A 115,343-nucleotide genomic window follows, 5' to 3' on the forward strand; every position below is an offset into this window, starting at 1 on the left:
CGTTGCGTAGCAGTTTGATGAGCTCAGTATCAAGATAGTAGTAGGTCCATTTTTCGCCAGGGTTTAGTGAGGCGCGTACTTCTTCTCCATCAACTCTTAAGTTCTCTAATGCAGAAACATCATGGACCTCATGCGTGCGGATCATGGCTGGTCCGTGACCGACTTCGAGCAGAAGGAGAATTACTTCCTGCAGTACGCCTGGAAACACAAGCTTATCAAATGAAACAATTGTGATGTGAGAACAATGCGCCACTAAATAGTCTCGCAACTGGGCAGCATATCCAACCTGAAGTATCTCGGCGGGGAGTACGAGCCCTACTTTTCCGCCAAGCCGAGTGGAGTTTATTGCACCCACGACAAACGGAACCCAGGCATTTGTAAGTTTGCTAGGGCGAAGTCCACTATTTTTCATAAGAGTGAGAGCAGAATCACGCGATTTTGTATCCCAATTTCCAAACCGAATATAAGGGGGATTTCCTACAACAGCGTCAAACTCTAAATCTCTTGAACGCTCCTGTACCCAAATAAAGAAATCCTCATTTATGACTTTGCCAATCCCGAGTGAAGCGGCCTTCTTAGCCTCGCTCTCAACAATTTCGACAGCAGTGACGTCAAGGTCCCCGCTGTTAAGATTTTGAAGAATTGCGCCATCTCCGCAAGATGGTTCTAACACTCGGACTTGGCGGTTCATTCTTGGCGATACTGGTACTGCCCAATTTGTGAGAAACTTAGCGATTGGTGCGGGTGTATAATAGCCACCACGCAGTTTATCTGAATTAGGTAGGACCTTAGCCTCGAATTTGCTCATGATGAGTATCTTCCCACGGCGTCCTGGCTAAACTACAAACACGTCTAGGTAGGGAAGACTCAACGAGTGTCCCTGTAGATTTGGTTGAGAATTAGCGTTTAATGTCGTTATCAATGAATTACCTGGATTTGGCCTGGATAGAATCATTGGCGGATTCCAAGAGGGCTGTCGGCGGGAGTTAAGGTGCAAGGTTTTCAACGAAGAGATAAAGAGTCGGCACGTAATGCTCTGGCAGTTTTAGTTGCGCGATATCAAGATTTACATTCAAGTTTTTCGTCTCCTTCGTCGGTGTTCACCGAGACGGAGACGCGAACGCACTTTGTTGATGAGTTTCTTAGGATCATGGGTTGGGATGTGTCCAACGAGAATGGGTACTTCGGTAGTGCAGTAGAAGTTGCTCTCGAACGTACTGTTTCAGCCGACTCAGGGGAGTTAAGTCGCCCGGACTACCTTTGTAGAATTAATGGAATTGATAGGGTCCCTATCGAAGCTAAAAAAGCGTCCGTTCAACTTGCTGGAAATATAGTAGCGGCGACCCAGGCACGGAGCTATGGTTGGACACTATCCCTACCAATGTCTGTGCTGACTAACTTTTCAGAAACAATCATCTTTGATACGAGAAGTCTTCCAGTATCTGAGGTCAGCGCCGATTATGGAGTAATTCCAGGATGCAGATGGACTTTCAATGATTACTTGGAGGACTTTGATAATGTCTGGGATCGATTATCTTACGAGTCTGTCTCGACAGATCGGTTTGAATCATTATACGGGTCTGGGCGTTCGAACCGTGGAACATCCGAGTTTGATGAGTCATTTCTACACTCATTCCGGAACTGGCGACGAATTTTAGCTACTGAAATTCACCAGCAAAACCATCATTTGCTGGAGGCGGAGGTTGGAAGGCGAACCCAGAGAATTCTAAATGCACTGCTCTTTCTGCGAGTTTGTGAAGACCGGAATATTCTTAAGTACAAGGATCTTTTTGTAGCTGCCAATAATCAGAACATTCTTAGTATGTTTAAGTGGCAGGACAAGATATTCAATGCTGGAATCTTCAAGGCTCTCGATGAGATCAGTATCCGAGACGAGGTTCTAATTGAGATTGTAAAGGACCTTTATTGGCCTAGAAGTAAGTTCGCTTTTGGTCTAATTAAGCCTGACATGCTTTCCTCCATTTACGAACAATATCTAGGTGAGCAAGTAATTTTCATTGGTGATGGGGAAGTTGATTTAGTTCAAAAGCCCGAAGTGGTCCATGCGGGTGGAGTTGCCCGAACACCACAACTAGTCGTTGACCGTCTTGTGGACCCGGCTATCGACCAGCAACTTGACTTAGGTGTTGAATGTCCCAAGATTCTAGATCCTGCGACTGGTTCGGGAGTCTTCCTATTGACGGCCTTTAGACGACTCTTAGAGCAGGCAGCAATGGATCGAGGGAGGCCCCTGTCGCTTGAGGAACGTTCCAAGATTGCAACCGAACAGCTTTTTGGCATTGATATTGATGGAGCCGCCGTTGAGGTTGCCAAACTAAGCATCCAACTGGCGATCCTGGGCGACCAGCAGTTTGATGTCACGAATACACATCAGGTTTTGCCAAGTTTGGACAAGAACATTGTTGCAGGCAACTTTATTGTACGTGAGGACTTTGACCGGTTGCTTCCCACTTGGGCGAAAGAGGTCGATGTTCGTGCGCAAACGGCACCCCTTGATGTTGCTCGGGCGTTTGGAACTAAGTTTCCAGAAAATGGGTTTGATATCATTGCCTCAAATCCGCCTTATATACGTATCCAAACTTTGGCCGAGCACTTTCCCGCACAACTCGCCTATCTTCAACATGAGGACAGTGGCTATAGTGCCGCAAAGTCTGGATCTTTTGATGTTTACCAGATCTTTATGGAGCGTGCGTTCCAGCTAATGTCAACTTCTGGAAGTCTTTGTTTTATTATTCCTAATCGTTTTATAACTTCGGCCGCCGCATCCTTTGTACGAGGCTTGCTTGCTGAACGGCTACAATCGCTCACTCATTTTGGTACGGAGCAAGTATTCGAAGAACGCACAACGTACACCGCGCTCATATATTGTGGGCCTGAAACGAATAACCCACTAAAGGTTAAACGAGTTGAAAGTATCCAAGATTGGTACGCGGATCCGTCGTGCGTCTCAAGTTTTAGTATTGGACGGAAAGATTTAGGTTATGGGCCTTGGCAGATCGCTAACGAGGCAGAAAATAGTCTTTTTAGGCAAATGGAGGACGCGGCCGTCTCCTTGCTTTCCGAAGAGGCGGACGTCTTCGTCGGTGTTCAATCATCAGCTGACGAAGTGTTCTTCTTGAAGGATGTTCAAGATTGCCGCGAGGACGAACGTCTTGTCAAGTTTACTGGGTTGAATGGTGAACGAGGACGAATAGAGAGAGATATCCTACGACCTGGTATTAAGGATGTGCCAATTAGCCTGCTGGACGGGCAGCCAACGCCGGACCGTTGGGCGATCTTCCCATACGCAATAGTGGAGCCGCCGACGGGAAACAGACGAGCAAGGTTGCTTAGTCGAGAGGAGTTATCTCTTAGGTACCCTTATGCGCTCAAGTATCTTGACCGCCATCGGAGCGTGTTAGAGAAAAGGAGCATATCGCCGAATCCAGGTGACTCTTTCTGGGCATATGGGCGCAGTCAAAGTCTCACCAAGTTGGATGAGCCAAAGTTAGTTGTGCGTGTGCTGTCAACTTCGCCCTCATACGCCTTTGACTCTGAAGGTCTCGTAATTCCGGGAGGAGGGGATGGGGGCCCCTACTACTTAATTCGACCGAAGGAACACTCGGCATACTCCATCGAAGTTTTGCAGGGAATCCTAAGCCATCCGGTGGTTGATCATTTTGTAACTGTTCTCGGGAAGAGCTACAGGGGGTCCTATGCTGTCCACCGGAAGGCGTTTCTCGTGAAGATTCCGCTACCGTACCTTGACGAGATGGAACAACATGCGATAGCGGCCGGAGTTGTTGAGTGTAGGGAAATTTCTGTAAGGCAACGCACGGAATCTGATACAAGGGTTCTTGCGTCGGCCAAGGATAGAAAACTGTTTCTATATGGGGAAATTAATTCGATTATTACCGCGGCATATGGTCTACCAGAAGGAATTGTTGAGGCGCTCTAACCAAGTGATCGGAAGAGGGCTAAGAGGCGTGCTTGCTGCAGATGAATTGTGAAGATATCGACGGTGCTAGTTGCTCTGCGAGCGCTGGAGGTGATTTCTCATGGTGCACTTTCCTGAATCGCTAGGCGCCATCACGAAATGCTCGCGCCGCTCTCTACACTTACCCAACCGACGCCCGAACCCGACGAAATAGACGCCTTAAACACCCTACGAACCGAAAGCTGTGGGCAACCAATCCGCCCTACGGATTGCATCAGATCATCGTTTTGAGAGTCCTACCAGGAATAAGCACTGGATACTTTTATCTGGAGCCTGCAACTGAGATATGTATGATGGTCATACCAGTTTTCAGTGAGGAAAATTGTTTCGACAAATCGAAAGGGACAATGATGTCATCTGGCTCTTCAATCTTGGACATTCTGCAACTTCCAAAATTAGGAAAAATCTACGATCTTGAAGGTGTTCGGGACGCTGAAATGCCGCTATGGGACGGTCACCCAGCATTCCAGGTCCTGACATATCGCACACCACAGGGTGTTAAGAATCAGGGATCAAAGCCTTTCCCGGATCCTAACGACCCTCCGATCAGTCTCATCTCCGACCTCGTCATGGGAACGACACACTCCGGTACCCATATTGACGCGCTCGGACATACCGTTACTGGTCCAGACATGCATTGGCATGTCGGCAAAGCTGAAACGGACCTGGGGGACTTCGGTCCGCTTAAGGGCTCAGCATCCGAACTGCCGATTTTCGTTACCCGAGGTGTGTTTTTTGATGTGGCAAAGAAGGTTGGCCATCCACTAAAAGGTGGTGAGCCCTTCGGCATTGACGGTTTTAAGGAAATGCTCGAAGAAGACGGCATCGAAATCCGCGAAGGTGATGTGGTTCTCTTCCGCAATGGAGCAGGAAAGTTCTGGGGTGATAAAGCAGAGTTCGGTAAGTACGACGGCGGCGGTGTCACTCTCGAAATTGCTCAGTATCTTTCCGAGAAGAAGATCCGGGCCATCGGTGGTGATACCTCAACGGTTGAGGTGCAGCCGTCTACGGTTCCAGGGAACCCCCATCCGGTTCATGAACATCTGCTAATTGAACACGGGATTCATCTTATTGAGAACATGATTCTCGAAGAGCTCTCCGAAGATGGCGTTAAAGAGTTCCTTTTCATTGGTCTCCCGCCGAAGATTAAGGGTGCGACGGGAGCAATTTTCCGTCCAATCGCGATCGCATAGTCGAGTCGGTAGCGGGGGTGTCCGGGGCGAGAGTCATGGCCGCCCCCGTTTTATTCTCGAAACTGCCATGCTGATAGTCGCAAAGCCTCCCTTCGAAACCTGAAAACTAATGGCCGGGTAGGCAGGTCGTGGCTGGCCGAATTCTCTTCGTGATCAGGGAGTGGAATCTTCGTTAGTCTGCAAGTGAGGGAACCTCTTGTTGACCATTTCGGGATGCTTGTCCCAGGTCTCCTTTACCTCAATCAGGTGATCGGCCATGGCCACTCGGGTCGCTTCCTCGTTGCTGTCAGCAATGCCACGTGCAATCCGGCGGTGGGCCTCGGTGACAATGCTGATTCGTGAAGGATCCATCGAGAAGGTGGCAACCCGCGTTTCCATAAGTGCCCCTTCGAGGGCGCCGAAGATGACGTCGAAGAACTCGTTTTGGGACGCTTGGGCGATCGTGCGATGAAAGTCGAAATCGAGACGGGAGGCATGGACAAGATCGTTGCCGGAGATCTCCAGCTCATCGCACAGATAGAAAAGTTCCTTAGTGAGCTCAGGTGTTGTGTGGTGCGACGTGAGTCCACCGACGCTGACTTCGAGAGCCAGGCGCACCTCGTGAAGCTGCTCGTAGCGTAGAGAAGTACCGCTTCTCATGAAGAGTCGCATCACTTCTGCGACATCGCCGATGTTCGTGCGACCGACAACTAGCCCGGAACCAGGCACGCTCTGAATAAGACCCTTAGTTGATAGGACTTTGACGGCCTCGCGAATCACGGTACGCGAAACACCATAAATCGTGCACAGCTCACGCTCCGACGGCAGGGGAGTTCCCGGTGCTAGATGTTTATCGAGGATCCTTCGGTGAAGGTCCTCAACCACCTGTTGCGAGAGGGAAATCGGACGAATGATCCGAGAGGAGTCTCCGAACCCTGCGTTCATAGTTTCGCTCCCTTGTTGTTGTTATGCCCCTGAATCATATGCCAATTGAAATAGAAGCAACCTGATCGACGCTGGAGATGCAATAATTCTTTGACTGAACCGGTATGACCGGATAATGTTCAAATAGGTGACCCGGTTAGTATCCGGGTATCCCTCAATCGCTCCAAGGAAGGTGCACATGAGAGGAATCAGATTCGAGACCGATGGTCTCGCACACGTTGTTGAGCTGGAAAAGCCAAGCCCCGGGGTAGACCATGTTGTCATCCGAGTAACTTCGACAGGTGTTTGCGGATCCGATCTGTCTGCGCTGTCGGGGCATCACCTCTTCCGCATTCCTCCCTTAATCTCCGGACATGAAGCTGGCGGCATTATCGAGTCGATTGGTGAGGGCGTCGAGGGCTATGCGGTAGGCGATAGAGTTGTTGTAGATCCACAGCGGCCCTGCGGATCATGCGAGTTCTGCGATACCGGGAGCTATCACCTCTGCCCGAAGAAACTCATGCTTGGAGTGGCGGAATGGGATGGATCTTTCGCCGATTTCGTAGAAATACCTGCTTACACGCTAATTCCGGCACCAAGCTCTATTGGAGACGAGTACCTTGCGCTCGCGGAACCAATTGCTGTCGCGGCACATGCTGTTAGTCAGCTAAGGGGACGTAGGTACAAGACGGCTCTTGTGCTTGGCGGTGGAACTATTGGTTCTCTCATCACGCGAGTTCTGTCTGATGATGGGGCATATGTGACGGTCAGTGAACCTCGTGAGTTCCTACGCGAAAAGCTGGTTGCGATGGGTGCTGCTGACGTTGTCGGCCCGGACGAAATCCCAGATTCCGCTAAATTTGATGCGGTCTTTATCGTTGCTGGCATTGCTGAACTTGTTGAGGTCGCATTTGCTCACCTCAAGCCGGGGGGTGCTGTCGTTCAGGTAGCTGTGTTCAACAGCGAGGTTCCAGTTCATGTTGGCAAGCTTCAGGTAGGGGAACAGGCACTGCTGGGTACGGCCATGTACCAGAAACAGGACTTCACGCGGGCGCTCGAGCTCCTTGCAAAGTATCCTGACATTCCCGGCATCCTCGTCTCAAAGATCACGGGCTTGGAAGAAGGAGCTGAAATTATTACGGAGATGGCAAAGAACGGTCCGGGCGACATTCTGAAGCTCATCCTCGTCCCCTGATCTACTCGGTGGGCCGGTCTAGGCCACAAGACCAGTCCGCGGAGTTTCTAATGCTTGCTCACTACGGAGCTACTTGTAGCCACAAAGAAGACGAAGAATGAGAGTGTGTGATTGTGCGCGGAGCCCTTGCGGATGACTTCACTGGAGCCACTGATCTTGCTGGGAATTGGCGGGCTAGGGGCCTGCGGACGGCGGTTGCCCTGACAATCCCGAGTCGAGATCAGTTCGCTGAACTTGCTGGCTATGACGCTGTTGTTATTGCGCAGAAGATCCGTTCGGTTGATCAAGCGAAAGCGCGGGCCGTTGCGGTGCGTGCGGGTCAGGCACTTATGGATCTTGGCTGTACGCAAATTTATGATAAGTACTGTTCTACCTTCGATTCGACACCGGAGGGCAATATTGGACCGATTGCGGAAGAGCTCATGAACCTCACGGGAGCGAGCCGCGCAATTGTTGTGCCTTCGTTCCCAGATGCTGGAAGGACCGTCTACTCGGGCCACCTTTTTGTCTTGGGTGAGCCTCTCGATGAATCTCCGATGAAGGATCACCCACTTAATCCGATGCGGGACTCTTCGGTTGTGCGGCTAATGCAGGCCCAGACTGAGAGACCGGTTGGGCATGTTTCGCATTCCGTTGTGCAACAAGGCCCGGAGGCCCTCCGTAAGGAGCTGGACAGGCTTGATCCCACCTACGATTTTATTGTTGTAGATGCCATTGACAATGAAGACCTTAAAGTCATCGCCGTAGCGACGTCATCCGATTCTCTTGTGACCGGGGGATCTGGAATCGCGCTTGGCCTCCCACACGTGGATAGAAACCTTGGTCAGGTTAAGCAAGTTCCAGGCAAGCGACTCATTTTGTCGGGATCGGCCTCGAGCATGACGCGGAGACAGGTCCAATCAGCAAAGAAGCACTTACCCAGCCGCAAGGTGGCTCCGGGCGCTCTCGTAGGAGACTTCGATGCCACAGTTGGGGATTGTGTCTCCTGGGTCCAATCCCAGTGGGAACTAAACCCCGATATTTCTCCTCTTGTCTATTCAGTAGAGAACGACGAAGATTTGCGTGAGTCCACCAAATATGGAGATCAGGTATCTGCTCTCTTGGAGGAGTTCTTTGGGAATGTCGCGCAATCGCTTTCTGATGTTGGTGCTACTCAGTTCATCATTGCCGGAGGAGAAACCTCCGGCGCAGTCTGTCAGAGTCTTGGCGTCCAACTCCTCGAGCTCGGGAGGCAACTTGCCCCCGGGGTGTCTTGGCTACTTTCAAAGGCGGAGAACCAGCAGTTCAACATGGTTCTGAAATCAGGGAACTTTGGTGGAGAGAACCTCTTCACCGCCGCTTGGGAGGAACTCAATGACTGATCTTGTCGACGACATGCTTGAAACCGCGCAACGCTTGGCGGCCCTAGGGCTGTCTCCTGGTTCGACAGGAAACATTTCGTGCCGTGTCGGCGACGATATTTTTCTCTCCGCGTCAGGCACATCGTTCGCGACACTATCGCGGGATGATGTTGTGAAGATCCGTGACGGTCACATGACTGGTCCTAAGCCGACCAAGGAAATTGGCCTCCACCTTGAGGTGTACAAGAGAAATCTTGAGGCTACCGCGGTTATCCATCTTCATTCGCCGGCGGCTGCCGCAGCATCATGCCTTGAACCATGGCGGCCCTACAGTGCTCTTCCTCCCCTTACACCTTATGTGCTCATGAGAGTTGGTAACCTTCCTCTCGTTCCTTACAGTCACCCGGGCAGCGAGGAACTCGTAGAGGGACTTCGCGCAGTCGAGTATCCGTATGATGCTGTCCTGCTCGCGAACCATGGGCTCATTGCCTCGGGAGGCCTTAAACAAGCAGAAGAAGCCAGCATTGAGATCGAAGCATCCTGCCGCACTCATCTTCAGCTTGTCGGTATGAAGCCCAACTACCTAACCGATCAGCAATGTGAAGAACTCACACGAAAGAACGGTCGTCCCTGGGGAGCGCAAGATTATCGGTAGGTTTCTGGTGTCCGGCTGCCCCGATTTATCAGTTCCCAATGTGCATAATGCCGGGTTCTGATCTGGGTGTCGTGATCAGAACCCGGCATTGAGATAGTTACCGGCAGTGTTGTTTTTGCAAAGTGTCGACTTTTACCAGACGAAGACTCCGATGATGCAGGCGGACAGTAGGGATACGAGGACACCGGAGAGAAGCATGCGGGCCACATTCTTCAATACGAGTTCGCTACGCTCACCGTCGACGACTCCCTTGAATGTTCCAATGATCATTCCGGCGGTGGAAATGTTGGCGAAGGACGTAAGGAAGACCGTGAGGACTGCCTGGTAGTGCGGTGCGTACGAGGAGATTTCACCTGCGACCTGGCCCATGACAACGAACTCGTTGGTGACGAGTTTGAGTCCCATGAGTTGGGACATGTCGGTTGCTGTCGCCGGTTCAAGTCCTAGGAGCAGGGCGGGAACATAGAGGAATATGCCCAGGGTTGCCTGTAGCGAGAGGTCAGGTGAAATGAATCCGAGGAGGTCATTGATCAGGGCAGCGAGTGCAACGAAAGCAACGACGTTGGCGAGAACAATGAGGATCACCCGGCCGGCGCTAAGGATTGAGTCACCACGGAACGAGAAGAAGGGTTCCTTCTTGGGAACGTCTGGATCACGGGTGATGATCTTGCGGTAGCGGGGGAGCGCCTCGTGTTCGGCCTTTGCCTTGGCGTGTTCAGCTGTTGCGAGAACTTTCTCTTGTTCGAGAACTGCTTCTTCCTCAATTCCGCCGCGTCCTACCGTGACGATGACATCTTCTTCCTTGGTGACTTCGACGGGGAAGAGCATGCTCGCGACGAGGAGTGCGTTGATGCAGTTAAGAGGAATAGCGGAGAGGACGAACTCTCCGGGGACGAGTTGCGTATAGGCGCCGATGAGAGCGGCGGAGACACTGCTGATCGCCATGATTCCAATGGTGACGTTACGTGCGGGCTTCATGTGGAGAAGCTGGTGCTTAGAAACAGCGATGGCCTCGGTGTTACCGAGGAACAACATTTCTACCGCGAAGAAAGTTTCAAAACGCGGTTGCCGGGTGACAAAGCTGAGGGCCCGCCCAACCCATTTCATAATCCAGGGGAGGAGCCCGATGTAGTTGAGAATGTCGAACATCGGGACGATGAAAAGGATTGAGAGAAGGGTGCTGACAACGAAGATGACCGGTTCTGGATCAATACGGCGGCGCCAACCCAGTTACCGAATACGAAGTTGATTCCTTGGAATGAGACCCCGACGAGCCACGAGAATGCGTCGGCTACTCCTCGTACTAGTGCCTGGCCAACGGAGAAGCTGGTGAGGAACCTGAAGCGTCCTGGGTTTAGTTCCGCTTCTTTTACTACCCCGTATTGACGGGCTGGGTGAGATGGTACTTGATTTCTACTTCCTGTGGGGTGGCGTAGTCCAATGCTTCGTGAAGGCGCTTGGTGTTCGACCAATGCACCCACCGCAAGGTCGCCAACTCAACTTCCCCCACTGACGTCCACGGGCCTTGGGGGTAGATGAGTTCAGTTTTGTAGAGTCCATTGACCGTCTCCGCCAATGCGTTGTCATAGGAGTCGCCGACTGTTCCCCTTACTCGGGCGAATTCCAGACTCAGCTAAAGCCGTAGAATATTTCAACGACACGTACTGCCCGGACGCCCTTCTAAGTGTCAAGCAGCAATCTGCGTCTGATTGATTACCTGGGTTCTGGTTTTGAGCGCGTAGAACATTTCCCGTGCGAGGTATCGTTTCACGCACCTGAGGGCTTCCATTTTGGAGTGCCCTTCGGAGAGTTTCTTCGCCACATAGTCCTGGGTTCTCGGGTCGGTTCTGAGTCTGCCGATCGCGATGATGTGCAGGGCAGAGTTGGCTTGCCGGTCACCACCCCTGTTGAGCCGGTGACGGTGTGTTTTGCCTGATGATGCCGGGATCGGGCTCGCCCCACACAATGCTGCGAACGCGGCTTCTGAAGTCAGCCGGTCGGGGTTGTCTCCCGCAGTGATCAGCAGCTGAGCTGCAGACTCATAGCCGACCGCTGGTTTTTTGATGAGGTCTGGGGCGAGATGATCAACAATGTTTTTGATCATGACATCAAGATCAGCGATCTCATCAGTGAGTTCCAGGTACCTACGTGCAAGGGATTTCAAAGCGATCTTGTACGCGCCAGTGACATCGCGATACTTCGTGAGATCTGGTCGCCATGCGGCTAGGGTGCGGATGAGTTTCATGCGAGTCAGGGTGCGCAGCTGGTCACGGAGTTCGTCTGGTGCTGACACGATGTTCATGCGGATCATCTGTAACGCGACTCGTCTGGCAGCGACCGCAGTTTTACGGGACACTTTCAACACCCGTAGGGATTCAACCAGCCCGTCACGGGTTTTCGGGGTCACGGCACGCACCCGGGCATAGGCTGCGTGAGCAGCATTCTCTGCATCGAGGGTGTCGTCTTTGCCTTTGCGCCTTCGGAGGGCTTGGTCGGGGCCGGTGACTTCGAGTACTTCGATATCTTGTGCGTGGAGGTAGCGCAACAGGCCCGCCCCATAGGTGCCGGTGCATTCCACCCCGATCCTGGCGATCTGTCCGAAGGAGCGTAACCAGTGCACGAGCAGCTTGTACCCATGCCTGGTCGTAGGAAAGAATTCGGTTGCGAGTACCCGGTCGTGCTGATCAACCACCGCAGCAACATGCAGGTCTTTGTGGGTGTCTACGCCGCCAACGACAGTGATGAAAGGTTGTGAGGTCATGAGGTTTCTCCAATCGATGTGCATTGTTTGTGGTGCTTTCGTATCGACCGGTAACCTGGACAAGACAGTAAAGAGAAAAGGTGTTCAGGCCCTTCTTGAGTCACATGATCACGGCGAGGCGAAAGCCTCGCCGTGAGTGTTCTCGAATGGTCGACAGGTCCGGGGAAAGACACGCTGGTCGATCAGAGTGTGAGTCAGAACCTTTCGGGATCACTCACGGCACCTGACCGACTGTTCAGGGGTCGATCGCTGTGTGGGTCAAACCATTCGAGAAGATCAGGCACTTCTATTCTTACTGTCACTATGGTGAATCAACTGGTTGCCATGGATTCTTCCAGCAGTGGTTAAAGGGTGCTCTAAAGCCTCCATCGGCAGCGCATCAGTGCGCAGCGTAGAGCACGTGGCAACACCAACAATTTTCCGATTGAAGACATCAACTACAAATGCGGTGTAGGCGAATCCCGACGAAGTGCGAACATAGGTAATATCGGCAACCCAAAGCCTGCCCGGTGCGTGCGCACGAAGGTTTCGCTGCACCAGGTCCGGGCGACAAGCAGGTGTCTTTGGGCTTACCGTTGTTACCGGGTGTCGTCCACGTCTGCGGCCGGAAACACCTGCTAGCTTCATCAACCGGGCAGTCTTATCGCGGCCAATATGAAAGCCGTCGCGGTTCATAGCGTGCCACATTTTTCGAATACCGTAGACCGAAAAATTCTCCGTATGTACACGCCGAATCTCTGGAATGAGCAGGCTATCGCTTAACGCTCTCGCACTTGGGATACGTTGAGAGGGTTTCCGGTGGCCGCGTGAGGTGATAAATCCACGATCTGCTTGTCGAGGGACGCGGCAGATGGCCTCGACCCCAAACTGATCTTTATACGCGTCGATATAGGAGATCATTTGGTCGTGGGTCGGTCGAGTTCCGCTGCGAAAAAAGCCGAAGCAGTTGTGAGAATCCCGTTTGCTCGTTTCAGTTCACGGTTCTCTCGGCGCAGACGCTTGAGCTCTTCTTCCATTGTTTCGCTATCCGGCGTTGTGCGGCCATCTCGTGTGGAGGCACTGTCGCGGTACCACGCCCGCAATGTATGGCGTGATACGCCGAGGAGCTCGCCACCTGTTCATAGGCGCGCTGTAGTGAGCAGGACTCCAAGCGGACCATTTCAATGATCTGATGGACCGCCTTCTCCTTAAACTCGACGGAATACTTTCTGGGTATAGTGCCTAATCCTTCTTTACCTGAGGTAGGAACTAAACCCAGGACGCTTCAATTACTCTCAACCCGGGTGGGTCCCTCGATCAGGAATTCATCGAAGATCTCGTTACCGAGTCCTACCTGCTTGTCATCGAAAAGAGCCTGCCCAGGGCAAAGTGGCCGGTTGATCCATTTACCTATGGGCAGGACCCAAAGAAGTAATCCCGCCTGAGATGCAGACTCTTAGTCTGAAACGCTGACTCTGCCGGGTGCAGACCTCGTTCCTGATTCTGATGCGCCCAAGTTCTTACTTGCCCGAGTTCTTCTGTGCCCGAGTTCGGATGTGCCTCCAGGCGGGTTAGGACTGTACCTGCATTTTCGGATAGGCCTGGACCTCTGCTCTCGGAGAGACGGTCGGGCTGGTCCGCAATATTTCCATTACGCGGGACGGTGGCTGAGCTTCGGCCTTGTCTGAGAGAGTAAGTGAGAGCATGACTCGGTGGAAGAAGTGGCAGTGTCTCGAAGAAGCGAAGTTCGCGAAGGTATACGGATCTCGTTACCGGCGGGGCTCGGAATGTTCCCCCTTGGTCTTGCCTTCGGACTGCTCGTTATTCAGGCCGGGCTGGAATGGTGGGTGGCTCCCGCGCTCTCAATTGCCGTCTATGCTGGGTCGCTCGAGTTCCTGCTCGTTAGCCTCATTGTCGTCTCGGCACCGCTTTTGACGGTGGCTGTCACGACTCTTCTCGTAAACTTTCGGCACGTGTTCTACGCCTTCACGTTCCCACTCAAGGTTGTCAGGAACCCGATTGCCAAGCTCTACTCCGCCTATTCGCTAACCGATGAGGCTTTCGCGATCACGGCAGCAAAGCCTGATGGCTGGACGGCATGGCGTCTGGTCTCTATGCAGATTGCCCTGCAGATCTACTGGGTCGGCGGCGGGCTTGCCGGTGTCCTTATCGGATCCCTCCTCCCCGCGGGGATAGAAGGCCTGGACTTTGCTCTGTGCGCCCTATTTATCACCCTGACTCTCGACGCAAGCAGGACGAAGAAGGAAGTTCCCTCACTTCTCTTAGCTGCATCCTGCTACGCGTTTGCTGCCGTGGCATTTCCGCAGGCTGCAATGTTCGCCGGCCTCCTGCTCTTCGTTGCCGTCCTGATCATCCGATATGTCATTGAGCGAGCAAGGGGGAAAGCAAATGCCTGAGCTCTCCTACCTCATTGCTGTTCTCGCCATTTGTTTCGTTATCGACTTTGCCCTGCGTGGTGTTCCGTTCCTTGTTCTGGAGCCGCTTCGTGAATCAGACTTTGTGGGTCGCATGGCGGGGTGGATGCCTGCCGGCATTCTCGCCATCCTTGCGGTCGCCACGGTCCAGTCAGCATCGGAGGGCGGCGGATCACGCCTTGCCTACGCACTGATCGCCTCCGCCATTACCGTTGCCGTTCACCTTGGCTTTGGTAGAAGAACCCTGCTGAGCGTGAGTGCCGGAACCGGGGTCTTCGTGCTGCTCGTTAACCTGGCTTGACGGCCCGTACGGCAACCCTAAATAAAACCCACCTTGCAAGGGATCCACTGATGCACTGATGCACTGAACAGTGATGGAGTCGAAGGGCTCGCTGGCGTTGAGGTTACTGCCAATCAGATGATCGACGAACCGGTTTCAAATGCGAAACTGGAGGCCAGTTTATGGCTGGGTAATGGCTTTAGTTCGTAGCCAAGTCACCGGCATCCAGCTCGCGGCTAGGCGACCGGTGCCCCCGGTTCGGCGGGAAGAATCGCGCTCAGAGTTTGCCCCATTCCGAGAACGTCTGTCAGGGTCACCTCGATTTCACCATCAACCTCGATTGGGACATCCCAGGTGACTTCCCAACCGTAGGTGACGATATCGGTGGTGCAGTTCAGCCCTGCGTTTGCAGGATCGAACGTGAGCTCGATGGTCTCACCATCGGTCCACGCCTCAGTCGGCACTGGATAGCAACCCTCGGTGCTCGACCCTCGAGTGTAGATATGGAAGGTCTCGCCAGGAACGGTCCACGTGAGAGTGACACCAGTTTCGGGGGAGGGTGGTAGCTCGGCATCGGTATCGAACTCGACCGGAGTGGTGCCTTGCTCCGGAGGCACGGTCGTCGGATTCTCGCTCGGGTCGCCAGTTGGCGACTCCGTGGGATCCTCGGTGGGTTCTTCGCTGGGATTGTCCGTCGGATCTGTCGTTGTCGGGTCCGGCGACACTTCCTCGAAGATCGTTGTTGGCTCCCCAGAGCTATCCGAGCATCCTGCAAGGGCTAGGGCTGCTAGGAGTGTTCCTGCGATGGCTGACTTCTTCATGGCGTCATTCCTCTCCGATCCGTAACCCCAATCCGGTAGGGAACGACTCGACAGCGAGTTCCCTCAGTTCACGAGATTGCAGATCAGGGTATAGATCCGGTGTCTTGGACGCTATCAAACAGAACGCCACATCGCGAGAGTAGAACCGGGGTAGACCGGCCCCGTTGCACAGGCCAACCATCCGAGAACTCATGCATTCAGTGCGGTGCTGACGCGAATCGCGGTGTCACATATGTCGCGACACATCGGCTCATCGAAGGCGCGGCTTAGTGATGGCGCATGTCTTTCTCCTGGTCGTAGATGATCTACGAAAGATTTCTCGCTGTTCAATTCGCGCAAGAATTTCCTTGCGTTCGACTCAAATGTCACCTAGACTCCCAAGTAACCTCAGAGGTCTGAGCACAAAGGAGTGTGACAATTGTGGTGAAGAAGCAACTTGGCGAGCTGGTCGCCGATTTTCCCGAGCCCGTTAGCGTCTCGGCAGATGACGTTGTAGCGGCAAGAGCGCGCGAGAACGATACGGTCGTCTACGTTGTTCTCGACGATGATCCGACCGGAACGCAGTCGGTTGCGGATCTGCCCGTACTGATGACATGGGAGAAGGACGACTTCCTGTGGGCCTTCGAAACCGGCAAGCCAGCCGTCTACGTCATGATCAACTCCCGTTCGCTGGCACCCGCCGATGCTGAGCGTGTTAACCGCGAAGCGGTGACCGCCGCGCTCGCGGCAGCGAAGCAAGCCGGGATCGAGGTAGCGTTTGTGTCCCGCTCCGACTCAACCCTGCGCGGGCACTTCCCCCTAGAACCGAACACCATCGGCGACGAGATCCAGAAGGTCACGGGTAAGCCCGTCGACGGCATCGTTATCGTTCCCGCCTTCGGGGATGCTGGGCGAATCACCGTTGGTGGCATGCACTACGCAGGGTCGGAATCCGATGGCTTCATTCCCGTAGGGGAGTCGGAGTTCGCGAAGGATGCGACGTTCGGATACGAATCCTCCTACCTGCCTGACTGGGTTGAAGAAAAGACCACTGGCGATATACCTGCCAAGGATGTCCTTGTTCTCGACCTCAACATCCTTCGCGGTGACCGCCATGCCGCCGTTGAACTTCTAACTTCCGCCAAGAACGGCACTCCCATTGCCGTCGACATTGTCTCCGAAGATGACCTGCGCCTTCTGGCCATGGCTCTTATCGAAGCTGAGAAGGCAGGATCCACGTTTATCTACCGCGTTGGCCCTCCCTTCGTTCGCGCAAGGATCGGCCAAGACGTCCACGCTCCGCTCACCGTTGACGAGATCAACGACTCTCGCGGGGACCGTGGCCTTGCCGCAGGTGGTCTCGTTATCGTTGGCTCCCACGTTGGACTGACCACCCGGCAGTTGAATGAACTACGGGAACGCAGGGCGCCTTACGAGCTGGAACTCGACGTTGCTCGCCTCATCGATCCCGAAGGGGGAGCGGACTACATCGCAGGTCTTGCCAGCGATGCTGCGGAGGCGCTGAACTCCGGCAATGTCGTTATCCGCACCTCCCGCACGCTTGTCACCGGAACGGATGCTGACTCCTCACTCGACATCTCCCGCCGCGTCTCCGCTGGTGTTGTCAGTGCTGTTCGCCAGATTCTTGCCAAGAATCCGCCCCGCTTCGTTGTCGCGAAGGGTGGCATTACCTCCTCCGACGTGGCATCAAAGGGACTCGAGATTGGCCGTGCCATCGTCGTTGGTCCGATGCTTTCCGGAATCGTCTCCCTCTGGTCCGGTCAAGATGGTCCGGCCGCAGGGATCCCCTACATCGTCTTCGCCGGCAATGTCGGAAGCGACTCCTCGCTCGCCGATGTCGTCGACAAGCTATCCGCCTAAGCACCCGCCGTGTGAATCGGTGATGATGCTGGTTCACGACCCAGATGATCGATTCTTTGCCGAACGATTCGTTTATCACCTACGTTTCGCCCGGTACCGGCCCTGCTGGATGCCAGTGATTCGTTCCTAACCAAAGTCCTGCTCGGCCAAGCGTTCTGCTGGATGCCAGGGATTCGCCCACCACCATGTGATTACTACCAATCACCCAACTCAAAGGAGAGATTATGTCCCGCAGAATTGCCGTACTCGGCCTGGGAGCCATGGGTCTGCAGATGGCGAGCTGGCTCGCCAAGTCATTCGACGTCGTCGGATATGACATTGCCGCTGAGCGCGTGGCGCTCGCGGACAAGGAGGGAGTAGCTAGCGCTACTTCCGCGAAGGAAGCAGCTGACGGAGCGGACCTCGTTCTCGTTGCCGTCCGCAACCGAGCGCAGCTCGATGAGCTTCTCTACGGGGCCGATGGCATTGCGGAGGTCATGAAGAAGGGCTCCGCCATCATCCTCACCTCCACCATTGGTATCGCACCGGTTGAGGAAGTTGCCGTGCAGCTCGCAGAACAGGGCATTGGTCTGGTCGATGCTCCCGTTTCGGGCGGTCCTGCACGTGCCGGCAAGGGTGACCTGCTCGTCACCGTCGGTGCCTACGAAACAGAGTACGAATTCGCGAAGCCCGTGCTTGACGCGATGGCTTCCACCCTTGTCTGGGTTGGTAAGGCTCCGGGCAAGGGCCAGTCCATGAAGACCGTGAATCAGCTTCTCTGCGGTATTCACATTGCTGCCGCCGGTGAGGCTCTTGCCCTTGCTGGCAAGCTCGGACTCGATCAGACCGTTGCCCTTGAGGCGCTGATGTCTGGTGCTGCCGCTTCGTTCATGCTGGGTGACCGCGGCCCGCGTGCCATCCAGGCTGACAACGGCGAAGAGGCCGAAGTGAAGTCCCGTCTCGACATTTTTGTTAAGGACATGGGAATCGTGACTGACGCTGCGAAGAGCGTTGGTATGGCGGTGCCGGTGGCTGCGGCCGCCGAGCAGGAATACCTCCTCGGTTTTGCACGCGGCCAGGCGGCCATGGATGACTCGTCCGTGATCCGCGTCGTTTCCCCGGAGGACCGCGCCTGATAGCGCCTAGATAACCGGCCAGTGATCCACTCGGTTGCTGGCCGGTAGTTTAAGGAACCCAAAAATGAGTGCTGCAACGCTTTTGGGCATCGCTATTGGTGCCATCATTGTTCTTCTCCTGCTGGTCATCAAGGTCAAGATGTCGGCCTTTGTTGCCATGCTCCTCGTCGCCTTCGGAACCGCCCTTGCCGCGGGAATCCCGGTTGAAGAGATCGTCCCCGTCCTACAAACGGGTATGGGCAATACCCTGTCCTCCGTCATGATTGTTGTTGGCCTCGGTGCCATGCTGGGCCGCCTCATTGAGGTAGCCGGTGGTGCCGATGCTCTGGCGCAAAAATTCACGCAGGTCCTCGGTGAGAAGCGGGTGATCGGTGCCGTGACGGCAGCGGCCTTTGTTCTCGGCATTCCCGTCTTCTTCGACGTTGGCTTTATCATCCTGGCCCCGATCATCTTTGGCTTTGCCCGCGTCGCCAAGATCAATCCCCTAAAGATTGGTTTGCCGGTCGGCGGCGTTCTCCTCACCGTCCACGTCGCTCTCCCGCCCCACCCCGGCCCGGTTGCCGCCGCCGGTATCACCGGAGCCGACGTGGGCATGATGCTTCTTGTTGGCCTACCGCTCTGTGCCGTCACCGGTGTTATCGGCTACTTTGCAGCGAAGGCGTTCAAGACCGATGGCATCACCCTCCTGGATTCCCCGGCAACCGCCGGTCCCGCGGCTGTCGAATCGGATGAACCCGCCGATGAGATTGTGGGGGATGGCTCGGTCATGGGAGCGGTCAAGAATCGTGTTCGGGCCATCGGCGCCGGCACGGTTATGCTCCTGATCCTCCTGCCAATCCTCCAGATCATGCTCGGCACCGTTGGCAACATGGTCCTCGAGGAGGGAACCACCGTACAGCGTTGGCTAGGTATGATCGGTTCCTCCACCATCGCTCTGCTCACCGGCGTTATCGTTGCCTACCTGGTTATCGGTAACAAGATGGGATGGTCGCTGGAAAAGCGCGGATCGATCCTCGACTCCGCTCTTCCCGATGTTGCCGTCATCGTTTTTGTGACGGGTGCCGGTGGCGTATTCGCCAACGTCCTCGTCCAGTCCGGCATCGGCAACGCCCTATCCGAGACACTGGTCGAGTTGAATATGCCGATCATCCTCGCCGCCTTCCTTATCTCGGCCGCGCTACGCGCCTCCCAGGGCTCGGCAACCGTTGCGATTCTGACATCGGCGGGCCTCATGGTCGAACCAATTGCGGCGGCGGGATACTCCGACCTGGAAACAGTGCTGGTTACCCTTGCTATCGGTTTCGGTGGCCTCGGCTTCTCCCACATCAACGACTCCGGATTCTGGATTGTCACAAAGTACCTTGGCCTGTCCGTCAAGGATGGTCTCAAGACCTGGACCGTCCTCACAACGATCTTCGGTGTCGCGGGCTTCCTGCTCACCTGGGGTGTGTTCCTTCTCGTCTAAGGACTGGGGGATACCTGCCTGGATCCCAAGGAAGTACACCTAGGGAGCAGCAAAATAAAGTCAGAAATCAGGGAACTGATTGAAGCTTGAAAACGGCCGTAGCCTCAACTCGCGGGAACAGGCGGGGCCGGGATCTTATCCGCACTCGCGGAGGCTCCCGGCCCCTCTTCCTGTCTTGGGATGTGCATGGTAGTTGAGCCCGCTTGTTACTCGGTGAATCTTGCCTCAACGACTGCCTGCTCCTCACCGAGTGAGGCTGCTTCGTTCTGGACCCTGAGTTCGAGAACCGAACCATCATCAAGATTCGTGTAGGTGATGAAGACAGAGCCAGCCCCAGCGTCGCTTGCCGTACGGTCCCAGCTTGGGCCACCTTCGTCACCCAGAGCGTCAATAACCTCGGCCGTGGCAAGCAGTTCCATGACCTCTGTGTTGCCGTTGCCCCACGCGACCACGAAAGCGTCCGCATATTCCAGGGCGTCGGTTGGCATGGTGATCTCGCCAGTGTCCGTGGTTGTCTCATCGCCCGTCTCGGTGTCAGCAGGATCGCTGGGCTCGACGGTAGGATCCTCAGGGCCGGTTGGCTGTTCGACTGGCGGCTCGGTGCTCTCCTCGGGTGGAGTGTTCTCCTCGGTTGGGATATCGGTTGATTCGGTCGTGGTTTCTGAATCGCTTGCCGTATCCGACCCGTCGCTATCCGTGCTGTCGGAGCATGCTGCGAGAGCAGCGATGAGTGCAACGGATGCGAAAAGACTGGTGTACTTGCTGGTCGACATCATGGGATTCCTCCCCTTGAAATATTTGATAGTTCAGTCCGTAGCTCGCCAGTGCGGGACTCTGGAATCAATCACGTAGAAGAAGCGATTGACTGGCTATCGTGACCCGGGCCAACGTGCTATGACTGCGGGCTCTCGTACTTGCCGGGGCGGGTGATGTTCGATCTAAGCGTCTCCGGTCACGAATGCCCGTGGGGTAATTCTTCCACTCCTCGTGCCCCGACTCGACTACGGGACGGAGTGCTCCAAGGCAGTGTTCAGACTCGAAGAATGAAGTTTCTTTTTTTTAGAAGAAAGAATTCAAAAGTTTCCGATGTAGGAAGGCAACGGGAGGTGTGTGGGTGACAAGACCTTGACGCAACACTCGGAGGGGCAGCGGAGGGGCCGAGTGCGGTGGTGAGACCTCCCCTGGGGACCATTACTCTCCTGACCATTGGTAACGCCATTTTCTGGTTGTTAGCGTCGGTCCCAACCGAGGGGTGAAGGATAGAAATCATGGTCGTGAAGAAACAGCTTGTTCTAGGTGTGGGAGCGCTTCTACTTGCTACGAGTGCCTGCTCTCTCATCCCCGGAGACGAAGATGACAAGGGTGGGGCCGGACCAAGTGAAACTTTGCCGGAAAACGAACCGAGTGAGGACCCAACCGAATCGGATCCGAGCGAGACCCCAGACAGCCAGTATGACGTCGTGGGACACCCGCTCTTCACGGTCTCGGAAGGGGCGATCGACTCTGTGGCGAAAATTGACCTGGGCTCACCGAAGCTATTCATTTCCCAGAAGGAATGGGATGACTGGTACGAGACAGAGGTGCCCGAGGATGTTCGGGAGCGCCTGGAAGATAGCGAAGGCCCAACATTCGACGACAGTGTTGCCGTAGCGAGCGCCGTCCCGATCTGCGATGAGTCGGTATCAGTTATTGATCGGGGTGACGGTGAGCTGGCTGTCGCGATTAACAACCCTGATGATGTGCAAATTGACTGCTACTGGTCGCCCATAGACTTCACGGTCTTTGAGATCTCCCTTGCAGAGATCGGCGTCGACCATCCCGAGGACGTCGTGCTCGACTCCACGTACGACAGAATCTAGCCACATGTTTACGATAGTCAACATGAAACACCGGTCTCGCCCTGGCCTGTGACGGTCTTGCAACCTGCAGAGCCAGCATTCCATGTCTGATTTGTGCGGAGTAACGGCATGTTCTCCTCCAGATGTGGAGTTATAGTGGCCCAACATGTTGACTGTGTTCGCCGTCAGTAATGAGACGGTTGTGTCACCTGGGTTACACGGACAGGCTGCCTGCAAGTCGGCTGAAGGGGAGGACGGCGGTCAAAGGTGACCGCGACTCAAACGGGCAAGCATCATGTGCTTGCTGGCTGATGATTGGTCCACAGGGAAGGGGACGCAATGGGTTACGCAACTACTAATGCTTTTACGGGTGAAGTTGAGAAGGAGTTCGACTACGCAACCGATGCGGAGGTCGACGAGGTGCTCGATACTGCGCAAGCGGCTTTCGAGGATTGGCGAATAAAGAGCTACGCAGAGCGTGCGGTCTACATGCGTAAGGCGGCTTAGCTTTTCCGGGAACGCCAGGAGGACCTTGCTGCGATCGTGACAAAGGAAATGGGGCTGCCCATTACCAATTCGATCTTCATGGCCGGTGACTTTGTGGCGGAGATGCTCGAGTATTACGCAGAGCACGCCGAGGAATTCCTCGCGCCGGAACCTGTCGATCTTGATCCTGCCAGAGGGTCAGGTGAGATGATCTACCAGCCTCTCGGCATCATCTTTGCCGTGGAGCCCTGGAACGCAACCGTTTACCAGGCCGTTCGACCGGCCTGCGGCAACCTCATGGCAGGCAACGTTGTTGTTCTTAAGCATGCGGGAATCGTTCCCCAGTCGGCCGAAGCCATCGAGCAGATCTTTACGGGCGCTGGGCTACTCAAGGGCGTGTTCACGAAGGTTCGTGCCAACTATGACCAGGTTGAGCGAATCATCGAGGACCGCCGCGTACGCGGCGTCACCATGATGGGTTCGGATGCTGCTGGCTCGATCGTTGCCAGCCAGGCAGGCAAGGCAATCGAGCCATCCGTTCTAGAACTTGGTGGTAACGATGCTCAGATCGTGTTCGAGGACGCTGATCTCGACAACATTATTGCCTGCTCGATGTTCCGGTTCATGGTGGCCGGCCAGGTCTGTGTTTCACCCAAGCGCATGTTCATCCACGAGGACATTTACGACGAATTCCTCGACAAGTTCAAGGAGCGGATCAATGCCACCAAGATCGGCGATCCCACGGACCCCCGCCACCGGCATTGGCCCACTTTCCTCGCAGGATGCTCAGAAGCATCTGAAGGAGCAGATCGCACGCGCCGTTGAGCACGGAGAAACCGCAACAGAGCTGGGTGAGCCGGTTCCGGATCACGGTTGGTTCGTACAACCGACCCTGCTCACGGATATCACCCCCGACAACCCGATCTTCCAGGAAGAGCTGTTCGGCCCCACGCCAGCGATCTACAAGTTCTCCGACGCAGATGAGGTCATTGCGCTTGCGAATGACTCGGACTTCGGTCTGGCAAGCTCTGTTTACTCCGTGGCCTTGATCGTGCTCGCCGCGTAGCCGAGAAGATCGATACCGGTCTCGTGGCCATCAACCAGCCAACCACCGCGTCGTACAAAATGTCATTCGGTGGAACGAAGCGCTCGGGCTACGGTAAGGAAATGGGAGTGCACGGAATCAGGGAGTTCACCCCGGCCAAGGTTCTCTACTACCCGCCGGAGGACCCCTCCGCCAATCCGACGGCGTCCAAGAGTTAACTCTTGGAAAGCTAGGAACTACTGGAACTCTAAGGGATCGCTCCGCAGCTTATCTCGAGTCAAAGAGCTATTCACCAACCGGGGCCTGATCAGTGCAATTGCAATGGTTGGGCCCCGGCCCACGTTGAGGGGCAGGCATGATCGCTTGCTCCATGCCGTGCCGTGGCGTTGCCGTTGTATGCGGGGTTATTCTGAAGCATGAAAAAGATCGTGCCGATCGTGGCGGTTTCGCTGCTACTTCTCTCTGCCTGCCAGAGTTCCGATCCAAACAATGGCTCGGGTGATCCGGCGGGGACTACGACAAACTCCTCGGGTGGAACCACGGCAACCTGGAGCTTAATCAGCGACGACGTCACGGCAGAGTCAACCACTTTTGATATCGGCGTCATGAGGATCGAATGCGCCAGCGGAGAGACCGGTACCGTGCTCGACCCAGTTATCGACTATGAGGATGACAGGATCCTGATCGAAGCCCGCGTCGAAACATTGGCGGATGGTGCCAACAACTGCCTGGCGAATAATGTTGTTCCACTGACGATTGAGCTCAATGAGCCAATTGGGGAACGCTCTCTGGTCGATGGTGTGTGCCATGTTCCCGGTGGTGGAATAGGCGGGGACTGCGAAGGTGATGGGGTGCGCTGGCCTATTCCTTAGTTCTCTATTGACCGGCGTGTGCGAACCGTGCTCTCCGTGATCGGCTTGACCTGGTCAAGACGTGAGAGAAGTGGCGAACGAGACCACCGTGGGATCCAGCGCGCCGTTGGTCGACAGAGGCTGTATCCCTGAAGTCAAGCTATCCGTGCAAATGCCTTCTTCGGCTACAGACTGCTTTGGGTGAGTGCACGTCACTTGACCGGCTAAGTCCGATGTAAGTGAGGATGCGCAAATGCGCGGGATTTGCACGCGCTGTTTCGCAGGTGCGGACGGCCTCTCTTGAGTCATGCAAATCGGTCAACCGATCGATGCTTTGTCCGTTTAATTACGAATCATCCTTGTTCTCTATATTCGTTAAACCCGTTGGGACTTTGGTGCCGAATCGGGACTTTCTTCACCCTATTTTCTGGAAGTTGGTTCGTAGCCTGGCGTCAGCGACGTAATTAAAGCTTAGAACTCAAGAGGAAAGAGGATGACTATGTCGATGACGGTCACGGAGGGCTTGAGCCGCCGGTCGTTTATGAAGTGGTCTGGTGTAGCTGGCGGAACCGCTGCACTCGTTGCCACTACCACTCAGCTGGGCATGCCGGGCGCGCGAAGCGAAAGCGGCGACGGTGCTGCTGATGTTGACGCGACGATCTGGTCTGCCTGCGTGGTGAACTGTGGTTCGCGATGCCCGCTGCGGTTGCAGGTAAAGGATGGCGTAGTCACCCGGGTTCTCCCCGATAACACCGGTGATGACACTCTCTGGAACCGTCAGATTCGCGCCTGCGTGCGCGGGCGCAACATGAGGGAGAGGATCTACAACCCGGATCGCATCAAGAAGCCCCTCAAGCGAGTTGGGGCCAAGCGGTCCGATGCTGAGTTTGAAGAGATCTCGTGGGATGAGGCTTTCGACATCATCACCGAGAAGCTTGAGTACACGTACGACAAGTACGGTCCGGAATCCGTGTACAAGCAGTACGGTTCCGGTGTGTGGAACGCACATGTTGCAAACTCGGGTGGCTGGCATAGGCTCTTCAACCTGCTCGGCGGTCACCTCGGCTACTACGGCAACTACTCATACCTTCAGATCTCCCAGTGCACCCGGTACTTCTACGGTAGCCCGGACGAGCAGATTTCGAACTCGATCGAAGATGCGATCGAGAACTCAAACCTTCTCGTCCTGTGGGGCAACAACCCGCTCGAGACCCGTATGTCCGGCGGTGGCAACACGTACACCGCCACCCTGGCCAAAAAGGCCGGTCTCAAGATCATTGTTGTGGACCCGCGCTATTCTGACTCGGCCTCGGTTCTTGCCGATGACTGGATTGCTCTTCGTCCGGGCACCGACGCTGCTCTCGTTGCGGGCATGGCGCACGTGATGATCACCGAGGACCTGCACGACCAGGAGTTCCTGGACAAGTACTGCGTGGGCTTCGATGAGGAGCACATGCCGGAGGGTGCTCCGAAGAACGCCTCCTACCGCTCCTACATTGAGGGCAAGGGCGAAGACGGTATTGAAAAGACTCCCGAGTGGGCTGCGGAGATTACCGGTGTTCCCGCGAATAAGATCCGTACTTTTGCTCGCGAGGTTGCACTGGCAAAGCCAGCCAACATTGCTCAGGGTTGGGGCCCTCAGCGTCACGCCAATGGCGAGAACAACGCGAACGCTATCTACCTGCTTGCAGCCCTTACCGGAAACGTCGGTATTCCCGGCGGCGGCACCGGTGGTCGGGAAGGTTACCTGTGGCCCTACACGCCGTGGCTGGATGATGGTGTGAACCCGGTCGAGGCTAGTATCTCCTGCTACAAGTGGACGGATGCCATTGACCGTGGTCCCGAGCTCACCGCCGTTCGGGATGGTGTGCGAGGCAAGGACAAGCTCGATGTGGGTATCAAGTTCATGCTCGTTTACGGATCGAACATGCTTGCAAGCCAGCACGGTGACATCAACCGGACACGAGAGATTCTTGATGATGATTCGAAGTGTGAGTTCATTCTTGGTATCGACAACCAGATGAATGCTTCGATGGAACTCTGCGACCTGGTTCTGCCGGATACGACCACCGCGGAGCGGTGGGATCTTGTCCCGTCCGAATACACGGGCGACATGGCTTACGAGATCATGATCCACCAGGCCATCGAACCGCTCTACGAATCACGTTCCTCGATTGAGATCACCGCCGAGATCGCTAACCGCATGGGTGTGGGTGAGGAGTTCTCGCAGGGCAAGGAAACCACCGAGGACTGGGCCCGCGAGCTTCACGAGCAGGCCCGGGAGAACCACCCGGACATCTTCCCGACCTTCGATGAACTCAAGGAACAGGGTGTTGTCCGGTACACGAGCCCGGATGGTCCCACAGTTGCGCTCAAGTCCTTCCGTGACGATCCCGAAGCAAATCCCTTGGGTACACCTTCGGGCAAGATTGAGATCTACTCGAGCCAGCTGGCTGACATGGCTAAGGAATGGGAGTTCCCCGACCCGATCCCCGGTGATGAAATCACGCCTATCCCCGCCTACGTGGTCACCCGCGAAGGTCCGGAAGAGGCGCGAACCAACCACAAGTACCCGCTGCAGTGCATCGGTCACCACTTCAAGGGCCGCACCCACTCCACCTATGGCAACCTCGAAGCGCTCCGCGCAGCACACCACCAGCGCGTATGGATCAACGAAGCTGACGCCAAGGAACGCGGTATCGAATCCGATGACAAGGTTGTGGTCTACAACGACCGCGGCAGGATCTCCCTGCCAGCCATGGTCACCCCGCGTATCGTCCCCGGCGCAATCTCCGTCCCGCAGGGTGCATGGATCCAGATTGACGAGAACGGAGTCGACCAGGGCGGTGCGGTCAACATGCTGACCAGCCTCCACCCGACACCGCTCGCCAAGGGCAACGGACAGCACACCAACCTCGTCCAGGTAGAAAAGGCGTAGGAATACTTCTCTGATCAGCCGAACCACACTGGCACACTGCGCCTCGGGCATGGGACGAACAGACTTCAAAGTCTTATGACGATAGGCAGAGCGATCAGAGAAACGGTTGAGGAATCCCAGTAAGAGAATTCTCAACCTAAGGAAGGTCCGGCTCCATGAGCCGGGCCTTCTGCCGTTGTGTTGTTGCTTCCTTGCAATCCGGCAAGTTGTGGGCAAGGAGTCAGTAAGCTTGGGACATGTGGAATGGCGAACGTGAACTGACCGAACCAGTTTCTCTTGTCGGGCCCGATGGGTTGCTTAACCCGGATGCTGTGGGTTGGTCACGTAGGCCGATTCATGACACCTCGGGCATTGGGATTGGTCATGGTGGACTACCTAGGGCGTGGGGACGCAACAAGCGCTGGGAATACTGGCTCGTGATGACTCCCACCCATCTTTTCTCGCTCACGATCAGCGACGTGGATTACGCCTCTTCCCACAGTATCTGGGTTTATGAGATCCTCACGGGCAAGCGCCTCGATGTCGCCGCCATCGTTCCGTTTGCTCGCGGAGCGGTACTCGAACCATCTCTCGGTGATGGCGTGGCGCGCGGTGGTTCAATGAGCTTGGGTGGCAAGTTGCTGCCAACGGGACCGGGCCGGATGAGAGCATTTATTGACCCGGTGACCGAGGGAACACGGCTCCGTGCAGAAGGTCAGGCACCTCGAGTGAATCCTTCCGGTATTTCATCCGTACGGTTTGATGTGACAGCACATCGCTCTCCCGAACACGAAGCGCTTGGCGTGGTCGTGCCTTGGTCGGAGAAACGCTTCCAGTACACCGTAAAGGAAACAGCACTGCCGGCAACCGGATACCTTGAACTAGATGGTGAAGTTATTGAACTGCCAGCAGGGGAGGCCTGGGCGATCCTTGACCATGGGCGTGGCCGGTGGCCGTACAAGATGGATTGGAACTGGGGTGCTGCCAGTGGATACGGGCAATCGCCTTCAGGAACTGTCGCCGTAGGATTCCAGTCCGGGGCGAAGTGGACTGATGGCACGGGTGCTCGAGAGAATGCCATTACAGTTGACGGCAGGCTCTACCCAATTCACGAAGACATCACATGGGACTATGAGTTTGGGCAGTGGGATAAGCCCTGGCATCTGCATTCTGAATCAGTGGACCTCTGGCTGGAGCCGTTCTGGAACCACGATGCCATCACCGATCTCGGAGTCATTGCCATGAAAGCGAACCAGGTGTTCGGCTACTTCAGCGGAACCGTGACAGTTGATGGACAAAAGATCACCATCGACAACATGCTTGGCTTTGCCGAGGATGTACGTAACAAGTGGTGATTGCCCAACTGTACAAGGGCGGTCTCTTGATGGGGTCGCCCTTCTACTGGAGTGGCGTAGCTGTCGGTAATGCCGACTGAAGTCGTATCAGTCGGCAACGGGGGAAAGCTGACCCGTTACCTTGTTGACAGGTTCTGATTGGAGGGTGTTGATTGACCCCGGACAAAGGTCGGGAATGAATGCTTCTCAGTGAGCAAAGCAGGCACGTTGCAGGCGAATATTGGTGCTGTGACGTCGATGACTTGGCAAGGGAAAGTCCAGCGCCTTAATCGGCTCTGTAGATGTGTATGTTACGTGAACAACATATGACCAAAGGGCAACAAACGAGTGTCTTGTCATGCCATAATTTTCATGGCCTAACAGGCCTGATGTGATGTCGGGCCGACCTTTTAATCGAAATTGGAGTGGCATGGAGAGTCGGGCGCCAAAGCCGAATTCCGCTGAATTGTTGGCCTTCAAGGATGCAACAGGGAGAAACACGGGCTGGAATATCGCCTTCGGTCTTCTCATGGCGATGTCCTTCTTCCTGTTTGCCAGGTGGGGACTCGACTACATTGGCTCGGACGCCAACATCCCGATCTTCTTCCTGGCCACGATCTTTGGTCTGTTCATGGCCTTCAACATTGGTGGCAACGATGTCGCCAACTCGTTTGGAACATCGGTGGGTGCTGGCACTCTCACGATCAAACAGGCGCTATTAATTGCGGCGGTCTTTGAGGTTAGTGGTGCAGTCATTGCCGGCGGTGAAGTGACCGATACCGTTCGCTCCGGCATCGTCGATCTCGATGCCATCAACCTGGAGTCGAACGACTTTATGCTCATCATGATGAGCTCGTTACTGGCTGCAGCGCTGTGGCTACTATTCGCCTCGAGAATGGGCTACCCCGTTTCCACAACGCACTCCATTGTTGGTGGCATTGTTGGCGCATCCCTCATGATCGGATTCGTGACCGAGCAGAGTAATCCGCTTGCCATGGTGCAGTGGGGAGAGATCGGTCAGATCGCTATCTCCTGGGTCCTCTCACCGCTTCTTGGTGGTATCGTCGCCTACCTCATGTACCGCTGGATTAAGACGAACATTCTCCAGTTCAACGACCGGGCCGATGCTGCCTTGGAGGCTTTGGCTGATGAACGGAAGAAGGCCACGGTTAAGCACAAGAAGGCCTTTGAAACTCTCTCGGAACTCCAGCAGGTTGCCTACACTGGGGCGCTCGACCGCGATGAGAAGCGAATCAAGTCGGGCAACTTCGAGATCGATGAGCTCGAATCCGACTATTACAAGGAACTTAAGAGACTTGATAAGAAGGCCGACGATGTGGGTGCCTTCAGGGCTCTTGAGAAGTGGATTCCTGTCCTTGCTTCCTTCGGAGCTCTTGTTATTGCGTCCATGCTTCTCTTCAAGGGACTGTCGAACTTGGACCTTGATCTGAGCACCGAAGGCAAAATTGTTATGTTGGCGATGATCAGTGCAGTGGTTTGGATGGCGACCTCGATCCTCGTACGTTTGCTCAAGCGCAAGTCACTTCAGCGCTCTACGTTCCTCATTTTCTCGTGGATGCAGGTATTTACTGCATCAGCATTCGCCTTCTCTCATGGCTCTAACGACATTGCTAACGCGATTGGCCCCTTCGTGGCCATCCTCGACGTGCTCCGCACCGGGAGCTTAGAGTCCATGGCACCCGTTCCTACCGCCGCCATGGTCGCCTTCGGTATTGCTTTGGTTGCGGGCCTCTGGTTCACGGGACGCAACGTTATCCGTACCGTGGGTACGAGCCTGACGAAGATGCACCCATCATCCGGGTTCGCAGCCGAGCTCGCCGCCGCGATGGTCGTCATGGGAGCTTCCGTGCTTGGCCTTCCTGTATCCTCCACCCATATTCTTATTGGCGCGGTCCTTGGTATTGGTGTTGCCAACAGGGCTGCGAACTGGAAGCTCATGAAGAATATTGGTATCACCTGGGTTGTCACCCTTCCGATCGTCTCAGCACTTTCTGCACTCACTGTCCTTGGGCTCAGACTCTTTCTCTAGCGAGGCGCGCCTCTGGAATGGAGAGCATTTCTCTTAGAGGAAGACATCTGTTCTTCGTAAGCATCCTCAGTGTCCGTCTGCAAGCCCGGCGGATTGGTAAGTGATCGAGAGGCAAGGCGATGGCGCGTAGGCTAAGGGCATTGGAGCCCTTGGCGGTAATTGCGCGGGTGATTCTTGCACGTCTGGGTTAAGGATTATTCCGGCGTGAGTACCGTGACCGAGTGCATTGAAGAGTTTGCATCGGCATCGTTTCGGTGATTTCACGTGTTTCCTCCCGTGCCCTCCCACGCATTAAGATCGAGGTTATTGCTACGCATAACCCGACTTGGCTCAATTTGGAGTGGTGTGGGTCACTGCGAGCCTGTGACCTGTGGTGATGCGGGTTGGGAGACGGGTTTTTGGACACTAAATCGGACTGGTTTTGGGGTGTGTTTATGATGAGTGTTTGTGAGCCTTTTCATTCGGACGGTGAAGACCGCGTCGGGAGCTACTGCGGTGCAGATTGTCTACTCCCACCGCCAGGGTCACCGGGAGCTCAAACAGGTTGGCTCAGCCCACACCGATGAGGAGCTAGCACTGCTGAAAGCCAAGGCTCGACTAGAGGGGAGTGCTGAAGGTTTAGGTGACATCTGATCTGGCTAGCCGGTGTGCTGGTCTGGAAGGATGACAGTTATGCCAAGACCGTTTCCCAAGAGTTCCGCGACGACGTCGTACGCGTTGCCAATAGCCGCGGCCCGGGAGTGACACGCGACCAGATTGCCAAAGATTTCGGCATTCACGTAGGCACCTTGGATAAATGGATGCGCCAAGCAAAGATCGATGAAGGCGCTCAACTGGGACCGACACGTGCCGATAGTGATGAGCTGCGCGAGCTGCGTAAACGTAACCGGCTACTTGAGCAGGAAGTGGAAGTGCTGCTGCGAGCAACCGCGTATTTATCGCAGGCACATCTGCCGGGAAAAGGCTCTACCCGCTCGTGAGCGAGCTCGCCGAGGACGGGATCCCCGTTACGGTCACGTGCCGGGTCTTCAAGCTTGCCCGTCAGCCCTACTACCGGTGGCTGGCCAATCCAATCACCGATACCGAGCTCGTGGAAGCCTACCGTGCCAACATTCTATTCGATGCCTACCGGGCTGATCTTGGGTTCGGGCATCGTCTGTTAGCCGATGTGGCACGCGAAGCAGGTCAAGACATAAGTGATCGCACCGCATGGAAAATTGCTTCCGATAACGGCTGGTGGTCAGTGTTTGGCAAAAAGCGGGCCAAGAACGCGAAGTTGCCCGGACCTGCGGTCCATGACGACCTGTGCGCCCGGATCGATGAACACGGCCGGGTCCGGCATGAATTCACTGCTGATGGGCCCAATCGGCTGTGGCTGACCGATATTACTGAGCACTGGACCGATGAAGGCCGGCTCTACCTGTGCGCGGTCAAGGATGCTTTCTCTGGCAAGATCGTCGGCTATTCCATGGACTCTCGTATGACATCTGATCTTGCCGTGGCCGCACTGGAAAACGCAGTAAGCATGCGCGGACCAGTTGCCGGTTGTGTCGTCCACAGCGACAGAGACTCGCAGTTCCGTAGCCGAGATTTCTTGGCCGTGCTGAATCGCCACGGACTGGTCGGGTCAATGGGCCGGGTCGGGGCTGCTGGCGATAATGCAGCCATGGAGAGCTTCTTCGCTCTGCTACAGAACAACGTTCTTGATCGTCGGCGCTGGGCCACTCGTGACCAGCTGCGCGGTGCGATCATGGCCTGGATCGAAGGGACCTATCATCGTCGGCGCCGACAAGCAGGCTTGGGACGTTTGACTCCGATCGAATTCGAAACCATGATGAACACACCCGCCGCAACAGCGGCATGAAAACAAGCTGTCACCTAAACCTTCAGCAGCCCCAGTCTTCGGGGCCGCCCCACAGCAAGCCGGCTTCCCACACGTTGGGGATGATCGGGTTCGTATCCCAGGGGCCCGCTTCAAGAATTGTTACCTTTTTGCCAGCATCGATAAGTCGGCGTGCAAGGACACAGCCAGCGGAACCTGCTCCCACAATGAGGTAATCGGGATTCTTAGACATTGCTTACCTTTCCGTCGCGAGCGCCAGTGCTTCAAGGACTTGAGGTAAGTATGGTCATGTTGCCTGCGCCACTTCTTGACTGCGGGCGCAGAGCACATGACTTTGGGTGCTAAGCGGCCTTCAGTGCCCGGGTGCGAGCTTCGCGCGGCGCCCTGCCGTACTCGGCTTTGAAGGTACGGGAGAAGTGGGCGGCGTCAGTGAAACCCCATGCAGCGCCGATGCCGGAGATAGGAGTATCGGCGAGTGCTGGGTTAGTCAGGTCGAGATAGCACTTCTCAAGGCGCCGAGACCGGATGTAAGTAGAGACAGTCGTGCCCTGTCGTGCGAACAGGGAATGCAGGTGCCGTGTAGAGATATGAACGGCGGCAGCCACAGTGGCGGCCCAAGCTCCGGGTCCGCCAGATTGTCATCCACATAGTCTTGGATCTTGCGTAACAGGTCCCAGTGGGGCGGGGCTTGAGCTGTCTTCACCACGTCGAGCTGATTACTGATGAGTGACTCGAGCAGTTCGAGAGCGTTCTTCGCAAGCATCGCCCCAGCCGGGCCTTTGAGATGCTCCATGTTTGTGGCGATCGACATGAAGAAGGGCGAGACCACGCGGCCAAGACCATCATCGGCACCGATGCGTGTTGCGACGGCGCTAGCCACAAGCTCTGTGGGGATCCGTAGTCTGTCGTGAGGGATCTGGATAACCATGAGAACAAACGGAGAGTCAAAGGAGAGGACGTACGGCTTTGAGGTGTCGTAGATGACCAGGTCGCCGGGGGTGAGGTAAACTTCGCTGCCCTCCTGCTCCATGAATGAATGGCCTTCGAGCTGCAGAGAGATCTTAAAAAAGGAGCGTGGTGAATCTTCGATCAGCTGCTCAGTGCGCCGAACTACGTGGCGATCAGCGCGGATAGAGACAAATGCGGTCGCATGCTGATCGATCATGCGGTGCTCACGCATTTCGGCATGAAAATCTGACACGTCGGTGGTGACGTCCAGCGGTACGAAAGATTCATTGATCGCTATTCGAAATTCACTCAGGTCCACCGCTCCACCCCCTTTGGTATGCGGTACTGCTAACGAAGATACCGCGCAGTGGTGCTACGTGGGGGTGGGGCGGGGCGGGCTACTAGGCTTTGTGGGCTAGATTGTTGATCTTGTTCGCAGTGCGGTAACCGGTTTCGATAGCGCCGTCAACGAATGAGTGCCAGCCGGCAGCCCAGTCGCTTCCGACGAGGACGAGGCGTGCTTCGCCAAGGTCGTGCGGCTTTGCCGCGTCAAATTGGCCGAGGGACGGCGTGGTCCAGGTCTGGCCGGACCACTGATCCTATTGGTCTGCGCGGTCGGACACTCGTTGCGGTGCGCTATGGAAGCTTCACAGCTCGACTGAGAGATCGATCCGCGGAAGTTCGATTCCGCTCGGGGGAGCGGGCCTTGAAAGCTCCACGTTGTTTATCCTCTTTGCCAGTTGATCGGGCAGATCTGCAAAGAAGTAGAGGTCCAGATCGGGATTGCGGTTAGAAGTGAAGTTTACGGGTGAGTTGCTCAGATTAAGTCGGGTGATCGTCAATGTGTCTCGAGCCCTTGTCAGCGCAACATAGAGTAGCCGGCGATCTTCTTCGATCGTGTCGCGGTCAACGGCTCGTGGCGTTGGAAACTGGCCGGGGAGGCGTGCAGGAGATAGACGTGGTTCGCTTCCATTCCTTTCGAGGAATGAATTGTAGAGATGATAACGGCATCTTCTGACGGTTCTCCCGTGAGTTCCGTTGAGAAGACTGGGTCGATGATGTACTGCTCAACAAACCCTGCGACGGATGTGTGGCCGTGGGCGAGACTTTTGAGGTGGAGGAAGTCAGGCCAGCGCCTGTCCCAGTTCTGGTTCCTGTAATTCTTCTCCAATACAGGATCCAGATGTTCAGCGGCGACGGTGATCGCTTCTGGAACAACATTTTGATGCTGTCGTATGTCCGAGAGGGTGTCAGCGACTGGAGAGGGGAGCGCGCTGTAATCGATATCTGAGTGTGCGCGGAGGTGCGCTATCTGCTCGTCCATCAGGCGCTTCGCACTAACTTCGCCAATCTTCGGGAAGAGCATGAGATATCGCAGCCAGGCAAGCTGGTCAAGAGGGTTGGCGACGATACGAAGAGCGGACAAGAGATCTCGGATATGCGCGGACTCCAGGAGCTTATAGCCGCCATAAAATCTGTAGGGTATTTCTCTCTGTAGACAGACTTGTTCGACTGCTCTAGCGATATAGCTCGCCCGGACAAGGATGAGGTTGTCTTTCAGCTTCTCTCCCTCATTAACAGTCTCTTCAACGAGATCGATGACCCTGTTGGCTGCTGTCTGCTCCGCTCCAAAAGTTTCTAAGGCAGGAGTTGATTCTTCGCTTCTCTGGGCGACGAGATCTTTGTCGTACGAGAGTGGACTCTGCCTCAGCAGCCAATTTGAGATGTCAAGAATTCCCTGAGTCGACCTGTAATTGTCGGTGAGCTTATAGATCTTTGATCCGGGGATGATGTCCTGAAAGTTGTAAATGCTGGCAAAGTCGGCCCCGCGGAATCCGTAGATCGATTGTGCATCATCACCGACGCAGTAGAGGGAGAGCCTGCTGACTAGGGGTCTGAGTATCTGCCACTGGAGCGGGTTTGTATCCTGCATTTCATCGATGAGGAGATGTGAGTACATCTTCCCGATCCACTCGGCTAACTTATCGCTGGCCTGGAGCTGCATGCCGACGATGGCGAGCACATCGTCGTAGTCGATGTAGCGATTGAGTCTCTTCACTTCCTCGTAGTCGCGAATAACGGGGACGATAAATTCCTCTATCTGATCCCGAGTGAGACCGAGTCGGTCTACAGCGACCTGTATGAAACGCTGCTGAGCATTCCGTGCGAACGAGTAGCAGTTCATGATGCTGGCTGCAGGTGGAAGGCCCGGCTCGCACCGACCCCGTGCGATCTTGAATATCGTCAACTGATCTTCAGGGTCGATGACTGTCCACCCTTTGTATCCCCACGTATCCTCGTTTCCGCGGATAAGGGTCATGCACCACGAGTGGAATGTCGACGCGTTCAGCCCGGCTGCTTGGACACCGAGGAGGTTCTCGACCCTGCTCTTGATTTCTGCCGCAGACTTACGAGTGAATGTGAGCGCTTGGATCTGCTGGGGCTGAACCCCAGATTCAATGAGATGTGCACAGCGGGCGACAATCGTGAGCGTCTTGCCGGTGCCCGCACCAGCGCGGACGAGAGTCTGTCGCGACTCGGTGGTGGCGGCAACGCGCTGCTGTTCGTTGAGAGAATTAAGGAGAGAGACCGTAGCGCTGACAGGCTTCGACTTGTCGGCACCGCCCAGCGAAGCTGTGGTCCGATATTTGTCTGTCGCCTTTGACCGTTCCTGCATATGTCAATGGTATGTCCTATCTCTCTTTCCTGAGCAGGTTTGATGATTGCTAGCCGAGAGAGATCGCTTCCTTTGCTATTTCGCCGTTGACTGCGGTCGCAGTCCGAGGGCTATTTTCATCGCATCTCTCGACAATAAGTTTGCAAAAAGCGGCGCGGGTACAGCTTTGGTCATTGGTCGGTGATGCCGAAGGCGCGAAGCTGTTCCGCAGAGAAGGGGAGAGCGCCGGAGGATACTTCAGGATGCTGATTTTGAGGTGATCGCTTAGGGACATCGTTGTACGGGACATCGTCGTACGGGATGTCGTCGGCGACGGTGTTGTGAGGTGCGATGTCGAAGGAGATGCCCTCGTGGGGAATGTTATCGGGGACGGTGTCGTGGTGGGGGAGATCGTCGAAGGGGACATCGACGTAAGGTGCGATGTCGAAGGAGATGTCCTCGTGGGGTATGTCGTCGGGGACGATGTCATGGTGGGGGAGGTCGTCGAAAGGGACCTCGTCGTAAGTGTCTTCTGGGATGACTTCGTTCTGCTCGCTTGGGGGAGCGGGTACCCGCTTTCTGGAGGGCGGGTTAAAGGTGTTTCTCGGCTCAGGCACGTGAACGACATCCCACAGGGAATGAGGGACCTTCCTGAGGAAATAGGGAAGGCTGGTGAAGTCTGTACGAAATCGAGTGTAGGGAGGCGGGTAATGGTGAGCTGTTCTCGTCACCGTTAGGCTGTTTTTCGCACGAGTGAGCGCAACGTATAAAACTCGGCGGTCCTCTTCGATTTCTTGCTCTGTCTTAGCCTGTTCTGAAGGAAAATTTCCAGGCCCAGCTTTGAACAAATAGACGTTGTTCGCTTCCATGCCCTTGGATGAGTGAATGGTCGACAGAACGACGTAATCGCTGTCGGGCCCGCCTGTGCGTTCAGTCGAAGAAAGAGGGTCGATAACATGCTGCTCAAGGAACTCGGCGACCGATGTGTGGTCAGTTGAGAGTTCGAGCAGGAGATCGAAGTCGTGCCTTCTGTGGGTCCAGTCTGAGGCGTATTTATCCTTCAAGATTGGAATGAGATGGTAGGCTGCGCGCTGTACGGATCTGCTGGGATCCTGCCGCGCTTCCAAAAGTTCTTGGAGGAGAATAGCGACTGGTGGTCGGAGCAGATAAAAGTCAAAGCCCCCGGTATCGATATAGATGCCGGTCTGCTCCTCGGTGATACGCGCTGCCTTTACTGGGCCAATCCCTGGATACAGGGTGAGGAATCTGCGCCAGGCGAGTTTGTCGAACGGATTTACTGTAATCCGCAAGGTTGCCAGTAGATCGCGTATGTGCGCAGATTCTAAAAGTTTCTGTCCGCCATAGAACCGGTAGGGCAGGCCGCGCTCCAATAGGGCGCGCTCCATAGAGCGTGCCGACCAGCCGCTGCGAGCGAGGATCAGATTGTCGCGCAGCGCTTCACCTTGATCTCGTGATTGTTGGATCTGCCCAGCTATCCAATCGGCTGAGCTGTTGTCCGATATGAACTCAGCGATCCGTGGAGTGCTGGACTCTGTGCGTGCAGCCACGAGTTTCTTGTTGTAATCAAGCGGGCTTTGTTCAAGCACCCAGTTCGAAAGGTCGAGGATTCCTTGGGTGGAACGGTAGTTGACGGTAAGGCTGAACTCATCGGCTTCTGGCAAGGCATCCTTGAAATTATGGATGCTCTCAAAATCAGCGCCTCTGAACCCGTAGATCGACTGAGCGTCATCGCCGACACAGTAGAGGGAAACATGAGGGGCGAGGGCATGGATAATTTTCCATTGAAGCGGATTGGTGTCCTGGACTTCGTCGATCAGCAAATGGTTGAAGCTTTGTGCGACCCAGGCCGCGAGGGGTTCGCTACCACCGAGGTGCTGTCCCACGATATCCAAGATGTCGTCGTAGTCGAGATACTTACCTAGAGACTTCTGGCGCTCGTACTCGCGCGCGATAGGGCCGAGCTCCGCGCTGATTTCTTCTGAGATATCCAGCCTTATCTTGACTGCTTCGCTGAGCCTGCATCCGACGTTCCGAGCGAGGGAGTACACGCCCATGATCTGGCCGGCCGTGGGGAATCCACGAGGTCGTCGGCCGCGAGCTTCTCTGAACAGCGATACCTGATCGTCAGCATCGATGACCGTCCAGCCCGCATACCCCCAGAGCTCTTCACTATTCCTGAGTAGACCTATCGCCCATGAATGGAATGTCGACGCATTTAATCCATAGGCGCGAGGCCCTAAGATTTCTTCGACTCGCTCACGAATCTCGGCCGCCGAGCGTCGAGTGAAAGTCAGGACTTGAATGCTGTTGGGGCTTACCCCTTCGCTGATCAAATGCGCGCACCGTGCAATGATCGTCGCTGTCTTACCCGTTCCGGCTCCAGCTCGGACAAGGGCAATCCTGCTATCGGTGGTGGATGCGCGTCTCTGTTGATCATTTAATGAGCGCATCAGAGACTGGATGCCGCTAATTGGAGTGGCTGGGAATTCTGGGACACGGCTTTCGCGCCATGAACTGTTGGTCCCCGTCGCCGTGGTCTCTGCAGGTGTGCTCACTGCCGCGAGAGTCTCCTCATGAGGCAGGTACGAGGAGCGCTTAGGCTCATCTCGACTACCCGATGGCGAACTCTTCGTCTCATTGAGTCCATGGCGCACCGGTTCAAATCGCGAGAGCCACCCCATGATCAGATTGTAGAACAGTTCACTACGCTGCAGTGAGGTACTGGGTCCCGTTGATGGTGCGCTAAGGAGATGGTTCTACCATTTAGGCTGTCTTAACGGCTCGCAGATTCACATCGTTGTGCAAACTGCACGAGTTGGACCTCACGGGGACTATCGCCGATGTATGCGGTGACCCGTGCTTGCCGCTGCAGCCCGAAAGTGTCCATCGAGTGCGGCGGTCCGGTATCTGCACCGCGTTTCAGGATCGGTCTGTCGGCTGGCTCAGCGACCAGATTCGCAGGCCGAGCTGAACATCGAGGAAGCGTGCCTCTTGCCAGTCAGAGCCGATGAGTTCGGCAACGCGGGCGAGCCGTTGACGGACTGTGTTCTCATGGACCTTTAATCTGGTCGCTGTCGCTTTCACATTCTCCCGATATTCAGAATAGGCCCATGCAGTACGCGTGAGTTCTGTGCCGTGCTGAGCATCGTAGGTGATGAGCGGGCGAATCTCTGTAATCGGAGAATAGGCATGGGGGTTATCTCTCTGTGCGGCGAGGATGACGCCGAGTGATCCCAGGTCATCAGCCTTGTAGACGCGTTGGGGGAACCCGAGTGCTTGGAGAGCGGCCATGGTGGTGAGCGCCAGTGCGTGTGCGCCGGCGTAGTCGCTCCCGCGGGCAACTTCACCGCCGAGAGCGCAATGCACTTCTCGCCCCTTTTTCTGAGCATGGGACACGAGGCTCTGTAGGAACATTTCTGCCAATGCTTGGGGAGGAGCAGGCAGATGTGATCGTGGTGCTCGACAGCAAGGAATTGGTGTCCGCTCAGGCCATGATCTTTGGCACTGAGGGCGAGAGCTTCCCGCAGGACGCGGTCGAGTTGGGTACTGGACTCATCGTGTGTCCTCACGATCGCGACTGAGGCTGGCCCGCCGAGGAGCAGAGATTCAAGCCTCTCTACTCCCGATGCTGCGACTCTTCGACCTTGAATGAGGTCACCGATCAGGCCTTGATCGCGCTGTCTTTCCTCTCCTCTCTGAGTCCGCTCGAAAAGGAGGAGAATACCGAGGAAGACCGCGGTCCTGGTGACACGAGGCAGAAGCGGCTCGGCGACCGCGTCATAGACGATGACGGTTCCCAGATGTTCAGAGTCTGAGGTCGCGGCTGCTGCTGTAAGGTCCTGCCGAATGACCGGACGGCCCGCACTGTACGACTGTTGGCCCAGCTCCGCGGCGAAGGCCGGAAGTTCGGGTTTCCTGTGGATGCTGCCGCGCGCCAGTAGAGAGCCTTGGGAGTCGAGGATCGCTAGATCAGATCCGAGAGTCTTTGCCGCCGTCCGAGCAAAGTGGTCGAGTCCTCTTTGCTGAGCAAGACTCTCAGATAGAAGAGCATCAAGGTTAACGACCGTCTCGAGTGCCATGAGGCGTTCGGAACTGTCATCGTAGCTCTCCCGCAAACCAGCGAGCGTAGCGCTCACCTCTCGGAAGCGGCGCGACTGATCGAGGGCGATAGCGGTGTGGTGGGCGATCGTTGTCACGGTCCCGACAATGGTCGGAGAGAAGACGCCAGGTCTGCGGTTGGCAAGCAGCAAAGCTCCGTGCAGAGCGCCGTGAACCATGATGGGAACGCCAAGGATGGCGCGAACCCCTTCGGCTCTGACTATCTCATCGATGTTTTCGAGATGGATGAGCTCGGGGTCGACGAGATAGTCGGCTGTCTGGACTGTGCCGTGGCCGACGGCTGCTTTGCCCAGCACCCCCGTCCCCAGCGGCATACGAATCTGTCTGTATTCCTGGGTGTGGACCCCCGTGGAGTATTGAATGAAGGTCTCTTTGGCATCGTTGATGGAAATATAGGCCATGTCCGCCCGAGTGAGGTCACGTGTGAGAGCCGTGATGCGATCGAGCACCATATCGATGTCATGGTTCGCGGCCATGAGGGAAGCGATCGCAGTGACAGCGTCGAGCACCCGGTTACGATGCTCAAGCCAGCCAAGGCGAGTGGAATAATCTCTATTGACCATGGTCAAAGAGTGTACCTCTCGACATGGCGAGTGGTGAATGCCACGTTTAGGCTCGTGGGAAAGGGCCGTGAACGCCGGCCCTCGATCAGAGAGGATCACCATGAAGCTGCATTTCCTATCAACGGGGATCATGGAGTGCGACCACACGTGGCTGTTGCTCCAGGCCGGAAATACGATTAAAGACCGTAACAACAAGGACGCCCCGGCAGCGTGGGGTGAATGCCCTACCCATGCCATTCTCATTGAAACGGAAGAAGGCAGGATCCTGTGGGACACCGGCGTCCCGCGCGACTGGGAACAGAGGTGGGCGCCCACCGGCTTCCAGGAGTTTTTTCCCGTCCAGGAAGACCCCTCGGGCCCGGGCTATATCGACACTGCCCTGGCGGATCTCGAGCTCACCCCAGAGGATATCGACATCCTTGTTCTGTCCCACCTCCACTTCGACCACGCGGCAAACGCGAAGATGTTCGACAACGGAAAGACGCGCATCCTTGTGCAGTCTGATGAAATTGAAGGCGTAAAGACCATTAAGGGAGATTTTGCCGGAGCCCACCTCGTCTCCGACTTTGACGGACTCTCGATGGAGGCAGTCCACGGTGATACCGAGATCGTTCCCGGTGTCTCAGTGATCCACACCCCGGGGCATACGTGGGGAACGATGAGCCTCCGAGTTGACCTCCCGAACGACGGCACGAAGATCTTCACCTCAGATGCTGTGTACATGGGTGCATCCTGGGGCCCGCCCGCCATCGGCGCCGGCATTGTCTGGGACTCTGTGGGCTGGCTCGAATCAGTCGAGAAGCTCCGCAAGATCCAGGAAGAAACCGGAGCCGACGTGATCTTCGGCCACGACTCCGAGCAGCGGAAGTCGATGAGGATCGCACCGCACGGTTACTACAGCTAAGGAGAGCACGGGTGCGTGCCGCTGATGCGGCACGCACCCTGCAAGGAGATCACCATGATCAGCTACGACTTGAAGTGCAAAGAGGGCCATCGGTTTGAGGCAGTGCTCCCATCGATGTTCTCTGACAACCCGGATTGCGCATGTGGGGCTGGAACCTCACGTATACCCAGCAGGGTGAATACATCGGGAATGGCCTCAGCAGGTCCTTCTCGAGACGAGATGCCCAACACCTGGCGGGGAACCCACAGCGGGGACAAGGATTTCGTCCGGTCCTGGCACAAGAAGATGGTCAAGCGAGAAAAGCTGGAAGAGAAATATCCAGAGCTGGCAGGGGACCGCCGGCCCGTCCTCGCTCACGAGGGAGCTTTCGAAGCCGCTCCCGTCCGTGCGGGTGATGCTCTGGCAACTCAGATGGCCAAAGAAACATTTGGCAGCACAGCAAAAGCGGAAACAAAGAAGCCAAAGAAGCCCTAGCCGCAACTGTCCTCCTCACACACCTCGACCCGGGGTGTATTAAGCAACCCAAAAACTAAAACAGTCTTCAGAAAGGCAGACCGATGAAGATCCGTGGCGCAGTCCTCGAAGAGATGGGCAAAGAACGCCCATACAAGAACTCTGAACCCCTTAAAATTGTGGAACTCGACCTCGAGGGGCCCGGTCCGACAGAGCTCCTGGTGAAGATGACTGCGGCAGGAGTCTGCCACTCGGACCTCTCAGTAGTGGAGGGCAATAGGCCCCGTCCTATGCCCATGCTTCTCGGCCACGAAGCCTGCGGAACGGTTATGGAGATCGGCTCAGAGGTAGACGGCTTCCAGATTGGCGATCAGGTCGTCATGAGCTTCCTCCCGCGATGCGGGGAATGTAAAGCGTGCCAGACCGATGGCAAGCTGCCGTGCTCGGTTGGCTCCCAAGTCAACAACGACGGCGTCATGATGTCGGGAGAGATCCACATCGAGCGTAACGGTGAGAAGGTCTATCACCACCTCGGAGTCAGCGCCTTCGCCACGCACGCCGTGGTCGACCATCGCAGCGCAGTAGTCGTCGATCGAGAAGTCCCGCCCGAAATAGCCGCAGTCCTCGGGTGTGCAGTGCTGACAGGCGGCGGCGCCGTTCTCAACGCCGCCCAACCAGGTCCGGAGGATACCATCATGGTGGTGGGTCTTGGCGGGGTGGGCATGGCGGCCCTCATCACTGCCCTCGCCCAGGACGTCAAGGAAGTCATCGCGGTCGACGCCATGCCCTCGAAGCTGGAGAAGGCGAAAGAACTCGGTGCCCAGCGGACCTACACACCCCAGGAAGCAGCAGAACAGGGAATCACTGCAGACCGTGTCATCGAAGCCGCTGGCAATGCGAGAGCATTCGAGACTGCATACAACGCCATAGGCTTCGGCGGAACGATGGTCACAGTGGGCCTGCCCCCGGCGCACGCAAAGTCGGAGATCGCCCCTCTCAACCTCACGGCAGCTGCCCGCACAGTGGTCGGCAGCTATCTCGGCTCAGCAGTGCCGTCGAGAGATATCCCGAATACGCTCGGCTCTACCTTGAAGGAAAACTGCCGGTCGCTGAGCTGATCTCATCGATCATCCGTTTCGAGGACATCAACGTCGCCATGGACGAGCTGGCCGATGGCAACGCCATCCGCCAAGTCATCGTCTTCGACGAGCAAGGAGAATAGATCATGCCGCTCACCCCTCCCATCGCCCCCGACATCATCGAGAACCTGATCGGCAGAATACCGACCAGCTCGTTCATCAACGGAGACTTTATCGGCGGAGAAACGGACCTCTCCGTTGAGAACCCGGCCACGGGTGAGGAGATCATCAAAGTTGCCAGCGCAGACGCGGCGAAGATTGGTATGGAGGCGCTCGACGCAGCATGTGAATCCGCTGCCGACTGGGCAGCCACAACCCCTCGTCACCGTTCCGAGATCCTGCGCAGAGCCTATGAGCTCTGCCTCGAACGAGCCGACGATCTCGCGCTGACAATGACCATGGAAATGGGCAAGCCTTTGGCCGAAGCTTATGGCGAGGTGAACTACGGAGCAGAGTTCCTCCGCTGGTTCTCCGAAGAGGCTGTGCGGATGAGCGGGCGGTTCAGACCGGCCCCTGCAGTGGCGGACCAGGACATCCTTGTCTATTCCCAGCCCGTTGGACCCACTCTCCTCATCACCCCCTGGAACTTCCCGTTTTCCATGGGAACACGCAAAATCGGGCCAGCACTCGCGGCAGGGTGCACTGTGGTGCTGAAGCCTGCGAACCTCACCCCGCTCAGCTCCCTCCTCCTTATGGAGATCCTGCGCGATGCTGGGGTGCCGGCCGGCGTCGTCAACTGTGTCGTCACTAAAGATTCCTCTACTCTCTCCAGCACCCTCATGGAGGATCCGCGCTTGCGGAAAATCTCCTTCACCGGCTCCACCCCGGTTGGTCGCACGCTGCTTTCTCAGGCCAGCCAGCACGTGCTCCGAACCTCTATGGAGCTGGGAGGCAACGCTCCTTTTCTCGTTCTTGAGTCTGCCGACATTGACAAGACTGTCGCTGCTGCGATGGCAGGCAAGTTCCGCAACAACGGAGAAGCCTGCACAGCCGCCAACCGGATCTACGTCCACAGGAAGGTCGCGGAAGAGTTTACGACGGCATTCACCGCCAAGGTGGAAGCACTCGTTCTCGGCAACGGGCTGGACGAGGGAACTACTCTCGGCCCGCTCATCGACCGCAATGCAGTCGAAAAGTGCCAGGAGCTTGTGGATGATGCGGTATCCAAGGGAGCCCAGGCGGTCCTCGGCGGCGACGCAGCAGAGGGGGCCGGCCACTTCTATCCCGCTACCGTGCTCACTAACGTTCCTAGAACCGCACGGGTCAATCAGGAAGAGATCTTCGGCCCCGTTGCACCGATCATCGTCTGCGACACGGTCGACGAAATGGTGGAAGTAGCGAACGATACCGAGTTCGGGCTCATGTCGTACGTCTGCGGACAGGACATCGACCAGGTCCGTGATGTCGTCGGCAGAATCGAATCCGGCATGGTCGCCGTCAACGTCGGTGTCGCCTCGGATCCCTCCGCACCATTCGGGGGAGTGAAGGAGTCCGGCATCGGCCGCGAAGGCTCCCACGAGGGACTCAACGAGTATCTGGAGCTGAAGTATGTGAGGGTCGGCTGAGCGAGGCGCCTCGGTTCGGCCGCCTCCAGTTGGCTGACCGTTTGCCACAACATGAGTCAGTGGATTCGTGGCGCTGATCCAGCGGCTCGCCGAGCTTGAAAGCTTGGGCCTGGCGATCTCGTCCAGAGTGGTGCAGCTTCCAGCAGAGCTGACCTGTGGTGAGGCTGTCGGTCATGGCGTGAGGGTGCTGTCGAGTTGTGACGGGCGGAGCCCGCATCGCACCCCTCTCCGCGTCGTTGCGCTGGGTGAGCCGGTCGGGGCTGAGTGTTTATCGTATTCGGCGCCGACGACCGCGTCGGCGTCGGCTGAGAGCAGGGCGTTGATCATAGTCTGTAGCAGGTTGCGCATGAGATCTGGTGATGTGTCGGCCAGGGCTTCCGCGAGCAGGCCTGCAGGGTCGACAATTTGAGGAGCGGTCATCGTGGTGATGTCCTTTCGAGTGAGAAGTAGAAGGCTTTCGCGAAGGATCCCACGGTGACCACGCTCATATCAGCAACAACGTTCACGACCACCATGCGGTTACACCACCCTAAGGGGCACCACTCACATCCACGTCACGACAGGCATCCTTCCTTGGCGTCGAGCCCCTAATCAGCGATACATGCTGGCAACCGACCGTGGTGGCAACGCCCCGGATCATTGGATAGGCAGGGGCAAAGCACAATGTCCGGGCGGCTGGCCGGCAATCCCGATCAACACTCGCCAATCAGGACCTGACAACAAGGTAACGGGCACGCAGGGGTACGACGGTCCACGAGCGGGTGTTCGAGTCCACGGGAGGTCAGCATGAGCACGGTGAAACGCGAAGCCTCGGGTTGCCTGCGAACGTTTTTGTCGGGTCGCTGGTAGGCACGCTATCCCGCGCCCGATGGTGACCCGGCGCGAACCAAGGACGACAAGGCCCTGATGTTCGCAACCAAGACGGATGCACGCACGTGGCTCGCGTTGATACGCTCGAAGGTCTCGCCGAACCTGTAGAACCGTCAGCGGAGGTTGCAGCCCGTCGGCGTGTCGAGACCGACGCTGAGCAGGCACGTTCCACGTGCTTCGAGGAGGATTCAAAGCGTTGGCGGCGGGTGATCAAGACCGAACCGAAACTCGCATCGCCTCGTCCGCAAAGGCTCGGAGTTGGTCGGGGCCTGGGGCGACGTCATGGAGGGAGATCTCCATTTCCGCTTCCCAGCGCTCCATCGCAGCGATTGAAATGGCCACGAGGAGATCGTCCTTCGAAGCGAAGTAATCATAGAAGCTGGAGCGGGTGATGCCGGCGCGCTCACTCACTTTTGTCGGCGTGAAGCCCGCGAGGCCGGCGGAGGCGAGCACCTCTTCCCCCGTCGGGGAGGTGATTTTGGGCATGGTTTAATTGTGCGCCGCCTGTCAGGGTGGGCGGGAGCCTGACTATGGAGTTGTGCTCACTGAGTTAGCGACTGCTCGCGGGGGAATGTGCCCTCTGTCAGCGGGAGCGTTCTCGGCCGGCTTGGGCGGTAGCCTCTGCACCGACTGCCGCGAGTGAGACGGATCCGTTCGGTCGGGCGGCGGTGATGAACCCCAGTCGCTCGCGTGAAGGCGCGTGTTTGGTGGACTGATCGAAGAGGTCAATGGTGGGTGCTGGCTCAAGGACGACCATTAAGGCAAGGTTGGGACCGCGGTCCCTTGTCAACCGCTCATGGGGGAGTAGGTTGAGGTGATCTAGGAATGAGGCTGTGGATCATGAAAATGTCGAGGCTACTCACGCTGACTGCGATGCTGGTCGTGCTCGTAATCGGCCCATCAGCCTGTACTTCAGTCACGGACGATACTGCAACGATATCTCCGCCTTCTGCGACAACGACAGCGTCCGATCCATCGGAAAGCCCATCGGAGGATGACACTGTTGTCGATGAGCCTGAAGCGCCCCCGGTGGGCACTCCTGCGGCTGTTGCCTGGGAGGCTCTCATGGGTCCGGACGGCGAATACGCCGCATCGGCCATGTATCTGGCCATCATCGACGAGTTCGGTGACGTGGAGCCTTACGTCTCGATCCAGGCTGCTGAAGAGCGCCACAGCGAGGCCCTCATCAGACAGCTCTCGATGGTTGGGGTCGACGCGCCGGAGAATCCGTACATCGGCGAGATCGAGCCGCCGGAGGATCTGGAAGGGGCCGCGTCGGCGGGGGCTGAAGGCGAGGTCGCCAATATCGAGATGTATGACCGACTGCTCACACAGACAGACGATGCTCGGCTCACGCGCGTGCTGACGAACTTGCGTAGCGCCTCTGCCGACGTTCACCTGCCGGCCTTCGAAGCCGCGGCCGATAACGGTGGAGTCCTCACCCCGGAACAGATGTTGGAATTCAGGCGCGGACCGCGGTAGGCGCGTGGGGCATTGTCTTGCGGGGTGTCGTCAGGCCGGCCGCTCGACCTGCGTTCAGCCTGCTGGCGTGCGCGGAACAGGCTGTCGTGCACCGTCGTCAGACGGCCGTCCGAGGTTTTCGTGTCCCGTGGACGCGCCTCGCAGGCGACCAGCTCCCTATCCGAGGAGGCGACCAGCTCCGTGAGGCTCTCTGGAGTGAACAGCAGGCCTTCTCCGGAGGGTCGTTTGACCCCGTTCAGATCCGGCGGGTGGTGACCGACGATGAGGAGCGTGCCGCCCGGCGCGACGGCCTCGCCGAAGCTGTGAAAGACCTTTTCGCGCCGTTTGCTGGGTAGGCGGAGGAAGTGGACGGTGACGTGGTCGTAGGCCGCGACCGACGGGGACCATGCTTCGACGTCCTTGTGCATCCACTCGATCCGTTCGGCGACGCGCGCCGCCTCTTCTCAATTCGAGACTATTCATCCGTTCGTCGAAGGAAACGGGCGCACCGGACGAGCTCGTGTTCATGCGCTCATGCATGAAAGCGGGCTCGTTCGGCATACGACTGTTCCTCTGTCAGCGGGATTGCTCAGGGAAACCGGACGATACTTCGACGCTCTCACTCAGTACCGCGCGGGCGAGGCCTGGGGGTAATTGAGACTATTGAGGTCTTCCCCCAGGTCGGACATTCATCACTGGACAGATTTACTCCTCATTAAGCCCAAATGCAGTTGACACCTGTTCGATGGTGAATTGCTGACGGAGTCGGGTAGCGCTGTTCTGGTTGGCGAACATTCCGGTTCTCCAGAAACCCTGACCGCTGGGGACTGTGTGGCTCCACTGGACAGGGACGGCCCATTCAGCAACGTTGTCGTTTTCATCTCCGTCGCGTCTGTAGTTGCCATCAAGAGCGAGTGACGCCAAGAGAGTCTCGGCTCCTTGGTATTCAACTTTGAGCTCATCGAAGCGTTCAGCTTCGCCAAGGACGGTGCCGACTCCCACATATCCATCTTTAGGAATACAGGCGAAGACACGTGCGCCTGGCTTAAGGTTCTTCAGAGTTCTGCTGAACCACTCGCCACCGCCTGCGGACACGAATCCGTACTTCCGTCCATCAGACCACTGTCGACCGCCTTCATACTCGCCGAAGGACACATACCAGTCGGTACCGTTCCACCGCTCACGGGTCTTTGATCGGCGTGAAGATGCTGATGTAGGCGCGGCTTGGCTTGTCGGCTCAACAAGCCAAGAGCGTGCGAAGTATGAGTTTCCCCCATCGACAAAGTGTCGGAAGAACACCACGTTAATAGGAAGGGCATACTCCTCATGGAGGAAGCGAACAATACGTTCAGTTGCGGGATCCACGCTCGACGCGACGATAGTGAGGACCTGAGAGGAGTTCACCTCGAGTGGCAGCGTTTCGTTGAACATCTCCGCAAAGGCTTCTTCAAGTGCAATGCCCGGTTGGTAATTTTCGAAGATTGCTTGAATATCGGCTCGGCCAAGAGTCGCCACCCACGAGCCATAGTCAATGACCTGGGCTGTGGTCTCCCGCGGAGTCTTATCTCTCTTTAATTCGATGACATAGACAGCAGCGGTTTCATCAAGAGCAAGGAGGTCAATAAAACCGCCGTGCGCGGTAGGCACCTGGCGGCCAATAATAAGGAGGGCCTCGCCGAGCATTGAAGCGTCCGACTCTATGTAGGATTCGAGCTGAGATTCGAGGCTGACAGCCGTCGGGACGACTCGTGTTAGCTTCTCGCCATCTACTCGCCAAAGCCCCATTTCAGCAGGCATGACATCTCCACTCGCATTAGGATTTCAGGTTTCTTCTCCTAGCCTACTTTGATCTCCACAAGGTGGATGCACCAACAGCTCATGAGCTGCACTCGGAGCGACTGGCCGGACTTCGTCGGCGCGGTTGAGACCTTGCTCTGCCTATGCGAAGTACGTAGATGCTTGAATCACCCCTGAAGGCGTAGAGGGGAGAATTGTCCATCTCCTGAGCGAAACAATTCATGAATAGTTCGCTGGAAACGTGCCGCAGCGCCTTGGGGCCTCGGTGAGAGCGACCGGTGGATTGCTCTTCTGTAGGGTGGGTGCACTGATAGGTGCGTGAGAGGGTCGAGGCATGAAGGTGAAGAAACTGGTCGCTGTGATTGTTGCCGGGTCAGCGGTCCTTGCTGCCTGCTCATCTGCAGATAACAGCACTGTTGATGGTAGCGAGCGCTCTTCTGATGACGATCTTCAAGAGTCTGTTGATGTGGGGGAGCTGGGTGACGAGGCCGGTGAAGAAGTGGAGCCTGCAGAAGAGGCAGCTGCCGTAGTTCTCGAGCCCACGACCCTTCTCGTTACCGGTGCTGATGCGAGTGAAATATCTATTGCGATGAGTGAGCAGTTCTTTGAGTCCTCACCCGGAGCTGTTGTGACTGATGAAGAGCTTCAGTTGGAGGCGGCTTCGCTCGGCATGGCCTATTCTGTACCCGTCCTTGTCGAAGGAGACGCGATCGCTGACGAGCTGGAGAGGCTTGACGCAACCTGGGTAATCGCCGTCGGCGTTGAGCTCGAGGACATGGAAGACGTAGACGCCATCCCCGCAGTCCTTCCTGCAGAAGCGGAAGAGGAGTCTGGCTCTGAGGACAGCGCCGAGGAGAGCACCGGGGTGAGCGCCGAGGACGAGGCTGAATCCGATGTGGCTGGTGGGGAGCCACGCGTGCCGGATGAAGGGGAGGAGATTGAGGTCGATCCTTCTCTTACGGTCGTGGCGCCCGAGGGAGAAGGCCTTGATACTCTGCTTTCTTTGGCTGAAGGGGAAGCTTTTACTGCTCCGCAGCTGACTGATGTTGAGCTGGAGCATGACATTGATCTGCTCGATGGGGTTGTCGTGCTGACCGATGGCAGCTCGATTGCGGCGGTCGGTACGGCCCATGCGGCTGGTGCGGACATTGTCCTGTCCCCGGCTGACCCCGAGGGTCGAGCGAAGCGATTCAGGCTGTAGGATCTGCCGACATTGTTGTTGGGCTGTTCGAAGAAGAGCTTGAGGACTTTGAGTGGCAGCTGGCTGCCGCATCAACCGGTGTTGAACTGCCGGGTGGGACCCAGCATGTGTTCGGAGGGAAGCGCTATATTGCCCTGTACGGCTCTCCCATCACACCAGCACTTGGGCTGCTCGGCGAACAGGATGTTCCCTCCACTGTTGCTCGTGCAGAAGAGATGACGGAGCCATACCGAGCTCTGACCGATGACACGGTTGTGCCGGCTCAGGAGATCATCGTGACCGTTGCGGCCGGGGAGCCGGGCGATGATGGAGACTACTCGAACGAAGGGCCTATTGAGTGGTTCATTCCCCTCATCGAAGCTGCGGGGGACGCGGGCCAATATGTCATCCTCGACTTCCAGCCCGGCAGAACTGACTTCCTCACACAGGTCCAACAGTACGAGGAACTTCTCGCCTACCCGCACGTGGGAATAGCTCTCGACCCGGAGTGGCGGCTTGGTCCTGATGAAGAGCCCCTTACACGGATCGGCCATGTTGAGATCGATGAAGTGAATGAGGTTATTGCTTACCTCAGTGACTACGTCCGGGCGAATGATCTTCCCCAGAAGGTGGTCATCCTTCACCAGTTCCAGCTTCAGATGATCCGCGATCGGGACCAGCTCGATCTATCTCGATCTGAAGTTGCTCTGCTGATCCATGCAGATGGTCAGGGGAGCCAGGGGGCAAAAGCTGCTACCTGGCGGGCCCTCCACCAGGATGCTCCAGAAGGAATTGCGTGGGGGTGGAAGAACTTCATTGATGAAGATCTTCCCATGCTCACCCCGGAAGAGACCTATGCGGTGGAGCCGATGCCGGAGTTTGTGTCCTACCAGTAAGTGATGTCAAAAGCCTCGCGTGTTCCTATGAAACCCGCTGGAGCGTTGAGCTTTGCCGATAATGAGTTCTATTTTGACCCGCTGGTCTCCCCATTGATGGGAAGGCGGGAGCGCCCCCTCTGGTCCCTGTTGGTGGGCATTTTTCGTGGGTTGAATGAATCTTTGAAGTTGTTAATTCGATTAACGCTTGACAGGGTGCTCGGGGTGTGTAACTTAGAGCTAGATCGAGAAGTTCGACGCTAAGCCCCTCGGCTAGTCGACTAGCAACCGCGTTTCGTGCACGGTGCTCCCGAAGGAAGATCGGCCCCCGAGCAAAAGCTCGGGAGGAAGTATGCGATATAGGAAAATTCTTATGAACCCCATGGACGATGCGCCGGATGCGCACGAATACATTTTCATCGAAGGCCCAGACGTCACTGTGGAAGACTGCAGTAAATACAAGTCTGGTCACGGTGTCCATTTCATCCAGGTCCGGCTTGCCTCTGAGGAGCGGAGAGTCGCGGCCGAAGTGACCGCGGTAGATGGTCATTACATCGACTTCAGAACAGAAGCAGGCACCCAGCGCCGCTGGAACCACGACCCCCAGCGCCTGCTCAAAGTGCAGGAGATAGCTGCCCGGGACCCCGAGGCGAGGACTGTCTGGTCGGAAAGATACCACCTCCTGACCGTGTACTCGGAAGAGCCCAGCGGGTCTGTTGTCGGAACTCCAGTCACGCTTGCGCCGAGCCCAACGGACTGCGGCTACAGCCTGTAAGCCGCTGCCGAGGGCAGCCGAATCGCAGTGTGTTCTGACCATTGAAATCAGCTGTTTCAGCTGAGCTCTCGAGGTCGAAACACGGGTCGGGTAGAAAAGCAGAATATTTCTGTCCGACCCGTGGGCCCATAATAGAAGTATCGATCGAGAAGTTCGACGTGAAGCCCCTTGGCTTGTCGACTGGCAACCGCGTATCGCACACGGTGCCTCCAAGGGAAGATCGGCCCCTGGGTAAAAGCCCAGGCGGAAGCTAGCGACAAAGGACATCATGAACGACAACAAGCGCCGTGAGGCGCATCCTCCGGCGGACAAGAAGCACAGATTCACCGAGGTCTACTCCGGTAGCTCATGCCGGTCCAGCAAGAGCGGCCACTATCTTTCAGCTGAAGACTACGAAGCAGCGGACCAGGATACCTGGGAAACCGTTATCCTCACCGGTACCCATGGGAAGTTCATTCACATCATCTCGGGCGAAGGCTCGGGGCGGGTATGGACTCACTCCCGTTTCCTGGTGACCGCGATCCGCCTTCTGCACTCTGAAGGTGGAACCGTTGAACTGCACGAATCGAAGGGAATCCTACGAGCGACGAATGGCCTGATAAGAGCGATCACCAGAGTGGCAGCGGAGGTCACTCCATGCGAGTACTCGAGGCCTGAGCTGCCAAAACCTCTACCCCGAAGCATCTAACCTTCATCAACCTCGAATCAGTGCGGGAAGCATTTAGCTCCCCGCACTGATTCATCTCTTTCACCGCGACAGCGGTGTCTTCTCAGCGGTGCAGCCACGAGGCTGCGCCGCTTCTTCGCACTCAGTGCCACAGGATTTGACCGAAATTCAATCACCCATCGTGGGGCACTGCCTGGCTCAGGTCGGGCCCCACTCGATTGCCCTGGCGGGGCTAGATACGGATAGGACAGATATGTTCGAGCACGAACACCAGGCCATGCGCTTTTCCAAGAAGACTTTTGAATGGAGCGAAATCCTTGTTTTTGACAGTGTCGAGAAGGCCTTCTGTCAGCATGGCCGCCCGCATGTCACCAAGGTTGAAGATGCTAGGGCGGCGCTTCACGGCAGGTGGGATGAGGTTATCGTTGCTGGCGTTGATGCTCCCTATGTCAATTTTGTGACGAGTGAGGGCCTGATGCGGATGTGGGCGCATGAGCCTAACAAGGTTGAAGCCCTCCGCATCCGAATCGACGAGGGTGACGAGGTGTGGTGGTCTGAAGAGGCGCAGATGATCGCAGTGACATTCGAAGAGTTGACTGTCATGATCGGCCTTGAAGAAGGAGAGGCCACGGAATGTGTGGCTCTCGAATGTGAGTAGCTAGCCAAGGCTGTGGAAACGACACTAGCCTTGCGGTTAGGCCCGGGGTCTGCTGAAGGTTTAGGTGACAGCTTGTTTTCATGCCGCTGTTGCGGCGGGTGTGTTCATCATGGTTTCGAATTTGATCGGAGTCAAACGTCCCAAGCCTGCTTGTCGGCGCCGACGATGATAGGTCCCTTCGATCCAGGCCATGATCGCACCGCGCAGCTGGTCACGAGTGGCCCAGCGCCGACGATTGAGAACGTTGTTCTGTAGCAGAGCGAAGAAGCTCTCCATGGCTGCATTATCGCCAGCAGCCCCGACCCGGCCCATTGACCCGACCAGTCCGTGGCGATTCAGCGCGGCCAAGAAATCTCGGCTACCGAACTGGGCGGGAAACCCTCAAACGCAACCACTGATTCAGTTGCGGAAAAGAGTCAGTGCCGCAGAGGAGTCAGTGGCGCACGCGTGAAACGGCTCGAGGATATCGTTCTCTGGCGAGATTCTCTCATTAAACTTGAGAGAATCTCATGACGCCTGAGAGAGCCTCGTTGCACCTGAGAAAGCTTGGTTAGATCTGAGCGCGTCTCTTTAGGCTTCCGAATTTTCGGGCCGAATGGTGTCGGGGCCTTCTGTCTTGCCTTCCCAGATCTCCTGCGCGTGCTTAACGGCGGACTGAAAGTGGTCAGCGGCAGCTGCCTCGAGGTCATCGAGCATGTTCTCCACGAGCTTCGGAACAAGGGCAGAGTCTGTTCCGTAGTAGTGGATCTCTGCCACCACTTCGTGGAGCATCTCAGAGATTGATTGGGGTTTGTGAACTACCCGTACGTTCCCATCATCGTCAGCCATGTAAGGACTCGGCTCAATAACTGTGACAAGGTGGCGGAAGATCCGGTGGATCTCGTGAATCGACTGTGCTGCCGTGGCGGGGTCATTGACGCTGGCGGAGAGTGCCCGGTCGATGATGTCAACTAGCTGACGTAGTCCAAAGGCAACATCCTGGTGGAGTTCCCGCTCGGTATGCACTTCGAAGGACGAATGGATGAGCCTGATGTCAGCGTCGCTGAGCTCGCCATCCCACCACACTCGTAGTAGCGGCTGGCCGGTAAGAACGAACTCGCCAACCGATCGGTCGATCGTAATGATGGCATCATTGCGTTCAGCCCACGTCATGAGCCTGCGATAGTTAATCCACACGAGAGCACCGTGACCATTTGCTTCCACGCTCTCTCGTGGATCGCCAGGACTGGGGGACCAGCCCGGCCCCATGCTCGGATCAACCTCTGCGTCTTCGATTGGGTAGAGACGCTTAGCCAGTGCGACTGTCTCATCGCCTATCTCAGAAATGGCATTGGCCACTCGCATGGAACCCATGATGATGCGAATAAAGGCGAGGAAGAATCCGAGACAGCCAAGAACAAGTATGAAGGCAAGGGAGACTGATGCTCGGGGAACGAACCCCGTGAGCTCCTCATCGTTGGTCCACACGTTTCGGATCACCGTCAGCGAGTAAATGAAAGTGCCGAGGAAAATACCCATGGTGGCTTGAACAACCCGGTTCCGGAGGAAACCGGACAGCATGCGGGGACTGAACTGGCTGGCCACCAGCTGGAGCACAACAAGAGTGATCGAGAACGTCAAGCCAGCAACCGAAATAGTAGCTGAGGCAATCGTTCCAAGAACCTCACGGGCAGCATCCGGGCCGCCAGCAAACACGAAATCAAGCGTCGACTCCGACAGGTTCTTCTCCAAAGAGGGAAGGAAGAGTCCAAGTAGCAGAGAGATAAGAACACATGCTGCTGGCACCGACCAGAACGGGCTCCACATCCGCACCCACCAAGTACGTTTAGGAATATCGGGGATCGCTCCACGGAACCGGTAAACATCTTCCGCGCTACTGGAATTCTGATCGTTGTTGCCCACACCAGCATTGTCGCACTAACGGGAGTCAAACGGTGCTGCTATGTGGGGAATGCCGTTAGTGCTGGGTAAAGGAGCTCTCGGTGTTGTAAGTGGCTGTGTCTGGAGGCTACTCGGAATGATAGTGGTTAGAATCCAAAGCCCAGGATGTTTGGTGGGGCTGAGCGAAGCACAGGGGGTACCAACATCGAACCGGTCTTGTCCACTACGGTTCTCGACAACAATGCAAACATTCTCGTGGCCTCGTACTCGCACCGTACCGGGTGAGTACATGCGATGCTCGCCACGCGCAATCTTCGGATCGGTGCCGCAGATACCGGCGGCAGCGACCTCAACTACGAGCTCGCCCTCGCCCGCAGTAGGGGTGTCTTTCTCGACAATCTTCAGGCTTCCGTCGCTCTGATACTCGTATGCCAACATGTCAGCTCTACATCGATAGACATGGCTCACGCAGAACAGTATGGCCACCTCCAACACTACGCCGAGATGAAAGGAAGTGAGCTGATAGGAATGTGGAACTGATAGTGAAAACGTGCGCGGTTTTTGTCCAGATGGGGTTGGAGCCCACCCAGCGGTGACCGCAATACCAAAAATTGGTATTGTAGGTGCATGGCTCGTAATACATCGATCAGTCTTGATGATCATTTTGCTGACTTTCTTGCGAAGGAAGTCGCCTCCGGTCGTTACGGATCCGTGAGTGAGGTTGTCCGAGCAGGCCTTCGTCTGCTCGAGGATCAAGAGCTTCATTTGGCGGCCCTGCGATCAGCTCTTGTTGAAGGAGAGGAAAGTGGCGCGCCGGAGGAGTTTGATTTCGATGAATTTCTTGCAGCAAGGCGGCCGTGAAACCTTATCTCCTTGTTCCCGCTGCACAACGGGATCTCTCTGCGATCTGGGACTACACGCTTGAGGTGTGGGGCGCGGCTCAAGCCGAGCTATATATAGATGACTTGCGGGATGGGATTAAGAAAATTGCGGCAGACCCGTCCCGAGGGCGCCGATGCGACGACATTCGAGAAGGATACCGTCGTTATCCGGTGCGGAGTCATATTGTTTTCTACCGGGAGCGAAGCGACGCCGTTATCGTGGTTAGAGTGCTGCACAAACGAATGGATGTATGGCAACACGTAAGGGCTGTGGAATGAATGGGAGACCGCTTTGTTGCTTCTAGGTCGATTCGATAGAGGCTCCCATGATGATTACCCAGCTCATATCAGGCCCGGCAGTACTGTAGGAATCTAGCTCACGCTGAGGGGCACGGCCCTCACGAAAATTGTTGCTCTGAGTAAGTGAGAATTCTGGTTACTAATCACAGATAAACGCTGAGGTTTCGACATTTAAGAATTGCGAAATGGGGAGTAAAAGTCTTGCTTTACGGGGAGTGAATCCATTGCAGAATGGGGAGTAAAACCGTTGCGGAGTGGGGTGTGGTGGCGTCATGGCCTATTATCCTCGAGTTGCGGACAGTGTGCTCAGTGAGCTTCTGGGTGGGATGGGTGCCGTCCTCATTGAGGGGCCGAGAGCATCTGGAAAGACCTCTACTGCACTCCAGCAATCTGCCAGCTCAATCCGACTGGACCGGTCGCCTGAGCTAGTGCAACTTGCTGAGCTCAGCCCTGATGAGCTCTTGCGTGGATATACGCCTCATTTAGTTGATGAATGGCAGCTTGCTCCGACCCTGTGGAATGCCATGCGCCAGGAAATTGATGAGCGTCAGAAACGCGGACAGTTCATCTTGTCGGGTTCTGCGATGCCATACGACGACGTAACCAGGCATTCCGGTGCGGGACGGTTTGGAAGACTGCGAATGCGCACAATGTCCCTGGCCGAAAGTAGGGCTTCGTCAGCTGAAGTGTCGCTGTCCGGATTGGCATCAGGCGCGAGAGTACAGGCCACGTCTCCACTTACGTACCGAGATCTCGCCGAGCAGGCAGTGCGAGGTGGGTGGCCCGGGCTGCTGGATGCTGCAACCAGACAAGCAATCGTATTCAATCGTTCCTATGTGGACGATCTGTGTGAAACCGAGATCATGGGCGCGACCGGCATACGGCATAATCCGGAGCATTTGCGTCGCCTTATCGAATCGGTCTCTCGAAATATTTCGGCAGAAGCAACGTTGAAGAGCCTTTCTGCTGATATTTCAGGTAATAGCGACCACCTTGATCGAAAGACGGTCTCGAATTACATGGACGGCCTCAGGCAGGTCTTTGGGCTTGATGAGCTACCAGCCTGGAGTGTTTCCCTACGCTCTCGTTCACGTCTGCGGACCTCTCCGAAACTACACCTTGCTGATCCCGCTCTAGCATGCGCCGCCCTAGGCATTGGAGTCGATCGGTTGGCTCGTGATCCCGAGTACTTCGGCCAAGTTTTTGAATCAATGGTTGTGAGAGACCTTCGTGCCCTTGCCAGTGTCGAGTTCGGTCGGGTCTATCACTACCGTGACAATACTGGCCTGGAAATCGACGCCATCATTGAATACCCAGAAGACGGCAAATGGGGTGCCTGTGAGGTCAAGCTTGGATCCTCCAAGATCCCCGATGTTGAACGCAATCTCCTGAAATTGAGGAATGAACGGGTTGACTTGGACAAGCTCGGAGAGCCATCCTTCCTTGCCGTCATTACCGGTACTGAGTATGCATACACGCTTCCGAGCGGTGTTCATGTCATCCCGTTAGGGGTGCTGGGGCAGTAAGGAAGACGTTGCCATTTACTCCGGTGAGAGAACGGGCTTGACTAGGTTGCCCGCATCTTGGTGGGTAATCAGGAGGCTGTTGCAATGCGTAGATCGTTCATCGGGCTGGGAGTCGCTGCGGTTTTAGACTCGAGGTAGTTCACATTGCGGCGAGTTTGTGCGCCATGTGAGAGGATTCGAAAATGCCACTTCTCCCCATTGCGCTTCTGTTGCTCCTCGTAATCAGTTTGGGTACCTGCGTGGTGTTGATTCGCAAGATCAAGAAACTGGAATACGAGGTTGAGGAACTTCGGGATGAGGCTGAAGAGCGAGAACGAAGACCAGCCATCATCGCTCATGAAATTAGAACTCCGTTGGCACTCGTTCGTGGTGCTGCGGAACTTCTTGCAGAACAAACTCCCGGACCGCTAAACGATCGACAGCTCGAATTTGTCGAAACAATTACCGAAAACTTATCGCAGGTCATCGACATCTCGGAGAATTTCATTTCGCAGGTGCACTTGGCGGAGAACCCTGAAATCCAGAATTGGGAAACCGTAAATGTGCGGGATGTCGTATACGAGACTGCGCGGAACTTGCGGAAGGTGACCAGCGTACCGATACATGTGGATGCCCGTGGTGGCCCAATGCCAATCGCTTCGGATCCGAAACTCATCCGACAGCTCGTTTGGAATCTCGTGAATAATGCGGCAAGGCACGCGGGTGAGGGAGTGCCAGTATCGGTCCGCATCTCCCCATCTGAGAGCGGTGGAGTACTCCTGTCGGTGAACGATTCGGGCTCGGGTATGGGGGAGGAGGATCTCAAGAAGCTGTTTACGCCGTTTGCTACGGGTTCTTCCCGAAGGTCAGGTAGTGGCATTGGCATGATGGTAACGAAGCAGATTGTTGAAGCACATGGAGGGAAAATAATGATCGACTCTGAGAAAGGGTATGGAACCGCTGTTCTCGTCGCGTTGCCGGCAGGTGGTGGGCGCCTGTGACTAAGCCGGTTGCCCTCATCGTCGATGACGAAAAGCAGATGACATCAATTGTCTCCTTTGCACTGGAAGTGCAGGGTTTTGATTTTCATACCGCCCACAATGTGGCCGATGCCTGGCGAATTCTCAATACCTATTCGATCGATATTGTTGTCCTGGATGTCATGATGCCTTCCGGCTCAGGTATCGACCTTACGCATCGGATCCGAACGTTGTCGTCCAGCATCCCCATCATCCTGCTGACCGCCCTTGGCGCGGAGAAGGACAGGATTGCTGGCCTGGAGGCGGGGGCGGATGACTACGTGACAAAACCATTCAGTCCGCGAGAACTTGCGTTGAGAGCACAAGCCATTGTGCGTCGGTCCAATTCGCGATCTGATCACGACTTTGTGGAGTACGGTTCACTTCTAATTGACCGCACGAGATTGGCGGCTTCTTGGAAGGGCCGCCACCTGGATCTGTCGGACACGGAAGTCCGTTTGTTACTGGCTTTGTCCGGAGGTTACATCGTGAGCCAAAGGGAAATCCTCAATAGGGCGTGGGCAACGACCGAGATCGTTGGTGGGCGTGAAATGGTCAAGACGACCATCTATAGGTTGAGGCGGCAGCTGGCCAATCTGGAGGTTGAGGGCCTCGAAATCGAATCTCACAGGGGTCTAGGCTATTCCCTGAACGTTGAGGAATAGCTATTTCTTTGGCTGACCTCGTTCTTGGTGACAGCGTTGTTACCGAGTGTTACCTGGGGCTGTGGTGGTGTTACCCGGGTATAGCCAGGATATTCAGTGAACGGTGCCGTTGACATTGGAGTGATGGCGCCCCACTGAGTAAGGGATATTTCATGGCTGAAAAATCTAGAGGAAACTTGGGTGTGCTAGCGGCCCCGCGCGTCGCACCGCGTCTCCCGGAAGAAGAGCAAGCGCCTCTCTACAAGCGCCTCCGAGCGCAAGCATTCCTGGGAATTTTCCTAGGCTACGCAGGCTACTATCTGATTCGAAACAACGTATCGATTGTTTCTGCAGTACTTGAAGAACACGACGTGCTTGACGCACTGGGATTGGGCATTGTTGCGAATGCTGTTCTCTTCTCCTACGGTCTCTCCAAGTTCTTCATGGCGATGCTGTCCGACCGTGCGAACGCTCGCTACTTCCTCCCGCTCGGACTCGCATTGTCCGCGATCGTTAACCTGCTCCTTGCCTTCGTTCCGATTCTGACGGCGTCGGTCGGCATCTTTGCCACCATGATGTTCATCAACGGTTGGTTCCAAGGAATGGGTTGGCCGCCTTCAGGGCGTGTGCTCGTGCACTGGTTCTCGACCAATGAACGTGGCTGGATGACCTCGATTTGGAATTGTGCCCACAACGTTGGCGGCGCCGGCGTCGGTATTCTGTCAGCTTGGGCCCTGTCTGAATTTGCGAGCACTGAAGCTGACTGGACTCCGGCGTTCTGGGTTCCTGCAATTGTCGCTCTCGTTGTCGCAGTCATTGCCTTTATTCTTGTTCGTGACAGGCCGGAGGCCGTCGGTCTTCCCCCGATTGAAGAATGGCGAGAAGACCCGGCGAAGGTTGACGAGACCGCCGAAGAGCTGGAAATGCCGTGGAAGGATAAGCTGTTTAAGCATGTCCTCACCAACCGAGTGATCGTACTGCTGGCACTGACCAACGTGTTTGTTTACACCCTCCGTTACGGTGTCTTGAACTGGATTCCGATCTACTTGACGAATCAAATCCACGCCGCAAACATTACGGATGGCATCATCGGCTTCGCTATCTACGAGCTTGCTGGAATTGTCGGCACCCTGCTGTGCGGCTGGATGTCTGACAAGGTGTTCAAGGGATGGCGTTCCGGTGCGGGACTAGTCTTCATCCTGGGAGTTGGAATCGCGCTAGTTTTCTACTGGCAGATTCCTGCCTCAGCTCCGCTGTGGATCTTCTACGTTCTGATTGCAATCATTGGTGGCCTGATTTACGGCCCAGTCATGCTCATTGGCCTGATGGCAATTGACATGTCTCCGACAAATATTGCTGGAACAGCAGCTGGTTTCACCGGAATGTTTGGATACCTGCTCGGAGCTTCGCTCGCCTCCACAGGTGTTGGCCTGCTGGTCAAGCACTTTGGCTGGGACGTAACTTTCGCCTGCCTGGTAGGAATTGTTCTTCTGGCTCTCGTCTTTATGTGGGTGCTGGGACGAGATGAGCGGAAGATGATGATCGAGCGGGAAGAGAAACTCCGCGACATGGAGGAAGACACCAAGTAGACGCTCAATCATGACGTGTATCCGCCAGCACCAGATGCTGGCGGATACACTGACAATTATGCTCGTACGGTCTCGCTGGTGGCGGGCAAAGCTGCCTGAAATTGCCACACTCGTTATCCTCTCCACCGTCGCGCTCGGATTGATCGTTGTGCCCCGGATTGGTGCTTCCGAACTTGTGGTTCTGTGCTCGAACAATGTCTCAGCTTGTGAGGCCGTCAGTGCAGCTTATGAAGAGCAGAGTGGGCAACAGGTCACCGTCGTTCGTATGCCCACATCTCAAGCCTTGACTCGAGTGCGCGTTCCCAAGGAATCTGGAGAGTTCGATGTTTGGATGGGTGGACCGGCAGATGCGTATGCCATTGCTGCCCGTGAGGATCATCTTGCAAGTATTGAACTTGATGCTCAATCGGTACCGGACAGATTGCAGGACCCAGAAGGGCGATGGTACGGAATCTACGGAGGTATTCTTGCTTTTTGCGTTGCCAACTCGATTGAGCCACCAACCACCTGGGCGGAACTCAACAGCGACTCTTCTTACCGAATTGTACTCCCCAACCCGGTGAGTTCTGGAACTGCCGCCACGATCCTCTCTGTCCAGGTACAACGGCTGGGAGGTGAGAGTGCGATGGTGGACTATATGAAAAGCCTCGATGAAGCGGTGCTCTCATACACGGATTCGGGAACGGTCCCCGCCCATCTCGTAGCATCGGGTCGAGCCGATATTGGCGTTTCCTTCGCCCCTTACTGTGAAACTGAGAAGCTCCTTGGAGCGGACATTTCTGCAATCTATCCTTCCGACGGTACGGGTTTCGAAGTTGGGGCAATTGCAGTCTTGGAGGAAAGTAGGAGACAGGACGCCGCAATCCAATTTCTTAACTACGTAGTCTCGGATGAAGGGCAGCAAATTGGCGCCCAGGTTGAGAATCAGCTACCGGTAAGTGAGTCGCTCGAACCGAACTTGATCGGGCAGTTGGAGGAACTGGAGACCGCAATTTATGGCTGGAATATTCAGGAAATTGGAGCAAGCCGAGCCGGCCTGATTAATCTTTGGTTGAACGAGGTTCGCAACGGTGCGTACTAGCCCGCCGTCGGTGCAGGTCAAGAGAAACCGAGTCAGTGTTCGGACTGGTCTCATTGCGGTCCTCGCTTTCGCTTCGTTCTCTGCATATTGGATTGCTGTTGGAGAGCAGGGGACCCATCTTCTGCCGGTGGTGCGAAGAACGTGGGTTATGGGACTCGCCTCAGGCTACTTGGCTGCCTTGGTGGCAGTACCGTTAGCGTTCTACTATCGCACTGCGCCCCGGACAGCTAGGTTCCTAATCGGATTTGGTGCCTGTACTCCCATTGCCTTCGCTCCACTGACACTAGCGACCGCACTGGTCCAAGAACCTTTTAACCTTGACCCGTACGGCTCGGCAGTTATTGTGCTGTCGCAGGCGCTAGCCAACCTGCCGATTGCATTCCTGCTACAGGTGGGAACACTCGTACTGGTTCATGACAATCTTATTTTTGCGAGTGCGACATTGGGACTCGAGCCTCGTAGCACTGCTAGGCGCCTCTTTGGAAACCGCAGGAGATGGTCTTTTGTTGTTAGTGGAATGGTTGCATCGCTCTTTGCGGCATCGGATCCTTCGGTAACCCTGGTTTATGGTGGAACTCGGAGCTATCTCGCATCTCATATTTATCGGGGACTGAATGCAGGGATGCAGCCTGGTGCCGCTATCGGTGCGACTCTCGCACTTCTATTGCCTGCCGTTTTTCTGGCAATTTACCTCACCAGGACGATCATGTCCTCATGGTCTGCCGGTGGCCTGCTCGCATTCGGTCAAGCTGATGTCAGTACTTACTTTGGGAGGCAGAGGTTATACCAATTCATGAGTTTTGCTCTGCTGGCTCTGATTGGACTTGTCCTGGTGGTGATTATTGCAGGGGCACTTGGCGTAAATATTGGGGAAGTTCTCAACGCCAGTACGGTACAGACAACACTGGTGACGGTTATCGCCATAGTTGTCGGTGCTTCTTTGGTTGGGCTGTGGACAGCGCGACTCTCGAAGCGGGGATCAAGCTCGGCGTTCGTCGTTTCCTTTGTCCTGATCCTGAGCTTTCTTGTTTCTCAAACTGTCATGGGCATGGTTCTCTCTTCCCTGCTTCGCAATGCCGTCATCATCGGGCAAACTCCTGTGCTTCCGTCACTCGTTGGTGGTGGAGCATTCGCGGGAGGATACATTGCGGTCGGAATTGCCTATCTTTCCATCGCAACCCCAATAGCACACCTGACAATGAGTGGGATCTTGCGGAGCACCACAGATCTTTACGGTGCTGCACTCGATAACGGGGCCGACCGGTTTCGTGCCGTATTTACAGTACTTCCCGCTGTGGCGCCCCGTCTGGTTGTCATGATGGCGATCCTGTCAGGGATTATTTTGACGAGGCTTTCACCGATCCTGTTTGTGCAACCTCCCGGCTATGCCGCCCCGTCCACGAATCTTCTGACAATGGCATCGGCAGGGTGGGATGAGCATGTTTTTGCTCTTGGGGTCGTATCAGCGATTATCCCGGTGCTAGCTTTTGCCTACGCTGCAACTCATGAATTTCGAGGAAAGGGACGTAAGAACGCGTGACCGAACTGGAATGGCAGAATCACCGTGAGCACGGCAATACCGAAACGGGACTGGTGGTGCAAAACCTGAGGGTCTCCTTTGACAAGCCAGTAATTCGGGGCGTCAACCTTCGCGTTGATGAAGGCGAAATACTGAGTCTGGTGGGCCCTTCGGGATCGGGAAAAACAACTCTGTTACGAACCATTGCTGGCCTACATGCTCATGCAGGTGGGAGGATCTTGATCAACGGACGCGATATCAGTGACGAACAACCACAGCATCGCAAAACCGGCTCAGTGTTTCAAACGCCGGCACTGTTTCCCGACTTAACAGTCCGAGAAAATATCGCTTTCGGATTAGATGACGCGATGATGAGTGACAGCCGCCGTGATGATCTGGTCGAGATTGGCATGACCATGATGAATATCGCGCAGCTTGCTGATTTACGACCGGATGTCCTCTCCGGAGGGCAGGGTCAGCGAGTTTCGTTTGCTCGCACTATTGTCCGTAGGCCGCGCGTACTTTTACTTGATGAGCCTGTCGCTCATGTGGAGGTGGCCCTAAAACACGCAATTCACAAGGACATCACCACTCAAGTGCGCAGGATGGGGATGAGCGCAATCTACGTCACCCATGACATTAGCGAGGCCTGTGCGCTGGGTGATCGGATCGCGATCATGAACAACGGTCAGATTGTTCAAGAAGGCACACCGCGGTGGGTGTACCAGCATCCAAACAGTGCTTTCGTTGCGGAGCTCATGGGAGTGGTCAACGGGTTTGCTGCGAGGGCGATCAATAGGACAGGCGATCTAGCGCATGTGAGACTTGGCAAGGCGACATTGTCATTGCCGTGCCAAGACAGCGTGGTAAATGGTCCTGTCACGGTGTTTGTTCCTCCCGAATCTGTGGACCTTTCCGATGCTCCCCAGAGGGAGGGATTCATGCTTGGACAAGTTATCGAAGCAGGATTCGCCCGAACCCATATGGTTTACGACATTGAGACCGATTTCGGGACGCTTGTCGCCCACGACTCCACGCAAAAGGCTCCACGCCAGATTGGAGAACGAGTCTGGTTTCGGGTCCGTGACGGCTGGGTTATTCCACCTGAAGACTAGTCACACCACAGGCATGACAAGATAGCCACGTGGTAGAGATTTCTGAAGAAGAGTTCGAGGAAGCCGTCGGTGACGCTCTCGACCTGGTACCGCCTGAGCTAATGAATGCGGTCGACAACGTCGTGTTCCTCATTGAGGAGGAACCGACCGAGGAGCAGATGGTCGGCACCGAGCTGGTTGATGGTCAGCCGGGCCTACTGGGACTCCACGAGGGGACGGCACTGACCGATCGAGACGATGGCTGGTCTGGAGCCCTGCCCGATACGATCTTCATTTTCCGTGGCACCATGTCGAGGCTGTGCGAGAGCAGAGAAGAATTGACCGAGGAAATTGCCGTCACAGTTACTTACGAAATTGCTCATCGCTTCGGGATCGATGATGATCGTCTCCACGATCTTGGATGGGCATAGTGGCGGGGGAGTAGGCGCAACTTCAAGAGAGCAAGTACCTCCTGTGTTTAGTGCAGGGAAAACGCCTTCTCATTTAGGCAACGTCTGATCCTCTTCGCCGCGGATGCTATATCTCCTGGTAGGGGTCCAATTGTGCCATATGCAAGTTTGTCGGGATCTTGTTATTCACCAATCGTTCAGCTGGTGCTTAACAACCGGGGTGAACCAGTGGCGGTTTTGTGCGAAAGTGAGTGGTATGGGACTACGCCACATCATCGCTAACGGCCAGCCCCGGAGCACGATCCTGCTCCTGCATGGCTACGCCGAACACTCCGGTCGCTACTCGCACGTCATCGAGCGTTTCGCTGCGGCTGGATTCGATGTGTTCTCGTACGACCAGCAAGGGCACGGTAAATCCGAAGGGAAGCGGGCCAGGGTTGATGTAGCAGACCTGATCGCCGATCACCGGGTAGCGAGGATGATGGTGGGGGAGCGAAAGCGTACAGAGAATCTCATGCTCTTCGGTCACTCCATGGGAGGCCTGGTAACCGCGGCCTCCGCACTGATTGATCCTAGTGGGGTGGATGCTGTTGTGCTCTCGGGACCGGCCTTCCGCCAATTCCCGGAGACCGCACACGTGGTCTCCCGCATGGGCTATCGCCTCGCCAGGCTCCTGCCGGGTGTGCCGACGGTGAAGCTCGATGCTGGGCTGGTCAGCCGCGATCCGCTCGCTGTACGCAAATACGAGCGTGATCCGCTGAACTACCACGGCAGGGTACCCCTGCTGACAGGGGCTTCCATGGCGGTCCAGGGCCGCAGGGTTTTGGATCATGCTCGCCTTTGGGATAACAAGCTGCCTCTCCTTGTCATGCACGGGGAGGATGACGGGCTGGCAAACGTTGATGGTTCGAGGGAGTTTGTGGCCTCTGCCAGACTGGCGGGAGCACCAGCCCGGCTCGTGACAATCCCGGGTGCCTACCATGAGCTTCTGCAGGAGCTCGAGCGTGATGACCTGCAGGATCAGATGGTGGAGTGGATGATCGACCAGCTTGCTGAAAGCGGCCCTGCCTAGCAGACTCGGAGCCCTTCACTACGTACGGTAAAAGGGGTGAGTCCCATATCGTTCTTCCGTAAGAAAAATTCCGAGCCACAGGAGTCGGCACCCTCTGCTAATTCACCGGTTGAGGTATAGGGAACCGAAGTTGTGCGGTACATCTACCGCCGCTTCCTCGAAGACGCCACTAACGCTGACATCATCCGCGAATGCGAAGCCCTCGGCTATGAAGCCTACTGGGGCGGTCGTTTTACCAATGCAACGTTGAAGTTGATTCTGCGCCAGGAACGCTACACCGGCAATACGCTTCTTTGAAAGTCATTCAACCCGTACCCCGGACACCACGGCATGAAGAACACCGGGCAAGCACCGATGTACTTCGCCGAGGGCACCAATCCAGTCATCATCGACCGAACCACCTTCGACAAAGTCCAGCCCTTGTTGGAGGCCCGAACCGCACGAAACCGTCGCGCTGCTCACAACCAGACCATCACCGTGTTCTCTGGAAACGTGTGGTGTGGTCCTTGTTCTGCAAAGGCGCACCGGTGCCTGGCCTACCGGGACAAAGAAGGACACGAATTCCGAGGACGGAGGTGGCCACGCCGAATCAAAGGTAAGCCCAACCAGTGCGAAGGGCACATCGTGCGCGAAGGCCGAATCAAGGAGATTACTTGTCTACTCACCGGCACAACGACCTTCACTGATGAGCTCTTTAGCGCACGCGTTAATCGCGTGGTCATGACATCACCAGGTGAGGTCGAGTTTCAGCTACGCGACGGGCGGAGCTTCCAAATCGGCTACTCAAATGGCAGGTATGCCCGCCCGATTAGCGTCGAGGATATCGCGCTGCCTGAGGAGGTAGGGAACTGATGAGTCATAGAGTCGGGCAGATCCCAGCGACAAAGCCCGTCACTTGGTCAAGTCCCGTTGGGTGGTTTAGCGGGTTTTCCTTCGAAGCTGTTGGTTAGGCGCTGAGAGCGGGCAGGGAATCGGTGGTGATCGTTTTGTCCGTGTCGGGGACTAGGGAGAGTCTGGACCGGGTGAGGACATCGAATCCGAGGTAGCGCCGTCCTTCTGCCCATTCATCGGTCTGCTCAGCAAGGACAGCGCCCACGAGCCGGATGATCGCCTCCCGGTTGGGGAAGATCCCCACGCTATCGGTACGCCGCCGGATCTCCTGGTTGAGTCGTTCGTTGGGGTTGTTCGACCAGATCTGTTGCCACACATCTTTAGGGAACTTAGCGAAAGCCAGAATGTCTACGCGAGCGGTGTCCAGGTGATCATGGACGTCGGGGAGCTTGGCATCAACATAGTCCAGCAGCCGCTCGAACTGGGCGTTGACCGCGTCCTGGTCGGGCTGGTCATAGACGGAGTGCAGCATGGCTTTCACGGCCGGCCATAGGTTCTTCGGTGTGACTGTCATCAGGTTCGCCGCGTAGTGGGTCCGGCACCGCTGCCAGGAAGCACCAGGCAGGTTCGCGGCTATTGCTTCGATCAGTCCCCGGTGAGCATCCGAAGTCACCAAAAGGACCCCGGACAGGCCGCGTGCCACCAGGTCAGCGAAGAACGTGTTCCATGCTGGCCCGGTCTCTGAGGTTGCGACCTGAAGGCCGAGTACTTCACGGCGACCATCAGCGTTGACACCGGTGGCGATCATGACCACGGCATTGAAGACGCGTCCGCCCTCACGGACTTTCATGGTCAGCGCATCAGCCGCCACAAACGTGAAAGGGCCTGCCTCATCGAGGGGCCGGTGGCGGAACTGGGCGACTTGTTCATCCAGGTCACTAGCCATCCGTGAGACCTGTGATTTAGACAGGGAGTGAATACCGAGGGTTTTGACGAGCTTGTCCATCCGCCGGGTCGAGACGTCGGCGAGGTAGCAGTCCGCGACCACGGTGATCAGGGCTGACTCAGCACGTTTACGGCGTTCTAAGAGCCAGTCCGGGAAGTAGGTGCCCTGCCGGAGCTTGGGGATCTTCACATCCAAAGTCCCGACCCGGGTATCTAAGGGGCGGGTGCGGTAGCCGTTGCGCTGGGCGAGACGGTCAGCTGAGGGAGCACCGTATTCGGCTCCGCAGACGTTATCCGCATCAGCTGACAGGAGCGCGTTTATCATGGTCTGTAGGAGGTCACGCATCAGTTCAGGAGATGCCTCGGTCAGGGCTTGGCTGAGCAGGCCTTCAGGGTCGACAATGTGAGGAGCGGTCATCGTGGTGATGTCCTTTCGAGTGGGATGTGAGAGTTTCTTCGAAGGACACCCGCGGTGACCGTCTCCATAATTATGGCCATAGAAATAGTTACCCGGGCGCTACACCACTCTACGGGGCACTACTGGCACCTATGACAAACCAGTCGAGGATATTCATGCGCGTTACACCTCCATTGAATGCGTCTTGTGCTCCGTTGCACAATCACTTACGCGTTGCCGTGAGCATGGCATGCAGACCTTTGCACGACAAGCTATTAGTCAATCTCGACAGGGGTGTCGGAAGTTCAAGCGCGAAATTAGTGCTTCTGTGAGCGAAAGGAGGCAACATATGTGGAATTGGCGATCGTAAGTTGGGTAGATATAGTGGAGTTATTGAATAAAGCGAAACGAGGAGGTTTCTTTTGAACGCCCAAGCACCCCGCGTCCGGACACTCGGACTCCACATCGCCGATGTTCTCGGACGGTACGTCGACAAGATTCCCGATGGCCAGGGACTGACCCTGCTTGATGAGATCAAGCTGACCGTGGCAGGCACCGCTGCTGCACCCGCAGTCAACCTTGCTCGCCTCGGAGTTCCCATCGCAACGTCCGGTGTTGTTGGCGACGATGCTCTGGGCCAGTTTGTTCGGTCCACGATGGAAGGGGAGGGCGTTGACGTCACGAACCTCCGCGTAGATGCATCAGCTCCGACCTCTGCCTCGATGCTCAACATCCGCCGCGACGGTAGCCGTCCCGCACTCCACGTTGTTGGTGCTAACGGCAAGATCTCCCCGGAAGACCTGACCGATGACATTCTGGAGGGCATCGAGATTCTCCACCTCGGTGGAGTGGGTCTCATGCCCGGCATCGACGGTCCCGCAACGGTCGATTTCCTTCGCCGTGCGAAGGAAAAGGGCATTATTGTGACCCTTGACCTGCTGCCCACGGGCTCCGCTTCCGACCACGAGGCACTCGATGACTGCCTGCCCTACGTGGACTACATCCTCCCCTCCGACGATGACTCCCTGCTCCTGTCGGGTGCGGACAACTACGCGGATGCTGCTCGCTGGTTCCTTGACCGCGGCGTCAAGACCGCGATCATCACCCTTGGTGCCGAGGGCGTCAGCATCAGCACGAAGGGCGACATCGATCGTCGCTACCCCACCACGAAGGTCGATGTCGTTGACACGACGGGCTGTGGCGACGCATTCGCCTCCGGACTCATCCTCGGCCTCCTCGACGGTGAGCCGGTCGAAGAAGCTGCTCGCCTGGGCATGGCCTGCGGTTCACTCGTCGCCCAGGGGCTGGGCTCCGATGCGGTTCTCGAATCCTACGAACAGGCGAAGGCATTCGCCGATACCCTCCCTCGCGTCTAAAACGCGGGCACTATTTGCAGGGCCTCACTCTCCCTGCGAATAGTGAGTAGGTTGATAGGTAGGTGGCCTCGAAAGTACGTCTTTCGGGGCCACCGCTCTCTTTACTCCATGTCTCTAAGGGTGGGTCAAGTCCTTTTGGGTGGTGTAGCTGGTGTTCCTTCGTTGTCGGTTTGGGGGTTAGGCGGTCAGTTCGAGTGGGTCGTCGCTTACGTTTCCTGCATTGTCGGCAACGGTGTGGAAGCGGCTTGTGGCGAGGATGTCGAGTCCGAGGTAGCGTCGGCCTTCGGCCCATTCATCGGTCTGTTCGGCCAGGACGGCGCCGACGAGGCGGATGATCTCTTCTCGGTTGGGGAAGATCCCCACCGAATCGGTGCGGCGACGGATCTTGCGGTTGAGGCGCTCGCCCGGGTTGTTGGACCAGATCTGGGCCCACACCGGGCTCGGAAAGGCAGTGAAGGCAAGGATATCGGCACGTGCGCCGTCCAGATGATCGTGAGCTTCAGGGAGCTTATCGCCGACGTAGTCCAAAAGCCGATCGAATCGGGCGTGGACACTGGGAGCGTCGGGCTGGTCGTAGACCGAGTGCAGCATCGCTTTGACTGCCGGCCAGTAGCTCTTGGGGCACACGCTCATCAGGTTCGTCGCATAATGGGTCCGGCACCGCTGCCAGGCAGCTCCGGGCAGGTTCGCGGCGACCGCCTCGACCAGGCCCGGGTGAGCATCGGAGGTCACCAGTCGGACCCCGCTCAGGGCGCATCATGCGACGAGGTCGGCGAAGAAGGAGTTCCACGCGGCCCCGGTCTCACTGGTCGTAACCCGCAGGCCGAGGACTTCTCGGTGCCCGTCGGCATTGACACCGGTGGCGATGAGGACGACCGTGTTGATCACCCGTCCGCCCTCACGGACCTTCATGGTCAGTGCGTCAGCAGCGACGAAGGTGAAGGGGACCGCCTCATCGAGGGGCGGTGACGGAACTGGTCCACGTGCTCGTCGAGCTCGGTGGCCATGCGCGAGACCTGCGACTTCGATAAAGAATGGATGCCCAAGGTCTTGACGAGTTTAACCATCCGCCGCGTGGACACTCCGGCGAGGTAGCTGTCAGCAACGACCGTGATCAGTGCGGTCTCGGCCCGTTTCCTGCGCTCGATCAGCCAAGCAGGGAAATACGTGCCCGACCTGAGCTTCGGGATAGCGACGTTGACGGTGCCGACCCGGGTGTCTAAGGGGCGGTGGCGGTAGCCGTTGCGCTGGGTGAGGCGGTCGGGGCTGGGCTTGCCCCATTCGGCGCCGACCACCGCGTCCGCGTCGGCTGAGAGCAGGGCGTTGATCATGGTCTGGAGCAGGTCTCGCATCAGATCCGGGGATGCTTCAGCGAGGGCTTCGCGGAGCAGGCCTGCAGGGTCGATAATATGAGGGGCGGTCATCGTGGTGATGTCCTTTCGAGTGGGAAGTAGAGAGCTTTCTCGAAGGATCCCACTGTGACCGCGCTCATGTCAGCAACGACGCTCACGACCACCCCGGGGGCTACACCGCTCTAAGGGGCACTACTCAACTCGAGCCAGATCCTGACGTACCTGGGGCGGAACTCGTCAATAGTAGGTGTGTTGTCCTGGCTCATTTGCGCCAGCCTGAACAAAGCGTGGGATCACTGCCTGAATAGAGCACTCGGATTGAATCGGTTAGGGCTGAGGGGAACGACTGATCTGGGTGTAGCGGTAGGGTGGGGCAAACAGGAGGTTGTCGATGTCCGAACTGTTATCTGCTCTTCCCGATCGTGACTGGTCGCGTGTTCTCTGTATCGTTGCCCACCCGGACGACATGGAATATGGGGCATCTGCTGCAGTCAGTCACTGGACTTCGCGCGGCATTGAAGTCATCTATGTGCTACTTACAGCTGGTGAGGCTGGGATGGCAGAACCGCCGGAAGTCATTGCTCCACTCCGTAAGAGAGAACAGGAAGCTGCATGTGCTTCTGTAGGTGTTAGTGATCTCCGCATTCTGGGCCACCCGGATGGAATGCTCGTGGCTGATCTGAAGCTACGCAAAGATATTGCCAAACTAGTTCGAGAGATCAGGCCGGATGCCGTTCTCACTGCGAACTTCGATTTCGAGGCTTACGGAGGATTAAACCAGGCTGATCACCGAGCTGCTGGCTTAGGCGTTATTGATGGTGTCCGGGACGCGAGCAATCCGTGGGTCTTCAGAGAGCTGGGAGATGAGGGGCTGAGGGCATGGAAGACAAAAGCTATTCTTGTCGCTGGTCATCCAGAACCCACCCACTCTGTGACTGTCTCACAGGTCGATGTTGATGCGGCCGTGAAATCGTTGCAGTCTCACGAGTCCTATCTCCGACATGTAACCGGTCATCCGGTCCCATCAGAATTCATTCCGGCAGTACTGGCTGAAGGTGGCGAAGCAAGTGGTACCGAATATGCTGTTTCCTTCAAGGTCTACAATCTCGGCGGATCCGATAGCGAGTAGGAGATGAATGATTCTGCCTGCCGGGGCCAGGGGATGTGCTTAGCCGGTCGCTGTCGTTGAACGGCGGACGATCAGTTCTGGCGGGAAGAGCGCATGGATTGCCTCTTCTCGGTCGGCGATGCGCTCGCGGAGAAGGCTAATCGCCTTCTTTCCCATGGCCTCCTGTGGCTGATCAATGCTGGTGAGCGATGGGTACAGCACCCTCGCCGTGGAGGTGTTGTCGTAACTGACGATCTTCAGTTGCTTGGGAACGGATACGCCTTCTTCATGGGCAACGCGTAGCAACTGGGCTGCCGTCATGTCGTTATTGGCAAGAATTCCATCGAACTCTCGATCAGCAACAATGCTCCGGAATTGACTCGTGTCCCAAGACTCGACGTAACGAACCGAGAGTTTCTTGCCGACTGCCGTAAGAGCTTCGTTCATTCCCTGCTCGCGAGCCCTGCTGGTAGCACTGGTCGACTTGGTGACGTAAGCAATCCGTTCAGCGCCAACAGAAAATAGGTGTTCACATCCGGTGCGTGCCCCCATAACATCGTCGGATACGACCGTGTCTAGGTTTGCTGGGGGATTGTCGTAGCGAGAAATAACGACGGTGGGACTATTTTTGAGACCCGGGTAAATTCCTTGGACGGGAGCCACGACGAGAGAACAATAATGCCCTCAACCTTAAGCTCAAGCATGGAATGAACAGCCGTCACGAGCTTGGTCGGGGAGTTGGCTCCATGGGAAACGATCACATTCAGATCGTGAGTGTTTGCTTCAACCTCAGCACCTTCGACTGTCTGAGTATCATGCGGATTCCCAATGTCGTTAAGAACAATTCCGATTGTGTGCGTAGAGGAACGTAGTGATCTCGCCCCGAAGTTTGGATGATAGTTTAGCTCCTTCATTGCCTGAAAGATCTTCGTACGATTTTCTTCCGAGACCCCGGGCTCTCCTCGGATCGCGCGAGAAGCGAGCCACTTTGATACCTGCGCTCGTTCCGCAACCGAGAGAATAGTTGGGCGAGCTCTCATTGGTGTGCCTTTCACGTAACAATTCGTAGGGGTAGGAGTGAAGTCGCGGGGCGGGCTGATCATTGATCAGAGACTTCTGTCAAAGGAGCGATGCGTTATGTTAACCGCTCTCCATTAATAGTGACAGATTCAAGTGAACGACTTGTGAACGTGATAGTGAAGCAAAAGAGGCCACTACCTTCGGGCAGAGTTGCGTTACAGGTTACGGGCATGAGGATCCGTGTGGCCATCAGCGGAATTCCATCGAACCAAGAAGGCTTCCTGCATGGGCTGGCGGGGTGGAACTAAGCGCTGATGCGATAACGTTGAAGTAGTCTGAATGAGGCCGTACAGGCGAGCACATCCACAGGCACTACGCCCTATTGGCACGCTACCGCGGCAGTGTCCCCCTCCGAAATACTGCGCGCCTTCCTGCTCCAGTCCACCGTTACAATCCTTCAACGCCTCCACGATTGAGAAGTGTTGCGATGGTCGACGACATGTACCTGCAGACGAGCAAACCAACTCATCAACGCGTAAATTGGGTTGACAGTTGTAAAGTTTGTGGACCGCTGTTAGGATCGCATCGGATCAAGAAGCTCGACGTTAAGCCTCTCAGCTTGTCGACTGGCAACCGCGTATCGCACACGGTGCTCCTGAGGGAAGATCTGCCCCCGAGCATAAGCACGGGTGGAACTAGCGATTTAAGGATATTCCCATGTTGGATGAAAATCCCCCTTCTGAGCAAGATGCTCAGCGCCGTTCGGAGAACAGCGAAGAAAAGACAGCGATGATCGTCACGTCCCCCAATGGCGCGAAGGTCGGTATCGCGCCTCTAGGTACTGGGTGCCGGAACTATTCCCCGGGCCACAGCATTCACTCCATCCACGCCCGGTTGGGTGGCCAGAGCCGGGACTGGGTGCAGGCGCGGGTCCTCATTGTCGAGGGTAACTACATTGAGTTTGTCACGGAGACAGGCACGTGGCGCCGATGGAACCACAACGCCTCGCTGCTACGAAGAATTGCCGAGGTGCCGGAACTCCTGCCTGGAGTTAAGGCGGAATGGTCCGAGCGCTATTATCTGCTCAAAGTTGAAGTGGATGGGGTGGGCTACCTGCTCTCGCTTGCCGAAAGTGATGAGAAAGCCTGCATGACCTGGTGACGACCGGAACGAAGGGCTGATCGGCAAACCTGCGCCCAGGCCCTTCGTTGGTGGAAACGTCAACTCGTAATGTAGCGGGTTTAGGGCCAGTATGCGGAACGCGAGCTATCCCAAGGGCATAGCGCTCCCGACCGTCCGCTCTGGCCCTAAACCCTCACCCATGCAGACTCTTCCTTATTGGAAGGCGGCAAAAAACCCATGACGGTTCACTGCGGCCTGTTGGTGTTGCTATTCCAAAACCAACGTGGGATCTCCCTGGCCTTCTTAGGTCCTTTATGCAGCTATCAAAGGCTGGATTACCCGGTGTTTCGAGGGATGCAACAGGGCGCCTCCGCTAGTTGCGACTACCGGTCTCCGGTGGTCATCCAGAGTGGCCCTCAAATGTATAGTTGGCGCCTACGAGATCCACCTTGAGCAAATGCAACTATCGCTGCCTGTTCTTGATCAGATCCTCACGCGCCTTAATGAGGGTGGGGAAGTCACCGCCGGGACCGTAGGCAATGTAGCCGGGGGCGAGGTGGTCGTGTCCCTGCTCCTCGGAGTAGCGAATGTCCTGGTAGGTTCCGCCGGCTTGGCGGATCACGAACATAGCGGCGGAAACATCCCAGGCGTTGACCGAGGCGCCAAAAGCTGAGTCTGTCCATCCTGCCGCTACGTGGCAGAGGCTGAGTGCTCCGGAACCGGTCCTGCGAACTGAAGAGAAGTCGGTGACCAAGGAATTGAACACTCCGAGTGCGAACTCGTCGCCATCAATTTCTAGATCTTTGGCCGTGGGGTATCCGGTGATAACTGTGGCTGCGCCCGCTGGGAGAGCGGGATTGGTTTTGAGGGTCTCACCATTGAGGTAGGCACCATTTGCATCCGCCGAGAACATGTTGTCTGCCATGGGATCGTAGACGGCCCCGGCAACAATCTCACCCTCAACCTCGACCCCGATGGAGCAGCAGAAGAACGCGAGGCCTTGAACAAAGTTGGAGGTGCCGTCGATCGGGTCGATGTACCAGGTGGCCGGACCTTCAGCGTCAATGCGACCGGCTTCTTCTCCGAAGAGAATGGCACCGGGATTGTGCTCGCGGATATAGGTGGAAATCATCTCTTCGCAGGCGCGGTCGTGTTCGGTAACGAGGTCGTGCTGGTCCCGCTTTTGATCAACGTTCATGACGCCGCGGAAGGCTTTGCGAAGGTAGTCGCCAACCGAGTGTGCGGCGCCTTCGGCAATGGACCGGAGTTCAACGGAGTTAATGGCTGTTGTCATGAGGAGAGTCCTTGGAGGTGTTTGAGGAGGCCAGCGGGATTGTCAAAGGTATAGGTGGGTTCAGCCAGAACGGTGAAGGGTCTCGTGGAGGCGCCGGGCACTGGAGTGAGAACCGTGGCACCAACCCCGGCGCGAACGCCACACAGAACATCCCTGTCGATTCGATCGCCAACGTACCAGCACTGATCCACGGGAATGCCAATGGCTTCTGCCGCCTGCAAGATCAGCTGTGGATTGGGTTTCCTTACTCCCGCCTCATCGGAGTAGATTTCGGCAAAAAAGTAATCGGATAGGCCGTGCTCGGCGAGGAAATCGCGGTGCACCTGCCCGGAGAGGGCGTTCGATGCGATCGAAACGGGAATGCCGGTTTTCTTGCACCAGGCAAGGAGTTCAAGGATGCCGGTGCGGAGGGTGCGGATCTCCTGATTGATACCAACGGAGTAGCAAATCTCTGAGGCGTGCGGCTGAAGGAGTTCCCGCGCTTCATCAGGCCAGTCGGCTGCAATGAAGTCGAGAACGTATGATTCGTGGCTGACTTCTTCGGGGAAGCGAGGGCGGGACATCGCGTTGCGCAGAAGCTTCACTGCCGTTTCGCCAGCAACGACATCGGCAACAATTGTTTCGCGAGTAACGAGCGGTGACCTGGTCGCATTCACGTCCGCGTCAGTCGGTGAAACAGTATCGGTGTCTGTGCCGTGCAGAATGCCCTCGATGAGATCGGCGACTTGCTCCTCCCATCCGTCTCCCTTGGTGGATTGAACAATCACGCCTCCAAAGTCGAGGATTAGGCCAGATAAGCTCATCGGTGCATTCTTTCGTAGGTTGAGTAGATAGTTCTTGGGACAGCGGGGCTGTTTGAAAGCGGTGCTTACAGTCTTCTACGTAGTTCTTGCCGTCCGGTTCAAACCACGCCGTTATCCGGGCCCGGTGTCCCGCGTTGTGCTTTGACCGGCCCAGCTGGGCCGGTCTCGGCATTCCCGGTGGTGCCGGGTCCTTTACTCATCGTAGGCAAAGGGCCCGGCATTTGGGTTAGTTAGCGGAGGTGCGCCACAGATCCTGCCAGTCCTGGCGGGTCTGCCAGTCGGTGGTGAGGCCCTCGTTGTTGAAGAAGTAGATGCTCTCCATGTTGCCGCGAACGTCGGCCGGGTCCTCCGGCTGTTCGATGGTGGTGTTCGAAGAGATCTTGCCGTCGTTGATCTGCGGCTCAATACCTTCCTCGGTCAGTGCGAAGTGAATGAACAGCTTGGCTGCGTTCTGGTTCTCCGACTCGGAAGCAATCACCATGGCCTTGGGTGCGGCGTCGCCAGCCCAGGGAGCCATGTCTGCACAGACGTCGTGGACGTAGCCCTGTTCCTCAATGTTGCGGAACAGGGCGGACGACATGAGGCCCATGGGCGGGTCCTCCTGGCCGGGTGCGCCAACAGCTGCCGAAACATCCTCGTGGGAGTTCGTCAGGATCGGGTCATTGGCCGCCATACGAGCAACCCACTCCTCTACAGCCGAATCGGCGTCGAGGTCTTCACCGAAGTGATCCTCGTATTCTGCACGGAGATCAGCTTCGTTGAACTGCTCCATCTGGCTGAACCAGTCGAGCTGCTTGTTGGCAGCAACCGGGTCTTCGAGAGCAACCTTGCCGGTCCACTCCTCTTCGGTCAGCTCCCACATGTTCGTCACGGGGCAGGTGTCGTACACCTCGGAGTTGTAGGCCCACAGGGACGGGTCGTGGATAAGAACGAGCGGGTCGCGTTGCGACTCGTCAATGTTGTCAACGAGATCGCCCGGGATCCAGGAGTAAACAATCTCGTCCGGGAGGAGCTGTGCTTGGAGTGCCGCCATGTCGGGCAGGGCAATGACATCGCCCTGAACGTCGCCGGACTCGGCTTCCCTCGTGACCATCTCGAACGCCTCTGAAGCATCGACCTTTACGCCGGTTGCTTCAATGCCATACTTGGCTGTGAAGTTCTCGGCCATGGTCTCGACCTTGGAGGTGTTGTCGTAGATCGTGATGGGGCCTTCGGCCTCGGCGGCCTCAATAAGAGCATCCAGGTCGAAATCCTCATCGACCTGCGAAGTGTTAACAGCGGCGTTGGCGTCGCCATTGCCAGCTCCGTTATCGTCGGTTTCTTCGTCGTCGGAGCAGGCTACAAGGGTGAGAAAAGAGGCGACCAGGACGGCTGCACTCATGCGGGTGGTGAATCGTGATCGCGTAGTCATTGTCTTCCCTTCAGAAGATGGTGGTCGATTATGTGAGTAGTGGTGGACAGGGGTGGAACGATCCACGACCATGCGACTCCAATCCTTTTTATCGCTACACCTAGCAGGCTAAAGATGCTGGGGAAACGAGATATCGCCGATAAATTGACATTCAACCAACTTACGTGGAGCGTTCCATGCTCATGTGCGGTTCTGTAGTACCGTTTTCTGGGGAACTTTTCAAGGCTGTGGCGGGTGTAAACGGCTTGGGCGTGGAAATGTTGGCATTAACATATAAGTTTTTGTCATGTGTTTGCCTTAACGAGTCCGGCATGGGGCGAAGGGGCTCGCATGGAGGCCTGGGTTTCTGGAGTTGAAGTATGTGCTTATGGGCTGACTTGCGTGCGCAACTACAGATGCTGCCGCAAAACTAACCGTTCGCCAGACTGCTCGGTCGCGACGACCGAAAAAACGCGTTTGGAGGCGAGGATACCAATTCAATAACATGTGAATTGGATTGATATTTGCACAGTGCGCGAACCGCTGTTGCGATCGAGTCGGATCAAGAAGCTCGACGTTAAGCCTCTCAGCTTGTCGACTGGCAACCGCGTATCGCACGCTTCTTGAGGGAAGATCTGCCCCGAGCAGAAGCCCGGGTGGAATCAAGCGATTTAAGGATATTTCCATGTGGATAACAATCCCCCTTTTGGGCGCGGTGCTCAGCCCCGTTCGGTGAACAGCGAAGACCGGACAGCGTTCATAGTTACCGCCCCGACGGTACGAATATCGGTATCGCACCTCTGGACACGCGGTGCAAAGCCTACTGGCCCGGTCACAGCATTCATGTCATCCACGCTCGGTTCGGTGCGCAGAGCCGGGACCGGGGCCCGGCACGGGTCGTCGCTGTTGACGGTAACTACATAGTGTTCGTGGCGGAATCAGGAACGTGGCGCCGGTGGAACCATGGCGTGGCGCGGCTACGAAGAATCGCCGAGACGACGGCTCTCCGGTCTGATGCTGAGATGGAGTGGTATGAGGAGTACTATCTGCTCAAAGTCGGAGCAGGAGGGCTGGGCTACCTGTTCTCGTTGGCCGAAAGCGGCGAGAAAGCCTGCGGCATCGGTTGATGCCCGGAACGAAGGCCTGATGGGCAAGCCTAGTTGGAAGGCGGTAAGAAACCCTTGACGGTTCAACTCGACTTGTTGGTGCAACTGCCCCAAACCAACTTGGGAGCGATCGGGCTTTCTGGCGCCCTGTGTGTGGCGCCTAATGATCTGATTACCTGGATCTGAGGGACGTAACAGGGCGGCTCCGGTGAACCGCGACTACCAGGCTTCGATAGGCGCCATGAGTGGCTCTCAATTGTTTGGTTGGTGCTCAGGAGAGCCGCCATGAGCAAATGCATCTATCGTTGCCTATTCTTGGCGAGATCCTCGCGTGCCTTGGTGGGGGTAGGGTGGTTGCCGCCGGGACGTAGGCGATGTATCCAGGGGCGTGGTGGTCGCGTCCCTGGCTATATCGCATTTCGTAGGAGCTTCACGGCAGTCTCACCAGTAACAACAACGGCATTGTTTCTCCTACCCTGGTTCCTTGCTCCCAAATTGGGGCTTCTCGGGGACCTATTGAGGTCGGAAGAAAACGAGTTGAGGGCCGTCACAACCTAGGGTTTCCTCAGTTGCAACTCTTAGCGTCGCGGTGACTATAGTCGCAATAACGTGGTGCGCGTCATTTGGCTTGGTGGTACGTTGAATTCCCAACGTACCAGGGGTGGGACGAACCATTCCGGCTATGTGGGTGGACGGAGGTGGGAGTGTGGCGCAACAGGCAAAGGACCCTGATCTCGAGCCGCCCGAATCATTGTTTGACGATGTGGCGTATGCGGGGAGTGGTCCGCTCAGACGGCTAGCGCGCAACGGTGTTCTCTTAGTCTTTGCAGTGTTTATCCTGGTCGGGCTCGTAGGGGTCTATGACCTGAACGGGACTGCACGAGCAGAGTCTGGGCCGGTCTCAGTCGATGTCGACTATCCGAAGACAACGAGGGCGGCCCAGGATGTTCGCGTCATTGCCCGGATCGAGAGCGCTAACGAGCTACCCGAAACGGTCTATCTCGACATTGATCAGGACTACGTAGGAATGATCGAGGATATTCTTTTCATTCCCGAAGCAGAGTCGCAGACGGCTCACGCGAACGGACGCATGAGACTCGAATATCAGGTGCCTGATGGTAGTAGGGGTATGAGGCTCGTTATCGAGGGCAGGGCCGGCGACCAGTGGGAGCTGCGAACTTCCGGCACTCTCGATGTTGTCGTTGGTGATGATCGGCTCGAAGTTCCGCTTGATACGTGGAGGTTCCCCTAATGGAAATCATCATTAAAGCAGTTATTGCCTTCTTTGTTCTCTGGCTCCTCACAAAAGCAACCGGCAGAGCGACCCTTGGCGAACTGTCATCCTTTGACCTACTGCTGTTTATTTGCATGGGGGATTTGATCCAGCAGGCAATCACTGGTGAGGACCGCACACTCACGGGCGGCCTTGTTGCCGTCGGTACTTTTGCTCTTCTCGCAGTGGGATTCAACTTCGTTGTATCCCACTGGCCAAAGGCCAGCAAGGCACTAGAAGGGCCGCCCGTCGTTCTCGTTTCCGACGGTGTGGCACATACTCGGGCGATGAGACACCAGCGAGTATCGGCTGCCGAACTGCTCAGTGCTGGCCGGCAATCAGGGTTTGAGAAGATGAGCGATATTCGACTTGCCGTACTCGAGCAGGACGGGAAAATCTCCTTCTTCGCAACCGAGGCGAAGGAAGCAGATAGGGCCTAGATGATCCTCCTGAGCTTGTGCCCCTCCTGAAACTCCGACCCTCCTGAGGCTCCGCACCTCGGGCAGAATCTAAGAGTTGAGGATCGCTAGAGCTTGGCGGGTGTGCTCGTAGAAGGTGCGTGCCGTCGTGGGTGCGTTCCGTAGCAGGTGCTGGTTATCGCTGAAGGGTGGATAGAGATAACCGGTGGGTCCAGGTCTTTCGACGTGAGCCCACCGGTTACTCATTCTTCGCGGGGCAATGTCCCAAATTGAACATTCGGGATTAACGCCCCCCACTGTTTCGTTTGGGGTGCCCTGTCGTGGTGGCACCCGTTATTCAGTGCTGCCTAGTAAATTCTGCTCAACCAATGATTGAAAGTGCCTAATCAGGCGTTGATTGTTTCCAATCAGTTGCTGGTGGGGGTGTCGGCCTGGCCGAGCTCGGTGGGCGTTCCACTGTCCATTGCTGAGGTGCCGGAGAATCCGATCGGGGTTGCGCTTCCCGCTTCCCGGGAGAGTTGCGCGGCTTCCTGGTCTGCGTTGTCTGCGAGGGCATGGGCGACCTGACCGTCGATGCTGGTAGCCAGCGGCTCTTCCTTGATGAAGAACAGGATGATCGTGGCGAACAGCATGAGGGGGAGGAGGTACAGGAAAACGGGTGCCAGGGAGTCGTTGTAGGACGAGACAATGACATCCTTGATCGGAGCGGGAAGCTCCGCGACTGCCGCCGGGGTCAGCGAGTTCTGGCTGAAGCCACCCTGCATGGCCTCCACCGGCATACGCTCCGTGAGGAGGGCGGTGAGCCTTGAGGTGAACAGGGCGCCGACGATTGCGGCACCGAGAGAAGCACCGATCTCACGGAAGAAGTTGTTTGCGGCTGTTGCTGTACCAACGATGGCGTTCGGGAACGTGTTCTGGACGATCAGGACAAGGATCTGCGCGCCAAGTCCCAGGCCGAAACCAAAGATGAACAGGTAGATACTGAACACGAGAGTTGAGGTGTCGGGCTGCATGGTGGACAGGAGAACCATGGCTCCGGCAACAACGAGAGTCGAAGCGATCGGCATCCACTTATAGCGACCGGTCTTCGATGCGAGGAAGCCTGTGGCGATCGAGGTGAGGAGAACCCCCGCCATCATCGGCAGCATGAGAAGACCAGCATTCGTTGCCGATAGGCCGTTAACCATCTGAAGGTAGGTCGGTAGGTAGGCGACGGCACCGAACATGGCGATCGCAATGAACAGACCGGCGGCGGTTGCCAGGTTGAAGTTCTTGTTCTTGAACAGGTGGAGGGGGATGATCGGCTCTACCGCGCGGCGCTCGACCTCGATGAAAGCTAGTGAGGCAACGATTGCGAGAGCGATAAGACCGAGGATCGTCGGGGAGCTCCAGTCGTACTCGGTGCCACCCCACGAGGTGACGAGAACAATCGAGGTGACGGCAATGGCCATGGTGACCATGCCAGCAACGTCAAGCTTTGTACCTTCCGGCATCTCCCTCTTGGGGATCCTGAGGAACGCCCAGGCTGCGGCGATGGAGATGATGGCGAGCGGGATGTTGATCCAGAAGGCCCAACGCCATCCAATACCTTCGGTGAACCAGCCGCCGAGGATCGGTCCGAGAACGGAAGAGATGGCGAAAACGCCACCCATGATCCCCATGTAGCGACCGCGGTCGCGGGCCGGGATTACGTCGGCGATGATTGCCTGCGACAGGATCATGAGCCCGCCGCCACCAAGGCCCTGAACGGCGCGGCCAGCAATCAGCCAGTTCATGGCGGGGGAAAGCCCGCCAATGATCGAGCCGACAAGAAAGAGGTCCAGGGCAAAGATGAAGAGCGACTTGCGGCCAATGAGGTCGCCGAGCTTGCCGTAGATCGGCATCATAATAGTCGCGGCAAGAATGTAGGCGGTGGTCACCCACAGCATGTGGTTAACTCCGTTGAGTTCGCCAACGATCGTGGGCAGGGCCGTGCCAAGAATCGTCTGATCGAGCGATGAGGCAAACATTGCCGTCAAAAGTCCCAAGAAAACGAGGTGGACAGCCCGCTTATCTGTTTCAGGTGTGGTGTTCATGAGTTCCTTCGAAGAATGAGAGACATAAAGTCGAGAGCCTGCTTCAGGTCATCCGACCAGGCATGAGGAGCAGTGGGAGGCTGGTCGACCCAGCAACGAATGGTGTATCGGAGGGCAGTGCCAACGAGCTCCACGGTCAGGTGGGCTTCGTTCTCAACAGCAAGCCCGCTGTTGATGCTTCTTTCCTCCGGGTGACTGGTAAGCCGATCGGTCAGGAGGGCCGATAGTTCAGAGATGTATGCGCTGATCCCGGCCAGATGGAATTCGTGCAACTGCGGGTATTTCTTAAGAAGCTGGCCTCTGCGGCGAGTCAGGTCATCGTGAAGAAGTTCTGGTGTGAGTGCGAGTTCGACAATGCTTGCAAGGCGAATAACGATCGGCTGCGACGTATCGGCGAGAATCTCGTCGACACCGTCCGTTCCAGCAACGGTTAGCGGCAGGCCGGCAATAGCGGCGTCCTTGGAGGGGAAGTAGTTAAAGAACGTCCTCGGGGAGATGTCAGCGCGCCGACAGATCTCATCCACCGTGGTGTCGTCGTATCCGAGTTCCTCAACAGCATCCACTGCGCCATGTTCAATCGCCGCAGTTGTCGCCTCGCGTTTTCTTTCCCGGAGTCCGGGCTCTGACTTTTGCACGAGATTCATAATTGCACTGACTGCAAGAATGCACAATGTGAAAGTTTGTACAGTGCGTCACCGCAATGTCTTAGCTTTGGTAAACGCTGTCAATTAGCTAGTTTCTCCCGGTGGAGAAATCTTGGTGTTGCGGGCCCGGAATAACTAAACCGATATGCTTCTATCTGATCGCTAACGGGTGAAAGACTCTCTTGCAGATTTTACACACGGTGAAGAGGTAGCGCTCCTGCTTTGGTTGGGCGGTGATGGACAAGAATGAAAAAGTCCGTAGTCGAACTGCCAAGAACCGTGGAAATCCCGGAGTGGCACAATAGATGGGGTCAGTATTCCAACGGGAGAGTGGTGTCATGGAGTTTCCGACAGCAAACACGGTCGAAGCGTTCCGCGAAAATCTTGCCGCGGTGCGGGCAAAGATTGAACGGGCGGCGGAGCGAGCAGGTCGCAATGCTTCGGAAGTTAGGCTCCTCCCAGTTTCTAAAACGGTTCCTGAGGAGCGCATTCGCCTGGCTATTGCTGCTGGTGCTCACCAGCTGGGGGAGAACAAGGTCCAGGAGGCAAAGCGTAAGCACGCCAACCTGATCGATGAGGATGTGAAGTGGTCAATCATTGGCCACCTTCAAACCAACAAGGCCAAGGAAGTTGCGGCTTTCGCTAGCGAGTTTCATGCACTCGATTCCCTCCGTGTTGCCGAAGCTCTTGACCGTAGGTTGGAAATGGAAGGGCGGAGCCTCGACGTATACGTCCAGGTCAACACCTCGGGTGAGGAGTCAAAGTACGGACTCGAGCCCGGTGCTGTTCCGGGAATGCTGGAGGCGCTCAGGGGTTTTGAAACCGTGAACGTCAAGGGGCTGATGACACTCGCGATCTTCTCCGACGACAAGGAAGCGGTGCGAACGTGCTTCCAGCTACTCCGCAGATTGCGAGACGAGGCGCGGGATCGAGATCCGGCCCTTATTGGTCCAGGTGAACTGTCCATGGGAATGTCGAGCGATTACGAGATCGCTATCGAAGAAGGCGCGAACGTTGTTCGCGTTGGTCAGGCGATCTTCGGCGCGCGCCCAACAACTGATGCGTACTACTGGCCGAGCGCAACGGCCAAGCAATAACCCTTACCTGCTCGTGCGGGAAGGCTGACAATCTCGGCTCTCTCGGTAGTTCCGACATTGCTTCCTTGCGAAGGGTCCTTCGAGGCTGGGCCTTCCTGGTCCGTCGTTCATTTCATGCAGTTCACTGACCGTTTTGGGATTGTGGTCGGCTGAGCAATTGCCCTCGTTGGAGTCTGTATTCCTCCGTTGGTTGGCTTGATTCCGCGGGAAGTGACTCTTGCCTTCATGTTTGCTCTCCCATATTGAAAGTGTCCTGCACGAATTAGTTGAACTATTGACTTGAGTAGGGACCGCTACCACACTTGCACGTACCGCGTGTCAATGCAGACACAGAAAACTGGAGCGTGCAATGAAAGCCGTAAGAATTCACGAATACGAGAAAATGCCGTCCCTTGATGAAGTCGACAATCCAAAGGTCACAGGGCCTTGGGATGTCATCGTCAAAGTCGGCGCAGCCGGTCTCTGTCGTACAGACCTCCACGTCATCGAAGGCCAGTGGGCCCCGATCCAGAACCCCGACCTCCCCTACATCCTCGGCCACGAAAATGCTGGCTGGGTAGAAGAAGTCGGTAGCGCCGTCTCCAATGTCAGCGTTGGCGACACCGTTATCATGCATCCCCTCGTCACGTGCGGGCTGTGCCCAGCCTGCCGTGCGGGACAAGACTCGCACTGCTCGAACTCAAGCTTCCCTGGCCTCAACGCAGACGGTGGGATGGCAGAGTTCCTCAAAACCAATGCCCGAGCAGTCGTTAAGCTCGATGCTTCTCTCCAGCCCAAGGACATCGCTGCGCTCGCAGATGCTGGCCTTACCGCGTACCACGCGGTAAGGAAGGCCGCGAAGTGGCTCTTCCCTGGAAGCCATGCCGTTGTCATTGGTTCGGGCGGACTCGGCCATATTGGTATTCAGTCCCTCGTTGCACTCACCTCGGCACACATCATCGTTGTTGATCGTTCCGAGAAGGCCCTTGAGCTTGCCAAGAGCCTCGGTGCCCATGAAACCGTTCTCTCGGGTGACGATGAAGCCACACTGGATAAGGTTAAGGAGATCACCGGCGGCGGAGCCGACGTTGTCTTCGACTTTGTTGGTGAACAAGGAATGGAGAAGGTTGGCCCCAGAATGCTTAAGGGCAGGGGAGACTACTACGTCATCGGCTACGGCGGTAACGTCGACCTGCTAACTATCGACATCATCTCCCAGGAGATTAACGTTATTGGCAACCTGGTGGGAACCTACCAGGACCTCGTTGAACTCATGACACTCACGGCAGAAGGCAAGATCTCCCTGACCACCGCCGTCTATCCGCTTGATGCATTCGACGATGCCATCAACGATCTTGACCAGGGCAGGCTTATCGGACGAGGCATCCTCGTTCCCTAGTTCCCCTCCCGCAACTACCAGCTTCGTAATCTGACCATTACTCCTTCCACCTAGTTGGGCCTCCCCTTGCAGTCAGGGGAGGCCCAACTATGTTTGGTGCGGGGCCCTAGTCGGGTGCGGATGAAATGACTTTCCAGGCTCAGGTGTCGACAGAATCGTCACGAAATGCCGGTCGGACTATTGAGGCAGACTAGGCCGATTGACGGTCGGACCGTTGGGGCAGAGCCGGCTGACTGACGGTCGGACTGTTTAAGCAGACTAACTGGACTACTGGCGCGCACGTTCGAGAATGTGCAGTTGCTCTGGATTGGCACCTTGGCGGCTCCGCATCTCCAGTGTTTTTATTCTCTGCGGTCAAGACATGAGCATCAAGAGTGCTCAAAAGTCGGCTGATCTAGCCGTTTCGTGATGCTTGGTAAAGGGTGATATTTCGCGGAATTGAGACCTGAAGTGGACGAGTGTGCGGGCGCTCGCCTAGACGTGTAACCCGTTGTAGTGTGAAGGACAGCACGTCGTTAACGTGTCGGGTGGCCGTGCCCTGGCTACTCGGAAACCTGACAACAATGAGGTAGTCATGCCCAAGGCAAAAAAGATTATGAATAGTCCCGACAACATCGTGGATGAGACTCTTGACGGTCTCGTCGCGATCTCCAACGGTCTGCTTGCTCGCGACCCTGGATCTCGGGTTATCCGCAGCACCAAGGTCGAACAGGGCAAGGTCGGCCTGGTCGTTGGCGGTGGCTCCGGACACGAGCCCATGTACGGTGCCTTCGTTGGTCCCGGCCTCGCAAACGCCTCCGTTTCTGGTGATATCTTCGCAGCCCCCGCACCCCAGCACGTTCAGGAAGCCATCGAGGCCGCCGATGCTGGCGAAGGTGTTCTGATTGTCTACGGCAACTATGCTGGCGACGTCATGAACTTTGACATGGGAGCCGAGCTCGCTGAAGACGACTCCGACATTGAGTCGAAGACCGTCCTCGTACGCGACGATGTCGCAACCGATGACTACGAGGGCCGCCGCGGAATCGGTGGTGCCTTCTACGTTGTGAAGGCTGCTGGCGCAGCCTGCGCCAAGGGACTCTCCCTCGAAGAGGCCGCTGCAGTGACCGAGCGGGTTCAGTACAACACCCGCACGATCGGCGTTGCCGTTCGCGCAGGCGTTCTCCCCGACACCGGTAAGCGCACCTTCGAACTCGGTGATGACGAGATCGAGATCGGTCTTGGCATGCACGGCGAGGTGGGTGTTGAGCGCTCGGCGATGATGTCGGCCGATGACCTCGCAGTCAAGATGGTCAACATGATCACCGAGGACCTCCCGTTTGAGTCAGGCGACAAGGTTGCCGTGATGATCAACAACCTGGGTGCGACAACTCAGATGGAGTTGCTTGTTGTCTACCGCAAGGTGGCAGAACTTCTCGAGGAGAAGGGCATCACCGTTGGCCGTACCGATATCGGTGCGCACTTCACCTCGCAGGACATGGCAGGCTTCTCGCTCACGCTCCTCAAGCTCACCGACGAAATCGAAGAGCTCCTCGAAGCTCCCTGTGAGTCCGTCCCCTACACGCAGGGCTGATACATGGCAGATACAGTAAACGCAGAACAACTCCGCACAATCCTGACCCAGGCCTGCCAGGCCATTGTCGACGCAAAGGAACTTCTTGGTGAAGCAGACCGTGCCACCGGCGACGGTGACCACGGCACCGGCATGTCCAGAGGCTTCGGAGCAGGCCTTGAGGCGCTCAAGGATGCCGAGCTTTCAACTGTCGGTGATGCCTTCAAGGCAGTCGGAATGGCGGTTCTGAGCACCTCGGGCGGAGCCTCCGGAGCCGTCTTTGGCACCATGTTCCGTGCCCCAGCCAAGGCGCTCGGTGGTGAAGAGATGGATGCTGAGGGATATGCGGCAGGTCTTGAAGCCGCGGTTGAGAAAGTCATGGCCCGAGGCAAGGCAGAGCCCGGTCAGAAGACCATGCTTGATGCTCTTATTCCTGCAGCCGAAGCGGCCCGTGCTTCTGTCTCGGAGGGTCTCGCTGCCTCATCCTGTGCCGCAGCGAACGCTGCAGAGCAGGGGTCCGAAGCTACCAAGGACATGATCGCCAAGGTCGGCAAGGCCAAGTCCCTGGGCGAACGGAGCCTCGGCCACAAGGACCCGGGATCAATCTCGGTTTCGATCCTGCTCACAACAATCGCTGACGGTATCGCCGGTGCCTAAATCAATCAACTGCTGAGCAACTAGCTCAACTAACGCGTGGGGCGGCAGATCTTTGGGTCTGCCGCCCCACGCTGTCTGTGGAGATGATCGACTACTTTGCTCTTTCGAGCGGCTCTTCCTCAGTCACCTCATCAGGAGGTTCACTGGTGCAACCGCAAGATTCTCGAGTGTTCAGCCGGTGCGGGACAGTGATATGTGTGCCGGGATCCGCATCGGGTGTATTGATTAACTCAAGTGCGGCTTCCGCCAGGAGATCTGCTGGCTGGGCTACCGAGCTGAGCGGAGGCGAAAGGAAGGGGCTTATCTCAGTTGAGTCAATTGAAATCACGGCAACGTCTTCGGGGATGCGGAGGCCCATCGTGTTGAGGGCGCTCAGGGCTCCGATTGCTTGCGTGTCGTTGGAAACGAGTAGCCCGTCCGGACGGTGTTTCTGGGAGAAAAGCTCAAGAGCTGCATCATGCCCGCCCCGGTATGAGTAATCTGCCCGGCGGACTAGCTCCTTGCTCTGCTCGGTGGTGTAGGACATGGCATCCCGCCATCCCCGATATCTGACCTTGAAAACTCCGTGTGCCGTAGGACCAAAGATCGCGGCAATCCGCTTGCGACCGTGTCCAAGGAGATGTTGCGCGGCTTCTCGTATGGCGGCCCGCTGCGCAATTTCTACCGTGGACATAGCGCGGTCGTCATCACTGATTCTGAAGATGTTGATGGCGCCGTTGAATCGATCGGCGGGCTGTAGTTCCTTTGTGGGACCAATCGAAAGAACCGCTTCGACTCTGTGATCGGCAAATGTTCTGATCAGCTCTTGTTCGGTGCTGTGGATGTATCGGGTTGAACCGAAGATAACAACCTTGCCCTGCGCTGCCGCTCGCTGTTCCACTTCCGCGACAAGGTCCGCGAAGAATGGGCCTCTGAAGTTCGGCACCATCATCCCAATTGAATTTGAACTGGCGCCTCGGAGAGAGAGTGCAATTGGGTCGGGACGATAACCGAGAGTCTCGATGGCGTCGAGAACTCTCTTACGTGTCTTTTCGGCCACGAACTTGGGGCCGTCATTGACAACATAGCTGACCGTCGCCAGTGATGTTCGCGCAAGCTTTGCAACGTCTGCACGCGTTGGTGTCGCATTTTTCGACGTGCTCACATCCGACCTCCTCGGTTGACTCGTTTCCATTTTATCGCGGATTTTCTTCGATATCTCGCCGAAAGACCCAGACTGGAACATTCCAAGATGACACGTGTCGTCTAATTTCTCCAAATTGCTGGCTAAAAGGTGACACGTGTCGTATTATGGTGAGCACGACGTTGGCAATGAGGCTTTCGTCCTAGGTTTAAGGGCTGGCCAAGCGAGGGAGCTTCCGGCTTGAAACGGACATTCCGTCCAGGGAGGTCAAGGTTTGTGAATACTGACCAAAAAGATGAGATCACGATCGGTAGTGCTACCGGCGCGTGGGAAAAGTCCGGTCCTCAGCCGGGCTACTACAAGTTGCCGCGTAAAGAGGTCTTTGGATACTCTCTCGTCGATCTAGCAATGAACCTCGCGTTCCAGGCGATCATGATGTACATCACGTTCTTCTACACGGACGTGTTTGGACTTCGTCCGGGTCACGTGGCGGTGATGTTCCTTGTCGCAAGGCTGTGGGACACCATTAATGATCCGATCATGGGCTGGGTCGTCGAGCGACTCAACCCGCGCCACGGCAAGTACAAGTCGTGGATTCTCTACGGCTCGCTACCGTTCGCGATTGCGGCTGTTTTGACTTATACGACGCCTGAGATGACCTACGGGGCGAAGCTGGTTTGGGCATACGCTACCTACAACATTCTCAACATGGGTTACACCCTGATCATCCAGCCGTACATCTCCCTCGCTTCGGTGATGACGGCGGATCCGAGCGAGCGTACTCGTCTTCAGTCGATGCGCATGATGTTTGCTCAGGCCGGTGGCGTTATCGTCGCGCTGACCATTCCTCTTCTGAGTGACTTCCTCAACCAGTACTTCTCGCTTCAGCAGTCCTACATGTTCACCGTTGCGCTTATGTCGGTGGTCATGCTTGCGATCCTGCTCTACGCCTACACCCAGGTGACTGAGCGCATCAAGGTTACGTCGCATGAGGACCCGCCCGGTTTCAAGGAGATTATCCGTCAGGCAACGAACAACAAGTACGTCGTTCTGATGTTCCTGCTCTTCTTCGGCGTCTACGGATTCAACACTATCGTTGGTTCCTCGAGCGTCTACTACATTTCTTACTACGCTGACCGCCCGGACATGATGGCCTGGTTCTCGCTCATGGTCGTCCTGCCGTCCGTGTTCGGTGTTCCGATCGTGCCGTGGCTGATCCGTCGCTTCAAGAAGAAGGGCGCGGTCATCATTGGACTGGTCGTGGGCGCACTAGGCGCAATCCTTCTTGCGATGCTGCCGCCTTCGGCACTTGCTCTCATGCTTGTCTTCCGCGGTATCAGCTCGTTTGGTTACGGCATCCTTATGGGTAGCCTCTGGGCGATCATTATTGACCCGGTTGAATACGGCGACCTCAATACGGGCCGCCGCCTGACCGCGATTGTCATGACCCTTATCGGTCTTGGCCTCAAGGCTTCCATGCTCCTTGGTGGAGTTGTTCCGGCCTGGATTCTGGAAGCCGTTAATTATGTTCCCGACGTCGCTCAGTCGCAGGAAGCTCTGAACGGCATCCACTTCATGTCGACCTGGCTGCCCGCCATTATCCTCATCATCACTCTTCTCATCTTTGTCCTCTTTTACGACCTGTCGGAGGAAAAGGTTGCTGACATTCAGCACAAGATTGCTGTCCGTGACGGCCTTGTCGAACCGGTAACTGACGAAGAGCACGTGCTCGTTGCTGAAGCGGCGGAGAGGAAGTCGTTGCGAGATGCAGAGCGAGCCAAGAAAGCAACGCCGCCTGTGCTCGGAACGACCTCGGCAGCGCCATCAATTGTTGACCCAACCAGATTAGACGATCCAAAGGAGGATTGAGCACTTATGAAGTGTGTACACGTTACGAAAATCGGCAGTCTGAAAGATCCAGATCTCGAGGCTCGTGGTGCAGTCGGTGTCCTAGAAGTTGAAGAGCATCCCGTTGGCCCCCACGATGTGAAGATCAAGGTTGCCTACTGCTCGATCTGCGGATCTGATCCTCATCTTGCCGAAGGCATCTTCGGAACCGATGTGCCGATTCCCCTGGGTCACGAAGTTTCCGGCGTCATTGTGGAGCTGGGAGAAAAGGCCACCACCAAGGGCCTGAAGGTTGGTGACCGAGTTGCCGGCAACTTTGTTCACTTCTGCGGCACTTGCTACTACTGCCAGAACAAGCAGCAGCAGTTCTGTACCAACCTCGATGAATACAACCGTCCGGGTATGGCCGAGACAATCGTGTGGAACGAGGCCCAGGTCTACAAGCTTCCCGATAGTGTTTCACTGAAGGAAGGTTGCCTCCTGGAACCGGTCAGCGTTGCTGTTCGAGTTATGGATAAGGCGGAGCCGAAGATTGGCCAGCGCGTTGCCATTATCGGTGCTGGACCGATCGGTCTCCTCACGCTTCAGCTCATCAAGAAGATGGGTGCCACGACCCTCACTATGGTGGAGCCCATTGCTGACAGGCGGGCTCTGGCTGAAGAGTACGGAGCCGACCACACGATCGATCCCATTGCTCAGAGCCTTAACGAGGTCGCGATGGAGCTGACGAACGGTCTCGGCTACGACATCGTCATTGACTGCTCGGGTTCGGTTAAGGCAATTGAGCCACTGCCGGAGATCACGGCGAAGGGTGGCAAGCTCATCTTCGCTGCGATGTACCCCGGGGATTACGAGTTTCCGCTCAACATCTACCAGTACTGCTACGCCAACGAGCTGACCATTACCGGTCTGTTCGTTGCCCCCTACACCTACCCGCGAGCGGCTCAGATCCTCCCGACTCTGAACCTCGACGCATTCACCGGAGCGGTGTACGACATCGACGATGCTGTTGAAGCATTCGACGCCCACATGTCCGGAAAGTATCCCAAGGTTCTCATTCGCGGCAATGAGTTCGAGGGCGAGTGACTGGCTAAAGCCCAGGAATTAAGGAGATAAGAATGACAACTACAACTATTCGGCGTCCTGACGTATCGGTGGAGGAGCTCGAAGACCTGTCCTACGAACTCAAGGTCAAACTTCTCAAGCTCTGTGGTAGCTACTCCGGTTCGGTTCACATTGGTGGCGACCTCTCTGTCGCCGACATGTTTACCGCGCTGTTCCAGTACGGAATGAGAGTCGATCCTAGCGATATTGCAAACCCGGAGCGTGACCGCTTCGTCCTCAGCAAGGGGCATGCAGCAGTGGCAATGTACATTGCCATGTCGATCCGCGGGTTCTTTGACTATGACGAGATCGTCCGCACCTACGGTCAGCTCGACAGCGCCTACGGCATGCACCCCTGTAAGGTGCAGCTCCCCGGCGTAGAGGCCTCGACCGGCTCGCTCGGTCACGGCATGCCGATCGCTACCGGCATGGCACTGCACGGCAAGCAGGCCGGAGCCGACCACCGCGTCTTCACCATTGTTGGTGACGGCGAAACGGGTGAGGGAAGCATCTGGGAAGCTGCTCTCGCTGCTCGAAGCAATGAGCTCGGTAACCTTGTTGTCCTCGTGGACCGTAACCACCAGCTCATGACATCGATGTCAGAGGACCGTGTTGTTCTGGAACCATACGTTGAAAAATGGGCAGCGTTTGGCTGGAACGTCATGGAGATCGACGGTCACAACATGAGCGAACTCGTGGGTGCTATTGACGCACTGCCCCCGGCGGATTCCAACCGTCCGACTGCAATTATCTGTCATACCGTTAAGGGTAAGGGCGTTGATTTCATGGAAAAGAACATTGGCTGGCACGCGGGGTCGCTCAGCCAGGCGGACCTCGAGCGTGCGCTTGCCTCGCTGGCCGCGAGCAGGAAGGAAAGCTAAGAAAATGACTGAGACAATGAATTTCGACGAGATCATCTCGTCCCGTTCCGTAACCGGCCAGACTCTCAAGGAGCTTGGCGACCAGTACCCAAACCTGTGGGCAATCACCCCCGACATCGGTGCAACCCTTGTTGAGTTCCGGGAAGCTTTCCCCGACCGCTTCGTCGACGTAGGTCTTTCCGAGCAGGTCTCGGTCAGCCTTGCCTCTGGTCTTGCCTATGAAGGGAACATCGTGGTTGTTTCTGGCATGCTCCCATTCCTCTCCATGAGGGCCCTTGAGCAGGTCCGAAGCGATGTTTGTTACCCCAACCTTCCCGTTCGTATCATCGGTACACATGGCGGACTGCAGGGTAACGGCGGATCGACCCACTACGCTGTTGAAGACCTTGGACTCATGTCCTCGCTGGTCAACATGACGGTCGTGTCGATCTCCGACCCTAATATGGTGAACGAGGTGCTCAAGCAGTCGATGAGCTACCCCGGCCCCATGTACATCCGTACCGGCGTTGGTAAGAAGGACACCGTTGTCTACGACTTCGAGCAGCGCCAGATCCAGATCGGCAAGGCTATCGTTGCTCGGGAAGGGGAAGACATCACACTCTTCACTCACGGTGAGATGCTCGTCCAGTCCATCCAGGCTGCTCGCCAGCTGGAAAAGGAAGGCATCTCGGTTCGCGTCGTCGACATGTTCACGATTAAGCCGATTGATGTCGAAATGATCCGCCGTTGTGCAACCGAAACCGGTAAGTTCGTTGTCCTCGAAGACCACTTGAAGATGAGCGGTCTTGCCCAGGCAATCTCGAATGTCCTTGCCGATGAAGGTATTCACCTGAACTTCTTCAAGAGGCTTGGTATTCCTCAGGTCTACGCCGGATTCGGTGAAGACGAGGATCTTCGTAACAAGCATGGCTACGGCATGCAGGACACCCTTGTAGCGCTCCGCGAAGCCGCGGCCGCTCACTGACCCAGATCAATGGGGCGGAGGGGTGATGCAATGCTGGGACATTGCCTCACCCCTCTTCCATAGAAGGAAAAACTCATGAGTAATTTTGAAATGGCGTGCGGAATCAACGTCTACTGTTCGGGAGCTGACGATCCGGGACTGCCAGCGGCGATGAAGGATATGGGACGCCTTGGCTACACCCACATCGCATTCGGCCCTATGGATCCGGCTAGCACCGATATTGACGCATTGAGGACAATGATGTCCGATGCACGAATCCGACCGATCGTCATGGCTGGGCTTTCTCCCGAAACCGATGTGTCATCTGAAGACGAGAACGTTCGTAAGAACGGCCTCCAGCACCTCCGGGACACCATCGACTTCGCTGCGGCCTTGGGAGCTGACCAGTTGAACGGTGTCTCCTATGCGTTGCACGGCGATACGAGCAGCCCCTACAGCGATGAACGGTTCACAGCCTCGGCTGAAACTGTTGGGCAGGCTGCTGAATACGCGAAGTCCCTCGGCATTAAAATGACCTTCGAAGTTGTCAACCGCTATGAGACTGCAATGATCAATACTGCGGCTCAGGCTGTTGAGTACGTGAAGCGTTCAGGCTCCGACAACCTCTTCATCCACCTCGACACCTTCCATATGGGAATCGAAGAGGCTGACATGCCTGGTGCGATCAAGGGTGCTGTCAAGAATCTCGGCTATCTCGAGCTGGGGCAGTCTTCCCGAGCATCCCTCAACACCGGGTCGGTCGATATTCAGGCCGCCGTGAAGGCAGCAAATGAAGCAGGCTTCGACGGTCGGTACGGCTTCGAAGCATTTACTCGTCAGCTCCTGGACCCATCCGTTGGAAATGCGCTTGCTATCTGGCGCGAAACTTACCCGGATTCCAGCCAGATCGCGGCCGAGGCCATTGAGCTGGTCCGCGAAAATGTCATTGTTTAATTCTTACTAGTACTTAGGAATTTGAAATGAATGAAGAAATTAATCGTTTCTCGATGGACTACTTCAGACTCGAAGGCAGGGTCGCTATCGTCACCGGAGGTAACCAGGGTCTTGGAATGGCCTACGCCGCCGCGTTCGCGAAAGCTGGTGCTGATCTCTATATTCCGCACTTTGCCGAGAATGTGGACGAGATCAAGGCCATCGTTGAGGCAGAAGGCAGGAAGGTCGCCTTCCTTCAGGGTGACCTGGCTGATTCTGAATATGTCGATCGCGTTGTCGAAGACTGTATCGATACCTATGGTCGGATCGACATCCTCGTCAATAACGCGGGCATGAGCCGGTTTGGCGCTTTTGAAGAGTACAGGGACGAAGACTACCGTGCGTGCATGGAGCTGAACCTGAACGCCTGCTACTTCCTCGGTCGCAAGGTCGGGCTGAAGATGGCGGAACAGGGCAGTGGCAAGATTATTAACATTGCCTCCGCTCTTTCCTTCACCTCTGACAAGCACTGCCCGCCTTACACGATCGCAAAGCATGGGATTCTTGGCCTCACCAAGGTTCTAGCAAATGAGCTGGGATCTAAGAATGTTCAGGCTAACGCTCTTGCACCAGGTTTCCTCGCGACCGAGGTCAATGCGGAACTTAGAGCAGACGAGAAGTTCTACAACAAGATCACCGATCGGATCTCACTCGGTCGCTGGGGTCGACTTGACGACCTCATGGGCTCGGCCGTCTTCCTTGCGAGCCAGGCGTCCGACTATGTCAACGGCTGGACTCTCAACGTAGATGGCGGTTTCGCAGCCACCGTTTAAGAAATGACAGGGTGTTGGGCGGTCACCTCCGGACCGCCCAACACCCAACTTTTGCTTCATAGCTGGTACCGCTGTTCTTGGATCTAGCGAGTTACCTGGCCGTAGATGGCCGAGTCTGAGCAGTTGGTAATCAGTCTTTTCCACCCACTCAACAGAGGGCCACCTCTGAGGTAGAAAGAGATTCAGCCCGCTCCCAAGACGGGGCGGGCTGAACGATTGTCATAAGAATAGCAAACGCGAGTCCATTGGTGTGGCACCAGCCACCGAGCAACACATGGGAACGACGCGTTGACTCGTTACAGTCGCTCCGCTCATGGCTAATTCATGCAGGAAGTTGTGAGGGTCCGGGGCTACACTCGGTCGAGAACAATGACCGTATACATAGGGAGCAGAACCATGTCACTCAGCAATGCAATCCTTCGGGCCGTTCCCGGGGCATTTATCCTCAACTCGGGCCTGAACAAAATCGGAATGGATGACGAGACGGCCGAGAACCTGCAAAACATGGCAAAGGTTGGTGTTCCCGCAACGGGCAACATGACCCCCTCGCAGTTCGGTAAGTTCCTCAGCTACGGCGAGACTGCCGTTGGTGCCGCCCTGCTCCTGCCCTTCGTACCCACCCGTATTGCCGGTGCCGCACTCACCGTGTTCTCGGCTGGCCTGGTTGCCAACTACTTTGCGCTTCCCGGTATGACCCAGGAAGACGGTATCCGCCCCTCTGAGCAGGGCACCGCTCTTGCCAAGGACAGCTGGATCCTCGCTATTGGTGCCGCCCTGACCCTTCGCGGGAGCGGCAAGAAGAACAAGTAATTCTTGACTTTCTGGGTCGACCACCGCCATGTGTGATCACTCAGAAGTGGATGTGTTGAGGGGACTGCGGAATTATCCGTGGTCCCCTCAAAAGAATGTCAATGCTTACCTTCTCGAGTGTGGGCCCAATGCCAGTCTCACCGATTCCGTCTACTCGGAGTAAAGAATAACCTTGAGATTGTCGCCTGCCTTGGCGGCTTCGAACGCTTTATCTGCTTCATTCAATGGATAGGAGGCGGAGATCAGGGGAGGGAAAAGATCTGGATTGCTGGCAAGGAGATCGAGAGCTTCCTGGCAGTCCGCATTGTTATTTGCCGTTGAGCCGGTAACGACCAATTCCCGGTAGTGAATAAGATTGGCATCCAGTGGGATGTCGCCTTTGCCGGACGGGAGGCCCGCAAAGAAGTTAATGCGGGCGCCAACGGCGGCCGACCGGAGAGCGTCCGTGAAGACCTGAGCCACGGGTGTGGCCACAACGACGACGTCAGCTCCAGCACCATCGGTCATGTCCTTGACCTGCTCGGCAAGATCGTCCTCGCGGGGATTGATGGTTGCGTCGGCACCAAGCTCCTCGGCGATCTGCCTGCGATGCGGTGATGTTTGGGAAACAATGACTTTCCCGACTCCGCGCTGCTTGGCAACAAGAAGGGAAATGAGACCCATCGGCCCCGCCCCACATATCAGCACGGTGTCGTTCTCCGTGATGTTCAGCGGTCGGAAGCCACGGATAACAGCTGCGATGGGTTCGGTCAGTGCGGCAGTACCGAGATCAAGGTGTTCGGGGATCACAAGAACGTTGCCGTTCTTGATGGCAGGTGCTGGGACCAGCATCAGTTCCGAGAACGCTCCGTCGAAGGTGAGGCCAAAGGCTTCGTAGTTCTCGCACAGGTTCTGGAATCCGCGCTGACATGGTCGGCAGTGGCCACATGAAATATTGGGTGCGATCGCAACGGCTGTTCCCGGAGCGTACCTGTCGTCTCCCGACTTGTTCTCAGTAACAACGCCGATTGCTTCGTGTCCCGGCACGCGAACAGTTCCTGGCGGGAAGAAACGATGCTCACCGCGAGCAACCTTGAGGTCGGTTCCGCAGATGCCATTGGCGGCAATCCTTACGACAAGCTCTCCATCGCCAGCAGTTGGTTTTGGTTTCTCGACGAAACGAAGCACTCCATCACTCTGGTATTCGTACGCCAGCATTCTTTGCTCCCTGAAATCTGGCCTCCCTCGGCTCGGGAGGAGTTCCCTCCAGCAACACTACATGCCCACGTGAAAGGCCGCTTTCCCTTGAAAGCGCAATGGTTTGCTTTGTGAGCGAGAAGTTTGCTCACGCGAGTAAATCAAGACTTTTACCGACCTATTGAGCCCTATGTACCGTCCACGGGAGCATTCGGGGCGCACTCTAAGTGAGCACGCCCCGAAGAACGCATGGCACATGCATGCGGTTAGTAATGGCCCGGTGGATCGCTTGCCGGGAAGGACTGGCGTCCCGCCTCGTCCGCGATCTCGTCATCGTGTTCGTGTTGCTGGTCTTCGCTCAGAACGGGGGGAGGAGGAGCTTCGGTGATCTCCTCCGGGGAGAGGCCCGCAGCCTCTTTCGGTATGCGCTTGTCGTTCATGACTCCTCCTCGAGAAGTGCCTTGGACGCGTGGAGGTAGGCCCTAGTCGGGCGGAAGGGCGATGAAATATCGTCCCGAGAACCCAGCTGACCTGGGGAAACAATGGCCTGCGCCATATTCCTGACCCTACCTGAGTGGCCCGATGAACGGGAGAGGGAGTTCGGAGAGAGGGCGGCAGTTGGTGGAATTGGGCCGACTGCCCAGCTGTCTGGCTCTTGTTTTGAACTGCCTGTGAGTGTTTTATGGGGATATGTCGATGGAAGTCCTAGGCATAGGCAAGAGTCCAGTCCTCATGTTCGCAGTCCTCATCCGATTCCTTATCGAGACAGCGATGTTGGTCGTGCTTGCCATCGTCATGTGGAACGCGACCGAGGGGCCGTGGCAGTGGGTTGCCGTTATCGCCTCCCTGGTTGTTCTCGCGACCGTGTGGGGAACATTCCTCTCACCCAAAGCCCTCAAGCCACTGTCCTGGATTCCCGCTTTCATTCTTGAAGCCCTGATCTTTGGAACAGTGGCTGCAGGACTCGCGGCCATGGGCTACGGAATCATCGCTCTTATCGGCCTCGCCATCTGGCTTATCGACCTCATTGTGCTTGGCATGTTCGGGTGGCCTGTGAATAGAAAAAGAAGGGTTGCACACTCAGCGAAGAATTAGGCGGGGAATATGAGCATACTGTCTGTGCTCATTGGTGACCCGAGCGCCAGTCGGTGGTGACCCATGTGGAACGGCGACTTGGTACTAATCGAAACAGCGGGTTTAGTTTTCGGAATTCAGGAGTTCTTCGACCGTGTCAGCTAGCTCTTTAACGGGAAGTAGCCCGCTGAGTTCGAGGTCTGTCCCCTTTCGGAGCAGTGGCTCCACAGTTTCCGTGTAGTGGCGGATCTCGGCCTGCTGCTCCTCACTCTTTCCGTAAGGGTTGTCAGTTCTCTTCGCGATTCTCTCAAGCATTGTGTCGAGCGGTGCGGACAAGAGAATGACGTGGCTGAACCTGTCGTAGAACTTCCCCTGGTTCTCAACCGTGCCGGAAATGATTCGATCGCCAGGCCGGTCCAGCAAGTTGCTCATGCGTTCCTCGTCCCAGAGGGCGTTGTTGATGGCCCACCCATCCAGATCCGTGTCCACGGTCTCGTAGCCGCGACCGGCTAACTCGGCAAGGAGTGTGCTCTTGCCGGTGCCCGACATGCCGGTGATAAGAATGTTCGCCATAACCCCCACAGTAAAGGAGCAGGCGGTCACATGCTGTTAGCTGTTGGCATCCAAACCCGTGCCAAAAGATCGTTAAAAACTGGGCCACGTGACCCAAAAAGTAGGCCACGAGATCTCTAAGAAGTGGAGCAGGTCGGCGGTGATTGTGATCCTATGCTCGAGAAGTGACCGGGAATCGGACATGGGGGATACTGATCGAGGTACACCGTTTCTAATGAGCTGGAGCTGAGAGATGATTGGGCAACCGTGGCACACGATCGATGCGGTGGAACAGGATGTTCGCCTTGTCGTGTGCGACATGGACGGGACGCTACTCGATGAAGAGGGGAAGATTCCCGACAAGTTCTGGGATCTTCTGGATCACATGCATGACCGGGGAATCGTCTTCGCCCCTGCGAGCGGCAGGCAGTACGCCACGTTGAAGAAAATGTTCGGCCACGCCGACATGATTACCACCTACATTGCCGAGAACGGCACCCTTGTCGTTAACGAGGGGGAGGTAGTCTCGACCACCCCAATCGTTCGCGATGATTTCCTGCAGGCTCTCGACATCATCAGAGCCATTGACTACCGGGATGCTGGAGTTGTTGTTGGCGGGGTAAAGCATGCCTACGCGGAGCGAAAGGATGCTCCGTTCGTCGACAAGATCCACACCTACAATCGTGACCTCGTAATTGTCGATGACCTGGCAGAGGTTGATGACGAGTTCTTGAAGATGGCGGTGTTTGATTTCGATAAGGTCTCACCGCGCGTCGAGCAGGAGCTCAAGGCTCTTCCCTCGACGAGCCAGATTGTTATCTCGGGTGAATACTGGATCGATGTCATGTCGGCCGAGGGTAACAAGGGCAAGGCGGTGACCGACCTCCAGGAATACCTGGGTCTCACCGAGCGTCAAACCGTTGTCTTCGGTGACTACCTAAACGACCTTGAAATGCTCGACCGGGCACGACTGTCGTTCGCGATGGAGAACGCTCACCCGGACATCCGTAAGCGAGCCCGCTACCTGGCTCCGTCGAACTCTTCCCACGGTGTCCTCAGCGTCCTGTCGATGCTGCTCGACATGTAGGTGACTGAAGTCGCTAGGGCAATGGGAGAATAGCGTCCGCTCGTACGAATTACATCCTGCCCGGCTAATTGAAAGCCGACTGGGAGACCAGTTTCCCCCGCTCTCCCGTGACATTGCTGTGCTAAAAGCCGGTCCGAACGCCCCTACTTTCCGCAGATGAGGAAAGCGCGAGAAACCATCCGACACGCCTGGTTGAAACACGCCGCGTGCGTATTAGTCGCGACTGCGCGAACTCCTGTGCCGGACCTGTCGACAAGGCACCCCAAACAATGGTGAATGACCGTATTTCGCAGATTCCTGAAATTGTTTGTTCTCACAGTCTCGGCGGATTGTTCCTAGGCTTGAGTTGCTACTTTGCGCTACCACAGGAGGAACTATGAAGCTCGGTGCACGTAACCAGCTCAAGGGCGCCGTTGTCGCGATCGACAAGGGGGCCGTTAATTCCATCGTCAAGATCGAGGTCGCTCCCGGAGTTGTCCTCACCTCGTCGATCACCAATGCTTCCGTTGCGGAGCTCGGCCTTGCCGAGGGTTCCGAGGCATACGCGGTCGTCAAGGCCTCGAACGTTCTCGTAGGCATCGACGACTAAATGATGCGCTCCCTCATGGGAGCGCAGAGGGGTAGCTAACCCTGTCTCCTAACCGACGGGCACCGATTGGACCGAATCTGATTGGTGCCCGTCGCTGTGCCTGGAAGTGCACGTTCTCGATGGTCGGCAGGCGCAGGGCCGAGATTGTCCTTCCCAGTATCAACCCGCTAGGTGTCCCGTCCAGGATTGCCGACTTTGTCATTGGCCAGTCGCTGATCCGTAAGGCCCACGCCCTACCATGTGCACTCCACCTTATTTATGCGATAGCGGCCGTTGCCGCGACTCGCCGAACGCTACAAGGTGTCCCGTGCTATACCAGGCGTCTCCATGGTACTGTGGCGGCACGTTCCCGTACGGAACTCAGTATTCTCAGACGTTGTGCGGTGTACACAGCTCTTTTATTCATTCGGATATCAAGATGGTTGGTTGCTTCTCCCAGTCATGCCGAATTCACTTAATTCGGATATTTCGTTCACCTGCTGTTAGGGCCGGGTCGATAACTTTCTAGGGCACCAGCCGAGCCTTTTAACTCGGCTTTCATTTATTGATAAGGGAATGCAACGTGCGAAGAGCGCTAACATTTGCGACCTCGGCCCTACTGGCTGGGAGGCCACCGTCTCCGAGTCCGGCACGGTCGAGGTCACCGTTTCCGAGGCCGCCGAAACGGCGGAAGTTGCTATCGCAGTAACCGTTAACTACGGCGATGAGTCCTCGGATACTGCCACGGTCAACGTCGCTGTTACGGCAGCGGAAGAGCCGGAAGTGCCAGAGCAGCCAGAACTGCCCACCGGTAACTCATTCCTGCTGTCCAATGACTGGTCGGCCTCCGAGTACGGCATTGCCTTCGCGTTCGGTCGCGACGGTGATCAGCTGCTCGTTGGTGACTGGGATGGCGATAACGTCGACTCGCTCGGCGTACGCCGCGGAGCGACCGTGTACCTCAAGAACGAGCTGGCCGGCGGTAATGCTGACCTGTCGTTCAACTACGGACGAGCAAGCGACACCGCCCTCGCAGGTGACTGGGATGGTAACGGTAAGGACTCGATCGCGGTTCGCCGCGGGGACGAATTCCTCGTTAAGAACGAGCTGGCTGGCGGTAACGCTGACCTGTCGTTCAATTACGGGCGAGCAAGTGATGTTGCCTTTGCAGGCGACTTCGACGCTGACAGTATCGATACCTTCGGTGTTCACCGAGGCGACGAGTTCCTTATCAACAACGCTCTCGCAGGAGGCGCGGCTGACCTTGTTCTCACCTACGGTGAAGCAGGAGATGCTGTCCTTGTTGGTGACTGGAACGGAGACGGTGTAGGCACCCCCGGTGTCAACCGAATCATCCGGTAGCCTGAACACCTAGGGGAGGCGGGTCCGCAAGGGCCCGTCTCTTCCTTTACCTGAAATCTAGATCTCCTGGGGAAGATCCTTGTGAGGAATCACGGCAAACTCAATAGTCTCGTACGCGCCGTGCTCCCAGACCGCGGTGATCGCCTCGGAGGAGTTACCGCCGTGTGTAGCGTCTCCGGCGAGGTTTGGAGTTCAAGGCCGGTTTCCCGAGCGGGGCACTGCTGTTGTTTCTCGCACGATTAGCTCGGTTGGGACGAGGATGCCTCGTTCCTGAGATTCTAGATTGATGGACTTTAGACGCTGAATAGCTCGCTCGGCGGCAAACCTGGCCAATCGTTTCGTATCCTGTGCGACCGTCGTGAGATTAACATAAAAACGTTGCGACACTTCGGAGTTGTCGAACCCTACGACGGAGAGGTCTCGAGGGATCGAGAGGCCGGCGCGGATGCAGTAGTCGATGATGCCGAATGCACAACGGTCGTTAAAGCCGAGGATCGCAGTTGGGAGGTTGTCAGAGTTGATCAGTTCTTTAGCGAGGCGGGCGCCCCCTTCTTCAGAGCCATCTGCGGAGTAAACGATTGGTGTCATATCCCGGTCTTTGAGAGCCGAAACAAAAGCATGTTCACGGGTTGTGGCACCAGCATCGCCAGGGGAGTTTGCGAGCGCAATATTTTCGTGGCCAAGATCGACGAGGTGATCGATTACCCGGTGAATGCCGAAGGAGTCATCCGATGAAACCCAGTCGTAGGGAGCGTCGAGCTCTTGAGCTACTGAGATAACCGGGATGTCGCCAACAATCTCGTTGATCTCTTCTTTGGAGAGCCTCGTACCAAAAAGGATGATGGCGCCGCAGCGGTAAGAAACAAGTGAGGACAGTGCGGTTTTCTCGTCACGGACCGTGGATTTGGGGGAGAGAACCAGCCCGTAGTCCAAGCCATTAATTGCGCTGTAGATTTCGTCGAGAAGATGGTGGTGGAAAGGCTGAGATGTATGGAAGCTAATACCAATATCTAAAGATTTATGACTACGTAGCAGTCGGGCCCGTTCGTCAAGGACGTAGCCGATTTTCTTTGCGGCTTTCCGTACGCGTTCCCGAGTTTGTTCGGATGCTCCCGGAGCGTCCCGAAAGACAATGGATACCAGGGCTGGTGATACTCCGGCTTCCTCCGCGACGTCACGCATCGTGGGGCGCCGACCCCTGGTTTTACCTGTCATGGCATCAAGCCTAGTGGAAATTGGAAATTTAAGACTCACTCTTGCGCGGATGAAAATCAATCGCTATTCTGACTATATCGTTCAAGTAGAACGTTCTAGTCCAGCTCAGCGTTGAGAGGAAAGAACATTGGTAAACATTGCTGTTGTCGGTACCGGCAGGATCGGTACGCATCACATCGGCGCACTTGTCGACAGGGTTAAGGGTGCGACGGTGACGGCCCTGGTTGACACTGACATTGCGCGTGCCGAGGAGCTTGCTCGCACATACTCCATTGATTGCGTGGCGGCGAGCCTTGATGAGGCCTTCGAGAAGGCGGCTGCCGATGCTGTAGTTATTTCGAGCCCCGTCGTCACCCACCTTCCGCTTATCCGCACTGCCGCAGCGGCTGGCAAGGCGATCTTCACGGAGAAGCCGATTGGTAAAGATACTGCCGAGGCGCGGGAGGCCACAGAGGTTACCGCTCAGGCAGGTGTTGTTTTCCAGGTTGGTTTTAACCGCAGGTTCTCTGAGTCGTGGGCGGTCGCCCACGAGAACGTAAGTAAAGGCCTTGTTGGTGAGGTACAGCGCTACCATTCGATCACGCGTGATCCCGGGCCCTACGGCGGCAATCCTGCCACAACCCCGATCGGGACGATCTTCAAGGAGACCCTGATTCATGACTTTGACACAATCAACTGGTTCATGGGAGACAGCAGGCCGGTCTCTGTCTTTGCGAGCGCGGATGCTCTGATCCGCCCCGATGCGAAGAATGATGGCTTCCTCGATTCCGCAGTTGTTGTTATCAAGTACGACAATGGTGCGATTGCAACAGCTGAAGCTTCGTTTAGTGCCGCATACGGCTATGACCTCCGGGGCGAAGTTTTTGGTTCGGCTGGAATGGTACAGATGGGGGAGCCGACGAACACGGTTGCTCGTACATTCACGGATGGTGGCATGGTTGTCCCCACTGAGGGAACCGATACCTCCCGGTATCACGAGTCCTATGTTGCCGAGTTCGATACATTCTGCCGTCGCGTCATGGGTGAAGGCCTTCCGCACCCGTCCGGTGAGGATGGTGTCATGGCGCAAGCGATCGCCGAGGCCGCACAGCTTTCTACTTCCGAGTCCCGTCTTGTCCGAATTGAGGAGATCCTGTGAACACCCCATTTACACTCGCTGTATGCGCTGAAATGCAGTTCACCGAACTGCCCATCATCGAGCGCATCAAGAAGATCGGGAGCTACGGGGTAGCGGTCGAACTTTGGAACTGGACCGACCTTGATCTCCAGGCTCTTGCTGATACGGGAGTTCCGGTTGAGTCAATGACCGGGTACATCTCCGGTAATCTCACCGAGGATGATGGCATTGAAGCCTTCCTCAGCTCCGCTACGGAATCCGCTAAAGCGTCAAAGATTCTTGGTAGCCCCAGGCTAAACTTCCATGGCACCGGCCTCGGTGAGGGAGGTATTCCGGTCGATCCAGTTGAAACGGTTACGGGAAAGATGTGGGCGAAGGCCGCGCTTACCCTGGACCGGCTTGCGGGGATCGCCGAGGAACATGACGTGATCTTTGAGATGGAGAACTTGAACCTGGCTGTGGACCACCCGGGCACCCCCTTCTCTCATCCGTCTGACATTCTGAGCCTGCTTGAGGCTGTTGGTTCCGAGCGAATTAAGATCAATCTCGATCTTTACCACGCACAGATCGGCGATGGCAGCTTGATCGATACGTGCCAGCAGGCACTCCCTCATATTGGTGAAGTGCAGGTGGCGGACGTTCCAGGGCGCTGTGAGCCCGGCACCGGTGAGATCAACTACCGCTATCGACCTTCTTGCGGGCTTCAGTGATCTGCTCCGCAGTCAACCTCACGCCCTTGTCGTACTTGCCAGCGGCTTTCGCCAGTGCGATGCCTTCCATCTGGCGCTCCCGGATCACCGACCGCTCCAACTGCGCCACGGCTCCCAGGATCGTCAGCTTGTTCGGCGTCCGTCGATTGAACGTCGGGCGCGAGCTTTGCCCACTCTGATGGTTGAGGTAGCCATGTCTCAGCGGTAGGGGAGAATCCGAAGCCCGGCTTATCCGCTTCCCACGGAAGGGGGACCCGGCAGCCATCACGACCAGCCTCTTCCTTATTTGTCCGGAGGAAAGCCGGATCCTCACGCAACTCGTCCGGCACGGCCATGTGTTCTGGTAGAGACAACTCTTCGCCTTGGTAGATGTAGCACGACCCCGGCAGGGCGGACTGCAAAAGGTGAGCGGCGAGAGCCCGGCGCCTGCCGAGTTCGACCTCCGGCTGCTCCTCGAATGGCCGAATGCCGTTGGGACCCTTGCCGGTCTTGGAAAGGCCAAGGCGAGAGGTGGCTCGAACGACGTCGTGGTTTGAAAGAACCCACGTGGTTGGTGCGCCCACAGAATCCATAGCTGCAAGCGACTCCGCAATGACCTTTCGGTAGCTATCGGGTGCGAACTCAGCGGTAAGGAATTCGAAGTTAAAGCTCTGGCTCATCTCGTCGGGGCGGACGTATTTGGCGAGATCGTTAATGTCGTCAACCCAGGCTTCGGCAACGAGCATCCGCTCGGGTCCATACTCGTCCAGAACCTCGCGCCACTCGCGGTAAATATCGTGGACTCCGGGCCTATTCCACATCGGTGGGGGAGTGACGTCGTCGGGGACGTCGCTTCCACCGGAGACCATATCCCAGTGGAAATCCCAATCGGGAAGCCCGGCGTCCTTGACGAGTCCGTGAGCGACGTCGACCCGGAAGCCATCCGCACCACGATCGAGCCAGAAGCGCAGAATGTCCCGCACCTCCTCGTGGACCTTCGGGTTATTCCAGTTCAGATCGGGCTGTGAGGTGTCGAAGAGGTGGAGATACCACTGCTTGTCATTTTCCCAAGCGGACCCTACGGCGTCGGGGCGGTCGCACACCCGAGTCCACGCGATCCCGCCGAACACCGAAATCCAGTTGTTTGGCGGTTCGGATCCGTCCACGCCTTTGCCGTCCCGGAAAATGTAGAGATCGCGTTCGGGTGCGTCCGGCCCACCTTCGAGTGCGGCCTTGAACCATTCGTGGTCGTGCGAGGTGTGGTTGGGGACGAGATCGATGATGACCTTAAGTCCGAGATCGTGCGCGCGGTCGAACAGGGCGATGGCGTCGTCGTTCGTTCCGAACATGGGGTCAACGCGACGGTAGTCGGCCACGTCGTACCCGGCGTCGTGCTGCGGCGACAGGTAGAACGGTGAAAGCCAGACCGCATCGACTCCGAGGTCGCGCACGTGATCGAGCCGCGAGGTAATCCCGCGAAGGTCGCCGATTTTGCCGGAGCTCGAGGCGAATGAGCGCGGATAAATCTGATAGATCACCGCATCCTTCCACCAAACTGAGGGTTCGCTTCCTGCGTGTAACAACACGGGGGACACGGGTTTCCTTTCGAGGGTTGAAGTGCGGATTGGGTCTGTGACTACCTGCGCGGCGGGCAGGTAGATTCTCGCACGATGAGTTCGGACTCGAAACGCATCGCGCCAATACTTGTAGGGGAGCCCTTGATCATGGACAACAGGGTGGATACAGCCGCTTCGCACATGGCCTTCACCGGCTGCTTGAGCGTGGTCAACGGTGGGTTGGTGAAGCCGATAAGCGGTGAGTCGTCGAATCCGATCACCGACAGATCTGCGGGCACGGACATCCCCGCGGAGCGAGCGTAACGGATGGCGCCGAGTGCCATGATGTCGGAGGCACACACGATTGCGGTGCAACCTTGAGCCACGAGCTGAGCAGCAGCTGCGTGTCCGCCCTCAACCGTGTACAGCGTGTGCGCGGAGCGAGGTGGCTCGGATTGCACGACTTGCTCCATCACGCGTCGGAAAGCTTCCGTCTTTGCCTGCGCGGGCCAAAAACGAAGGGGGCCGGTCGCAAGTCCAATACGACGATGACCATGACCCACAAGGTAGCGTACGGCCTGACGAACGGCGGATTCGTCGTCGGTAGAAAAATCGGGGACCGAAAGCTCCGGATGCGCACCGTTCATAGTGATGTAGGGGACACCAAGCGCGGTGATGCGATGGTATCGCTCGATGTTTGCGGTGGAGTCCGCGTGCAGGCCCGATACGAACATGAGGCCGGACACCCGGCGTTCGAGCATGATGTCCACGAAAGTATCCTCCGTGGCACCACCCGCTACCTGCGTGCCAAAGAGTGGCGTGTAGCCTTGCATCGTCATGGCATTTTCGATGTGCTGCGCGAAGAGCGGGAAGATGGGGTTGATCAGTTCGGGGACGATTAACCCGATGAGCCCACCGCTGTGCTCGCGGAGCTTTTCGGGCCGCTCGTACCCGAGCAGGTCGAGTGCGGCTAAGACGGCTTGGCGCGTTTCAGGGGCAACGGAATTCTTTCCGTTGAGTACACGCGAGACGGTGGCTGTCGAGACGCCGGCCTGAGACGCTAGATCCGCGAGCCGTATTCGCTTAGCCATGGAGCTCCTTTGCTTACCCTTGTCTCGATACGTGCTGACACTAAGACATCAAGCTTACTGTGGCGGCATTGCCGTGAGTGAATTCTTATTTGTCAGATTTTCTGGGACACTTCACGCATTCTTTCCTCACAGGATACAACGTCCATGCAAAATTTTTTGTTGGTTTTTAGATTGATCTTGTTCTGTTTAGCGCGCGTTTTTCACGGTTTGGCACGGTTATGAATCACAAATCGGACACGATTTACGCGATTCTGTGAAAACGCTTGCAAGAATCGGTGAACACCCTATAATCGTGATTACGGCAATCGACCAAGAGCAGTGTCGCTCCATTTTGTGCGAACTCTCGCGTTAACTTGCCATCTATCACCTGCTCATGAGGAGAAAAACATGCGTCGAGGCATTGCGCTCGTAGCCGCTTCCGGCTTGGCCTTTGGTCTTGCAGCTTGCGGTTCGGATGACGACACGACCGAAGAAACAACCGGTACGGAGACCACCGATACCGAAACCACCGACGACGGCGGTACCGAAACCACCGACGACGGCGAAGCGCCTGCTGGCGGCGGCTCCATCACGGTGTGGGTTGACGACAACCGTCTCCCCGCTTTCGAAACAGCTGCAGAAATGTACAAGGACGCGACCGGCAACGATGTCGAGCTCGTCGTCAAGGAAAACGATCAGATGCGTTCTGAGTTCATGACCCAGGTGCCAACGGGCGAGGGTCCGGACGTCACCTTCGGTGCTCACGACTGGCTCGGCGAGTTCGTGACCAACGGCGTTGTTGCTCCGGTTGAGCTTGGAGACAAGGCAGGCGAGTTCAACGAGCTCGCTGTTACCGCCTTTACCTACGAAGGCACCAACTACGGCGTCCCATACGCCGTTGAGAACCTCGCAATCTTCCGCAACGCGGATCTCGTAGACTCCACCCCGGAGACCTTCGACGAAATGATTGCCATGGGCGAAGAAGCTGGTACGGAGTACCCGTTCCTCGTCCAGATTGGTGACGGCGGCGACCCGTACACCATGTACCCGTTCGAGTCCTCCTTCCACGGTCCTGTCTTTGAGACCGATGGGGATGGCAACTACACCGATGTTCTCAACATGGGCGGCGAAGAGGGCAACGCGTTCGCTCAGTGGCTGGCCGACAACGGCCAGAACGGCACCGGCGTTCTCGATACCGCTATCACCTACGACGTCGCAGTGGACGCTTTCAAGAACGGTCAGTCCCCGTACATCCTCGGTGGCCCGTGGATGATCGCTGACTTCGAAGGCATGAACATCGCAGTGGACCCAATCCCGTCCACCGGCGACAACCCCGCAGCTCCGTTCCTCGGTGTTCAGGGCGGCTTCATCTCCGCAACCTCGGAGAACAAGCTCCTCGCCACCGACTTCCTCGTGAACTACGTTGGTTCCGAAGAGGTTCAGACCGAGCTCTACGGCATTGGCCAGCGCCTCCCGGCACTGACCGTATCCGCCGACGCTGCTGCTGAAGATCCGCTCATGGCTGGCTTCCGCGCTGCTGGTGAGGAGGCACTCCCGATGCCGGCACTGCCTGAGATGGGCGCTGTGTGGGGCTTCTGGGGTAACACCGAAGCACAGATTATTTCTGGTCAGGGCGAACCGGTTGCTACCTGGGAGAAGATGATTTCGGATATCGAAACCGAAATGGCCAAGTAAGCACGATGGGTAACTAATCCATTGAAGGCGTGCCAGTCATAATGTGCCAAGAGGCCATGGCTGGCACGCCTCATCGTATCGGGGAGAACTGCAATGTCGCATATGACGATTCAGTCTGACGCTTCAAAGGAGCGCGCAGACAGAAGAAAAGATCGTCGCAAGCGCGATTCACAGGCCACAGCGTGGGGTCCGGGCTTCATTATCAAGCTCATCCTCATGGGTGCTGTCAATGCGCTCGGGATCTACATAATTTTCACCGCGTTCGGGGTTGGCTCGCTGACCCTCGGCATTGGAATGATTCTCCTGCTGATCGCGGTTAACTGGATCTACTTCTCACGGCGAACCCTCGCCTTGAAGTATCTGGCTCCGGGTCTGGTATTCCTACTCATCTTCCAGGCCTTCACAATTGTTTACACGGGCTACATCGCCTTTACTAACTACGGCCATCAGCACACTCTCGACAAGAGCGGCGCGATTAACTCGCTGCTTTTGCAGAATAACTCTAAGCGTGTTGAAGGCTCGCCGCAGTACCCCCTCGTGGTGGTCGAGCGTGATGGAAACATCGGATTCGCCATTATCGACCAGGAGGGCGCGCTCAAGGTTGGCGCCGACGAGGAGCCTTTCGCCGAGGTCGACGGCACCATCACTGACAACAGCATTACCGAGGTTGACGGCTGGGACATCTTGTCGTCGTCCGAAATGGGCCAGCGCCAGAGCGAGATCTTCGATCTTCGTGTTTTGCTTTCCGACGACGCCGAAGAGGGCGCGATTGGAACCCAGTCCGGAACGGTTGGTTATCAGTTTGTTTCGACGCTGTCTTACGACGACGCCTCAGACACCATGACCAACACCGAGACCGGCGAAGTTTACGCGGCGAACGACGAGACCGGCTTCTTTGAAAACGAAGATGGGGATCGTCTAGGTGTTGGATGGCGCGTGAATGTCGGTTTCGACAACTTCCGCGAGGGATTCTCTGACGATCGCTACGCGCAGCCGTTCTTGAAGGTTCTCATCTGGAACGTTCTGTTCGCATTATTCTCGGTGCTTACCACGTTCCTTTTGGGCATGTTCCTCGCGATCGTGATGAACGATGAACGCCTTAAGGGCCGACGTTTCTACCGAACGATCATGCTGTTGCCTTACGCGTTCCCTTCCTTCATGACCGCCTTCCTGTTTGCGGGCATGATGAACCGGAACTACGGCTTCTTCAACGAGATTATTGGAGCGGCCATCCCGTGGCTGACCGATCCCACGATGGCTAAGGTTTCTGTTCTCTTGGTGAACCTGTGGATGGGCTTCCCCTACATGTTCCTCATTGTGACGGGCGCTTTGCAGTCGATTCCGGGAGAGCTGACCCAAGCCGCCAAGATCGATGGCGCCTCCACGCTTCAAGTGTGGCGCAACGTTACGTTGCCGCAGCTGATGATTTCACTGACGCCGCTCCTCATCTCCTCCTTCGCCTTCAACTTCAACAACTTCAACTTGATCTACATGTTGAACCAGGGCGGACCTCGAATGAGCGACGCGTCAGTGCCGGTGGGACACACGGACATTTTGATTTCGATGGTCTACAAGATTGCGGGCTTGACCGGTGAGGCACTTCCAAACTACGGACTTGCCGCCGCCATGTCGCTCGTTATCTTCCTGATCGTGGGCTCCGTATCGCTCTACAGCTTTAGGAAGTCCAACTCGCTGGAAGGATTGAACTAATGTCTACTCCTAACCTTGGTCCAGGAATGGGACCCATCGATCCGGGCGACCAGCGCGACATGGATATCTACGAGGACGCTCCCGAGGCGAAGGCTTACGGGGCTACCACGACGACGGCCGACCCGGCGTCGTCGAAGACCCCGCAAACCGCGCGGACCGAAGCTGGCAAGCTTGCGTTGGCGCAGCAGAACAAGATGCCTGCCGGCAAATGGTTCCGCGAGCTTGGATTCCGCCATATCGTAGGTGTCATTGCGGTGCTGTACTCGGCGTTCCCGATCATTTACATTCTGTCGGCAGCGCTGAATCCGAACATCAAGACGACTCTGACCGGTGCGAACTCGATGTTTTCCGATGTGTCGGTGGAGAACTTCACCGAGCTCTCGGACACGATGTTTTGGACATGGCTTGGAAACACTCTGATCATTGGTGTCGCAACTGCGATCGGTACGGTGCTCATGGGTGCTGCATCCGCATATGCGTTCTCGCGTTACCGTTTCCAGGGACGTAAGATGACGCTGATGTCGCTGATGGTCATCCAGATGTTCCCGCAGCTTCTGACCTTCGTGGCGATCTTCCTTTTGCTCAATACATTGGGTGATGTCATCCCTGCCTTGGGTATTGATTCGAAGATTGCATTGATCGCGGTCTACTGGGGTGGCGCACTCGGTGCGAACACCTTCCTCATGTATGGCTTCTTCAACTCAATCCCGATCGAGTTGGATGAGGCGGCAAAGATCGACGGCGCATCGCACACGCAGATCTACTGGACGATCATCATGCCGCTGGTCATTCCGATTCTTGCGGTTGTTGGCTTGCTGTCCTTCATCTCGGCGTTCAACGACTTCATCTTGTCTCGTACCATCCTGACCTCTCAGGAGAACTGGACGTTGGCAGTCGGCATGAACCTGTGGGTTGGCGGCAACGAGAAGAACTGGGACTGGTTCGCGGCGGGTTCGATCATCGCAGCCCTACCGATCCTCCTGCTCTTCCTCTTCCTGCAGAAGTACATCGTCTCCGGCCTCACCGGAGGTGCGGTGAAGGGCTGATCGACCGAAATTGAAAGTGAACCGCCAGTCGAGATCGACTGGCGGTTCACTTTTGTCCCGGCAAGCTACCGGTGTCCCGTCAAGCTACCGGTGTCCCGTCAAGCTACCGGTGTCCCGTCAAGCTACCGACTTTGAAAGTTCCGTTTACTTCTTCGGTGTCAGGTACACGACGCCGTAGGGAGGAAGCTGCAGAAGTGCGGACTGTGCCCGACCGTTCCACGGCACTTCCTCGGTATGAACAGAGCCGAGGTTGCCCACTCCAGAGCCACCATATTCAACGGCATCCGTGTTGAGCAGTTCGGTCCATTCACCCTCCATAGGAAGGCCAACGCGGTAATCGTAGTGAGGGGTACCGGCGAAGTTACACACCGCAACCACAACGTCGTCGTCGATAGCCGACTTACGGATGCACGACAGGACGTTGTTGTCACCGTCCGATCCGTCAATCCACTCAAAACCGTGGTTGGTGAAGTCGTCGGACCAGAGGGCGGGGTGCTCTTGGTAGATCTCATTTAGGCGCGCTACGCAGGCCATGACGCCGTCGTGGCCAGGGTTGTCGGTCAACCACCAGTCAAGACCGCGGCTCTCGCTCCATTCAGCAATCTGAGCGAACTCCTGGCCCATGAAGAGCAGCTGCTTGCCCGGATGTGACCACTGGTAGGCATAAAGCAGGCGAACGCCAGCAAGCTTTTGCCATGGGTCTCCGGGCATCTTGGTGTAGAGGGAGCCCTTGCCGTGGACAACCTCGTCGTGCGACAGCGGCAGTATGAACTGCTCGGAGAATGCATAGACTAGGGAGACTGTGAGTTGGGATCAGGCCGCAGCCATCGACCAACAGACAGCAGATCTGAGCGCCGAAGCAGACAACGTGTCAGCCACCGCTGAGACCCTGCAAGCAGCAGTAGACACCCACGTCGTCACCGTCGCCACCACGGCGCACACTAATGCTGTGGCTGCACTGGCAGAGTCCGAGACCGCGGGCGAGGCGTCCATCAAGACGGCCAACGAGACGACAGACTTCGCCAGTTCCGCTGAGAACGACGGCAAGATCGAAGCACTCAGGACGGCACTCGACACTGACGTCACGCTTGATACCGTGGCTAAGACCCGCGACGACGTAACTGCTCTCGATGAGGCGACGGCTGCTATCAACACAGCCAAGGCCGACGTCGACGAGAAGCGCGCAACGCTGGACAGCGCCGTGACCACGTTCAACGAGCGGATCGCCGCTGAGAAGGCAGCAGCAGAGGCTGCAGCGGCAGCAGACGCCGCAGCAGCCCGCCAGAGCCAGGGCTCAACTGGGTCTACCGGATCGCGCTCCAGCGGATCAACTGGTAACAGCTATGCCGCACCTAAGAGCTCCAGTGGCTCATCCGGTAACGGTTATACCGCCCCCAAGAGCTCCAGTGGGTCATCCGGTACTACGAAGTCGAGTGGCTCATCTGGCTCATCTGGCTCTAGCGGCTCCAGTGGATCGTCCGGCTCCGGCACGAACCCGTTACCTTGTTGACAGGTTCTGATTGGCGAGTGTTGATTGGGACTGTCGGTCAGCCGCCCTGGCATGGTGTCTTGCCCCTGTCTATTGAATGATCCGGGGGGTGTTGCCACCAGGGTCGGTTGGCAGCATGTGATCGCTTATTAGGGGCTCGGCACCATTGATGGATGCCTGTCGTAACGTGGATGTGAGGCGTGCTGCCTGGGCTCGGCCGACTTATGGCACCAATCAGAGGAGATAAACGCCATGAGCACGAACCAATCGAGGATCTATCTTGGTCTTGACGTCGGTAAAACCGATCACTGGGCATGCGCTCTGACCGAGTCTGGGCAGGTGTTGTGGAATAAGACTTTGCCCAATAGCGAAGCCAAAATCATCGACATCTACACCAAACTCTCTGCGCAGGGCCGGGTGTTGGTTGTGGTGGATCAGCCCGCCACCATCGGCGCCCTTGCAATCGCGGTCGCCGGGCACATGGGGATCGAGGTCGCCTACCTACCAGGCCTGACGATGCGCCGGATCGCCGACCTGTACCCCGGGGATGCTAAAACGGACCAGAAGGATGCCTTCATCATCGCTGACGCCGCCCGCAACCTTCCCCACACCCTACGAGCACTGACAAAGACGGATCAAGACGAGGCAGGCCTGGCAATGCTGACCGGGTTCGACCTAGACCTGTCCCGACAGGTTAATCAAGTCTCTAACCGGATCCGCGGCCTGTTCACCCAGATCCACCCCGAACTGGAGAAAGTCCTCGGCATCCGCCTCGAGCACGACGCGATCCTGCACGTCCTGGCCACCTGGCCCACCCCGCAAGCCTTAAAGAAAGCAGGCCGGGCACGAATTGACGCGAAACTCAAGAAACATGGGGCACGTCGCCACACCGCCTGGACCACCGAACTCCTCGAGGCACTCTCACAACAGTCGGTGACCGTGACCGGTACCGAAGCGGCCGGATTGGTGATCCCCCACCTGGCACGCCAGCTGTTGAGTCTGCATGCCCAACGTGCCGACGTGGCCATCCAGGTAGAAAAGATCGTAGCTAACCACCCTCTTTACCCGGTCCTGAGATCCATGCCCGGCAACGGTCTCAGGACCGCCGCCGTGATCATCGCCGAGCTCTCCGGCAAGACATTTACCAGCTCCGCCGCACTAGCGTCTTACGCCGGCCTCGCACCCACCACGAGGCAATCGGGATCATCCATTAGGTCCGAACGCGTCAGCCACTTTGGGAACAAACGCCTCAAACGGGCACTATTCCTATCCGCATTCGCTGTCATCCGCACCGACCCCGTCTCCCGGGCCTACTACGACCGCAAACGAGCACAAGGCAAACGACACAACCAAGCCATCATCGCCCTCGCCCACCGCCGACTCACCGTCCTATACGCCATGCTCCGAGACGGCACACTCTACAACATCCCCGAAACCACCCTCGCAGCTTGACACACAACATAGGGGCACGTTACTATTGTGCTCCTCTTTGGCGAGCTGATTTCACGTCGGTGACTTGCCCGAGAATCGGGACACTGAAGAGCGATGTGGATTCGGATAGTAGCCCGAAGAGGAGCGAGGCGCTCCGGAGCTATCCTTGGCATTAGTCCATCT

At 56.5% G+C, this 115,343-nt stretch carries 104 protein-coding genes, 9 pseudogenes and 3 riboswitches (1 of these 116 running past the window's edge); of the genes and pseudogenes, 72 read left to right on the forward strand and 41 right to left on the reverse strand.

The window, feature by feature from the left end:
• Positions 1-808, reverse strand: partial view of an Eco57I restriction-modification methylase domain-containing protein gene (locus EJ997_RS11330; protein WP_126704647.1) — the 5' portion only. 809 nt of this gene lie to the left of the window's left edge; only the first 808 of its 1,617 coding nucleotides appear in the window; the start codon lies at positions 806-808; the stop codon falls past the left edge of the window.
• 288 nt (positions 809-1,096) lie between these two features.
• Between EJ997_RS11330 and EJ997_RS11335 the strand changes: the two genes are divergently transcribed.
• Entirely contained in the window at positions 1,097-3,958 is a 2,862-nt protein-coding gene (locus EJ997_RS11335) for an Eco57I restriction-modification methylase domain-containing protein (RefSeq protein ID WP_164719986.1), read from the forward strand.
• A gap of 329 nt (positions 3,959-4,287) precedes the next feature.
• Entirely contained in the window at positions 4,288-5,190 is a 903-nt protein-coding gene (locus tag EJ997_RS11340) for a cyclase family protein (RefSeq protein WP_126704649.1), read from the forward strand.
• A gap of 153 nt (positions 5,191-5,343) precedes the next feature.
• On the opposite strand, the gene EJ997_RS11345 is transcribed toward EJ997_RS11340, so the two are convergent.
• Entirely contained in the window at positions 5,344-6,114 is a 771-nt protein-coding gene (locus EJ997_RS11345; RefSeq protein ID WP_126704650.1) for a FadR/GntR family transcriptional regulator, read from the reverse strand.
• 178 nt (positions 6,115-6,292) lie between these two features.
• Between EJ997_RS11345 and EJ997_RS11350 the strand changes: the two genes are divergently transcribed.
• From EJ997_RS11350 to EJ997_RS11360, 3 genes are all read left to right on the forward strand, one after another.
• A complete protein-coding gene (locus tag EJ997_RS11350; protein ID WP_126704651.1) occupies positions 6,293-7,288 on the forward strand; it encodes a zinc-dependent alcohol dehydrogenase in 996 nt (331 codons plus the stop codon).
• A 113-nt stretch (positions 7,289-7,401) separates the two neighbouring features.
• The gene (gene otnK, locus EJ997_RS11355) at positions 7,402-8,649 is read left to right on the forward strand and encodes a 3-oxo-tetronate kinase (protein ID WP_126705055.1); all 1,248 of its coding nucleotides are present in this window, start codon (positions 7,402-7,404) and stop codon (positions 8,647-8,649) included.
• Positions 8,642-9,283, forward strand: a complete 642-nt coding sequence (locus EJ997_RS11360) for a class II aldolase/adducin family protein (protein ID WP_126704652.1) — start codon at positions 8,642-8,644, stop codon at positions 9,281-9,283. Before otnK ends, EJ997_RS11360 begins: the two co-directional genes overlap by 8 nt.
• A 132-nt stretch (positions 9,284-9,415) precedes the next feature.
• Here the strand turns inward: EJ997_RS11360 and EJ997_RS11365 are convergent, their stop codons facing one another.
• The 4 genes and pseudogenes from EJ997_RS11365 to EJ997_RS11380 all read right to left on the reverse strand — a co-directional run.
• A complete protein-coding gene (locus EJ997_RS11365) occupies positions 9,416-10,432 on the reverse strand; it encodes a nucleoside transporter C-terminal domain-containing protein (RefSeq protein ID WP_228201499.1) in 1,017 nt (338 codons plus the stop codon).
• 223 nt (positions 10,433-10,655) lie between these two features.
• Positions 10,656-10,950: pseudogene (locus EJ997_RS11370) on the reverse strand (integrase core domain-containing protein); the annotation flags it as partial.
• Between the two features lie 20 nt (positions 10,951-10,970).
• Positions 10,971-12,044 carry an IS110 family RNA-guided transposase gene (locus EJ997_RS11375; RefSeq protein ID WP_126042269.1) on the reverse strand — a complete coding sequence of 358 codons (1,074 nt, stop codon included), beginning with the start codon at positions 12,042-12,044 and terminating at the stop codon, positions 10,971-10,973.
• A 297-nt stretch (positions 12,045-12,341) separates the two neighbouring features.
• A pseudogene (locus EJ997_RS11380) lies at positions 12,342-13,260 on the reverse strand (IS3 family transposase); the annotation flags it as partial.
• Positions 13,261-13,750: 490 nt separating this feature from the next.
• On the opposite strand from EJ997_RS11380, the gene EJ997_RS11390 reads away from it, so the two are divergent.
• Entirely contained in the window at positions 13,751-14,440 is a 690-nt protein-coding gene (locus tag EJ997_RS11390; RefSeq protein WP_323052613.1) for an AzlC family ABC transporter permease, read from the forward strand.
• Positions 14,433-14,759, forward strand: a complete 327-nt coding sequence (locus EJ997_RS11395) for a branched-chain amino acid transporter permease (RefSeq protein ID WP_126704653.1) — start codon at positions 14,433-14,435, stop codon at positions 14,757-14,759. Before EJ997_RS11390 ends, EJ997_RS11395 begins: the two co-directional genes overlap by 8 nt.
• A 215-nt stretch (positions 14,760-14,974) precedes the next feature.
• Here EJ997_RS11395 and EJ997_RS11400 read toward each other — a convergent pair whose 3' ends face one another.
• A complete protein-coding gene (locus EJ997_RS11400) occupies positions 14,975-15,559 on the reverse strand; it encodes a hypothetical protein (protein WP_126704654.1) in 585 nt (194 codons plus the stop codon).
• A gap of 423 nt (positions 15,560-15,982) precedes the next feature.
• Between EJ997_RS11400 and EJ997_RS11405 the strand changes: the two genes are divergently transcribed.
• From EJ997_RS11405 to EJ997_RS11415, 3 genes are all read left to right on the forward strand, one after another.
• Positions 15,983-17,419 (forward strand): four-carbon acid sugar kinase family protein, encoded by a 1,437-nt coding sequence (locus EJ997_RS11405; RefSeq protein WP_126705057.1) that lies wholly within the window; start codon positions 15,983-15,985, stop codon positions 17,417-17,419.
• A 224-nt stretch (positions 17,420-17,643) separates the two neighbouring features.
• A complete protein-coding gene (locus EJ997_RS11410) occupies positions 17,644-18,534 on the forward strand; it encodes an NAD(P)-dependent oxidoreductase (protein WP_126704655.1) in 891 nt (296 codons plus the stop codon).
• A gap of 64 nt (positions 18,535-18,598) precedes the next feature.
• Positions 18,599-19,999: a GntP family transporter gene (locus tag EJ997_RS11415; protein WP_126704656.1), complete on the forward strand. Its 1,401-nt coding sequence runs from the start codon at positions 18,599-18,601 to the stop codon at positions 19,997-19,999.
• A 206-nt stretch (positions 20,000-20,205) separates the two neighbouring features.
• On the opposite strand, the gene EJ997_RS11420 is transcribed toward EJ997_RS11415, so the two are convergent.
• Complete coding sequence (locus tag EJ997_RS11420) at positions 20,206-20,775, reverse strand: hypothetical protein (protein WP_126704657.1); 570 nt, start codon at positions 20,773-20,775, stop codon at positions 20,206-20,208.
• A gap of 492 nt (positions 20,776-21,267) precedes the next feature.
• On the opposite strand from EJ997_RS11420, the gene EJ997_RS11425 reads away from it, so the two are divergent.
• The 10 genes and pseudogenes from EJ997_RS11425 (at position 21,268) to EJ997_RS11475 (ending at position 32,384) form a co-directional block, all read left to right on the forward strand.
• A complete protein-coding gene (locus EJ997_RS11425) occupies positions 21,268-21,858 on the forward strand; it encodes a hypothetical protein (RefSeq protein WP_126704658.1) in 591 nt (196 codons plus the stop codon).
• Between the two features lie 318 nt (positions 21,859-22,176).
• Positions 22,177-23,148, forward strand: a pseudogene (locus EJ997_RS13615) (aldehyde dehydrogenase family protein).
• Positions 23,042-23,389: an aldehyde dehydrogenase family protein gene (locus EJ997_RS13800; protein WP_126704661.1), complete on the forward strand. Its 348-nt coding sequence runs from the start codon at positions 23,042-23,044 to the stop codon at positions 23,387-23,389. The pseudogene EJ997_RS13615 and the gene EJ997_RS13800 overlap by 107 nt, the downstream one beginning before the upstream one ends.
• Before the next feature lie 23 nt (positions 23,390-23,412).
• Positions 23,413-23,586 carry an aldehyde dehydrogenase family protein gene (locus EJ997_RS13805; protein ID WP_265936819.1) on the forward strand — a complete coding sequence of 58 codons (174 nt, stop codon included), beginning with the start codon at positions 23,413-23,415 and terminating at the stop codon, positions 23,584-23,586.
• 198 nt (positions 23,587-23,784) lie between these two features.
• Positions 23,785-24,240, forward strand: a complete 456-nt coding sequence (locus EJ997_RS11450) for a hypothetical protein (protein ID WP_126704663.1) — start codon at positions 23,785-23,787, stop codon at positions 24,238-24,240.
• 472 nt (positions 24,241-24,712) lie between these two features.
• Positions 24,713-27,157 (forward strand): DMSO/selenate family reductase complex A subunit, encoded by a 2,445-nt coding sequence (locus EJ997_RS11455; RefSeq protein WP_228201500.1) that lies wholly within the window; start codon positions 24,713-24,715, stop codon positions 27,155-27,157.
• A 236-nt stretch (positions 27,158-27,393) separates the two neighbouring features.
• A complete protein-coding gene (locus EJ997_RS11460; protein WP_126704664.1) occupies positions 27,394-28,491 on the forward strand; it encodes a DUF2804 domain-containing protein in 1,098 nt (365 codons plus the stop codon).
• Positions 28,492-28,939: 448 nt separating this feature from the next.
• Positions 28,940-30,520, forward strand: a complete 1,581-nt coding sequence (locus EJ997_RS11465) for an inorganic phosphate transporter (RefSeq protein WP_228201502.1) — start codon at positions 28,940-28,942, stop codon at positions 30,518-30,520.
• Between the two features lie 447 nt (positions 30,521-30,967).
• On the forward strand, positions 30,968-31,153 hold the full coding sequence (locus EJ997_RS11470) for a hypothetical protein (RefSeq protein ID WP_126704666.1): 186 nt from the start codon (positions 30,968-30,970) through the stop codon (positions 31,151-31,153).
• Positions 31,154-31,170: 17 nt separating this feature from the next.
• Positions 31,171-32,384, forward strand: a protein-coding gene (locus EJ997_RS11475) for an IS3 family transposase (protein ID WP_228201642.1) whose coding sequence is annotated in 2 segments (ribosomal slippage) — positions 31,171-31,476 and positions 31,479-32,384 — 1,212 coding nt in all. Because the reading frame shifts where the segments join, the coding sequence is not laid out codon by codon here.
• 22 nt (positions 32,385-32,406) lie between these two features.
• Here EJ997_RS11475 and EJ997_RS11480 read toward each other — a convergent pair.
• The 9 genes and pseudogenes from EJ997_RS11480 to EJ997_RS11520 all read right to left on the reverse strand — a co-directional run bounded on the left by EJ997_RS11480 (position 32,407) and on the right by EJ997_RS11520 (position 40,670).
• Positions 32,407-32,595, reverse strand: coding sequence for an NAD(P)-binding protein (locus EJ997_RS11480; protein WP_126704667.1), 189 nt, complete (start codon positions 32,593-32,595; stop codon positions 32,407-32,409).
• A 109-nt stretch (positions 32,596-32,704) separates the two neighbouring features.
• Complete coding sequence (locus tag EJ997_RS14145; RefSeq protein WP_126704668.1) at positions 32,705-32,968, reverse strand: helix-turn-helix domain-containing protein; 264 nt, start codon at positions 32,966-32,968, stop codon at positions 32,705-32,707.
• On the reverse strand, positions 32,851-33,630 hold the full coding sequence (locus tag EJ997_RS11490; RefSeq protein WP_126704669.1) for a cupin domain-containing protein: 780 nt from the start codon (positions 33,628-33,630) through the stop codon (positions 32,851-32,853). Before EJ997_RS11490 ends, EJ997_RS14145 begins: the two co-directional genes overlap by 118 nt.
• Positions 33,631-33,712: 82 nt before the next feature.
• Positions 33,713-33,898: pseudogene (locus EJ997_RS14150) on the reverse strand (FAD-dependent oxidoreductase); the annotation flags it as partial.
• 60 nt (positions 33,899-33,958) lie between these two features.
• Complete coding sequence (locus EJ997_RS14155; protein ID WP_407644352.1) at positions 33,959-34,207, reverse strand: 3'-5' exonuclease; 249 nt, start codon at positions 34,205-34,207, stop codon at positions 33,959-33,961.
• Positions 34,171-35,988, reverse strand: coding sequence for an ATP-dependent helicase (locus EJ997_RS11505; protein WP_126704670.1), 1,818 nt, complete (start codon positions 35,986-35,988; stop codon positions 34,171-34,173). The genes EJ997_RS14155 and EJ997_RS11505 overlap by 37 nt, the downstream gene beginning before the upstream one ends.
• 170 nt (positions 35,989-36,158) lie before the next feature.
• The gene (locus EJ997_RS11510; RefSeq protein ID WP_164719987.1) at positions 36,159-38,543 is read right to left on the reverse strand and encodes an ATP-dependent helicase; all 2,385 of its coding nucleotides are present in this window, start codon (positions 38,541-38,543) and stop codon (positions 36,159-36,161) included.
• 364 nt (positions 38,544-38,907) lie between these two features.
• Positions 38,908-39,072 (reverse strand): helix-turn-helix domain-containing protein, encoded by a 165-nt coding sequence (locus EJ997_RS13810; protein WP_206501944.1) that lies wholly within the window; start codon positions 39,070-39,072, stop codon positions 38,908-38,910.
• Entirely contained in the window at positions 39,069-40,670 is a 1,602-nt protein-coding gene (locus tag EJ997_RS11520; RefSeq protein ID WP_164719991.1) for a GAF domain-containing protein, read from the reverse strand. The genes EJ997_RS13810 and EJ997_RS11520 overlap by 4 nt, the downstream gene beginning before the upstream one ends.
• Positions 40,671-40,770: 100 nt before the next feature.
• Between EJ997_RS11520 and EJ997_RS11525 the strand changes: the two genes are divergently transcribed.
• The 4 genes from EJ997_RS11525 (at position 40,771) to EJ997_RS11540 (ending at position 44,731) form a co-directional block, all read left to right on the forward strand.
• Complete coding sequence (locus EJ997_RS11525) at positions 40,771-41,574, forward strand: N-acyl homoserine lactonase family protein (RefSeq protein ID WP_126704674.1); 804 nt, start codon at positions 40,771-40,773, stop codon at positions 41,572-41,574.
• A 54-nt stretch (positions 41,575-41,628) separates the two neighbouring features.
• Positions 41,629-42,048 carry an FmdB family zinc ribbon protein gene (locus tag EJ997_RS11530; RefSeq protein ID WP_126704675.1) on the forward strand — a complete coding sequence of 140 codons (420 nt, stop codon included), beginning with the start codon at positions 41,629-41,631 and terminating at the stop codon, positions 42,046-42,048.
• Positions 42,049-42,131: 83 nt separating this feature from the next.
• Complete coding sequence (locus EJ997_RS11535; protein WP_206501662.1) at positions 42,132-43,145, forward strand: alcohol dehydrogenase catalytic domain-containing protein; 1,014 nt, start codon at positions 42,132-42,134, stop codon at positions 43,143-43,145.
• Between the two features lie 107 nt (positions 43,146-43,252).
• Positions 43,253-44,731 carry an NAD-dependent succinate-semialdehyde dehydrogenase gene (locus EJ997_RS11540; protein WP_126704676.1) on the forward strand — a complete coding sequence of 493 codons (1,479 nt, stop codon included), beginning with the start codon at positions 43,253-43,255 and terminating at the stop codon, positions 44,729-44,731.
• A gap of 235 nt (positions 44,732-44,966) precedes the next feature.
• Here EJ997_RS11540 and EJ997_RS11545 read toward each other — a convergent pair.
• A pseudogene (locus tag EJ997_RS11545) lies at positions 44,967-45,151 on the reverse strand (transposase); the annotation flags it as partial.
• A 660-nt stretch (positions 45,152-45,811) separates the two neighbouring features.
• Positions 45,812-46,087: a TetR/AcrR family transcriptional regulator gene (locus tag EJ997_RS11550; RefSeq protein ID WP_126704677.1), complete on the reverse strand. Its 276-nt coding sequence runs from the start codon at positions 46,085-46,087 to the stop codon at positions 45,812-45,814.
• Positions 46,088-46,447: 360 nt separating this feature from the next.
• On the opposite strand from EJ997_RS11550, the gene EJ997_RS11555 reads away from it, so the two are divergent.
• Positions 46,448-47,083: a ferritin family protein gene (locus EJ997_RS11555; protein WP_126704678.1), complete on the forward strand. Its 636-nt coding sequence runs from the start codon at positions 46,448-46,450 to the stop codon at positions 47,081-47,083.
• 399 nt (positions 47,084-47,482) lie between these two features.
• Positions 47,483-47,716, forward strand: coding sequence for a Fic family protein (locus tag EJ997_RS11560; RefSeq protein ID WP_126704679.1), 234 nt, complete (start codon positions 47,483-47,485; stop codon positions 47,714-47,716).
• 51 nt (positions 47,717-47,767) lie between these two features.
• Here EJ997_RS11560 and EJ997_RS11565 read toward each other — a convergent pair whose 3' ends face one another.
• Positions 47,768-48,859 (reverse strand): PDDEXK family nuclease, encoded by a 1,092-nt coding sequence (locus tag EJ997_RS11565; protein WP_126704680.1) that lies wholly within the window; start codon positions 48,857-48,859, stop codon positions 47,768-47,770.
• Positions 48,860-49,193: 334 nt separating this feature from the next.
• On the opposite strand from EJ997_RS11565, the gene EJ997_RS11570 reads away from it, so the two are divergent.
• From EJ997_RS11570 to EJ997_RS11590, 5 genes are all read left to right on the forward strand, one after another.
• Positions 49,194-50,060 (forward strand): hypothetical protein, encoded by an 867-nt coding sequence (locus tag EJ997_RS11570; protein WP_126704681.1) that lies wholly within the window; start codon positions 49,194-49,196, stop codon positions 50,058-50,060.
• A 107-nt stretch (positions 50,061-50,167) separates the two neighbouring features.
• Positions 50,168-50,935: a hypothetical protein gene (locus tag EJ997_RS11575; RefSeq protein WP_126704682.1), complete on the forward strand. Its 768-nt coding sequence runs from the start codon at positions 50,168-50,170 to the stop codon at positions 50,933-50,935.
• Positions 50,936-51,157: 222 nt separating this feature from the next.
• A riboswitch (SAM riboswitch) is annotated at positions 51,158-51,273 on the forward strand.
• A gap of 14 nt (positions 51,274-51,287) precedes the next feature.
• Entirely contained in the window at positions 51,288-51,689 is a 402-nt protein-coding gene (locus tag EJ997_RS11580) for a hypothetical protein (protein ID WP_126704683.1), read from the forward strand.
• A 142-nt stretch (positions 51,690-51,831) separates the two neighbouring features.
• A riboswitch (SAM riboswitch) is annotated at positions 51,832-51,947 on the forward strand.
• Between the two features lie 10 nt (positions 51,948-51,957).
• Positions 51,958-52,377: a hypothetical protein gene (locus EJ997_RS11585; protein WP_126704684.1), complete on the forward strand. Its 420-nt coding sequence runs from the start codon at positions 51,958-51,960 to the stop codon at positions 52,375-52,377.
• A 232-nt stretch (positions 52,378-52,609) separates the two neighbouring features.
• On the forward strand, positions 52,610-53,014 hold the full coding sequence (locus EJ997_RS11590) for a hypothetical protein (RefSeq protein WP_126704685.1): 405 nt from the start codon (positions 52,610-52,612) through the stop codon (positions 53,012-53,014).
• Positions 53,015-53,092: 78 nt separating this feature from the next.
• Here EJ997_RS11590 and EJ997_RS11595 read toward each other — a convergent pair.
• The 3 genes and pseudogenes from EJ997_RS11595 to EJ997_RS14160 form a co-directional block, all read right to left on the reverse strand.
• A pseudogene (locus EJ997_RS11595) lies at positions 53,093-53,386 on the reverse strand (integrase core domain-containing protein); the annotation flags it as partial.
• A gap of 198 nt (positions 53,387-53,584) precedes the next feature.
• On the reverse strand, positions 53,585-54,916 hold the full coding sequence (locus EJ997_RS11600) for a DUF2254 domain-containing protein (RefSeq protein ID WP_206501663.1): 1,332 nt from the start codon (positions 54,914-54,916) through the stop codon (positions 53,585-53,587).
• Between the two features lie 15 nt (positions 54,917-54,931).
• Complete coding sequence (locus EJ997_RS14160; RefSeq protein WP_126704686.1) at positions 54,932-55,558, reverse strand: alcohol dehydrogenase catalytic domain-containing protein; 627 nt, start codon at positions 55,556-55,558, stop codon at positions 54,932-54,934.
• Between EJ997_RS14160 and EJ997_RS11610 the strand changes: the two genes are divergently transcribed.
• From EJ997_RS11610 to EJ997_RS11670, 13 genes are all read left to right on the forward strand, one after another.
• Positions 55,523-55,756 carry a type II toxin-antitoxin system ParD family antitoxin gene (locus EJ997_RS11610; RefSeq protein ID WP_126704687.1) on the forward strand — a complete coding sequence of 78 codons (234 nt, stop codon included), beginning with the start codon at positions 55,523-55,525 and terminating at the stop codon, positions 55,754-55,756. The genes EJ997_RS14160 and EJ997_RS11610 overlap by 36 nt on opposite strands.
• On the forward strand, positions 55,753-56,055 hold the full coding sequence (locus EJ997_RS11615; RefSeq protein ID WP_126704688.1) for a type II toxin-antitoxin system RelE/ParE family toxin: 303 nt from the start codon (positions 55,753-55,755) through the stop codon (positions 56,053-56,055). The genes EJ997_RS11610 and EJ997_RS11615 overlap by 4 nt, the downstream gene beginning before the upstream one ends.
• Before the next feature lie 347 nt (positions 56,056-56,402).
• Complete coding sequence (locus EJ997_RS11620) at positions 56,403-57,602, forward strand: ATP-binding protein (protein WP_206501664.1); 1,200 nt, start codon at positions 56,403-56,405, stop codon at positions 57,600-57,602.
• Between the two features lie 182 nt (positions 57,603-57,784).
• On the forward strand, positions 57,785-58,582 hold the full coding sequence (locus tag EJ997_RS11625) for a sensor histidine kinase (RefSeq protein ID WP_126704689.1): 798 nt from the start codon (positions 57,785-57,787) through the stop codon (positions 58,580-58,582).
• Complete coding sequence (locus EJ997_RS11630; protein WP_126704690.1) at positions 58,579-59,265, forward strand: response regulator transcription factor; 687 nt, start codon at positions 58,579-58,581, stop codon at positions 59,263-59,265. The genes EJ997_RS11625 and EJ997_RS11630 overlap by 4 nt, the downstream gene beginning before the upstream one ends.
• A gap of 152 nt (positions 59,266-59,417) precedes the next feature.
• Positions 59,418-60,833, forward strand: a complete 1,416-nt coding sequence (locus tag EJ997_RS11635) for an MFS transporter (RefSeq protein ID WP_126704691.1) — start codon at positions 59,418-59,420, stop codon at positions 60,831-60,833.
• A 10-nt stretch (positions 60,834-60,843) separates the two neighbouring features.
• Positions 60,844-61,914 carry an extracellular solute-binding protein gene (locus EJ997_RS11640; protein WP_126704692.1) on the forward strand — a complete coding sequence of 357 codons (1,071 nt, stop codon included), beginning with the start codon at positions 60,844-60,846 and terminating at the stop codon, positions 61,912-61,914.
• Positions 61,915-62,431: 517 nt separating this feature from the next.
• A complete protein-coding gene (locus EJ997_RS11645) occupies positions 62,432-63,454 on the forward strand; it encodes an ABC transporter permease family protein (RefSeq protein ID WP_126704693.1) in 1,023 nt (340 codons plus the stop codon).
• Positions 63,451-64,548, forward strand: coding sequence for an ABC transporter ATP-binding protein (locus EJ997_RS11650; protein ID WP_126704694.1), 1,098 nt, complete (start codon positions 63,451-63,453; stop codon positions 64,546-64,548). The genes EJ997_RS11645 and EJ997_RS11650 overlap by 4 nt, the downstream gene beginning before the upstream one ends.
• Before the next feature lie 29 nt (positions 64,549-64,577).
• Complete coding sequence (locus EJ997_RS11655) at positions 64,578-64,958, forward strand: metallopeptidase family protein (protein ID WP_228201504.1); 381 nt, start codon at positions 64,578-64,580, stop codon at positions 64,956-64,958.
• 235 nt (positions 64,959-65,193) lie between these two features.
• Positions 65,194-66,009, forward strand: coding sequence for an alpha/beta hydrolase (locus tag EJ997_RS11660; RefSeq protein WP_126704695.1), 816 nt, complete (start codon positions 65,194-65,196; stop codon positions 66,007-66,009).
• 132 nt (positions 66,010-66,141) lie between these two features.
• A complete protein-coding gene (locus tag EJ997_RS11665) occupies positions 66,142-66,306 on the forward strand; it encodes a recombinase family protein (RefSeq protein ID WP_126704696.1) in 165 nt (54 codons plus the stop codon).
• A gap of 33 nt (positions 66,307-66,339) precedes the next feature.
• Complete coding sequence (locus EJ997_RS11670) at positions 66,340-66,861, forward strand: hypothetical protein (protein WP_126704697.1); 522 nt, start codon at positions 66,340-66,342, stop codon at positions 66,859-66,861.
• 94 nt (positions 66,862-66,955) lie between these two features.
• Here EJ997_RS11670 and EJ997_RS11675 read toward each other — a convergent pair whose 3' ends face one another.
• Entirely contained in the window at positions 66,956-68,203 is a 1,248-nt protein-coding gene (locus EJ997_RS11675; protein WP_126704698.1) for an IS256 family transposase, read from the reverse strand.
• 401 nt (positions 68,204-68,604) lie between these two features.
• On the opposite strand from EJ997_RS11675, the gene EJ997_RS11680 reads away from it, so the two are divergent.
• A complete protein-coding gene (locus tag EJ997_RS11680) occupies positions 68,605-69,558 on the forward strand; it encodes a carbohydrate kinase family protein (protein WP_126704699.1) in 954 nt (317 codons plus the stop codon).
• 177 nt (positions 69,559-69,735) lie between these two features.
• On the opposite strand, the pseudogene EJ997_RS11685 reads toward EJ997_RS11680, so the two are convergent.
• Positions 69,736-70,982, reverse strand: a pseudogene (locus EJ997_RS11685) (IS256 family transposase).
• A 319-nt stretch (positions 70,983-71,301) separates the two neighbouring features.
• Between EJ997_RS11685 and EJ997_RS11690 the strand changes: the two are divergent.
• Positions 71,302-72,039 carry a PIG-L deacetylase family protein gene (locus EJ997_RS11690; protein ID WP_126704700.1) on the forward strand — a complete coding sequence of 246 codons (738 nt, stop codon included), beginning with the start codon at positions 71,302-71,304 and terminating at the stop codon, positions 72,037-72,039.
• A 39-nt stretch (positions 72,040-72,078) separates the two neighbouring features.
• Here EJ997_RS11690 and EJ997_RS11695 read toward each other — a convergent pair whose 3' ends face one another.
• Together EJ997_RS11695 and EJ997_RS14165 are read right to left on the reverse strand one after the other, a co-directional pair.
• Positions 72,079-72,681 (reverse strand): substrate-binding domain-containing protein, encoded by a 603-nt coding sequence (locus EJ997_RS11695; protein WP_126704701.1) that lies wholly within the window; start codon positions 72,679-72,681, stop codon positions 72,079-72,081.
• The gene (locus tag EJ997_RS14165) at positions 72,594-73,121 is read right to left on the reverse strand and encodes a LacI family DNA-binding transcriptional regulator (protein ID WP_126704702.1); all 528 of its coding nucleotides are present in this window, start codon (positions 73,119-73,121) and stop codon (positions 72,594-72,596) included. The genes EJ997_RS11695 and EJ997_RS14165 overlap by 88 nt, the downstream gene beginning before the upstream one ends.
• Positions 73,122-73,626: 505 nt before the next feature.
• Positions 73,627-73,742, forward strand: a riboswitch (SAM riboswitch).
• 13 nt (positions 73,743-73,755) lie between these two features.
• Between EJ997_RS14165 and EJ997_RS11705 the strand changes: the two genes are divergently transcribed.
• Positions 73,756-74,199 carry a hypothetical protein gene (locus EJ997_RS11705; RefSeq protein ID WP_126704703.1) on the forward strand — a complete coding sequence of 148 codons (444 nt, stop codon included), beginning with the start codon at positions 73,756-73,758 and terminating at the stop codon, positions 74,197-74,199.
• 424 nt (positions 74,200-74,623) lie between these two features.
• On the opposite strand, the gene EJ997_RS11710 is transcribed toward EJ997_RS11705, so the two are convergent.
• The 3 genes from EJ997_RS11710 to EJ997_RS11720 form a co-directional block, all read right to left on the reverse strand.
• Positions 74,624-75,454, reverse strand: coding sequence for an inositol monophosphatase family protein (locus EJ997_RS11710; RefSeq protein WP_126704704.1), 831 nt, complete (start codon positions 75,452-75,454; stop codon positions 74,624-74,626).
• Positions 75,451-76,257, reverse strand: coding sequence for an HAD family hydrolase (locus EJ997_RS11715; RefSeq protein ID WP_126704705.1), 807 nt, complete (start codon positions 76,255-76,257; stop codon positions 75,451-75,453). The genes EJ997_RS11710 and EJ997_RS11715 overlap by 4 nt, the downstream gene beginning before the upstream one ends.
• Positions 76,258-76,483: 226 nt before the next feature.
• Positions 76,484-77,668, reverse strand: a complete 1,185-nt coding sequence (locus tag EJ997_RS11720; RefSeq protein ID WP_206501668.1) for an ABC transporter substrate-binding protein — start codon at positions 77,666-77,668, stop codon at positions 76,484-76,486.
• Between the two features lie 908 nt (positions 77,669-78,576).
• On the opposite strand from EJ997_RS11720, the gene EJ997_RS11725 reads away from it, so the two are divergent.
• From EJ997_RS11725 to EJ997_RS11735, 3 genes are all read left to right on the forward strand, one after another.
• Positions 78,577-78,774: a hypothetical protein gene (locus EJ997_RS11725; RefSeq protein WP_126704706.1), complete on the forward strand. Its 198-nt coding sequence runs from the start codon at positions 78,577-78,579 to the stop codon at positions 78,772-78,774.
• A gap of 685 nt (positions 78,775-79,459) precedes the next feature.
• Complete coding sequence (locus EJ997_RS11730) at positions 79,460-80,005, forward strand: hypothetical protein (RefSeq protein ID WP_126704707.1); 546 nt, start codon at positions 79,460-79,462, stop codon at positions 80,003-80,005.
• The gene (locus EJ997_RS11735; protein ID WP_126704708.1) at positions 80,005-80,466 is read left to right on the forward strand and encodes a DUF421 domain-containing protein; all 462 of its coding nucleotides are present in this window, start codon (positions 80,005-80,007) and stop codon (positions 80,464-80,466) included. Before EJ997_RS11730 ends, EJ997_RS11735 begins: the two co-directional genes overlap by 1 nt.
• A gap of 386 nt (positions 80,467-80,852) precedes the next feature.
• Here EJ997_RS11735 and EJ997_RS11740 read toward each other — a convergent pair whose 3' ends face one another.
• Both EJ997_RS11740 and EJ997_RS11745 read right to left on the reverse strand, forming a co-directional pair.
• On the reverse strand, positions 80,853-82,520 hold the full coding sequence (locus tag EJ997_RS11740) for an MDR family MFS transporter (RefSeq protein ID WP_126704709.1): 1,668 nt from the start codon (positions 82,518-82,520) through the stop codon (positions 80,853-80,855).
• The gene (locus EJ997_RS11745; RefSeq protein ID WP_206501670.1) at positions 82,517-83,155 is read right to left on the reverse strand and encodes a TetR/AcrR family transcriptional regulator; all 639 of its coding nucleotides are present in this window, start codon (positions 83,153-83,155) and stop codon (positions 82,517-82,519) included. The genes EJ997_RS11740 and EJ997_RS11745 overlap by 4 nt, the downstream gene beginning before the upstream one ends.
• 347 nt (positions 83,156-83,502) lie before the next feature.
• Between EJ997_RS11745 and EJ997_RS11750 the strand changes: the two genes are divergently transcribed.
• From EJ997_RS11750 to dhaL, 4 genes are all read left to right on the forward strand, one after another.
• Complete coding sequence (locus EJ997_RS11750; RefSeq protein WP_126704711.1) at positions 83,503-84,261, forward strand: YggS family pyridoxal phosphate-dependent enzyme; 759 nt, start codon at positions 83,503-83,505, stop codon at positions 84,259-84,261.
• A 349-nt stretch (positions 84,262-84,610) separates the two neighbouring features.
• Complete coding sequence (locus EJ997_RS11755) at positions 84,611-85,639, forward strand: NAD(P)-dependent alcohol dehydrogenase (RefSeq protein WP_126704712.1); 1,029 nt, start codon at positions 84,611-84,613, stop codon at positions 85,637-85,639.
• A 574-nt stretch (positions 85,640-86,213) separates the two neighbouring features.
• Positions 86,214-87,212 (forward strand): dihydroxyacetone kinase subunit DhaK, encoded by a 999-nt coding sequence (locus EJ997_RS11760; RefSeq protein WP_126704713.1) that lies wholly within the window; start codon positions 86,214-86,216, stop codon positions 87,210-87,212.
• A 3-nt stretch (positions 87,213-87,215) separates the two neighbouring features.
• The gene (dhaL, locus tag EJ997_RS11765; RefSeq protein WP_126704714.1) at positions 87,216-87,848 is read left to right on the forward strand and encodes a dihydroxyacetone kinase subunit DhaL; all 633 of its coding nucleotides are present in this window, start codon (positions 87,216-87,218) and stop codon (positions 87,846-87,848) included.
• A gap of 91 nt (positions 87,849-87,939) precedes the next feature.
• Here the strand turns inward: dhaL and EJ997_RS11770 are convergent, their stop codons facing one another.
• Entirely contained in the window at positions 87,940-88,992 is a 1,053-nt protein-coding gene (locus tag EJ997_RS11770; protein WP_164719996.1) for a LacI family DNA-binding transcriptional regulator, read from the reverse strand.
• A 255-nt stretch (positions 88,993-89,247) separates the two neighbouring features.
• Between EJ997_RS11770 and EJ997_RS11775 the strand changes: the two genes are divergently transcribed.
• The 7 genes from EJ997_RS11775 (at position 89,248) to EJ997_RS11805 (ending at position 96,323) form a co-directional block, all read left to right on the forward strand.
• A complete protein-coding gene (locus EJ997_RS11775; protein ID WP_126704716.1) occupies positions 89,248-90,840 on the forward strand; it encodes an MFS transporter in 1,593 nt (530 codons plus the stop codon).
• 6 nt (positions 90,841-90,846) lie between these two features.
• Positions 90,847-91,905 carry an alcohol dehydrogenase catalytic domain-containing protein gene (locus EJ997_RS11780; protein ID WP_126704717.1) on the forward strand — a complete coding sequence of 353 codons (1,059 nt, stop codon included), beginning with the start codon at positions 90,847-90,849 and terminating at the stop codon, positions 91,903-91,905.
• Between the two features lie 32 nt (positions 91,906-91,937).
• Positions 91,938-92,804: a transketolase gene (locus EJ997_RS11785; RefSeq protein WP_126704718.1), complete on the forward strand. Its 867-nt coding sequence runs from the start codon at positions 91,938-91,940 to the stop codon at positions 92,802-92,804.
• A 4-nt stretch (positions 92,805-92,808) separates the two neighbouring features.
• Positions 92,809-93,768 (forward strand): transketolase family protein, encoded by a 960-nt coding sequence (locus EJ997_RS11790; protein WP_126704719.1) that lies wholly within the window; start codon positions 92,809-92,811, stop codon positions 93,766-93,768.
• Between the two features lie 75 nt (positions 93,769-93,843).
• Positions 93,844-94,701 carry a sugar phosphate isomerase/epimerase family protein gene (locus EJ997_RS11795; protein WP_126704720.1) on the forward strand — a complete coding sequence of 286 codons (858 nt, stop codon included), beginning with the start codon at positions 93,844-93,846 and terminating at the stop codon, positions 94,699-94,701.
• Positions 94,702-94,727: 26 nt separating this feature from the next.
• Complete coding sequence (locus tag EJ997_RS11800) at positions 94,728-95,513, forward strand: SDR family oxidoreductase (protein ID WP_126704721.1); 786 nt, start codon at positions 94,728-94,730, stop codon at positions 95,511-95,513.
• Between the two features lie 396 nt (positions 95,514-95,909).
• A complete protein-coding gene (locus EJ997_RS11805) occupies positions 95,910-96,323 on the forward strand; it encodes a DoxX family membrane protein (protein WP_126704722.1) in 414 nt (137 codons plus the stop codon).
• A 150-nt stretch (positions 96,324-96,473) separates the two neighbouring features.
• Here EJ997_RS11805 and EJ997_RS11810 read toward each other — a convergent pair whose 3' ends face one another.
• Positions 96,474-97,520: a zinc-binding dehydrogenase gene (locus EJ997_RS11810; RefSeq protein WP_126704723.1), complete on the reverse strand. Its 1,047-nt coding sequence runs from the start codon at positions 97,518-97,520 to the stop codon at positions 96,474-96,476.
• A gap of 245 nt (positions 97,521-97,765) precedes the next feature.
• Positions 97,766-97,939: a hypothetical protein gene (locus EJ997_RS13010; RefSeq protein ID WP_164719640.1), complete on the reverse strand. Its 174-nt coding sequence runs from the start codon at positions 97,937-97,939 to the stop codon at positions 97,766-97,768.
• A gap of 250 nt (positions 97,940-98,189) precedes the next feature.
• Between EJ997_RS13010 and EJ997_RS11815 the strand changes: the two genes are divergently transcribed.
• Entirely contained in the window at positions 98,190-98,594 is a 405-nt protein-coding gene (locus tag EJ997_RS11815) for a YrdB family protein (protein ID WP_126704724.1), read from the forward strand.
• A gap of 102 nt (positions 98,595-98,696) precedes the next feature.
• Here the strand turns inward: EJ997_RS11815 and EJ997_RS11820 are convergent, their stop codons facing one another.
• Complete coding sequence (locus EJ997_RS11820) at positions 98,697-99,146, reverse strand: AAA family ATPase (RefSeq protein WP_126704725.1); 450 nt, start codon at positions 99,144-99,146, stop codon at positions 98,697-98,699.
• 265 nt (positions 99,147-99,411) lie between these two features.
• Between EJ997_RS11820 and EJ997_RS11825 the strand changes: the two genes are divergently transcribed.
• The 3 genes from EJ997_RS11825 (at position 99,412) to EJ997_RS11835 (ending at position 102,142) form a co-directional block, all read left to right on the forward strand.
• On the forward strand, positions 99,412-100,212 hold the full coding sequence (locus EJ997_RS11825) for an HAD family hydrolase (RefSeq protein ID WP_206501674.1): 801 nt from the start codon (positions 99,412-99,414) through the stop codon (positions 100,210-100,212).
• 376 nt (positions 100,213-100,588) lie between these two features.
• The gene (locus EJ997_RS11830) at positions 100,589-100,801 is read left to right on the forward strand and encodes a TOBE domain-containing protein (protein ID WP_126704727.1); all 213 of its coding nucleotides are present in this window, start codon (positions 100,589-100,591) and stop codon (positions 100,799-100,801) included.
• Positions 100,802-101,356: 555 nt separating this feature from the next.
• Entirely contained in the window at positions 101,357-102,142 is a 786-nt protein-coding gene (locus EJ997_RS11835) for a Rib/alpha-like domain-containing protein (protein WP_126704728.1), read from the forward strand.
• Between the two features lie 192 nt (positions 102,143-102,334).
• Here the strand turns inward: EJ997_RS11835 and EJ997_RS11840 are convergent, their stop codons facing one another.
• Positions 102,335-103,357, reverse strand: a complete 1,023-nt coding sequence (locus tag EJ997_RS11840) for a LacI family DNA-binding transcriptional regulator (RefSeq protein ID WP_126704729.1) — start codon at positions 103,355-103,357, stop codon at positions 102,335-102,337.
• 127 nt (positions 103,358-103,484) lie between these two features.
• On the opposite strand from EJ997_RS11840, the gene EJ997_RS11845 reads away from it, so the two are divergent.
• Complete coding sequence (locus EJ997_RS11845) at positions 103,485-104,495, forward strand: Gfo/Idh/MocA family oxidoreductase (protein WP_126704730.1); 1,011 nt, start codon at positions 103,485-103,487, stop codon at positions 104,493-104,495.
• Positions 104,492-105,184, forward strand: a complete 693-nt coding sequence (locus EJ997_RS11850) for a TIM barrel protein (RefSeq protein ID WP_206501676.1) — start codon at positions 104,492-104,494, stop codon at positions 105,182-105,184. Before EJ997_RS11845 ends, EJ997_RS11850 begins: the two co-directional genes overlap by 4 nt.
• On the opposite strand, the gene EJ997_RS14170 is transcribed toward EJ997_RS11850, so the two are convergent.
• From EJ997_RS14170 to EJ997_RS11860, 3 genes and pseudogenes are all read right to left on the reverse strand, one after another.
• Complete coding sequence (locus EJ997_RS14170; protein ID WP_228201644.1) at positions 105,147-105,449, reverse strand: recombinase family protein; 303 nt, start codon at positions 105,447-105,449, stop codon at positions 105,147-105,149. The genes EJ997_RS11850 and EJ997_RS14170 overlap by 38 nt on opposite strands.
• Positions 105,358-106,758 (reverse strand): annotated as a pseudogene (locus tag EJ997_RS11855) (glycoside hydrolase family 13 protein); the annotation flags it as partial. The gene EJ997_RS14170 and the pseudogene EJ997_RS11855, both read right to left, overlap by 92 nt.
• Before the next feature lie 41 nt (positions 106,759-106,799).
• Positions 106,800-107,810, reverse strand: coding sequence for a LacI family DNA-binding transcriptional regulator (locus tag EJ997_RS11860; RefSeq protein WP_126704731.1), 1,011 nt, complete (start codon positions 107,808-107,810; stop codon positions 106,800-106,802).
• Between the two features lie 387 nt (positions 107,811-108,197).
• Between EJ997_RS11860 and EJ997_RS11865 the strand changes: the two genes are divergently transcribed.
• The 3 genes from EJ997_RS11865 (at position 108,198) to EJ997_RS11875 (ending at position 112,240) form a co-directional block, all read left to right on the forward strand.
• Entirely contained in the window at positions 108,198-109,484 is a 1,287-nt protein-coding gene (locus EJ997_RS11865; RefSeq protein WP_126704732.1) for a sugar ABC transporter substrate-binding protein, read from the forward strand.
• A gap of 102 nt (positions 109,485-109,586) precedes the next feature.
• A complete protein-coding gene (locus EJ997_RS11870; RefSeq protein ID WP_228201506.1) occupies positions 109,587-111,194 on the forward strand; it encodes an ABC transporter permease subunit in 1,608 nt (535 codons plus the stop codon).
• Positions 111,195-111,388: 194 nt separating this feature from the next.
• Positions 111,389-112,240, forward strand: coding sequence for a sugar ABC transporter permease (locus tag EJ997_RS11875; protein ID WP_206501926.1), 852 nt, complete (start codon positions 111,389-111,391; stop codon positions 112,238-112,240).
• Positions 112,241-112,384: 144 nt separating this feature from the next.
• Here the strand turns inward: EJ997_RS11875 and EJ997_RS11880 are convergent.
• Positions 112,385-113,050 (reverse strand): annotated as a pseudogene (locus tag EJ997_RS11880) (alpha amylase C-terminal domain-containing protein); the annotation flags it as partial.
• On the opposite strand from EJ997_RS11880, the gene EJ997_RS11885 reads away from it, so the two are divergent.
• Together EJ997_RS11885 and EJ997_RS11890 are read left to right on the forward strand one after the other, a co-directional pair.
• Positions 113,043-113,750, forward strand: a complete 708-nt coding sequence (locus tag EJ997_RS11885; protein WP_126704734.1) for a hypothetical protein — start codon at positions 113,043-113,045, stop codon at positions 113,748-113,750. The pseudogene EJ997_RS11880 and the gene EJ997_RS11885 sit on opposite strands and share 8 nt — an antisense overlap.
• Before the next feature lie 231 nt (positions 113,751-113,981).
• Positions 113,982-115,181, forward strand: coding sequence for an IS110 family RNA-guided transposase (locus EJ997_RS11890; RefSeq protein ID WP_126704735.1), 1,200 nt, complete (start codon positions 113,982-113,984; stop codon positions 115,179-115,181).
• Positions 115,182-115,343 lie beyond the last annotated feature (162 nt).

The sequence above is a fragment of the Flaviflexus ciconiae genome, from assembly GCF_003971195.1.
Classification (GTDB): domain Bacteria; phylum Actinomycetota; class Actinomycetes; order Actinomycetales; family Actinomycetaceae; genus Flaviflexus; species Flaviflexus ciconiae.

What these genes read in the sequence shown, in the direction of transcription:
- EJ997_RS11340 (WP_126704649.1), top strand. Translation starts at nt 4,288, where the DNA reads ATGATGGTCATACCAGTTTTCAGTGAGGAAAATTGTTTCGACAAATCG.
- EJ997_RS11345 (WP_126704650.1), bottom strand. Translation starts at nt 6,114, where the DNA reads ATGAACGCAGGGTTCGGAGACTCCTCTCGGATCATTCGTCCGATTTCC.
- EJ997_RS11350 (WP_126704651.1), top strand. Translation starts at nt 6,293, where the DNA reads ATGAGAGGAATCAGATTCGAGACCGATGGTCTCGCACACGTTGTTGAG.
- EJ997_RS11360 (WP_126704652.1), top strand. Translation starts at nt 8,642, where the DNA reads ATGACTGATCTTGTCGACGACATGCTTGAAACCGCGCAACGCTTGGCG.
- EJ997_RS11365 (WP_228201499.1), bottom strand. Translation starts at nt 10,432, where the DNA reads ATGTTCGACATTCTCAACTACATCGGGCTCCTCCCCTGGATTATGAAA.
- EJ997_RS11375 (WP_126042269.1), bottom strand. Translation starts at nt 12,044, where the DNA reads ATGACCTCACAACCTTTCATCACTGTCGTTGGCGGCGTAGACACCCAC.
- EJ997_RS11395 (WP_126704653.1), top strand. Translation starts at nt 14,433, where the DNA reads ATGCCTGAGCTCTCCTACCTCATTGCTGTTCTCGCCATTTGTTTCGTT.
- EJ997_RS11400 (WP_126704654.1), bottom strand. Translation starts at nt 15,559, where the DNA reads ATGAAGAAGTCAGCCATCGCAGGAACACTCCTAGCAGCCCTAGCCCTT.
- EJ997_RS11410 (WP_126704655.1), top strand. Translation starts at nt 17,644, where the DNA reads ATGTCCCGCAGAATTGCCGTACTCGGCCTGGGAGCCATGGGTCTGCAG.
- EJ997_RS11415 (WP_126704656.1), top strand. Translation starts at nt 18,599, where the DNA reads ATGAGTGCTGCAACGCTTTTGGGCATCGCTATTGGTGCCATCATTGTT.
- EJ997_RS11420 (WP_126704657.1), bottom strand. Translation starts at nt 20,775, where the DNA reads ATGATGTCGACCAGCAAGTACACCAGTCTTTTCGCATCCGTTGCACTC.
- EJ997_RS11425 (WP_126704658.1), top strand. Translation starts at nt 21,268, where the DNA reads ATGGTCGTGAAGAAACAGCTTGTTCTAGGTGTGGGAGCGCTTCTACTT.
- EJ997_RS13800 (WP_126704661.1), top strand. Translation starts at nt 23,042, where the DNA reads ATGCCACCAAGATCGGCGATCCCACGGACCCCCGCCACCGGCATTGGC.
- EJ997_RS11450 (WP_126704663.1), top strand. Translation starts at nt 23,785, where the DNA reads ATGAAAAAGATCGTGCCGATCGTGGCGGTTTCGCTGCTACTTCTCTCT.
- EJ997_RS11455 (WP_228201500.1), top strand. Translation starts at nt 24,713, where the DNA reads ATGACTATGTCGATGACGGTCACGGAGGGCTTGAGCCGCCGGTCGTTT.
- EJ997_RS11460 (WP_126704664.1), top strand. Translation starts at nt 27,394, where the DNA reads ATGTGGAATGGCGAACGTGAACTGACCGAACCAGTTTCTCTTGTCGGG.
- EJ997_RS11480 (WP_126704667.1), bottom strand. Translation starts at nt 32,595, where the DNA reads ATGTCTAAGAATCCCGATTACCTCATTGTGGGAGCAGGTTCCGCTGGC.
- EJ997_RS11505 (WP_126704670.1), bottom strand. Translation starts at nt 35,988, where the DNA reads ATGCAGGAACGGTCAAAGGCGACAGACAAATATCGGACCACAGCTTCG.
- EJ997_RS11520 (WP_164719991.1), bottom strand. Translation starts at nt 40,670, where the DNA reads ATGGTCAATAGAGATTATTCCACTCGCCTTGGCTGGCTTGAGCATCGT.
- EJ997_RS11525 (WP_126704674.1), top strand. Translation starts at nt 40,771, where the DNA reads ATGAAGCTGCATTTCCTATCAACGGGGATCATGGAGTGCGACCACACG.
- EJ997_RS11530 (WP_126704675.1), top strand. Translation starts at nt 41,629, where the DNA reads ATGATCAGCTACGACTTGAAGTGCAAAGAGGGCCATCGGTTTGAGGCA.
- EJ997_RS11535 (WP_206501662.1), top strand. Translation starts at nt 42,132, where the DNA reads ATGAAGATCCGTGGCGCAGTCCTCGAAGAGATGGGCAAAGAACGCCCA.
- EJ997_RS11540 (WP_126704676.1), top strand. Translation starts at nt 43,253, where the DNA reads ATGCCGCTCACCCCTCCCATCGCCCCCGACATCATCGAGAACCTGATC.
- EJ997_RS11550 (WP_126704677.1), bottom strand. Translation starts at nt 46,087, where the DNA reads ATGCCCAAAATCACCTCCCCGACGGGGGAAGAGGTGCTCGCCTCCGCC.
- EJ997_RS11555 (WP_126704678.1), top strand. Translation starts at nt 46,448, where the DNA reads ATGTCGAGGCTACTCACGCTGACTGCGATGCTGGTCGTGCTCGTAATC.
- EJ997_RS11565 (WP_126704680.1), bottom strand. Translation starts at nt 48,859, where the DNA reads ATGCCTGCTGAAATGGGGCTTTGGCGAGTAGATGGCGAGAAGCTAACA.
- EJ997_RS11570 (WP_126704681.1), top strand. Translation starts at nt 49,194, where the DNA reads ATGAAGGTGAAGAAACTGGTCGCTGTGATTGTTGCCGGGTCAGCGGTC.
- EJ997_RS11580 (WP_126704683.1), top strand. Translation starts at nt 51,288, where the DNA reads ATGAACCCCATGGACGATGCGCCGGATGCGCACGAATACATTTTCATC.
- EJ997_RS11585 (WP_126704684.1), top strand. Translation starts at nt 51,958, where the DNA reads ATGAACGACAACAAGCGCCGTGAGGCGCATCCTCCGGCGGACAAGAAG.
- EJ997_RS11590 (WP_126704685.1), top strand. Translation starts at nt 52,610, where the DNA reads ATGTTCGAGCACGAACACCAGGCCATGCGCTTTTCCAAGAAGACTTTT.
- EJ997_RS11610 (WP_126704687.1), top strand. Translation starts at nt 55,523, where the DNA reads ATGGCTCGTAATACATCGATCAGTCTTGATGATCATTTTGCTGACTTT.
- EJ997_RS14160 (WP_126704686.1), bottom strand. Translation starts at nt 55,558, where the DNA reads ATGATCATCAAGACTGATCGATGTATTACGAGCCATGCACCTACAATA.
- EJ997_RS11620 (WP_206501664.1), top strand. Translation starts at nt 56,403, where the DNA reads ATGGGTGCCGTCCTCATTGAGGGGCCGAGAGCATCTGGAAAGACCTCT.
- EJ997_RS11625 (WP_126704689.1), top strand. Translation starts at nt 57,785, where the DNA reads ATGCCACTTCTCCCCATTGCGCTTCTGTTGCTCCTCGTAATCAGTTTG.
- EJ997_RS11635 (WP_126704691.1), top strand. Translation starts at nt 59,418, where the DNA reads ATGGCTGAAAAATCTAGAGGAAACTTGGGTGTGCTAGCGGCCCCGCGC.
- EJ997_RS11640 (WP_126704692.1), top strand. Translation starts at nt 60,844, where the DNA reads ATGACGTGTATCCGCCAGCACCAGATGCTGGCGGATACACTGACAATT.
- EJ997_RS11645 (WP_126704693.1), top strand. Translation starts at nt 62,432, where the DNA reads ATGGTTGCATCGCTCTTTGCGGCATCGGATCCTTCGGTAACCCTGGTT.
- EJ997_RS11660 (WP_126704695.1), top strand. Translation starts at nt 65,194, where the DNA reads ATGGGACTACGCCACATCATCGCTAACGGCCAGCCCCGGAGCACGATC.
- EJ997_RS11670 (WP_126704697.1), top strand. Translation starts at nt 66,340, where the DNA reads ATGAAGAACACCGGGCAAGCACCGATGTACTTCGCCGAGGGCACCAAT.
- EJ997_RS11675 (WP_126704698.1), bottom strand. Translation starts at nt 68,203, where the DNA reads ATGACCGCTCCTCACATTGTCGACCCTGAAGGCCTGCTCAGCCAAGCC.
- EJ997_RS11690 (WP_126704700.1), top strand. Translation starts at nt 71,302, where the DNA reads ATGTCCGAACTGTTATCTGCTCTTCCCGATCGTGACTGGTCGCGTGTT.
- EJ997_RS14165 (WP_126704702.1), bottom strand. Translation starts at nt 73,121, where the DNA reads ATGATCAGCCCGCCCCGCGACTTCACTCCTACCCCTACGAATTGTTAC.
- EJ997_RS11705 (WP_126704703.1), top strand. Translation starts at nt 73,756, where the DNA reads ATGTTGGATGAAAATCCCCCTTCTGAGCAAGATGCTCAGCGCCGTTCG.
- EJ997_RS11710 (WP_126704704.1), bottom strand. Translation starts at nt 75,454, where the DNA reads ATGACAACAGCCATTAACTCCGTTGAACTCCGGTCCATTGCCGAAGGC.
- EJ997_RS11715 (WP_126704705.1), bottom strand. Translation starts at nt 76,257, where the DNA reads ATGAGCTTATCTGGCCTAATCCTCGACTTTGGAGGCGTGATTGTTCAA.
- EJ997_RS11720 (WP_206501668.1), bottom strand. Translation starts at nt 77,668, where the DNA reads ATGACTACGCGATCACGATTCACCACCCGCATGAGTGCAGCCGTCCTG.
- EJ997_RS11735 (WP_126704708.1), top strand. Translation starts at nt 80,005, where the DNA reads ATGGAAATCATCATTAAAGCAGTTATTGCCTTCTTTGTTCTCTGGCTC.
- EJ997_RS11740 (WP_126704709.1), bottom strand. Translation starts at nt 82,520, where the DNA reads ATGAACACCACACCTGAAACAGATAAGCGGGCTGTCCACCTCGTTTTC.
- EJ997_RS11750 (WP_126704711.1), top strand. Translation starts at nt 83,503, where the DNA reads ATGGAGTTTCCGACAGCAAACACGGTCGAAGCGTTCCGCGAAAATCTT.
- EJ997_RS11755 (WP_126704712.1), top strand. Translation starts at nt 84,611, where the DNA reads ATGAAAGCCGTAAGAATTCACGAATACGAGAAAATGCCGTCCCTTGAT.
- EJ997_RS11760 (WP_126704713.1), top strand. Translation starts at nt 86,214, where the DNA reads ATGCCCAAGGCAAAAAAGATTATGAATAGTCCCGACAACATCGTGGAT.
- dhaL (WP_126704714.1), top strand. Translation starts at nt 87,216, where the DNA reads ATGGCAGATACAGTAAACGCAGAACAACTCCGCACAATCCTGACCCAG.
- EJ997_RS11780 (WP_126704717.1), top strand. Translation starts at nt 90,847, where the DNA reads ATGAAGTGTGTACACGTTACGAAAATCGGCAGTCTGAAAGATCCAGAT.
- EJ997_RS11785 (WP_126704718.1), top strand. Translation starts at nt 91,938, where the DNA reads ATGACAACTACAACTATTCGGCGTCCTGACGTATCGGTGGAGGAGCTC.
- EJ997_RS11790 (WP_126704719.1), top strand. Translation starts at nt 92,809, where the DNA reads ATGACTGAGACAATGAATTTCGACGAGATCATCTCGTCCCGTTCCGTA.
- EJ997_RS11795 (WP_126704720.1), top strand. Translation starts at nt 93,844, where the DNA reads ATGAGTAATTTTGAAATGGCGTGCGGAATCAACGTCTACTGTTCGGGA.
- EJ997_RS11800 (WP_126704721.1), top strand. Translation starts at nt 94,728, where the DNA reads ATGAATGAAGAAATTAATCGTTTCTCGATGGACTACTTCAGACTCGAA.
- EJ997_RS11805 (WP_126704722.1), top strand. Translation starts at nt 95,910, where the DNA reads ATGTCACTCAGCAATGCAATCCTTCGGGCCGTTCCCGGGGCATTTATC.
- EJ997_RS11810 (WP_126704723.1), bottom strand. Translation starts at nt 97,520, where the DNA reads ATGCTGGCGTACGAATACCAGAGTGATGGAGTGCTTCGTTTCGTCGAG.
- EJ997_RS13010 (WP_164719640.1), bottom strand. Translation starts at nt 97,939, where the DNA reads ATGAACGACAAGCGCATACCGAAAGAGGCTGCGGGCCTCTCCCCGGAG.
- EJ997_RS11815 (WP_126704724.1), top strand. Translation starts at nt 98,190, where the DNA reads ATGTCGATGGAAGTCCTAGGCATAGGCAAGAGTCCAGTCCTCATGTTC.
- EJ997_RS11820 (WP_126704725.1), bottom strand. Translation starts at nt 99,146, where the DNA reads ATGGCGAACATTCTTATCACCGGCATGTCGGGCACCGGCAAGAGCACA.
- EJ997_RS11830 (WP_126704727.1), top strand. Translation starts at nt 100,589, where the DNA reads ATGAAGCTCGGTGCACGTAACCAGCTCAAGGGCGCCGTTGTCGCGATC.
- EJ997_RS11835 (WP_126704728.1), top strand. Translation starts at nt 101,357, where the DNA reads ATGCAACGTGCGAAGAGCGCTAACATTTGCGACCTCGGCCCTACTGGC.
- EJ997_RS11840 (WP_126704729.1), bottom strand. Translation starts at nt 103,357, where the DNA reads ATGACAGGTAAAACCAGGGGTCGGCGCCCCACGATGCGTGACGTCGCG.
- EJ997_RS14170 (WP_228201644.1), bottom strand. Translation starts at nt 105,449, where the DNA reads ATGGCTGCCGGGTCCCCCTTCCGTGGGAAGCGGATAAGCCGGGCTTCG.
- EJ997_RS11860 (WP_126704731.1), bottom strand. Translation starts at nt 107,810, where the DNA reads ATGGCTAAGCGAATACGGCTCGCGGATCTAGCGTCTCAGGCCGGCGTC.
- EJ997_RS11865 (WP_126704732.1), top strand. Translation starts at nt 108,198, where the DNA reads ATGCGTCGAGGCATTGCGCTCGTAGCCGCTTCCGGCTTGGCCTTTGGT.
- EJ997_RS11870 (WP_228201506.1), top strand. Translation starts at nt 109,587, where the DNA reads ATGACGATTCAGTCTGACGCTTCAAAGGAGCGCGCAGACAGAAGAAAA.
- EJ997_RS11875 (WP_206501926.1), top strand. Translation starts at nt 111,389, where the DNA reads ATGCCTGCCGGCAAATGGTTCCGCGAGCTTGGATTCCGCCATATCGTA.
- EJ997_RS11890 (WP_126704735.1), top strand. Translation starts at nt 113,982, where the DNA reads ATGAGCACGAACCAATCGAGGATCTATCTTGGTCTTGACGTCGGTAAA.